This window comes from Pseudomonas sp. G2-4, assembly GCF_030064125.1.
Classification (GTDB): Bacteria; Pseudomonadota; Gammaproteobacteria; order Pseudomonadales; family Pseudomonadaceae; genus Aquipseudomonas.
In genome coordinates, this window is record NZ_CP125957.1 from 5,855,001 (window position 1) to 5,970,343 (window position 115,343).

The 115,343-nt window shown below is 57.5% G+C and carries 98 protein-coding genes and 5 pseudogenes (2 of these 103 cut by a window edge); 49 read left to right on the plus strand and 54 right to left on the minus strand.

Translation table 11 applies throughout. From position 1 onward, the window contains the following. Positions 1-1,051 carry the 5' portion of a CoA-acylating methylmalonate-semialdehyde dehydrogenase gene (locus QNH97_RS25720; RefSeq protein ID WP_283554446.1) on the minus strand. The gene continues 443 nt to the left of window position 1, outside the view, so the window shows 1,051 of its 1,494 coding nt (coding positions 1-1,051); it begins with the start codon at positions 1,049-1,051; its stop codon lies off the left edge, out of view. A gap of 72 nt (positions 1,052-1,123) precedes the next feature. Further along, positions 1,124-2,473, minus strand: coding sequence for an omega-aminotransferase AptA (gene aptA, locus QNH97_RS25725; protein ID WP_283554447.1), 1,350 nt, complete (start codon positions 2,471-2,473; stop codon positions 1,124-1,126). Positions 2,474-2,595: 122 nt separating this feature from the next. On the opposite strand from aptA, the gene QNH97_RS25730 reads away from it, so the two are divergent. The 6 genes from QNH97_RS25730 (at position 2,596) to QNH97_RS25755 (ending at position 9,000) form a co-directional block, all read left to right on the plus strand. Next, positions 2,596-3,516, plus strand: a complete 921-nt coding sequence (locus tag QNH97_RS25730) for a LysR family transcriptional regulator (RefSeq protein WP_283554448.1) — start codon at positions 2,596-2,598, stop codon at positions 3,514-3,516. A 113-nt stretch (positions 3,517-3,629) separates the two neighbouring features. Then, the gene (locus tag QNH97_RS25735) at positions 3,630-4,280 is read left to right on the plus strand and encodes a TetR/AcrR family transcriptional regulator (RefSeq protein ID WP_283554449.1); all 651 of its coding nucleotides are present in this window, start codon (positions 3,630-3,632) and stop codon (positions 4,278-4,280) included. Positions 4,281-4,287: 7 nt separating this feature from the next. Then, entirely contained in the window at positions 4,288-4,869 is a 582-nt protein-coding gene (locus QNH97_RS25740; RefSeq protein WP_283554450.1) for an IMPACT family protein, read from the plus strand. 532 nt (positions 4,870-5,401) lie between these two features. Further along, positions 5,402-6,955 (plus strand): ABC transporter ATP-binding protein, encoded by a 1,554-nt coding sequence (locus QNH97_RS25745; RefSeq protein ID WP_283554451.1) that lies wholly within the window; start codon positions 5,402-5,404, stop codon positions 6,953-6,955. 12 nt (positions 6,956-6,967) lie between these two features. Next, positions 6,968-8,074 carry an ABC transporter permease gene (locus tag QNH97_RS25750; RefSeq protein ID WP_283554452.1) on the plus strand — a complete coding sequence of 369 codons (1,107 nt, stop codon included), beginning with the start codon at positions 6,968-6,970 and terminating at the stop codon, positions 8,072-8,074. After that, complete coding sequence (locus QNH97_RS25755; RefSeq protein ID WP_283554453.1) at positions 8,074-9,000, plus strand: ABC transporter permease; 927 nt, start codon at positions 8,074-8,076, stop codon at positions 8,998-9,000. The genes QNH97_RS25750 and QNH97_RS25755 overlap by 1 nt, the downstream gene beginning before the upstream one ends. Positions 9,001-9,065: 65 nt before the next feature. Here the strand turns inward: QNH97_RS25755 and QNH97_RS25760 are convergent, their stop codons facing one another. Continuing rightward, positions 9,066-9,506, minus strand: coding sequence for a hypothetical protein (locus QNH97_RS25760; RefSeq protein WP_283554454.1), 441 nt, complete (start codon positions 9,504-9,506; stop codon positions 9,066-9,068). Positions 9,507-9,586: 80 nt separating this feature from the next. Between QNH97_RS25760 and QNH97_RS25765 the strand changes: the two genes are divergently transcribed. From QNH97_RS25765 to QNH97_RS25775, 3 genes are all read left to right on the plus strand, one after another. After that, the gene (locus QNH97_RS25765; RefSeq protein ID WP_283554455.1) at positions 9,587-9,937 is read left to right on the plus strand and encodes a MerR family transcriptional regulator; all 351 of its coding nucleotides are present in this window, start codon (positions 9,587-9,589) and stop codon (positions 9,935-9,937) included. Between the two features lie 24 nt (positions 9,938-9,961). Continuing rightward, complete coding sequence (locus tag QNH97_RS25770; RefSeq protein WP_283554456.1) at positions 9,962-10,648, plus strand: SDR family oxidoreductase; 687 nt, start codon at positions 9,962-9,964, stop codon at positions 10,646-10,648. A 244-nt stretch (positions 10,649-10,892) separates the two neighbouring features. Then, positions 10,893-12,251, plus strand: coding sequence for an 8-oxoguanine deaminase (locus QNH97_RS25775; RefSeq protein WP_283554457.1), 1,359 nt, complete (start codon positions 10,893-10,895; stop codon positions 12,249-12,251). A 113-nt stretch (positions 12,252-12,364) separates the two neighbouring features. Here QNH97_RS25775 and QNH97_RS25780 read toward each other — a convergent pair. Further along, positions 12,365-13,138: pseudogene (locus QNH97_RS25780) on the minus strand (calcium:cation antiporter); the annotation flags it as partial. A 149-nt stretch (positions 13,139-13,287) separates the two neighbouring features. Between QNH97_RS25780 and QNH97_RS25785 the strand changes: the two are divergent. Genes QNH97_RS25785 through QNH97_RS25800 form a run of 4 tightly spaced genes read left to right on the plus strand, consistent with a single transcriptional unit; the run spans position 13,288 to position 19,570 of the window. After that, positions 13,288-15,375, plus strand: a complete 2,088-nt coding sequence (locus tag QNH97_RS25785; protein ID WP_283554458.1) for a hypothetical protein — start codon at positions 13,288-13,290, stop codon at positions 15,373-15,375. Between the two features lie 4 nt (positions 15,376-15,379). Further along, complete coding sequence (locus QNH97_RS25790) at positions 15,380-17,560, plus strand: hypothetical protein (protein ID WP_283554459.1); 2,181 nt, start codon at positions 15,380-15,382, stop codon at positions 17,558-17,560. Then, on the plus strand, positions 17,544-18,089 hold the full coding sequence (locus QNH97_RS25795) for a hypothetical protein (RefSeq protein ID WP_283554460.1): 546 nt from the start codon (positions 17,544-17,546) through the stop codon (positions 18,087-18,089). Before QNH97_RS25790 ends, QNH97_RS25795 begins: the two co-directional genes overlap by 17 nt. Then, positions 18,089-19,570, plus strand: a complete 1,482-nt coding sequence (locus QNH97_RS25800; protein WP_283554461.1) for a site-specific integrase — start codon at positions 18,089-18,091, stop codon at positions 19,568-19,570. Before QNH97_RS25795 ends, QNH97_RS25800 begins: the two co-directional genes overlap by 1 nt. On the opposite strand, the gene QNH97_RS25805 is transcribed toward QNH97_RS25800, so the two are convergent. Further along, positions 19,567-20,466 carry a DUF808 domain-containing protein gene (locus QNH97_RS25805; RefSeq protein ID WP_283554462.1) on the minus strand — a complete coding sequence of 300 codons (900 nt, stop codon included), beginning with the start codon at positions 20,464-20,466 and terminating at the stop codon, positions 19,567-19,569. The genes QNH97_RS25800 and QNH97_RS25805 overlap by 4 nt on opposite strands. Before the next feature lie 367 nt (positions 20,467-20,833). On the opposite strand from QNH97_RS25805, the gene QNH97_RS25810 reads away from it, so the two are divergent. The 3 genes from QNH97_RS25810 (at position 20,834) to QNH97_RS25820 (ending at position 23,050) form a co-directional block, all read left to right on the plus strand. Continuing rightward, positions 20,834-21,415 (plus strand): hypothetical protein, encoded by a 582-nt coding sequence (locus tag QNH97_RS25810; protein WP_283554463.1) that lies wholly within the window; start codon positions 20,834-20,836, stop codon positions 21,413-21,415. Between the two features lie 17 nt (positions 21,416-21,432). Continuing rightward, a complete protein-coding gene (locus QNH97_RS25815) occupies positions 21,433-22,311 on the plus strand; it encodes a hypothetical protein (protein ID WP_283554464.1) in 879 nt (292 codons plus the stop codon). 133 nt (positions 22,312-22,444) lie between these two features. Next, entirely contained in the window at positions 22,445-23,050 is a 606-nt protein-coding gene (locus tag QNH97_RS25820; protein WP_283554465.1) for a hypothetical protein, read from the plus strand. Positions 23,051-23,111: 61 nt separating this feature from the next. Here QNH97_RS25820 and QNH97_RS25825 read toward each other — a convergent pair whose 3' ends face one another. The 4 genes from QNH97_RS25825 to QNH97_RS25840 form a co-directional block, all read right to left on the minus strand. Next, the gene (locus QNH97_RS25825; RefSeq protein WP_283554466.1) at positions 23,112-23,366 is read right to left on the minus strand and encodes a DUF1652 domain-containing protein; all 255 of its coding nucleotides are present in this window, start codon (positions 23,364-23,366) and stop codon (positions 23,112-23,114) included. Positions 23,367-23,925: 559 nt separating this feature from the next. Then, positions 23,926-24,429, minus strand: coding sequence for a hypothetical protein (locus QNH97_RS25830; RefSeq protein ID WP_283554467.1), 504 nt, complete (start codon positions 24,427-24,429; stop codon positions 23,926-23,928). Beyond that, a complete protein-coding gene (locus tag QNH97_RS25835; protein WP_283554468.1) occupies positions 24,426-25,022 on the minus strand; it encodes an MbcA/ParS/Xre antitoxin family protein in 597 nt (198 codons plus the stop codon). Before QNH97_RS25835 ends, QNH97_RS25830 begins: the two co-directional genes overlap by 4 nt. Beyond that, positions 25,015-25,428 (minus strand): hypothetical protein, encoded by a 414-nt coding sequence (locus QNH97_RS25840; protein WP_283554469.1) that lies wholly within the window; start codon positions 25,426-25,428, stop codon positions 25,015-25,017. Before QNH97_RS25840 ends, QNH97_RS25835 begins: the two co-directional genes overlap by 8 nt. Positions 25,429-25,693: 265 nt before the next feature. Here QNH97_RS25840 and QNH97_RS25845 point away from each other — a divergent pair. Continuing rightward, positions 25,694-26,062 (plus strand): annotated as a pseudogene (locus tag QNH97_RS25845) (IS66 family transposase); the annotation flags it as partial. A gap of 46 nt (positions 26,063-26,108) precedes the next feature. Then, positions 26,109-26,591 carry an OsmC family protein gene (locus QNH97_RS25850; protein ID WP_283554470.1) on the plus strand — a complete coding sequence of 161 codons (483 nt, stop codon included), beginning with the start codon at positions 26,109-26,111 and terminating at the stop codon, positions 26,589-26,591. Positions 26,592-27,063: 472 nt separating this feature from the next. Here the strand turns inward: QNH97_RS25850 and QNH97_RS25855 are convergent, their stop codons facing one another. From QNH97_RS25855 to QNH97_RS25900, 10 genes and pseudogenes are all read right to left on the minus strand, one after another. Beyond that, on the minus strand, positions 27,064-27,507 hold the full coding sequence (locus tag QNH97_RS25855) for a PaaI family thioesterase (RefSeq protein ID WP_283554471.1): 444 nt from the start codon (positions 27,505-27,507) through the stop codon (positions 27,064-27,066). A 36-nt stretch (positions 27,508-27,543) separates the two neighbouring features. After that, the gene (locus QNH97_RS25860; RefSeq protein ID WP_283554472.1) at positions 27,544-29,241 is read right to left on the minus strand and encodes a fatty acyl-AMP ligase; all 1,698 of its coding nucleotides are present in this window, start codon (positions 29,239-29,241) and stop codon (positions 27,544-27,546) included. Then, positions 29,223-29,954 (minus strand): thioesterase II family protein, encoded by a 732-nt coding sequence (locus QNH97_RS25865; RefSeq protein WP_283554473.1) that lies wholly within the window; start codon positions 29,952-29,954, stop codon positions 29,223-29,225. The genes QNH97_RS25860 and QNH97_RS25865 overlap by 19 nt, the downstream gene beginning before the upstream one ends. A 20-nt stretch (positions 29,955-29,974) precedes the next feature. After that, a complete protein-coding gene (locus QNH97_RS25870) occupies positions 29,975-31,225 on the minus strand; it encodes a cytochrome P450 (protein ID WP_283554474.1) in 1,251 nt (416 codons plus the stop codon). A 25-nt stretch (positions 31,226-31,250) separates the two neighbouring features. Then, entirely contained in the window at positions 31,251-32,114 is an 864-nt protein-coding gene (locus QNH97_RS25875) for an SAM-dependent methyltransferase (RefSeq protein WP_283554475.1), read from the minus strand. After that, entirely contained in the window at positions 32,111-32,386 is a 276-nt protein-coding gene (locus QNH97_RS25880) for an acyl carrier protein (protein WP_283554476.1), read from the minus strand. Before QNH97_RS25880 ends, QNH97_RS25875 begins: the two co-directional genes overlap by 4 nt. A 16-nt stretch (positions 32,387-32,402) precedes the next feature. Continuing rightward, the gene (locus QNH97_RS25885; protein WP_283554477.1) at positions 32,403-33,392 is read right to left on the minus strand and encodes an acyl-CoA desaturase; all 990 of its coding nucleotides are present in this window, start codon (positions 33,390-33,392) and stop codon (positions 32,403-32,405) included. A gap of 82 nt (positions 33,393-33,474) precedes the next feature. Beyond that, positions 33,475-33,876 carry a PaaI family thioesterase gene (locus QNH97_RS25890; RefSeq protein WP_283554478.1) on the minus strand — a complete coding sequence of 134 codons (402 nt, stop codon included), beginning with the start codon at positions 33,874-33,876 and terminating at the stop codon, positions 33,475-33,477. A gap of 62 nt (positions 33,877-33,938) precedes the next feature. Continuing rightward, positions 33,939-34,727 (minus strand): alpha/beta fold hydrolase, encoded by a 789-nt coding sequence (locus QNH97_RS25895; RefSeq protein ID WP_283554479.1) that lies wholly within the window; start codon positions 34,725-34,727, stop codon positions 33,939-33,941. A 370-nt stretch (positions 34,728-35,097) separates the two neighbouring features. Further along, positions 35,098-35,346, minus strand: a pseudogene (locus QNH97_RS25900) (transposase); the annotation flags it as partial. 109 nt (positions 35,347-35,455) lie between these two features. Between QNH97_RS25900 and QNH97_RS25905 the strand changes: the two are divergent. Beyond that, positions 35,456-35,761: a helix-turn-helix domain-containing protein gene (locus tag QNH97_RS25905; protein ID WP_283554480.1), complete on the plus strand. Its 306-nt coding sequence runs from the start codon at positions 35,456-35,458 to the stop codon at positions 35,759-35,761. 1,200 nt (positions 35,762-36,961) lie between these two features. Here QNH97_RS25905 and QNH97_RS25910 read toward each other — a convergent pair. From QNH97_RS25910 to QNH97_RS25930, 5 genes and pseudogenes are all read right to left on the minus strand, one after another. Continuing rightward, positions 36,962-37,272: pseudogene (locus QNH97_RS25910) on the minus strand (histone-like nucleoid-structuring protein, MvaT/MvaU family); the annotation flags it as partial. A 292-nt stretch (positions 37,273-37,564) separates the two neighbouring features. Then, the gene (locus tag QNH97_RS25915) at positions 37,565-37,882 is read right to left on the minus strand and encodes a hypothetical protein (RefSeq protein ID WP_283554481.1); all 318 of its coding nucleotides are present in this window, start codon (positions 37,880-37,882) and stop codon (positions 37,565-37,567) included. A gap of 198 nt (positions 37,883-38,080) precedes the next feature. Further along, on the minus strand, positions 38,081-38,884 hold the full coding sequence (locus QNH97_RS25920) for a hypothetical protein (RefSeq protein ID WP_283554482.1): 804 nt from the start codon (positions 38,882-38,884) through the stop codon (positions 38,081-38,083). Positions 38,885-39,118: 234 nt separating this feature from the next. Then, positions 39,119-39,337, minus strand: coding sequence for a hypothetical protein (locus QNH97_RS25925; protein WP_283554483.1), 219 nt, complete (start codon positions 39,335-39,337; stop codon positions 39,119-39,121). Between the two features lie 155 nt (positions 39,338-39,492). Continuing rightward, positions 39,493-40,236 carry an abortive infection family protein gene (locus tag QNH97_RS25930; RefSeq protein WP_283554484.1) on the minus strand — a complete coding sequence of 248 codons (744 nt, stop codon included), beginning with the start codon at positions 40,234-40,236 and terminating at the stop codon, positions 39,493-39,495. A gap of 520 nt (positions 40,237-40,756) precedes the next feature. On the opposite strand from QNH97_RS25930, the gene QNH97_RS25935 reads away from it, so the two are divergent. Further along, on the plus strand, positions 40,757-40,981 hold the full coding sequence (locus QNH97_RS25935) for a hypothetical protein (RefSeq protein ID WP_283554485.1): 225 nt from the start codon (positions 40,757-40,759) through the stop codon (positions 40,979-40,981). Next, positions 40,978-42,204 carry a hypothetical protein gene (locus tag QNH97_RS25940; protein WP_283554486.1) on the plus strand — a complete coding sequence of 409 codons (1,227 nt, stop codon included), beginning with the start codon at positions 40,978-40,980 and terminating at the stop codon, positions 42,202-42,204. Before QNH97_RS25935 ends, QNH97_RS25940 begins: the two co-directional genes overlap by 4 nt. A gap of 78 nt (positions 42,205-42,282) precedes the next feature. On the opposite strand, the gene QNH97_RS25945 is transcribed toward QNH97_RS25940, so the two are convergent. The 5 genes and pseudogenes from QNH97_RS25945 to QNH97_RS25965 all read right to left on the minus strand — a co-directional run. Continuing rightward, a complete protein-coding gene (locus QNH97_RS25945; protein ID WP_283554487.1) occupies positions 42,283-43,950 on the minus strand; it encodes a non-canonical purine NTP pyrophosphatase in 1,668 nt (555 codons plus the stop codon). Then, entirely contained in the window at positions 43,943-44,926 is a 984-nt protein-coding gene (locus QNH97_RS25950) for a beta-ribofuranosylaminobenzene 5'-phosphate synthase family protein (RefSeq protein ID WP_350356193.1), read from the minus strand. The genes QNH97_RS25945 and QNH97_RS25950 overlap by 8 nt, the downstream gene beginning before the upstream one ends. Beyond that, positions 44,919-45,644 (minus strand): hypothetical protein, encoded by a 726-nt coding sequence (locus QNH97_RS25955; RefSeq protein WP_283554488.1) that lies wholly within the window; start codon positions 45,642-45,644, stop codon positions 44,919-44,921. Before QNH97_RS25955 ends, QNH97_RS25950 begins: the two co-directional genes overlap by 8 nt. Then, on the minus strand, positions 45,641-46,849 hold the full coding sequence (locus QNH97_RS25960; protein WP_283554489.1) for a DNA adenine methylase: 1,209 nt from the start codon (positions 46,847-46,849) through the stop codon (positions 45,641-45,643). The genes QNH97_RS25955 and QNH97_RS25960 overlap by 4 nt, the downstream gene beginning before the upstream one ends. Positions 46,850-47,937: 1,088 nt before the next feature. Further along, positions 47,938-48,261: pseudogene (locus QNH97_RS25965) on the minus strand (calcium:proton antiporter); the annotation flags it as partial. A gap of 291 nt (positions 48,262-48,552) precedes the next feature. On the opposite strand from QNH97_RS25965, the gene QNH97_RS25970 reads away from it, so the two are divergent. The 3 genes from QNH97_RS25970 to QNH97_RS25980 all read left to right on the plus strand — a co-directional run bounded on the left by QNH97_RS25970 (position 48,553) and on the right by QNH97_RS25980 (position 51,783). Continuing rightward, positions 48,553-49,635, plus strand: coding sequence for a BMP family ABC transporter substrate-binding protein (locus QNH97_RS25970; RefSeq protein WP_283554490.1), 1,083 nt, complete (start codon positions 48,553-48,555; stop codon positions 49,633-49,635). A 146-nt stretch (positions 49,636-49,781) separates the two neighbouring features. After that, positions 49,782-50,747, plus strand: coding sequence for a 2-oxoglutarate and iron-dependent oxygenase domain-containing protein (locus tag QNH97_RS25975; RefSeq protein WP_283554491.1), 966 nt, complete (start codon positions 49,782-49,784; stop codon positions 50,745-50,747). An 82-nt stretch (positions 50,748-50,829) separates the two neighbouring features. Next, positions 50,830-51,783 (plus strand): adenosine deaminase, encoded by a 954-nt coding sequence (locus QNH97_RS25980; RefSeq protein ID WP_283554492.1) that lies wholly within the window; start codon positions 50,830-50,832, stop codon positions 51,781-51,783. A 117-nt stretch (positions 51,784-51,900) separates the two neighbouring features. On the opposite strand, the gene QNH97_RS25985 is transcribed toward QNH97_RS25980, so the two are convergent. The 3 genes from QNH97_RS25985 to vimR form a co-directional block, all read right to left on the minus strand. Continuing rightward, on the minus strand, positions 51,901-53,283 hold the full coding sequence (locus tag QNH97_RS25985; protein WP_283554493.1) for an MFS transporter: 1,383 nt from the start codon (positions 53,281-53,283) through the stop codon (positions 51,901-51,903). A 94-nt stretch (positions 53,284-53,377) separates the two neighbouring features. Then, the gene (locus QNH97_RS25990) at positions 53,378-54,109 is read right to left on the minus strand and encodes an ArsR/SmtB family transcription factor (RefSeq protein WP_283554494.1); all 732 of its coding nucleotides are present in this window, start codon (positions 54,107-54,109) and stop codon (positions 53,378-53,380) included. A gap of 222 nt (positions 54,110-54,331) precedes the next feature. Continuing rightward, positions 54,332-55,261 (minus strand): transcription regulator VimR, encoded by a 930-nt coding sequence (vimR, locus tag QNH97_RS25995; protein WP_283554495.1) that lies wholly within the window; start codon positions 55,259-55,261, stop codon positions 54,332-54,334. Between the two features lie 114 nt (positions 55,262-55,375). On the opposite strand from vimR, the gene QNH97_RS26000 reads away from it, so the two are divergent. Further along, complete coding sequence (locus tag QNH97_RS26000) at positions 55,376-56,389, plus strand: zinc-binding alcohol dehydrogenase family protein (protein WP_283554496.1); 1,014 nt, start codon at positions 55,376-55,378, stop codon at positions 56,387-56,389. Between the two features lie 256 nt (positions 56,390-56,645). After that, positions 56,646-56,816 (plus strand): hypothetical protein, encoded by a 171-nt coding sequence (locus QNH97_RS26005; protein WP_283554497.1) that lies wholly within the window; start codon positions 56,646-56,648, stop codon positions 56,814-56,816. A gap of 1 nt (position 56,817) precedes the next feature. On the opposite strand, the gene QNH97_RS26010 is transcribed toward QNH97_RS26005, so the two are convergent. Together QNH97_RS26010 and QNH97_RS26015 are read right to left on the minus strand one after the other, a co-directional pair. Next, a complete protein-coding gene (locus QNH97_RS26010) occupies positions 56,818-58,020 on the minus strand; it encodes a multidrug effflux MFS transporter (protein ID WP_283554498.1) in 1,203 nt (400 codons plus the stop codon). A 95-nt stretch (positions 58,021-58,115) separates the two neighbouring features. Further along, on the minus strand, positions 58,116-58,313 hold the full coding sequence (locus tag QNH97_RS26015; RefSeq protein ID WP_283554499.1) for a heavy-metal-associated domain-containing protein: 198 nt from the start codon (positions 58,311-58,313) through the stop codon (positions 58,116-58,118). Positions 58,314-58,460: 147 nt separating this feature from the next. On the opposite strand from QNH97_RS26015, the gene QNH97_RS26020 reads away from it, so the two are divergent. From QNH97_RS26020 to cueR, 3 genes are all read left to right on the plus strand, one after another. After that, a complete protein-coding gene (locus QNH97_RS26020; RefSeq protein ID WP_283554500.1) occupies positions 58,461-58,844 on the plus strand; it encodes a hypothetical protein in 384 nt (127 codons plus the stop codon). Positions 58,845-58,951: 107 nt separating this feature from the next. Then, positions 58,952-61,345 carry a heavy metal translocating P-type ATPase gene (locus tag QNH97_RS26025; protein ID WP_283554501.1) on the plus strand — a complete coding sequence of 798 codons (2,394 nt, stop codon included), beginning with the start codon at positions 58,952-58,954 and terminating at the stop codon, positions 61,343-61,345. Continuing rightward, a complete protein-coding gene (gene cueR / locus QNH97_RS26030; RefSeq protein ID WP_283554502.1) occupies positions 61,342-61,755 on the plus strand; it encodes a Cu(I)-responsive transcriptional regulator in 414 nt (137 codons plus the stop codon). Before QNH97_RS26025 ends, cueR begins: the two co-directional genes overlap by 4 nt. Before the next feature lie 221 nt (positions 61,756-61,976). On the opposite strand, the gene QNH97_RS26035 is transcribed toward cueR, so the two are convergent. Together QNH97_RS26035 and QNH97_RS26040 are read right to left on the minus strand one after the other, a co-directional pair. After that, positions 61,977-62,870 carry a PA4780 family RIO1-like protein kinase gene (locus QNH97_RS26035; RefSeq protein ID WP_283554503.1) on the minus strand — a complete coding sequence of 298 codons (894 nt, stop codon included), beginning with the start codon at positions 62,868-62,870 and terminating at the stop codon, positions 61,977-61,979. 225 nt (positions 62,871-63,095) lie between these two features. Beyond that, entirely contained in the window at positions 63,096-63,887 is a 792-nt protein-coding gene (locus QNH97_RS26040) for an AraC family transcriptional regulator (protein ID WP_283554504.1), read from the minus strand. Positions 63,888-63,966: 79 nt separating this feature from the next. Here QNH97_RS26040 and QNH97_RS26045 point away from each other — a divergent pair, with 79 nt between their 5' ends. Then, positions 63,967-64,995 (plus strand): bile acid:sodium symporter family protein, encoded by a 1,029-nt coding sequence (locus tag QNH97_RS26045; protein WP_283554505.1) that lies wholly within the window; start codon positions 63,967-63,969, stop codon positions 64,993-64,995. Here the strand turns inward: QNH97_RS26045 and QNH97_RS26050 are convergent. Then, positions 64,982-66,259: an acetyl-CoA C-acetyltransferase gene (locus QNH97_RS26050; protein WP_283554506.1), complete on the minus strand. Its 1,278-nt coding sequence runs from the start codon at positions 66,257-66,259 to the stop codon at positions 64,982-64,984. The two genes, QNH97_RS26045 and QNH97_RS26050, sit on opposite strands and share 14 nt — an antisense overlap. A 143-nt stretch (positions 66,260-66,402) precedes the next feature. On the opposite strand from QNH97_RS26050, the gene QNH97_RS26055 reads away from it, so the two are divergent. Further along, positions 66,403-67,755 carry a 3-oxoacyl-ACP reductase gene (locus QNH97_RS26055; RefSeq protein ID WP_283554507.1) on the plus strand — a complete coding sequence of 451 codons (1,353 nt, stop codon included), beginning with the start codon at positions 66,403-66,405 and terminating at the stop codon, positions 67,753-67,755. Positions 67,756-67,757: 2 nt separating this feature from the next. Beyond that, positions 67,758-68,612 carry a MaoC family dehydratase gene (locus tag QNH97_RS26060; protein WP_283554508.1) on the plus strand — a complete coding sequence of 285 codons (855 nt, stop codon included), beginning with the start codon at positions 67,758-67,760 and terminating at the stop codon, positions 68,610-68,612. Between the two features lie 1,110 nt (positions 68,613-69,722). Here the strand turns inward: QNH97_RS26060 and QNH97_RS26065 are convergent. From QNH97_RS26065 to QNH97_RS26080, 4 genes are read right to left on the minus strand one after another with little or no spacing between them, the layout of a single operon-like run. Next, complete coding sequence (locus tag QNH97_RS26065; protein ID WP_283554509.1) at positions 69,723-70,280, minus strand: DUF4136 domain-containing protein; 558 nt, start codon at positions 70,278-70,280, stop codon at positions 69,723-69,725. A 20-nt stretch (positions 70,281-70,300) separates the two neighbouring features. Continuing rightward, positions 70,301-70,918, minus strand: a complete 618-nt coding sequence (locus QNH97_RS26070) for a DUF4136 domain-containing protein (RefSeq protein ID WP_283554510.1) — start codon at positions 70,916-70,918, stop codon at positions 70,301-70,303. Between the two features lie 12 nt (positions 70,919-70,930). Further along, positions 70,931-71,680 (minus strand): methyltransferase, encoded by a 750-nt coding sequence (locus tag QNH97_RS26075; protein WP_283554511.1) that lies wholly within the window; start codon positions 71,678-71,680, stop codon positions 70,931-70,933. Next, positions 71,677-71,982: a nucleotide pyrophosphohydrolase gene (locus QNH97_RS26080; protein ID WP_283554512.1), complete on the minus strand. Its 306-nt coding sequence runs from the start codon at positions 71,980-71,982 to the stop codon at positions 71,677-71,679. The genes QNH97_RS26075 and QNH97_RS26080 overlap by 4 nt, the downstream gene beginning before the upstream one ends. 164 nt (positions 71,983-72,146) lie before the next feature. Between QNH97_RS26080 and QNH97_RS26085 the strand changes: the two genes are divergently transcribed. The 3 genes from QNH97_RS26085 to QNH97_RS26095 all read left to right on the plus strand — a co-directional run bounded on the left by QNH97_RS26085 (position 72,147) and on the right by QNH97_RS26095 (position 74,914). Continuing rightward, the gene (locus QNH97_RS26085) at positions 72,147-72,440 is read left to right on the plus strand and encodes a hypothetical protein (RefSeq protein WP_123345032.1); all 294 of its coding nucleotides are present in this window, start codon (positions 72,147-72,149) and stop codon (positions 72,438-72,440) included. A gap of 520 nt (positions 72,441-72,960) precedes the next feature. Next, the gene (locus QNH97_RS26090) at positions 72,961-73,314 is read left to right on the plus strand and encodes a DUF6124 family protein (protein WP_283554513.1); all 354 of its coding nucleotides are present in this window, start codon (positions 72,961-72,963) and stop codon (positions 73,312-73,314) included. Between the two features lie 250 nt (positions 73,315-73,564). Next, positions 73,565-74,914, plus strand: a complete 1,350-nt coding sequence (locus QNH97_RS26095; protein ID WP_283554514.1) for an MATE family efflux transporter — start codon at positions 73,565-73,567, stop codon at positions 74,912-74,914. 4 nt (positions 74,915-74,918) lie between these two features. Here QNH97_RS26095 and QNH97_RS26100 read toward each other — a convergent pair whose 3' ends face one another. The 6 genes from QNH97_RS26100 to QNH97_RS26125 form a co-directional block, all read right to left on the minus strand. Further along, complete coding sequence (locus QNH97_RS26100; protein ID WP_283554515.1) at positions 74,919-75,716, minus strand: DUF4123 domain-containing protein; 798 nt, start codon at positions 75,714-75,716, stop codon at positions 74,919-74,921. Continuing rightward, positions 75,713-77,032: a type VI secretion system Vgr family protein gene (locus QNH97_RS26105; protein WP_283554516.1), complete on the minus strand. Its 1,320-nt coding sequence runs from the start codon at positions 77,030-77,032 to the stop codon at positions 75,713-75,715. Before QNH97_RS26105 ends, QNH97_RS26100 begins: the two co-directional genes overlap by 4 nt. Before the next feature lie 385 nt (positions 77,033-77,417). Further along, a complete protein-coding gene (gene speA, locus QNH97_RS26110) occupies positions 77,418-79,331 on the minus strand; it encodes an arginine decarboxylase (RefSeq protein WP_283554517.1) in 1,914 nt (637 codons plus the stop codon). 211 nt (positions 79,332-79,542) lie between these two features. Next, positions 79,543-79,914, minus strand: coding sequence for a translation initiation factor Sui1 (locus QNH97_RS26115; protein ID WP_025211628.1), 372 nt, complete (start codon positions 79,912-79,914; stop codon positions 79,543-79,545). Between the two features lie 170 nt (positions 79,915-80,084). Continuing rightward, on the minus strand, positions 80,085-80,642 hold the full coding sequence (locus QNH97_RS26120) for an NUDIX hydrolase (protein WP_283554518.1): 558 nt from the start codon (positions 80,640-80,642) through the stop codon (positions 80,085-80,087). Positions 80,643-80,645: 3 nt separating this feature from the next. Further along, on the minus strand, positions 80,646-81,713 hold the full coding sequence (locus QNH97_RS26125) for a DUF2333 family protein (RefSeq protein WP_283554519.1): 1,068 nt from the start codon (positions 81,711-81,713) through the stop codon (positions 80,646-80,648). A gap of 286 nt (positions 81,714-81,999) precedes the next feature. Between QNH97_RS26125 and QNH97_RS26130 the strand changes: the two genes are divergently transcribed. The 5 genes from QNH97_RS26130 (at position 82,000) to accC (ending at position 88,402) form a co-directional block, all read left to right on the plus strand. Further along, complete coding sequence (locus QNH97_RS26130) at positions 82,000-83,670, plus strand: diguanylate cyclase (RefSeq protein ID WP_283554520.1); 1,671 nt, start codon at positions 82,000-82,002, stop codon at positions 83,668-83,670. Positions 83,671-83,722: 52 nt separating this feature from the next. After that, positions 83,723-85,669: a methyl-accepting chemotaxis protein gene (locus QNH97_RS26135; RefSeq protein WP_283554521.1), complete on the plus strand. Its 1,947-nt coding sequence runs from the start codon at positions 83,723-83,725 to the stop codon at positions 85,667-85,669. Between the two features lie 409 nt (positions 85,670-86,078). Further along, complete coding sequence (gene aroQ, locus QNH97_RS26140; RefSeq protein WP_123345040.1) at positions 86,079-86,534, plus strand: type II 3-dehydroquinate dehydratase; 456 nt, start codon at positions 86,079-86,081, stop codon at positions 86,532-86,534. 24 nt (positions 86,535-86,558) lie between these two features. Next, positions 86,559-87,023 carry an acetyl-CoA carboxylase biotin carboxyl carrier protein gene (gene accB / locus QNH97_RS26145; RefSeq protein WP_025211623.1) on the plus strand — a complete coding sequence of 155 codons (465 nt, stop codon included), beginning with the start codon at positions 86,559-86,561 and terminating at the stop codon, positions 87,021-87,023. A 17-nt stretch (positions 87,024-87,040) separates the two neighbouring features. Beyond that, positions 87,041-88,402, plus strand: coding sequence for an acetyl-CoA carboxylase biotin carboxylase subunit (gene accC / locus QNH97_RS26150; protein ID WP_283554522.1), 1,362 nt, complete (start codon positions 87,041-87,043; stop codon positions 88,400-88,402). Positions 88,403-88,483: 81 nt separating this feature from the next. Here the strand turns inward: accC and QNH97_RS26155 are convergent, their stop codons facing one another. Continuing rightward, positions 88,484-92,452, minus strand: coding sequence for a dermonecrotic toxin domain-containing protein (locus QNH97_RS26155; protein WP_283554523.1), 3,969 nt, complete (start codon positions 92,450-92,452; stop codon positions 88,484-88,486). A gap of 191 nt (positions 92,453-92,643) precedes the next feature. Here QNH97_RS26155 and prmA point away from each other — a divergent pair, with 191 nt between their 5' ends. The 8 genes from prmA to tspR all read left to right on the plus strand — a co-directional run bounded on the left by prmA (position 92,644) and on the right by tspR (position 102,958). Continuing rightward, on the plus strand, positions 92,644-93,522 hold the full coding sequence (prmA, locus tag QNH97_RS26160) for a 50S ribosomal protein L11 methyltransferase (protein WP_283554524.1): 879 nt from the start codon (positions 92,644-92,646) through the stop codon (positions 93,520-93,522). A 30-nt stretch (positions 93,523-93,552) separates the two neighbouring features. Then, positions 93,553-94,782: a DUF3426 domain-containing protein gene (locus QNH97_RS26165; RefSeq protein WP_283554525.1), complete on the plus strand. Its 1,230-nt coding sequence runs from the start codon at positions 93,553-93,555 to the stop codon at positions 94,780-94,782. Positions 94,783-94,967: 185 nt separating this feature from the next. Next, positions 94,968-95,975 carry a tRNA dihydrouridine synthase DusB gene (dusB, locus tag QNH97_RS26170; RefSeq protein ID WP_283554526.1) on the plus strand — a complete coding sequence of 336 codons (1,008 nt, stop codon included), beginning with the start codon at positions 94,968-94,970 and terminating at the stop codon, positions 95,973-95,975. Next, on the plus strand, positions 95,972-96,292 hold the full coding sequence (gene fis, locus QNH97_RS26175; RefSeq protein WP_025211617.1) for a DNA-binding transcriptional regulator Fis: 321 nt from the start codon (positions 95,972-95,974) through the stop codon (positions 96,290-96,292). Before dusB ends, fis begins: the two co-directional genes overlap by 4 nt. Positions 96,293-96,375: 83 nt before the next feature. Beyond that, positions 96,376-97,983, plus strand: a complete 1,608-nt coding sequence (gene purH / locus QNH97_RS26180) for a bifunctional phosphoribosylaminoimidazolecarboxamide formyltransferase/IMP cyclohydrolase (protein ID WP_283554527.1) — start codon at positions 96,376-96,378, stop codon at positions 97,981-97,983. Positions 97,984-98,131: 148 nt separating this feature from the next. Further along, positions 98,132-99,427: a phosphoribosylamine--glycine ligase gene (gene purD / locus QNH97_RS26185; RefSeq protein ID WP_283554528.1), complete on the plus strand. Its 1,296-nt coding sequence runs from the start codon at positions 98,132-98,134 to the stop codon at positions 99,425-99,427. Between the two features lie 99 nt (positions 99,428-99,526). Next, a complete protein-coding gene (locus QNH97_RS26190) occupies positions 99,527-102,301 on the plus strand; it encodes a hybrid sensor histidine kinase/response regulator (protein WP_283554529.1) in 2,775 nt (924 codons plus the stop codon). Positions 102,302-102,361: 60 nt separating this feature from the next. Continuing rightward, on the plus strand, positions 102,362-102,958 hold the full coding sequence (gene tspR / locus QNH97_RS26195; RefSeq protein WP_283554530.1) for a type III secretion system genes modulator TspR: 597 nt from the start codon (positions 102,362-102,364) through the stop codon (positions 102,956-102,958). Between the two features lie 20 nt (positions 102,959-102,978). Here the strand turns inward: tspR and QNH97_RS26200 are convergent, their stop codons facing one another. Next, a complete protein-coding gene (locus QNH97_RS26200; RefSeq protein ID WP_283554531.1) occupies positions 102,979-103,800 on the minus strand; it encodes a hypothetical protein in 822 nt (273 codons plus the stop codon). 217 nt (positions 103,801-104,017) lie between these two features. Here QNH97_RS26200 and QNH97_RS26205 point away from each other — a divergent pair, with 217 nt between their 5' ends. Continuing rightward, entirely contained in the window at positions 104,018-104,677 is a 660-nt protein-coding gene (locus QNH97_RS26205; RefSeq protein WP_283554532.1) for a hypothetical protein, read from the plus strand. Positions 104,678-104,791: 114 nt separating this feature from the next. On the opposite strand, the gene QNH97_RS26210 is transcribed toward QNH97_RS26205, so the two are convergent. The 5 genes from QNH97_RS26210 to cobG form a co-directional block, all read right to left on the minus strand. Beyond that, positions 104,792-111,862 (minus strand): TcdA/TcdB pore-forming domain-containing protein, encoded by a 7,071-nt coding sequence (locus QNH97_RS26210; protein ID WP_283554533.1) that lies wholly within the window; start codon positions 111,860-111,862, stop codon positions 104,792-104,794. 422 nt (positions 111,863-112,284) lie between these two features. After that, positions 112,285-113,976 (minus strand): precorrin-3B C(17)-methyltransferase, encoded by a 1,692-nt coding sequence (gene cobJ, locus QNH97_RS26215; protein ID WP_283554534.1) that lies wholly within the window; start codon positions 113,974-113,976, stop codon positions 112,285-112,287. Beyond that, a complete protein-coding gene (locus QNH97_RS26220) occupies positions 113,973-114,704 on the minus strand; it encodes a precorrin-2 C(20)-methyltransferase (protein ID WP_283557556.1) in 732 nt (243 codons plus the stop codon). Before QNH97_RS26220 ends, cobJ begins: the two co-directional genes overlap by 4 nt. Further along, positions 114,704-115,330: a precorrin-8X methylmutase gene (locus QNH97_RS26225; protein ID WP_003197389.1), complete on the minus strand. Its 627-nt coding sequence runs from the start codon at positions 115,328-115,330 to the stop codon at positions 114,704-114,706. Before QNH97_RS26225 ends, QNH97_RS26220 begins: the two co-directional genes overlap by 1 nt. Beyond that, positions 115,323-115,343, minus strand: the 3' portion of a protein-coding gene (gene cobG, locus QNH97_RS26230; protein WP_283554535.1) for a precorrin-3B synthase. 1,299 nt of this gene lie beyond the right edge of the window; the window shows 21 of its 1,320 coding nt (coding positions 1,300-1,320); the start codon falls outside the window, past its right edge; the stop codon is at positions 115,323-115,325. Before cobG ends, QNH97_RS26225 begins: the two co-directional genes overlap by 8 nt.

A 115,343-nucleotide genomic window follows, 5' to 3' on the forward strand; every position in this document is an offset into this window, starting at 1 on the left:
GACCATCGACCACCAGCGAAGCACCCGCGGCCACGCCGTCTTCTATATAACCACTGACCTTGTCCCGATGCTGCCCCGTCACGAGCGGCCCCATGTCCAACCCGCAAGACGTACCGGCGCCGATCTTCAGCGCCTTGATCTGCGGCACCAACTTCGACACCAACGCGTCCGCTACTTGATCGCCGACACACACCGCCACGGAAATCGCCATGCAACGCTCACCGCACGAACCGTACGCCGCGCCCATCAGCGCGCTGACAGCATTGTCCAAGTCCGCATCGGGCATCAGTACCGCATGGTTCTTCGCACCACCGAGTGCCTGGACGCGCTTGCCGCGCCGGGTGCCCTCGGCATAGATGTATTCTGCAATCGGCGTCGAGCCGACAAAACTCAGCGCCTTGACTTCCGGCGCTTCGATCAGCGCATCGACGGCCGCCTTGTCACCATGCACCACGCTCAACACGCCCTTGGGCAAGCCGGCTTCCAACAACAGTTGGGCGATCAGCAGTGTCGAACTCGGATCGCGCTCGGACGGCTTGAGGATGAAGCAGTTACCGCAAACGATCGCCAGCGGATACATCCACAACGGCACCATCGCCGGGAAGTTGAACGGCGTGATACCCGCCACCACACCCAGAGGTTGAAAGTCTGACCACGCATCGATGTTTGGTCCGACGTTGCGACTGTATTCGCCCTTCAGAATCTCCGGCGCCGCGCAGGCGAACTCGACGTTCTCAATGCCGCGCTTGAGTTCACCCGCTGCGTCTTCCAGCGTCTTGCCGTGTTCTTCGCTGATCAACTGCGCGATACGCGACTCGTTCTGTTCCAACAATTGCTTGAACCGAAACATCACCTGCGCACGCTTGGCCGCCGGTGTGTTACGCCAGGCCGGGAAAGCCGCCTTCGCCGCGTCGATGGCCTGCTGGATGGTCGCCCGATCAGCCAATGGCACCTTATGAATGGCTTGGCCAGTGGACGGGTTGAACACGTCAGCCGTGCGCGCGCTGTCGCTCAGCAGTTCGCCGTTGATCAAATGCGGAATGAGGCTCATGGGGACTCCAGAATTTATCCACAGGCGCCCGTGACCGGACGCCCGTTATTGAAAGCTATATAAAGGAACGCGTCAGTCGAGCTTGTTCAGCACTTCACCGACGGCGTCGAACAGACGATCCAGATCCTGCGGCTTACTGTTGAACGTCGGCCCGAACTGCAGGGTGTCGCCACCGAATCGCACATAGAACCCGGCTTTCCACAACGCCATGCCGGCCTCAAACGGGCGCACGATGGCGTCACCATCACGCCCAGCGATCTGGATCGCCCCGGCCAGGCCATAGTTGCGAATGTCGATGACGTTCTTCGAGCCCTTCAAACCGTGCAATGCATTCTCAAAATGTGGCGCGACCTCAGCCACGCTCTGCACCAGGTTTTCCTTTTGCAGCAAGTCCAGCGCCGCCAGGCCAGCCGCGCACGCCACGGGGTGCGCCGAGTAGGTGTAGCCGTGGGGAAACTCGACCGCGTACTCGGGTGTCGGCTGATTCATGAAGGTCTGGTAGATCTCGGAGCTGGCAATCACCGCGCCCATGGGGATCGCGCCATTGGTAACTTGCTTGGCAATGCACATCAGGTCCGGGGTCACGCCAAAGCTATCGGCACCGAACATCGAACCGGTGCGGCCGAAACCGGTGATCACCTCATCGAACACCAGCAGGATGTTGTGCTGGTCGCAGATTTCCCGCAGGCGCTTGAGGTAACCCTCAGGCGGCACCAGCACACCAGCCGAGCCGGCCATCGGTTCGACGAATACGGCGGCGATGTTGGAGGCATCGTGCAACTCGATCAGCTTCAGCAGCTCATCGGCCAAGGCGATGCCGCCCTCCTTCGGCATGCCACGGGAATAGGCATTGCTGGCCAGCAAGGTGTGAGGCAGGTGATCGACGTCCATCATGGCCTGGCCGAACAGCTTGCGGTTGCCGTTGACGCCGCCGAGGCTGGTTCCGGCGATGTTCACCCCGTGATAACCACGGGCACGGCCGATCATCTTGGTCTTGGTCGCCTGGCCCTTGAGGCGCCAGTAGGCACGGACCATTTTCACTGCGGTATCGGCGCACTCGGACCCGGAGTCGGTAAAGAACACATGGTTGAGATTACCCGGGGTCAGGCTGGTGATTTTTTCCGCCAGTTGGAACGACAGCGGATGGCCGTACTGGAAACCCGGTGAGTAATCGAGAGTGCCCAGCTGCTTGGCGACCGCTTCCTGGATTTCCTTGCGGGTGTGCCCGGCGCCGCATGTCCACAGCCCCGAGAGCGAGTCGTACACCTTGCGCCCCTTGTCATCCACCAGCCAACTGCCTTCGGCGGCGACGATCAGGCGCGGGTCGCGCTGGAAATTGCGGTTGGCGGTGTAAGGCATCCAGTGGGCATCCAGCTTGAGCTGGCTGGCCAGGGAACCGGCGGCGTGTTCGGGCATGTTCATCGACAAAACCTCGCAGGACATAAGCGACAGGGATCGAAAGGCGTTCTTGCAGCTAAGTTGCCACGGCGATAAAGTCGGTGAAATCCAACTTTTCTAACCTTCAGTCAGCAGATCACTAAACTATGAGCGTTCGCCGTCCCGATCCGCTGGCTCAAGTCAGCGACTTTGATATCCGCTTGCTGCGCATTTTCCGCAGCGTGGTGGAGTGCGGTGGGTTCTCCGCCGCCGAAACAGTGCTCGGCATCGGTCGCTCGGCCATCAGCCAGCAGATGAGCGATCTCGAACAGCGCCTCGGCCTGCGTCTGTGCCAGCGCGGACGGGCGGGATTTTCCCTGACCGAGGAGGGGCGTGAGGTTTATCAGTCGGCATTGCAGTTATTGAGTGCACTGGAAAGCTTTCGTACCGAGGTCAATGGCCTGCACCAGCATCTGCGAGGAGAACTGACCATCGGCCTGACCGACAATCTGGTCACCCTGCCCCACATGCGCATTACCCACGCACTGGCTCAATTGAAGGAGCGCGGGCCCGACGTGCAGATTCAGATTCGCATGATAGCCCCCAACGAAGTCGAGCAAGGCGTGCTCGACGGCCGTCTGCATGTCGGCGTGGTCCCTCAGGCCAGTGCCCTGTCCGGGCTGGAATATCAGCCGCTCTACAGCGAACGTTCGCTGCTCTATTGCGCGGTCGGGCATCCGTTGTTTTATGTGGATGACCAGCAACTCGACGACGCGCGCCTCAACAGCCAGGACGCTATCGCGCCAACCTTCCGCCTGCCGGCCGAGATCCAGGCCCATTACCAGGCACTCAATTGCACCGCCAGCGCCTCGGACCGCGAAGGCATGGCATTCCTGATTCTCACCGGGCGCTACATTGGTTATCTGCCGGATCACTACGCCAGCCTCTGGGTCCAGCAAGGCCGGTTAAGGGCCCTGAAACCCACGGTACGTTTCTATGACCTGAGCCTGGCCTCGGTCACCCGCAAGGGCCGCCGGCCTCACCTGGTGCTGGAAAGTTTTCTCGAGAGCCTCGCAGCAACCCGCTAACGTCTTCGCCCGTTGTCCACCGAAAGGCTTTTATAGCCGTGGCACTTGTCGGATTGATGCCGGTGCGCTATCAACGCAGTTGCTTGCCCACAGACCCAGCCCCGGAAACGTCCATGACCTTTGAAGTCCCAGCCCACGGTGGCAAGCCCACCAGTCGCATTCGGCAAAAGAACGAAGAGACCATCCTCAAGGCCGCCGAAGATGAATTCGCCCGTCACGGGTTCAAAGGCACCAGCATGAATGCCATCGCCCTGAAGGCCGGGCTGCCCAAGGCGAACCTGCACTATTACTTCACCAACAAGCTCGGGTTGTATGTGGCTGTACTGAGCAACATCATCGAATTGTGGGACAGCACCTTCAATACCCTCACCGCCGAAGATGATCCGGCTGAAGCCCTGACCCGCTATATCCGCGCCAAGATGGAGTTTTCCCGTCGCCAGCCCCAGGCATCGCGGCTGTTTGCCATGGAGGTCATCAGCGGTGGCGAATGCCTGACCGAGTACTTCAACCAGGACTATCGCACCTGGTTCAATGGCCGTGCCGCCGTGTTCCAGGCCTGGATCAATGCGGGCAAGATGGACCCGGTCGACCCCGTGCATCTCATCTTTCTGTTATGGGGCAGTACCCAGCATTACGCCGACTTCGCCACCCAGATCTGTCGCGTGACCGGTCGCAGCAAGTTGACCAAGCAGGACATGATCGAGGCGGGTGATAATCTGGTCCGCATCATCCTCAAGGGCTGCGGCCTGACTCCAGCCCTCTAAGATTCCCATGTCCTTTACCCTTGCCGGCTTTTTCGAATACCGCGAAGAAATTCGCAAAAGCCGCTTCATCACCTTCGCGGCGCCCATCACCAGCCCTGCCGATGCCCAGGCCTTTATCGAACAGCACAGTGACCTCAATGCGTCGCACAACTGCTGGGCCTGGAAGCTCGGAGATCAATATCGCAGCAACGACGATGGCGAGCCGGGTGGCACCGCCGGGCGCCCAATCCTGGCCGCCATCGAAGCACAAGCTTGCGACCAGGTCGCGGTGCTGGTGATCCGTTGGTACGGCGGCATTCAACTGGGCACCGGCGGGCTGGCCCGGGCCTATGGCGGCGGCGCAAACAAGTGTCTGCAAAACGCCGAAAAAATCGAACTGATCAGCCGCGTCGCACTGCGCTGTACTTGTGGGTTCGCGGAACTGGCCCTAGTGAAATTGCGGGTTGCCGAAGGGGGCGGGCTGGTAAACAACGAAAGCTTTACGGCCAATGGCGTGGACTTGCAGATCGCCGTGGGTGAAGGGCAAATCGAGACCCTGCAAAAGCAACTGGCCGACCTGAGCCGAGGCCGGATTTTGCTCGCGCGCTGAACCAGGCTGCGACCTTTCAGGGCGGTCGCACAATCGTTCAGCTTACCCACATCCACTGTGCACCCGCCTGTGGATAACCTGAGCACATCCGCCTGTAACCCTTCTGTCATGCGGGTCTGCGTGGGTTGTTCATTTTTCAACCTAAACCCGATCCAACCCGCTAATCCATCACTAAAACAACCGCTTGCAGCGGTTTATCACCTTTAGAAGAAAGCCCCTCTGTGCTTATGCCCGAGTGTTCGGCTTGCGCACAATAACTGTGGAGCAACCTGTGGATAACCCGTTCATGGCTCTCGCGGCTCCAAGAAGGGCATGGCTCGCAGCCGCTTGTTCAATTTTTAACCACCTATTTCGGAGCAAGCCTGGGCCTCGCTGACCGTGTATGCCCCGATCCGGTGCAGGAATACGCCTGAGTGAAAGCGTCGAGGCTACACGCCGAGGGCCTGACACCCGAGGTTTACGCAATTTCCTGACCTGATGGCCAGGAAATTGCTTTATCACCGGCATTCCCGTTCATCGAACCGAGCCTGTCATGTCCGACCCCGACTCCATCCCGCGCCTGCAGTTGCGTAAGATCAGCAAACGCTACCCCGGCTGCCAGGCCAACGACGCCATCGACCTGAGCATCCAGCCCGGTGAGATCCACGCCTTGCTCGGGGAAAACGGTGCGGGCAAAAGCACCCTGATGAAGATTATCTACGGCGTCACCCCGGCCGATTCGGGCGAAGTGATCTGGCAGGGCCAGCGGATCAACCTGCGCAATCCAGCCCAGGCCCGTAGCCTGGGGATCGGCATGGTGTTCCAGCATTTCTCGCTGTTCGAAACCCTCACCGTCGCGCAGAACATTGCCCTGGCGATGGGCGCGGCGGCCGGTACGCCGGCTCACCTGGAACCCAGGATCCGTGAAGTTTCCCGCCGCTACGGCATGGCGCTGGAGCCCCAGCGGTTGGTCCACAGCCTATCGATTGGCGAGCGGCAGCGGGTCGAGATCATTCGCTGCCTGATGCAGGACATTCGACTGCTGATTCTGGATGAACCCACCTCGGTGCTCACCCCCCGGGAAGCCGAAGACCTGTTCGTAACCCTGCGCCGCCTGGCGAGCGAGGGCTGCAGTATTTTGTTTATCAGCCACAAGTTGGCCGAGGTGCGGGCGTTGTGTCACAGCGCCACGGTATTGCGTGGCGGGCGGGTGTCGGGGCACTGCACACCGGCACAATGCTCGGACCGTGAGTTGGCGCAGTTGATGGTCGGCGAAGCCGCCGGACTGGGCGTCGACTATCCCAAGGTCAGTGCCGACAAAGCTTTCCTTCAAATCGACAAACTGTCATGGCACAACCCGGACCCGTTCGGCTGTTCGCTGCGGGATATCGACCTGGAAGTGCGCAGCGGCGAGATCGTCGGCATCGCCGGAGTGGCGGGTAACGGTCAGGATGAGTGGCTGGCGTTGCTCAGCGGAGAAACGCAACTTCCCCGCCCGCAAGGCGAAACGATTCGGTTCGACGGTCAACCCGTGGCGCATCTGCGCCCCGACGCCCGTCGTCGGCTAGGGCTGGCCTTCGTGCCCGCCGAACGCCTGGGCCACGGTGCCGTCCCGCAATTGAGCCTGGCGGACAACGCCTTGCTCAGTGCTTTCCAACAGGGGCTGGTCAGCCATGGGCTGATTCGACGCCGCAAGGTCGAGCGCTTGGCCGAAGAGATCATCCGCCGCTTTGGCGTGAAGACACCCGATACCCAAACCCCGGCGCGCAGCCTTTCGGGGGGCAACCTGCAAAAATTCATTCTCGGCCGGGAGATCCTTCAGCAACCGAAGCTACTGGTAGCTGCCCACCCGACCTGGGGGGTGGATGTCGGCGCGGCGGCAACCATCCATCGCGCCCTGATTGCGCTGCGCGACGCGGGCGCGGCGATCCTGGTGATTTCCGAAGACCTCGACGAACTGTTCCAGATCAGCGACCGCCTGGGTGCGTTGTGCGCAGGGCGCCTATCAGCCTTGCGTCCCACGGTCGAGACGCGCCTCAGTGACGTCGGCGGCTGGATGGCCGGCCAGTTCGACACGTGCCAATCCCCCGCCCCCGTGACGGTTTAACGGAGTTCTTTCATGCTGCTTTCTCTCGAACCTCGCGGCCAGCAATCGCGCCTGATGCTCTGGTGCTCGCCGCTGCTGGCCGCCGTATTGACCTTGGGCAGTGGCTCGCTGCTGTTCATCGCCCTGGGACATGAGCCGTTGCAAACCTTGTACACCTTGTTGATCGCACCGATCAGCGACCTGTATGGGGTGTCCGAGTGGCTGGTCAAGACCTTGCCGATCCTGCTCTGCGCCCTCGGCCTGGCCGTGGCCTACCAGGCGCGAATCTGGAACATCGGTGCCGAAGGCCAACTGCTGCTGGGAGCACTGGCTGGCAGTGCCTTGGCGGTGAATATCATTGGCATGCAAAGCCGCTGGGCGCTGGTGTTGATCCTTTTGACCGGCACGCTGGCCGGGGCAGCCTGGGCTGGACTCACGGCGTGGCTGCGTACGCGCTTCAATGCCAATGAAATCCTCACCAGCATCATGCTCAATTACATCGCCCTGAACTTGTTGCTGTTTTGCGTTCACGGGCCGTTGAAAGACCCGGCGGGTTTCAACTTTCCGGAATCGGCGATGTTCGGCGAAGCCAGTCGCCTGCCGTTGTTGCTGGAGGATGGGCGGGTTCATGCCGGGTTGTATTTCGCCTTGCTGGCGCTGGTAGCGGTGTGGGTCTTGCTGCAGAAAAGTTTTGTCGGCTTTCAAATCAAAGTGCTGGGCCTGGACGCACGCGCCGCCGGTTTCGCCGGGTTTCGCCAAAAACCGCTGGTGTGGCTGGCACTGTTGATCAGCGGGGCGCTGGCCGGGTTGGCCGGTGTCTGCGAAGTGACCGGGCCAATCGGCCAACTGGTGCCGCAGGTGTCGCCGGGCTATGGCTATGCGGCGATAACCGTGGCGTTCCTGGGCCGCCTCAATCCCATCGGCATTCTGTTTTCCAGCCTGTTGATGGCGTTGCTGTACATCGGCGGCGAGAGCGCGCAGATGTCACTCAACCTGCCCCAGGCGATCACCCAACTGTTCCAGGGGATGATGCTGTTTTTCCTGTTGGCCTGTGACGTACTGATCCTGTACCGGCCACGCCTGAACCTGCGCTGGACCCGGCGCACCCGGACCACCGCCGTACAGGCAGGAGCGCTGTAATGGATATCGACCTGTTGAGCAACATTTTCTACGCCATGGTCCGCTGCGGCACACCCTTGCTGCTGGTGGCCCTGGGTGAACTGGTCTGCGAGAAAAGCGGCGTCCTGAACCTGGGCCAGGAAGGCATGATGCTGTTCGGCGCGGTGATCGGTTTTATCGTCGCGTTCAACAGCGGCAACCTGTGGCTGGGGGTGCTGCTGGCGATGGCCGCCGGGATGCTGTTGTCGGCGCTGTTCGCGTTGGTGGCGCTGGTGTTCAACGCCAATCAGGTGGCCACCGGATTGGCATTGACAATTTTTGGCGTGGGCCTGTCGAGCTTTGTCGGAGCGGCCTGGGTCGGCAAACCGCTGGCGGGATTCGAGCCACTGGCGATCCCCTATTTGAGTGACATCCCGCTGATCGGGCGGATGCTGTTTGCCCAGGACCTGTTGGTTTACCTGTCCTTCGCGCTGTTTGCCCTGGTGGCGTGGGTGATCGTGAAAAGTCGTGCCGGATTGATCATCCAGGCCGTCGGCGAGAACCCCGACGCCGCCAGTGCCATGGGCCTGCCGGTGCTACGGGTGCGAACCCTGGCGGTACTCTTCGGTGGTGCCATGGCCGGCTTGGCCGGCGCCTATCTGTCGTTGGCCTACACGCCGATGTGGGCCGAGAACATGAGCGCCGGGCGCGGCTGGATCGCCCTGGCGCTGGTGGTGTTCGCCAGTTGGCGGGTCTGGCGCCTGCTGTTGGGCGCCTACCTGTTTGGCCTCGCCAGCATCCTGCATCTGGTGGCCCAGGGGTTGGGGCTGGCGATTCCATCGAGTTTGCTGGCGATGCTGCCGTATGCCGCAACCATCTTGGTGCTGGTGCTCTTGTCCCGGGATGCGGCGCGCACGCGGCTCTATGCGCCAGTGTCACTGGGGCAGCCTTGGCAGGCGGGGCATTGAGATAGACCGCGGTGCACCTATCGCGAGCAAGCTCGCTCCCACACTAGACCAGGTGACCACTGAGTTCAGGTTTGACTCAGGCCCCCCTGTGGGAGCGAGCTTGCTCGCGATGAGGCCCGAACAGGCAACACCTGAACCAAACCCCACACCACCTCCAAAAACAGAAAAACCCACAACACCGCACTGGCCCCATGAAGCAGCGCATAAAGCTGCCAAGCCGCAAACAAAAACCGCCCCGCCGCGTCATAACGTCCGTACACCGGCTGCGGATCACGAATCCGCAGCACCGCCCACACGCAAACAATCGAGCCCAGCAGATTCACCATCAGCAGATGTGCCGGCGCAAACGGTGGCAGTTCTCCAGGCAGGTCAAATAGCTGAGTCATACTCATCAACACACCATGCAACGCCGCAAAGCTCCAGGGCGTGGCCAGCACGGCCGAGACGATAAGGTCGTACCAGGCGCTGCCGCGCACCACCCGGCGATATTGCATCGATGTCCACATACACGTTGCTCCAGATAATTGGGGAGCGAAAAGGCTAAAGCCTGGGGTATGCTCCAAGGTCAAGCCCTCCGGAGTCGTCCATGCGTATCGGTGAATTAGCCCAAGCCTGCGCCGTCAGTCGAGACACCCTGCGCTTCTACGAGCAGCGGGGCCTGATCGCGGCAGCGCGCAGTGCCAATGGCTATCGCGACTACCCCGCCGACGTGGTCCAACTGGTGCTCTATATCAAGACCGCCCAGCGCCTGGGCTTTACCCTGGGCGAGATCGGCGCCAGCGTCGCCGCCCTGTGGAACGCCCCCGACCCCGACTGCGCGGTGACGCAATTGCTGCAAGACAAGTTGAACCTGATCGAAACCCGCATGACCGAACTCGACGCGTTGCGCCATGAGCTGAAACAACGGCTCGGGCAACGTTGTCCATTAAATCCGTGACCTTTCTCACTCAAGGATGCCTTCATGAATTCGGCAAAAAACGCATTGATCATCGGCGCCTCCCGGGGCTTGGGCCTCGGTCTGGTAAAGACGCTGCTCAGCGACGGCTGGAACGTGATCGCCACCGTGCGCAACCCGCAGAACGCCGAGGCGTTGAAAGCGCTGGGCCCGGTGCGGATCGAAAAGCTCGACATGGACGACCAGCAAGCCGTTATCGCCCTGAGCCAACAGCTCAAGGGTGAAACCTTCGACCTGCTGTTCGTCAATGCCGGCGTCAAAGGCCCGGACAACCAGAGCCCAGGGGGCGCGACCCTGGCTGAAGTCGGCCAGTTGTTCTTCACCAACGCCGTGGCACCGATCAACCTGGCCCAGCGCTTCGTTGGCCAGATCCGTGACGGCAACGGTGTATTGGCGTTCATGAGTTCGGTGCTCGGCAGCGTGACCATGCCCGACGCCCCGGAACTGGCGCTGTACAAGGCGAGCAAGGCTGCGCTCAACTCCATGACCAACAGTTTCGTCAGCCAACTGGACGAGCAGACATTGACCGTGCTGTCGCTGCACCCGGGTTGGGTCAAGACGGACATGGGCGGTGAAGGCGCGGACATTGATGTCGAAACCAGTACCCGTGGGTTGATTGACCAGGTCAACACCTTCGCCGGCAAGGGCGGCCATCACTTCGTCAACTACAAGGGCGAAACGATTCCCTGGTAACCACCTCTCCTCTGTGGGAGCGAGCTTGCTCGCGATGGTGGCCTTACATCCACATTGATGTCGACTGATCTACCGCTATCGCGAGCAAGCTCGCTCCCACAGAGTTCCCGGCCTGACACTGGATCTACGCCCGGTAACCTGAGTAAACTCTGCCCTCGCCCTATCCAACGGGCGACCCTGGATCAGCAGACAGGGCATCACTGAGCTGGCTAACCTGAACCCACTTTCAGAGGAGCCGGCCACCATGCCTGCGACCCGTACCTGGTTAAAAAATCCCCTCGCCATTTTCACCGCCAACGACCTCGATGCCCCTGGCGGCCTCGTCCTGCAGGACGGCGTCATCGTCGAACTGCTGAGCGCCGGCCAACAACCCGCCCAGCCCTGCGACCACATCTTCGACGCGCGCGAGCATGTGATCCTGCCGGGGTTGATCAACACCCATCATCACTTCTACCAGACCCTGACCCGCGCCTGGGCGCCGGTGGTGAACCAGCCGTTGTTCCCATGGCTGAAAACCCTCTATCCGGTATGGGCGCGGCTGACCCCGGAAAAACTTGCCCTGGCGAGCAAAGTGGCGCTGGCCGAGCTGCTGCTATCGGGCTGCACCACGGCGGCGGACCATCATTACCTGTTTCCAGAAGGCCTGGAAAATGCCATCGACGTGCAGGTGCAAAGTGTCCGTGAGCTGGGCATGCGCGCGATGCTGACCCGCGGATCCATGAGCCTGGGCGAAGCCGACGGTGGCTTGCCGCCACAGCAGACCGTGCAGCAGGGCCAGGTCATTCTCGACGACAGCCAGCGGTTGATCGGCCGATACCATGAGCGCGGTGACGGCGCCCGGATCCAGATTGCGCTGGCGCCCTGCTCGCCGTTTTCGGTCACCCCCGAAATCATGCGCGCCAGCGCCGACCTGGCGGAACAACTCGACGTGCGCCTGCACACGCACCTGGCCGAAACCCTCGATGAAGAAGATTTTTGCCTGCAACGCTTCGGCCTGCGCACCGTGGATTACCTGGACAGCGTCGGCTGGCTCGGCCCGCGTACCTGGCTGGCCCACGGCATTCATTTCAACCCGGATGAAATCACCCGCCTCGGCGCCGCCGGCACTGGCATCTGCCATTGTCCGAGCTCCAACATGCGCCTGGCTTCGGGCATTTGCCCGACCCTGGAACTGATCGCCGCCGGGGCGCCCCTGGGCCTGGGCGTGGACGGCTCGGCCTCCAATGACGCCTCGAACATGATCCTCGAAACCCGCCAGGCGTTGTACCTCCAGCGCCTGCGCTATGGCGCGCAAGCGATCACGCCGGAGCGCGTACTGGGCTGGGCGACCCGAGGTTCGGCGCAGTTGCTGGGGCGCAGTGACATCGGCGAGCTGGCGGTGGGCAAGCAGGCTGACCTGGCACTGTTCAAGCTCGATGAGTTGCGCTTCTCCGGCAGCCACGACCCGATCTCGGCCCTGCTGTTGTGCGGCGCGGACCGGGCGGATCGGGTGATGATAGGCGGGCAATGGCGAGTGATCGACGGGCAAGTCGAGGGGTTGGACTTGAAGGGGTTGATTGCCGATCACAGCCAGGCGGCGCGGGAATTGATCGCCGGCATTTAATCCACACCTGAATCCCCTGTGGGAGCGAGCTTGCTCGCGATAACGCCAGATCAGCCAACACTGATGCTGAATGGCTTGCCGCCATCGCGAGCAAGCTCGCTCCCACAATGGGCCTAGAGTCCCAGCAGGGACAACATGATGAAAGTCGCAAACAACACAAAGTGGGTCATGCCTTCGATGGCATTGGTTTCGCCATCGTTGAGGTTGATGGCGCTGACAATCAGGGTGATGAAGATCATCACCGTCTGCACCGGCGTCATTGCCATCTGGAAGGGCTGGCCGGTGTAGAGGGCCATGGCTTCCATCACCGGCACGGTCAGGATCACGGTCGATAAGGAAGCCCCCAGCGCGATGTTCACCACCGACTGCATGCGATTGGCCAGCGCGGCGCGCAGCGCGGTGAGGATTTCCGGTGCTGCGGAGATCGCCGCCACCAGGATCGCCGTGACCACAGGCGGCGCGCCCGAGCCTTCCAGGCCGAGGTCGATGGCCTTGGACATGACCTCGGCCAGCGCACCAATCACCACCACGCCAAACACCAACGCGCCGATGGAAAACGCCAGGCTGATGGGTTTGGGCTCGTTTTCCACGGGCTCTTTCTTGCGGCGTTTTTCCGGGTAGCTGTAGCTGAAGAAGTAGCTGTGCGGCCCGACCTGCATGCGCAGGAACAGGGTGTACAACACGATCATCGCGCCGATGGTAAATGCCGAATACATTTTCCAGCTCTCGCGAGGAATGAACTCTGGCACCACCATCGATACCCCCATGGCGGTGAGGATCATCACGCTGTAGGTGCGGGCTGAATCATCGTTGTAGGCCTGCTCGCCATGCTTGATGCCGCCCATCAACGCCGCAAGCCCGAGAATGCCATTGATGTCGAGCATCACCGTTTTCTAGACATGTCAAAATCAGGTCTACATTTTTATTCATATTTTTCAGATATATAGATGGTCTCAAGATATTTTCTTGATACCTAGATTTGACACCGCACCACCTGGAGCTAGGCTCAACGTTACCAAGTGGGAGGACGCTGTCGATGCAATACCGTCTAGCCGAAGAAGGCCAAATCCAATTCCGAATGCCCGACCTTTTGAAGGGATCAGGGTGGCGGATTGCTAGGGCCACCTTCCCACCGACCGTTCATATCGAAGACGTTTTGGTTCTATGCAATAGCACCGTGCAGTTGAGCGAAGGCGCTGCCCTTGAATCCCAGTTGGGGTATATCGAGGGATTGAAGCGCAAGTTCAATTTCATGGCGAGCTGGGGAGGCAGGCTTCCAAAATCAGAAGAGGAGTGGAGGCCTTTCTGCCTCGCCCATTTAACGTTCCACCTAACTGATACCAACCACTCCACCGCCTCATTTATGAGTCGCAAATCATCTTGGCCAGCAGCGCGAGCTTTGTACCAGCAGTTGAAGGTTGACGGGCATATGCCTTGGAGGGTGCCGATCCTCACTCTGTCGATGAAAGGATCGACAATCGGATTTGAGGATAGTGAGACGCGAACTGTGCTTGGCGAGAGCCGGCAGAGAGTTGAATTCAAGAACAAATCGCTCCCCCAGATATATTTAGTTGATCAAACTTTTGCATTATCAGACGAGGAATACGTCGACGTAATTGAGTCAAAGCTAAAACTCGCGTCATCGGCAGTTCGCGATGGCTGTTATGAGTATTGGACTAAAATGAAAATAGCCCACGCAAACGGGCAAGCGATCATTAACTCCATTAGTAAAGAAGAAATAGAAAAAGTACTTGCGTCTGGAAAATTCGGGCCCGGCAATAGGCCGTGTATCTGCGATCCAAGATCACCGAACGGAATCAATTGGTTCTTAGCCGTCGCCAATTACTATCTGCACAATGATCCTAGCTTAACTCACATTTCGCTCACATACTTGGCGAAAAAATACCCATTTTTTAGAAGACTGAAGTCAACAAACGAGTTCGAACACCTGATCGGCCCAGCGTTACGCGAAGTTGCAGGAGTGGGAAACGATGACAGAATGCAGCCCACCGAAATACTTAATAGATTGCTGGGACTATTATCCATAAGGGATTGCTCTGCGGCCGCCGTATTGCTCACTACTGAGAACCCTGTTTTCAATTCAATGCCGCTTCAACAAGCCAAATTGATAGACGACGACGGTAACAGCTTCTATAGCATTACCATCAACGGAAACGTAGTTTTCAGCGTCGAAAAAGCCCGGGCTCGGTGCAGGAAGGCATCTTCGCTCCCCTCCATGTCAGAGATGATCATGGACGACGTGATACAAGCAACAAAAATTATTAGAACAAAGTTATTTAACTCTAATGACGCACGGTATCGCTACTTGTTTTTGGTATCTCATAGGTTAAATATGGGCACTACCTTGGATATTGATACAAAGCTAAATGGAGGTTTTGGATTAAATCTTTATGACGCAATACATCTTGGAGAAAAGGCTCCAGATGTAAAACCAAATACATTCACGCTTTCAAGCATACGCAACACTGAAGGTATTGTTGAGTTCCTGGCCAGAGGCAGCCTTGAGGCAATGGCAAAAAAACTTGGCAACACCATACAGAGCATACTCAGTTCCTACATACCCCCGTGGCTGATCGAGCGCTGGTGCGAACGTCTTATTCGGAGGTTTCACCAGAAACTGGTGATTGTCGCAAACGCCAATACACCGTGGCTCCTACCAGCATCAGACTTTACCTCTCTCGACCAAATTACCGCGTTCGTCAAAAGTATGTTGACTGAAGGACGAGAGGGTGACGCCTTCACTCAAGCGATTGAGGAACGGTTCGGAAGCAAGGAGAAGCGTATACCTGCTGAAGTCTTGTTCATTAACCTGAAACCCGACTCATTAGCGGCGTTGTACGCGTATGAAAGCTTAGTAGACAATCAGCAGGGTCATGCAGCCCTGGACGATTTTGAAGATGAGGAAGCCAAGCTCATTGCATTGGCTCGGCTAATGAGATGCGTAGCTGAAAACCCTTCCGATTCGGCTTCGGACTTCTCGGCAAATATAGAGCTACAAGGTGAGTCTAGTGCCGAATTTAAAATCATTCACCAACGCGCCTGTAAAATAGCTGGTGAATTCTTGCAGCGTTACCGCACAGCCACGGTTTTCTACAAGGACTGAATCTATGGGCAGATATACGGCAAAACCTGTAGACGAGGCAGCTGAAATACAACGGTTACTCACTAACGCTAACAGCATAATGTATCCCGCTACTGACCTTGAAGCCAAGCCCTGGTTGCTCCAAGGCGCTATGGGTGACAGCTTTTGGGTCGTTAAGGATAATGGTCGAAATAAGAAACTGACTGTTTACTTTACCCACGCTCTTCCCGATGGAACAGACCTTTGCGACCCATGCAATCGACAGATGCTTTACACCGTGCAGCAAACGGCCGCAATGATGCGCAACAATCCGATGGGCTACGGTGTAAAAGCCCAACGCTGGGGTGAATATGTAGCTACCTCATTACAAGTTTGTTCTTGGCTAGTTCTTTACGAAGGCAAATATGAACCTAGAAAGTACGGATTCATGCGCCTCGACGATAACGCCTTGACTAACCTTATGAGCGATCTATCGCTCGGCAGCTGGACTGAAGCGCTACAATATATCCCACGGATAATTCAAGGAATTCATACTCTAACGCACTCGCAAACGGACTTAACTTTACTACTGAATACCCCACTTGATCTTCCACTAGATTTTGTGAAAGACGCAGTCCAATATTTTTCAGACAAAAAATGGTATACAACAGCTCGCCAGCGAAGTGACACGAAAGTAAATGGCGCGCTTTCTCGAAATAAGCTTGGCGAGTTAATTGGATGTGAATCCCACCAGTTACACCACGACCCTAAAATACGTGTATTTCTTCGGCAGTTTGAACCGGCGTTGTCACATCCGAAATTACTGATCAACGCCAGCCCTCAAGCAAACTATCACAACCAAAATACCACAACTTTAGCCGAAGCTAAAAATCACCGCCCTACTAAAAAATCTTTGAAGGATCAAATTAATCAGCTTTCAGCAATCTTCACATCTCACAATTTTCTGCCGCAACTTATTCCACCAATAAAAATTAATGCCCAAGAAGCCATCTTAACACTCAAGGCCAATACCAACCCATCAAAGCATCATAACACCTTAGGATTGGGTATCGGACTACACCTACTGCAACAAGCATGCAAATGGGTTGTGCTATATGGGGATAGTATAGTCAACGCGTGCATTTTTTATGCAAAGGAAATAAAGCAATATGACAGCCTAGACCGCAGCTCACGCTCTAGGGCACTAGACAAACTCTACAAATCGACATGCGACACGTGGTTTTCAACTGAAATCGAAGGCATGGAGCCAAGACCTTTAACAACAGAGCTGAATATTAAATATCGGCAACTTAGAGCCACCAGAAGTATAGCCCCTGACGCAATGTCATTCCACCAAGTGGTCGAAGGCTATATAGGCGCATGTGCCACGCTAATCGGAATGCTGAAACCCATACGCGAAAGTGAACTGGCCCACCTAGCAAGGGATTCGCTGCTCTTATCAACTTTCGTTGATGGGCTATGGCTTGAGCATTTAGCGGGCAAAAAAGGAACACACGGCATCAACCCGCTGATCCAGAGGCCTATCCCATCTATAGTCGGACAGGCAATTGGTCAATTGCAGCATCTTGGTGAAAACTTAAAGGTTATAAATCAGGATTCCAGCGCTCATGCCGATGAACTATTCTACTTTCCTTCTACGAAATATTTCCCGTTTTCGGAGGGTAAATATCTCAAGCAACGTGTGGCACGCGCCATGGATACATTCTGCGATATTGTCGAGACCCCGGTGGATGACGTAGGTCGCAGGTGGTACGTAAGAGTTCACGAATTACGGCGTTTTTTCATTCACACGATCTACCGTCACGAGACTAGCCATGTACTGGATGCTATCGGCTGGTATGTGGGTCACGGGGATGCAGAGCATACAAAGGCCTACTACGAAGACACTATTCGCGGAGAAGAGTTACAGGGTTATGAGGCGGAATCTGTTGCGTCCCGCTTGATAGAATTTGGAGCTAACCGTCTGGATGAAGGAATAAATCCAGGCACAGCGACTCTATATAAAAAGGTCTGTGAAATCCATAACGTCAAGAGCCTTTCCGGCGTCTCGGCGGATGACTATCACGATACGGTCAAGAGAATGTTAGCAGCAGGAGAATTCAGTATTCAGCACTACATGGTTGGCTTACAAGCCAAGGACGTTCAGGACATGGACATCGAAATTGCAATTATAGTTGGAAACAAAGCTGATGAAAAAGCTAACTAGCTCTCAGGTTGTTGAGCGCTTTGAATGGTTATATCAGGTAAAAAACAGAGAAATTACTGCGACCCAAGAGCAAATAAAACTGCTGGAGAACACGAAAGCATTCTGTACTTTAGAAATTCCAGGAAAATTCAAACCAATTTCCTACAACAGCTTAAAAAAATATTGCTCGACGATTAGTCTTCCAATCCACTTACTTGGACAAGGCGCTGCCTGGGATCATATATTACGGCTTCGGGAAGATGCTTATAGATCAACTGTAGACTATCAAACAGATTGTGAGACAGTCAACACAGATCAACTCTTGGAGGAAATGTCGAGACATATGCATCGCTATGAAACGGCCTACTTCTCCTTGTTTCGTGAAATCAGAGCCATCGCAGAGTCGGATCCGAACTTACCAGATCTGTCTAGAAAAAGACTAGTACAAGCGCTTAGTCAATCAAAGGCGCTACAGATGACGACATTTGCCAACCCTGTTCGATATGAGGAATCTACGAGTCTCAAGATAATCGACGGAGGTAAATCCTAATGCAACTTTTTCGTGAAACCGAAGGCGTGAAAATTCCATCAACAGTTGGTTATCGCGATCCCGCCTTCGTGAACTACCGTACGCATAGTCGTCTCTACCATCTCACGTGGCCAAATGGTGCTCCATGCGCATTGGCAAATGAGTGGCTGCGACAACAAAGCAGGAAGAAAGGAAACCACGACAGAACTAAAACCTGTCGTACTTACGCCTCACACTTATCATTCCTACTAAGGCACTGTTACAAATATCGCATAGAGCTTTTAAATTTGCACGATGAGGACATCAGCAAGCTGGTTACTTATCTCGAAAAAGAGACATCTTTTAAGAACGGGATAAGTGGCAACCGCAGAAACAACAATCAGACTATTGCTATACTACAAACCATATTTCGTTTTTTACGCTGGATTCAAGCAAATGTCATACTAAATGTCGATCCAACGTTTATTGGGGACGAGTCATCCGGTGCACAGATACACGTCACCATAGGTCGAAACCCCAAGACTGGGCGCACTACGTATACGCACGCCAGCATGCCATCAGCGGTCGCGCCAAAAGGGGACAAGATTCCAATTCCAGATGAGTATATTAGCCAACTCAGAGATACAATCTTTGTGAAGTGCTATGGATCTTTGCCAGAGCCTCCTCCCGACAAGCAAATCGACACAGCGAGTCCAAAGCAGTTAAAAAAGGTATATATGTATGAACGTCGAATGTTTTCTATCCACATGTTTAAAATTAGCGGACTTCGACCAATAGAGCTTTGCAATATCCCAATAGATAAGAACACCAACCCTATTAACGAACTTGCCATATACCTTCCAACTGGTAAAACTAGAGACAATGAACTCCCACTAAGAAAATTCCCGATCTCAATCGCTGAAGCTAATAGATTCGAAAAGTATCTGAAAGCACGAAATGATTTTTTAGCCATTTTTGGTGAGAAACAGTTACACCCTAGTGCAACTCAGTCAATACTACTCACCGAAGATGGAGACCCGCTTGATGAGGATTCACTCACACGGGATTTTTCCCGGCTAGTTGTTGCAACCGGATTAGGCAATGTCAAATTATGCCTATCGATGTTCAGGCATAGATTTATCACCATTGAAATTCTTCTAGAGATGCAACACACGACAAAAAACCCCAACGTCGCTGCTATCTGGAACGAAGGTATTCGCCATAGTATCTGTGCCATTGTTGCAGCAAAAACCGGGCATGGAAGCCCAGAATCACTTTATACATATTTTAAAAATGCATACAAATTCAGCACAAAATTCGACACCTATGGGGAGGCGATACAACATCTCAAACAATTGGATGAGAAGCTGGAAGATCTCACCTCTATGCGTTATGAAGTTCGCAAAGCTATGTTGTCGAACCAAGTGGACCATGAGTTCGCAGATCATATGTTGAAACGGTTTGAGGAGATGCAAGCAGATGTTGAAGCACTCAAGACAATCGCGCTTCAACATAAATCTTAGGCTCGCGACTCCTTTCGTAGACTTTGTGCCAAGCGCACAAGTGTTACAACAATGACGCCGGCAATCACTCCAATGCCCGCTTCGGGGAGATATCCTTGCAGGTGAGGTTTCAGGGTTGCAGGAATCAACCAGCTTGGTACCTCTGACATGGCTTGTGCGATGAACGATCCGCCTACGAAGAACATCGCTATTGTTCCTATCCATGACAGCAATTTCATCAGCTTGGGCGCGACAGCAATAAGCCCTCCCCCTACGCTCCGTACCGCTTGCGCGAAGGCGCCATGGGTGGTGACTTTCTTCATGCGCAACCCCAGGTCATCGATCCGCACAATGCCGGCGACCAGGCCGTAAACGCCAAACGTGACCAACAGGGCGATCAGGCTCAGCGTAGCGACTTGCTGAAGGAAAGGCGCTTCAGATACAACATTCAGCGTGATGACTACGATTTCAGCGCTCAATACAAAATCCGTAGTGATAGCGCCTTTGATCTTCTTGGCTTCATACCTCTTCGCCTCTTCATCGCTGAGCACCTTCACCTTGCGCGCACCATCCCCTTTGCCTTTGGGAGTGAGCTTCTCAATCAAAGATTCGATGCCCTCATAGCAGAGGTATATGCCGCCGATGACCAGAAGCCCGTGCACGATCACTGGAGAGATGTAGTTCAGTCCAAGCGCCAGGGGAACCAGGATAGCCTTGTTAACAAGCGAACCCTTGAGAACGGCCCACACGACCGGCAGTTCGCGATCAGCCTTGAGTTCAACCACCTTCTCCGCATTCACCGCCAGGTCATCGGTAAGGACGCTCGCCGTCTTCTTTGCCGCCACCTTGCTCATCACGGAGATGTCGTCCAGCAGCGTTGCTATGTCGTCAAATAATGCAAAAAAACTGCTCGCCATCAGTCAACTCCTTGGGCACCACTCCCTAGACATCGGTGGCGGCCGGACGTTCTGATCGGCAGGTTGATAGACGATTTGCTAGCGAATGCAGGGGGCTAGTCAATTCGCCCAGACGCATACCATCGCAGCAAGTCCGATCACGCGATTATTCACTGCACCGTGGGGATATCGCCACTGACTGCAAAAAACTCCGCTTCAATTTTCATCAGGCTTCGATCTACCAACATCTGAAAATGACTAGAAACTAGTCGCTCACATCTTCAAAAAAATTCTAGCCACAGATTGAAATAAATTAAAAACTAATAAATTATGCACTCCTTAAATATTTTTTGAGCAAGATGACATGGGAAAAATGGAAATTTACAGCATGGCCGATAGCGGCGCATGGAATAGCGCGTACATGTCACACCATCAGAATGCATGGCACTACTATAGCGACTACGCCACCCTGACCAAGAGACTTACCAAAGCCGAAAAACGGTACCAAAAAAAGGGGGACACCTGTGAGAGCCTCGTCTTTCACCTAACCTCTGATTTGCACCAAGCTTCATATCGTGCAGCTACGTCGACTCACCTCTACGCATGTCTAGCAATAGAAGGCTTTCTCAATTTTTATGGCGTGAGGAGGTTGGGTGAACCATATTACAAAGCAGAAATTGAAAGATTACCTATTGCTAAGAAACTTGAAAAAATATTCCTCACAGTGTTCGGAGAACTTCCAAGCGACCTATTGGCGAAAGGCGTACTTGAAACATTCCAGCTAAGGAATGATTTAGTACATCCAAAAACTCAAGAAATCACATCTTCTAACATCGAAACCTTCATAGACCCTCACCCCCGCGATCATTACGTGAAAAAATCCATGAAAACTCTTAAAGACTTTGCTTTAGAGGTATGCGCAAATGATCCGGATCTTAGCTTGGACTTCTATTTCCCAAGGCAAGATTAATCCAGAGATCAATGGTAATGAATATCAAGCAGCTTGAGATGGATATTGATGAACACTTTCAGCTATTTGAGCGTGTTCCGCTCAGAGCTGCTTGGCAGAGGCGAGATGCAAAGGTTTGTTTGATTTGGACGGGAACGGTCTTGATAGCTCTTCTATGGGCCTTGGTAACTGTTCCTAATGTAATGCTTACTGATTTCATCCCTGCTCTACTCCCGATATTGATAATCACGATGATATGCGCGATTCACATGGGGGAAGTATCATCACAGGTGCGCGCAACGCGCCTCGGAGCAGGCCCTACCACCTCGCTTACCGAACGCTTGCACTTAAAGCAACAGTGGCTGTGCGCTCGCTATGAATGCACGCCAGAAAAGCTCTTAGACAAAGCACGGGAGATTAGGCTCCTGTGGGAGGAGCGCGAGGAAATCCGGAACTTGGCTAGCGACGACACGATGGGGCCGCGCTTCGCTGCATTCCTAAGACTTCCCGACCCCGCGAGATTCATAGGGTTGTTGACTGCTATTGCCGCAATTTTTGCCACGGTAGTGACACTCGGAAGCAATATCGACTCATTTTTCGAAGCGCTGCAAGACTGGAAAACGATTGTGGCCAACATTCTAATTTCGACCGTCTTGCTCGCCGAACTCATACTTCTATGGATTATGGTTACTGGTATGGTAGGTCAAATTGGACCTTCTATTTTGGAGCAAGCTGGACTATTACCTCTGAGTAGACGTCGAGTGTATCGCTATCTATTCACGATGCACATTGCGAGCGAGCCGATCACTCCGTTCGGGAAGAAGTTGCCACTATTTTTGAAAGCAGTATCATTATTATTCGTTCCTATTCCCACCCTATGGACGAAAGCCCGAGCCCGTGTGCTGAGTCAGATCTGATTTAAACCAGTGGGTAATGAGATGCTAAGCCCCGTGTCGACACGACTCAGGCCTTCAAAACATCGCCCTGTAAGTCTTCAGCTTCAGGGCTCCTGGCCCACGCTAAAGCCACAAACTCTCCTCGGATCTATTCATGATGGATAAGCGCGCCCCCCAAGATGTTTCGCTTTCAAGCAAAGTCACCGTCGCCGATTACCGAGCTTTCAAACGGGCAAAGGACAAGGAAAGCATTGCTGATTTTGTGTACCAACGATTTCAGGAGCGCTATCTCAAGCCCTTCGAGTCTAAGGAGCATAAGCACGGCTTCGCGATGATGGCATGTGCGTGCCTGATGATCGAAACGCTAGAGGCCTTCTGGACTGGCTCCGCAAAGTCGGGTCTCAGCGGAGTTGCTTTCAGCCGCTTCTTCGACCGTGTTGATCATTTTTCATCCCTGCGAGAACACGGCAGACTTTTCTACAAGCATGTTCGTTGCGGAGTCATTCACCAAGGCGAAACAACCGGTGGGTGGAGAATTCGAAGAGATACTTCTCAACTGTTTGATGCCGAAAACCTGGTTGTTGATGCCACACGATTCCTCGCTGCGCTCGAAATATCACTCCGCGAGTATTGTGATTTGCTCAAGGAGTCGCCTTGGGAAAGCGAGGTTTGGAGCCGTCTCCAGATGAAAATGAGGTTTATCTGTGCGGGCGCTTTGGTACCGCCTGAATTTCTAGACATGCCAGTGTTGGCACCGTGAGGTCACCAATTATGTCGCCGGAAAACGCTGCTCCGACCGTACAGGGTGACTAGTATGACGGCTATTTCGCGCACACCGCTGCGCTCGCTGCGTTGCGTGCCTCCATTTCAGAACGAAGTTCAGCAATCAAATTTGCAATGGCTCGGCTGGGGGTCAATTGACTGGTCACCACCCCTGTGACTAACAGATCAACGCGGCCCGATGTCGGATCAAATACCTTGATCATCAATGAGCCATCCGGATTGACCGAGCAGGTGCAGGAGAGCGGTTGGAAGCCACATTCAATAATGTGGCGAAGCTCAAGTGTGGAAATCATGACTTGCGTCCCCAGGGTCAGCTGAATGGAAATCTCACCTATGGACTTTAGCAGGTGATCTCAATGGGTTGCTTGGAACCACATCACATTGGACTGCTTTCGATGGCCGCTAAGCGTGAAGCAGATTTAGGAAGGCTGCATCCGAAGCTCTAATGGAGGAATCGAGAATCGGGGCCACTCAAACCCTGCCATCCATCTCCCTGATGCCCTTCCCAACCAGCGGAGACTAAACTCGTACGAGCAAAGCCTGGAGGCTCAGATGACACGAAAAAAACCAGCGAGCAACCCAGAAGAGCCGAGAGTAGAACAAGCTATGGAATCACCGTCAGGGGTTCGTTCTTGCTCTCCAGGGAAGCGTAAGAAGCTTTCCCTTGAGATCCTGATATCGGAGACACCCGAGTGCAGCCGAGACGAAGCCTGGGAAAAAATGGCACCGGTTGGAAAAGAATTTTAGTTCAGTAGGAATGCAAGGCCAGTGTAGCGCTCGGCATACGATTCGCCCGATCCGTCGGACTCGCGAGCTGCTCTGTGGCCAGACGATATCCTTCAATCGATCGGCTCAGAACTCATCGGTAAAGAATCCCCATTTACCGACCAATTCATTTATTGCGAGTGAAATCCTCGACTCGGCCAACAGCTCCGCAGGCGTGTAACTCAACGCCACCGCCACCGCTATAGCAAACTCATTCAGATCTCTTGGCTCGAATGGCCAGACTTGAAGCTTCATTACCGAGCGATCATTCGGATCGTATTCATCGACAATCTCTAGCGCGCTCACTAGGAGTAAATAGTTGGTGAGGGATATGGCCATGGTCTTTTGAGGGTAATCCGCTAACCGCGTGCGCGAATCCAAAAACGTGTCCCCAGCTTCGGCTAGTGCGGGATGGCTGAAAGCACGGACGCTTAACGATATCAATCGAGGCGACGATACGAGGCTCCTAACGTGGCGTAAATCCACCAGCCCTTGACTGAATTCCCATTTCAATTCACCGCGCAAATGATTCTCTAGGTTCGGGTGGCTAGCCATCACCACACAAGTCGCGCGAACCAGTTGTGAAGTCAAACGCCAACCCCATATTCAAGCCGTTTGAGCATCAGGTAAATCGCCTGGCACCCCTCCTCCGTCGCCAGCAACTCGCACGGTCGCCGGCCAGCAAAAGCGGCGCGTTCTTGCTGTACCCAAAGCACTGCACCTTCTCCGAAAAACGACAAAATCGCGTCTACGGCTTCTACATAGCTTGCGATGTAATTGTCGTTATTCTTAACGTTTTTAGCCCTAGCTATTTTTCCCGCCGCTGAATGTTGGCTACAGCGAGCCTGAAGCCAACCATCAACACTTATAACCCCACCTGGCATCCCGCACATCTCACAAACACTACCTGATACCACCTCCGCGATCTCGAAAGCGGCACCGATGCTCTCGTCACCTCCGCGATGGTAGATCCTGAGCTGACCGAACTTTTCTTTCACCTGCGTGACCTCCACGTCGAGCGCGCTCAACGGGGCACGTCGCTGAACAAGCCACAAAGTTGCTTGGATCAGATCACCCCAACCGTCATTGCATTCAAAACCGAAGATTGCATCTCCGCAGATGCCTTTCGGAAAAAGCAGAGAGCGGTACTGAGCTGCAAGAATGCTTTCGATTAAATTATTCATTGCCCATTGCCCGCTTTGACCACAACGGGACGCGGGTCCGACCTAGCAATTTTGATGGATAAACCTGTCCGTCCATCAGCTCGTAGCAGACCCTCTCGTCCACTTCCTGAATCTCCCGAATTGGCTCCATCAGCCATTTGCCCTGTTGGTTCAGCCAAGGCGGGGATACGAGCTGAACCTCACGAATGAACTGTCCAGACGTGTCCCTTGAGGCCAAATCCAAGAGGAATTGTACTTTCGAAATCATGAACTGCTGCTGCGAAGACCCCTCCTCGCCCGCTGTTTCATATGTGACAAAAAACCACTCGTCATTGGACGTTTGCGATATGTACTTCCATCGGCGTGCGCCTTCCTCAAGCACGAAGAAAGGATTTTGCGCACGTGCTTGCTCGTGAGTTTCGAACATACTGATCTCCAGATAACCCATTGCTTTAGGCGACTCACTTTCACGGCCACACCCTGCTATCACTGCACATCGGCAGGTATGGGGACGGCGAGCAACCGGCGCAATAGCAAATTTTGGCCCAAGACTTGAACCGTCTCCCTATCGGGTTTTCAGAAAGACGCCTACGTGAGCGCTGGTGAGTCGCTGGTTTGAAATACCCGGCAAAGCTACCAAATTGGTAGCTTTTAGAAAAGCAGCAATCGCCCCAAGGCGCTACTGAGCTACGCTGCATGCCTGGATGATCGCCCAGCGTGATCTAGTGCACGATGGTTCGGCGATCAGCAGAGCACTGGATTACAGCCTAAAACGCTGGAAGGCGCTGTCGCGCTACCTTGATGACAGAGCCGTACCCATTGACAATAACTGGGCCGAGAACCAGATCCGGCCGTGGGCACTCGGGCGCAAAAACTGGCTCTTTGCAGGGTCACTACGCAGCGGCAAACGGGCGGCGGCGATCATGAGCCTGATCCAGTCGGCGCGACTCAACGGGCATGATCCGTATGCTTATTTAAAGGACGTCCTCAATCGCCTGCCGACGCAGCGGGCCAGTGAGATTATGGAGCTGCTACCTCATCGATGGGTGCCTGCTCAATAAGTCCGCTTTTTAACGGACTTTTCGAAAACTTTCCTAGGAGGGATCAATGGTAGATAAAACGCACGAGTACGAAGTCCAGGTAACTTGGGCCGGCCACAACGGAACAGGAACGTCATCTTATCGGGGTTACAGCCGGGCGCACGTAATCGCAGCTAAAGGCAAAATACCAATTGAGGGGTCGTCCGATCCCAGTTTTCGAGGAGACCCAACACGCTGGAACCCCGAGGAATTGCTCTTGGCATCCTTATCTGCGTGCCACAAGCTTTGGTACCTTGGCCTTTGTGCTGAGGCCGGGATCGTTGTGGTGGCCTACGAGGACAATGCTCAAGGAACAATGGTCGAGGAGAGCGACGGCGCTGGTCAGTTCACCTCAGTTGTTTTGAGGCCGAAAGTGATTCTGGCATCGGGGTCTGAGATCGCAAAAGCTCAGACGCTGCACAAAATGGCTCATGAGAAATGCTTCATTGCCCGTTCGGTAAACTTTCCAGTCAGCCACGCACCCGAAATATCGATAAGCTCAGACACCTAGTTAGCTAGAGATGGTGTCCGCATAGTCGGACACCCTCTCAAAGTCTAAGTAGCTGACTAGATGACATTGCCGAACGCTTACCGAAATCTGAAAATTATCGGCTGCTCAGCCGATCTAGATTTTGCGTAGAAACTTGATTTCAGTCCAACACTGGGCTCCAATCGCGCTGAAAAAATTTTTTACACAGCCTCGGCGAGAAGCAGACATTCGGTCGTATCTACAGATTCAGGGTCGACTCACTATCAAGGAGTGCAAAAAGAAGGCTGGGTACTAGCTTTAAATAGATCGACAGAAATCTGATTTGATGGTCAGGCTTCAAAATGAAAACGGTGTTTGGAATGAGATTTACTGGTTCTCGAAGGTGCTGCCAGCGCTTTACGGAAGATCACCGACAATGCCCATGGGAGCACCGTCGGCATCAGAATTTTCAGGTGTGTCCGCCGCTATCTAATTAGCGGTCAGATCATTACCTTCATGCTTTGAGAGGAATATTTCGCATAGTCACCAGAGCGGTGGCGCAAAGGGTTTCCTTGCCTTGTTTCACGGCAAACAAATCGGCAGCGGCAACCGTAGTGTTTTTCGATGCATTGATGACACGTCCCCTGGCTAGTAGCATTTCACCATCCGCCGGGGAAATTAGTTTGACAGTGAAATCTGTAGTCATATTTATCCAGCCAGGTGGCAGCAAGGTTCCGGCGGCGGAACCTCCGGCAAAGTCAGCCAACGCTCCGATGATACCACCTTGAAAGTAGCCGTTATGCTGGGTGAGTTCTTTGCGCGCTGGTTGTTCAATTTCACAATGACCTGGCTTCAGGTAGTTATAATGAAATCCCAGTAATTTTGCCGCTGGCATACTGAGTACCGCTCCTTGAACGTGCTTGTCAAAGTCGGGATTGCTTGCAGTGAAATCTTCCATGGTATTTATCCTTATAGTCTGCATTTGTGAACGAAACTAACCAAGCCATCGCTCAAGTTTTTTATCAATGTATTGAGTGCGTATTGCATTGCGCATGATTTTTCCACTACTGGTTTTCAGTAGTTTTCCAGGCATTAATAAAACAATGTCGTGGGGAGTAATCTCGTTGTTTAAAACCACTGCCTGTCGAATGATCGAGATAATTTCGTCCCGCTCGATTTTCTTTCTCCATTCTCTTCGCACTTCTTGAACGATAATCAGTTTGTCTTCCGCGTCTAAGAGTGAAAACACCGCGCACGCCGAATTCTCTAGGCTATGGTGAGCTTTCGAAACATTGTGCTCAATATCATGCGGGTAATAATTCTTACCGCGAATAATGACCATATCCTTTATTCTGCCCGTTACATATAACTCTCCTTGGTGAACAAATCCAAGGTCTCCGGTACGTAAATAAGGCGGTTGAATGTCCCCTGATAAATGATTTGCGAAGGTTCCTGCGGTGAGTAGCTCCTGGTTCCAGTAACCCCGTGCAATGTGAGGACCCGCTATCCAGATCTCTCCAATTTCGAACGGTGCGCGGACTTTTCGGGTTAGCGGATCAACAATTTCTATACGTGTTCCCCGCAACGCTTTACCCGAACCCACTAATGTTTGGCAGGATGCCGTATCCGTCGGCAGAATTCTTCCATCACGTAGCGCCTGCCTGTCAACGTTCAGTGTACTCGGGCCTGTTCCCTTGACTCCTCCTGACGCTTGTAACGTGCATTCGGCCAAGCCATAACAGGGATAAACAGCCTCTCTGCTGAAACCGAATCGCTGGAAAGCAGCCTGGAACTCACGCATTGTATCGTTACGAATTGGCTCGGCCCCATTGAATGCGACTTGCCAAGTGCCAAGATCCAGTTCGATATCCGGGTCTCGCTCAAGGGCTTTCACACAGGCACCAAAAGCAAAATTTGGTCCACCGCTGGTATGTGCTTGATAAATAGATATTGCTTGAAGCCAGCGCAATGGCCAGCGCATGAATGTTACTGGCGACATCAGAACGCTGGTTGCGCCGACAAACATCGGTTGAAAAATGTTACCGATGAGACCCTGGTCGTGATAATGCGGAACCCACCCTACGACTGTAGACGATTCGTCATGACTGAACGCATCGCGAATCATTGCCTGATTTGCAACAATATTTGCATGCGTCACCATGACGCCTTTAGGGGTGGATGTGGAACCCGACGTATACTGAATAAACGCCAAGTCCTCAGCATCGACTGCCAAGGAGTCGGGGAAAAACCTAGACTGTTGACGCGTCCCCAAGTCGTCCATCTCAAGCCATGACAACGACTCTCGATGATCTTGATCCTGAAGAGAACTGCTTAGTGCCTTGAGTGTAATAATCAGACGTGGGGAGCAGTCGTCGATTATGCCTTGTAGCGTGCGTTGTGAGCGTTTTTTATTGGGTGGGCAGAGGGGTACAGCGACCACTCCTGCGTACAGGCAGCCAAAAAAAGCGATGATGAAATCTAATCCCGCAGGGAATATTAATAACGCTCTATCACCACGCTGAGTTGTCTCTAATAGACGGCCGGCAAACTGCCTCGCCTCAATTCTCAACTGTGCAAAGGTCAGCTCTTTTTCCGTCAACAATTTTTCACTAAGAAAAATATAGGCAGGTTTTTCCGGGTAAAGCTCGCTATGGCTGTCTAGGCAGTCGGTCATCAAACGAAATTTTTGCATTCAACCCTCCTGTTGCTTTTTGCGCTCAGGGAATGATGAATTATGTCGATCAGCCCTTGCGGCCGTGAAGTGTGGAAAAAGTGGTTGCCGCTCAACTCATGGAAACTGAAGGCCCCGGTCGTTCTCTCCTGCCACGCCATTAGTTCGTCAGTTTCAACCACAGGATCATGGGTGGCATAGATGGCGCTGATAGGACATTTCAACGTGTGCATGGGATGGCATTGATAAGTTTCTACCAGAGCCAAATCACTCCGGATGATCGGTATAAGTGTATTGAACAGTCGGCTGTTGGTACCGATTGCGTCCGGAACACCGCCATAAGCCATCAATTCATTCAGAAACGCTTGGTCCGATAGGTCATGGATCGGCGCCAGACGTGCTGCCAACTGTGGTGCGCGTCTACCCGAGACAAATAAATGCATCACTTGAACAGTATTGCGAATTGAAAGCTTGCGGGCGACTTCATAAGCCAATACTGCACCCATGCTATGACCGTACAACGCGAGTGGCTGGCTCTCATGACTGAGCTGTTCAGCGACATGAGCAGATAAGCTGTCGACATCGGTAAACGTGTCTCGTTTGGCAGGCCCGTCGAAACATTCTAGTTTGATTCTTCGAATGGTTTCCGAGAGACGGGATCCCCACCCGTTATAAGTCGCGTTACTGCCACCTGCGTGAGGAAAACAGATCAGGGAGATGTTTTGTGTGTGCATTTCACCTTATCCCGGTAGAGTCAGACAAACTGAACATCGAGAGACGATAAGCTTCGAACGATGAAACTGCCTGCCTGCCAAGTCGGTTTGCTGTGACGGCGTACCAAGCGAGGCCCTTCCAACAATCTGGAAAGTACCGCCTGCATCTGGCGCTCGGCTAACAATGCACCTAAGCAACCGTGCATACCGTAGCCGAATGCTAAATGCCCCTTCGTCTTACGCTCAATATCAAAGCGATCAGCAGCAGGAAAAACGCGCTCATCCCTATTGGCCGAACCCAAACACAGTAGAATCTGATCCCCTGCTTTAATAACGTGCCCATCCAGGATCAACTCTTTTGTCGCGAAGCGTTTGGTATGTTGAAGAGGAGTCTCGAAACGCAAAACTTCTTGTACACAACAGGGGATTAGCTGCGGTCGCTGCTGGAGTAAGCGGTATTGCTCTGGATGCTCCAGCAACGCATTTATGCCGTTGCCAATCAGGCTTTTGGTGGTTTCGTTTCCGGCAACAAAGCACATGATGCAGACGAAGATCAGCTCCTCATGAGTCAAGCGATCACCATCGATTTGCAGATCAAGTAGTTGACTGATCAAGTCTTGCCTTGGATTATTCTTACGCTCGGCAATGACACTGGAGAGATACTCCATATATTCATCAAGAACATTACTGACTTTTTCAAAATCGTCCTTGACCATCAATCCAGGCTCTAATAGAAAGCGGATGGCATGGGTCCAAGCATCGATAGTCGAGTGCATTTCGGCAGGTAGCCCGATCCATTCGCACATGACTCGCAGCGGCGTGGGTTGGGCTAGGCCGGATATGATGTCCATACCTCCTTGCTGATAGGCGTCCCGCAGCAAGTCTTGGATAGTGTCTTCTATAGAGCTTTGCAACTGATCTATCGCCGACTGCGAAAACGCGATGTTCATCAATTTTCTCAAACGATGATGGTCGGGATTCTCGGTGAATACGATTGATTTGTAGGCCAGCCGCTGAAACGGTGCGTTATCGCGACCAAACTTAGCGGCCTGATTATCAACCAGTTTCGGAATAATGCTTGCATTGCAGCTACGATCACGCAGAACACTCATGACATCAGCATGTCGGGTGACGACCCACATACCCAACACTTTGTGCAGAGGGTTCAGCTCACGTAACTGGCGGTAAACACCGTACGGTGTCTCACGAAATTCAGCGGAAAAAGGGTTGAAGCGGGGTAAATTCATTAATTTACCGGGTATCAACGTGTGATCCTGAGCACCATCAGACATCGTGAGGTTCCTTCCATCAGATTGATTATCGGATAGCTTGAAGTTGGAGTCTCAACAACTGAATTTTTCCGAACTGAAAACCGTAAGCCGACATCTTCAAGTAGCGTAGATAACGGGTAACGACTGCATCGCCGACACGTTCCGCAGCAACTGCCTTATTGGCTGACAACCGGCGATACCACTCTTCACACGTTCTCGCATAATCCAGCCGGCCATTGTCGACACGTTGAATTTCGAAGATTCCCTCCGCCGCTTGAGCTAATTCTGCCAACGTGGGCAGGTCGGCATTGGGAAATATTTCCTCATTGAAAAAAGTGCTTGCTTGTTCTCTGGACATGGAACCATAAGCAATTGTTTGTAACGAAAGCCGCCCCTCGGGTTTCAACCAGTCTCGGCAGGAAGTGAAGAACCTCCGGTAGATTGCTATTTTCTCTTCAATACTATCTGAAGGAGAAGCGAAGTGCTCAAAGGCTCCAATGGAAATAATTCCATCAAATGGTGTTGCAGGGACGAACTCCTGCCAGTTTTTTACCTCTATAGCCACCTTCGAATATAACTGCCTTTGTATATAAACCGCTTGCTGATCACTCAGCGTCAGTCCGACGGCGCGCTTGATATTTGGCATATTCTCCAGCGCATCAAGCACGCCCCCCCACCCGCAGCCAATATCAAGCACCGATTGTAAATTGCCCGCATCAATGGCCTCAAGGTGATACGCTATTTTGTTTAATTGTGCACTCTCCAAGGTTTCACTACCGGCCCATACAGCGCAAGAGTAGGAAAGTGTTGGATCCAGCCACAACTCATAAAAGTCGTTACCCACATCATAATGATGGCGTATCGCTTTCGACTCTTCTTCCAGTCGATGCTCGGTTGTTAAAGCGTTCATTTTTCCGACTTCCTGTCCCCACCCATGATCAAACCAGTCACGGCCTTGATACTGGGATTATCGAACAACTCTTCTGCTGAGATTTCCACGCCATATTTTTGTTCGATTTCGATCAACAAAGATACTGCCAAGGAAGAGTCCAGCCCCAACTCACCGAAATCTTTATTTTCATCGATGCTGATTCCGGGAGCATTGAGAAGCTCGCCTATCTGGTCCTTACACCATTGGACTACGGTGTCTTTTTCTATCGAGACAGATTCATATGCAGTCATGATTGAATTTTCCTTATTAGAGAGGTTGTACGTTTCTTTTTTTACGGCTGGTTCTTCGTTGCAATGTGGGGACTCGTAAATCCCACGCCACCCCCATCAAGCACAAGCCACGGATAAACCAGTAACCAGGATCGAATACTGACCATTGCAACCCAAATGAAGGAGACTCGGGGAATGCATGGTGATTGTTGTGCCATGACTCCCCGAAGGTGACTAAGCCAAATAAACCACCATTGCGGCTGAAATCTTTGGATTGATAAGGTCGAGTACCGAACCGATGAAGTAAGGAGTTGATGGACCAAATGATGTGACCCACGACGAACATGCGGATAGCCCCTCCCCAAAGGAAGCCGCTCAACGCGCCCCATAAAGATTGGCTAAGGAGTCCGCCCAGTAACGCCGGCGCTAGCAGGCCAAGAAAGACCCACGTGTAGTAATGACGCGCCGTTTTGGCGATGAGTGGATCTCGAATCAAATCTGGCGAGTAATAGGCAACGTTGGGGTAATCGTGCTCCTTCATCCACATGAAGTGTGAGTGCGCCAGCCCCTTGATGAGGCCTGCTAATCCGGAGCCATGCAGATTGGGTGAGTGCGGGTCGCCTGGTTGATCACTCAACTCGTGGTGACGCCTATGCATGGCCACCCATGACAGTAGGGCCCCCTGCCCGGCCATGGAACCCAGTATCGTTAAGACAACACCAACTGTTGGCTTGGCCTTAAACGAGCGGTGAGTAAAGTATCGATGATAGCCCACGCTGACGCCGATCCCAGTCAGTGCCCAAAAGGCAATGAACAAACCAATATCTAAAGCGCTCACAGGGATGTAAAATGCCAACAAGCCCGCAAGAACAACGCCAAACATAGGAAGAATATCAAACAGCAGGAAATGTTTACGCTGAAGTCGATGAAAGTACGGACTACTTATCGCTTTGCGTTTCAGATCTTTACGTCCGGCTTTATCTTGGGAAAATTGATCTACTTCGGGTGAGCGCGCAGCACTGTCCATCGTCAATCACTCCGTGACATATCGTTAAGTTCGCTAAACTTGGCGCTTATTATTGTGTTGGATAATAATCGCAGTCCTCGCGTCAGCTAACTACAAGAAAAGAAGCGCTGGCTCGGACCACTCGCTCATCTCCAGCGCTAATATAACTGTTAGCAAAAACCAATCGGCTTCCGGTTTTTTGAATATCCACCACGGCTTCCAACCAATCGCCTATCTTGGCGGAACCGGCAAAATCAGTTGTGAGTGTAGTCGTCACGAGTTTGAGAGGTGGGTCTTTCGAGAAAGCTGCGCTGTAACCTAGGGCGACATCGGCCAGCGCCATGAATAGGCCTCCGTGGGCGAGTCCACGCGCATTGGCGTGTTTCTCCTGTACTCGAATGCCAATCGTAAAACCTTCAGTATTTTCCCGATAATAGAAGGGACCTAGAAGATCCAGAAAAGGGCTGCTTCTAAATAACGGCTTGAAATCCTGCGGAACTTCCATTTTGCGCTCCTTTTTTATTTTAATAAAAACATAGAACTCCGTAGTTTAATGAAATCATTAACTCACGAAAGCGCTTCAGCTAAAAACTTCTTAATTTTTGTATTGACTATTTCGGCGTGGGTCATATTGACCGAATGCGCGGCACCATCAATCTCCATAAATTGGCAATAAGTAATTCCTGCCTCTAGCTGCCTGACCTGCTCAATACTGATCGCACCGTCTTCATTGCCCCATATGACGAGTGCCGGCATCTGCAACTTGCTCAACGCAGGAGCAAGATCATCGCGATCTGCCAATGCGTTAAAATTTAAACATAACGTGCTGTTATCAATCGTTTGCCATTTTTTGATCCAAGGTTCAGCCAGTTTTTTATCCGTACCCAAGATAAGTACCGACACACTTTGTGCAATTTCATCAGTCAAGGAGTTTTCAAGCCATGCACTAAGAAGCTGTGAATATACAACTTTCTGGTTTTCTTCTTCCACGCCCGCGTGTGTAGCGATCAAAACCAATGCTTGAACCTTTTCGGGGTAACGCAGTGCGGCCCGCAGACTAACGTAGCCACCTTGCGAAATACCCAATAAAACGGCCTTATCTATATTGAGGTGGACCAGCAGAGCAGAGAGGTCGTCTGCACTATCCCAGAGGCTGAAAGGCTCAGTGACGGAGGCATCCTGTCCATGCCCTCGTTGGTCCCACGTGATGATTCGATAGTGCTTACGTAATACGCAAACCTGAGCATCGAACATGCTTTGGTCCATGAATAGACCATGGGAAAGTACTATCGCTACATCGCCATCAAGAGTGTCTGTAAAGCTAATCGGCCTTCCGTTAATCAGTGCAACGGTCATTTTATCTTCCTTGATATTAGGCAATGGCAATGAAAGTAGCTTAGGAATCGTCATTGTCAAATTTGTTGGCTATCCTCAATCGTCACGAGTCGAGGAGCCCGAATTTCAGGCAAAATCGCCCCGAGTTCCGTAGGCATGCACTTCGTCTGATTCTGGCCAATTCAATTCTTGCCTGCGGCCACCGGCAGCTATGGGTCCAGGCTGTGTGAAAACGCACTAAATACGTCGCAAACTGAAAGTCGCGATGGTGCCAGTGGAATCAGCGGACGGAAGCGCGAATTTCCTTGATCAGTTGCATAGGCGTTCGTATTGCCGTTTGGGCCGCGTCAGCGACCCAAACAGTCGCTCACGAACGGCCAAGCGGCTTGGTTTACGCCCTGATCGCCTCAAGCAGTCCTGCGATGCCGAAGATGCTCATCATTCGTTTGAGGTTGTAGGCGAGCACATGAAGGCTCATCTCAGTGCTCACCCTCGGCAGGGATTTGGTCAGGAAGTGGGTACTTCCCATCCAGTACTTGAGCGTTCCGAAAGGATGTTCAACAGTCTGGCGGCGAACCTTCATCTTCCCCGGGTCATGTTCTAGCCGAACCCTATGAGTTTCCATGGATGACGGCCATCGAGTGCACCTGAGCCACTGATTTGCCATCGCCGGCCAAAGCTACCAAATCGGTAGTATTTCGACCAGCAGCAAATTGCACCATGAGGTCACTGATTTACTAGATGACCTCATGACCACCAGTACGCTATGCATACGGCTCAAACACGCACGACTAAGTGCTGGGCTATCTCAAGAAGAGTTGGGGATACGAATCGGCCTTGAGCCTGCTTCGGCGAGCGCGCGTATGAATCGCTATGAGCTTGGCAAACGCGTTCCTGCCCCTGAGTTGATAGAACGAGTCGCAGTCGAGCTGGACCTCCCCGCCGCGTACTTCTACGCCTACCATCATGATGAAGCGGAACTGCTTGAGCGCTACTTTCGGCTTAGCGAGTCTGGAAAGGAGCGGTTGATGGCTTATCTCAATAAACTTGAATAATCCCTACCTCAATCACTTTCCGAAAAAATCCAGCAGGGGGCGCTCAAGACTGCATACCTACGTGCTAGTTGAGAGGTCCATCGAGGGATGGCTGCGGACAGCTGTAACGTCTTCGATGCAGTATCACTGCCCCCAATGCGGCTAAAGCCGAGACAGTAATTGCGGAGAAACCAACGTTAAGCGGGCTGAATGGACAATACGTAAGTGAAATACATTCGCCACACCGCCAACGATCCCCAAACGCTCCATAGCAAAATCAGCTCGCCCATCTGTAAGGCAGCTTGAAATGACTTTCCTTCAGCCCTATGTTGCTTCCAGTCACTCGACAGCTAGGGCACACCATGACAACAACTTTTCTCGTTCGCACTCAGTATGACGGAAGGGAATACAGGTCTGTAGAGGAGATTTCCTACTACGACGAAAATGGAGATGAGCAAATAGATCTGAGGGTTACGGCTCTTTGTATTGATATCACCACATGCGCCGACCAAGGCGATGACACATGGACATTCATCAGACGGCAAGTCGAAGATCGGCTAGATAAAGAAGGTATACCTTACAAGGATATAGAGTTCGAGGATCAACCTTGATTGGTGCTGATGATCGCACCTTCTCGTTAGCTAGTTGCAGCTCCCACAGTAGGCCAATCGTCCATTTCCGCCGGTGGTATCGCGGGGCGATGATGAACTGGCTAGTAACGCTGCCCTCTTTTTCGAAGCAGACCGGCTGGAGACGTATGCCTACAGCCTACTTGAGGGCGATTCGACGAGAGCCGCTTCCTAGGAGTGTTTTCTGAAGCTAAAGCTCTGGCCGAAGCTAAACGTACGGAAGCGCAGCAGGATCTGCTGCGCTTCCACGGACAGCTTATTAACTCTTCTTTATCCTGAACAGTCGCATGATGCGGTGGTAGAGCTAACCGGCCAGTATCGTGAAAATTCCGTCGCCAAGACCTCTATATAATCGCTCTATAATTCCCTATAAATCCCGCTCGCGGTAATAACCCGTTGCTTGCCTAACCACCTAATCGTCCTGAACGTTCGAACATAGAATCGAGGATCAGGCAGCCACCGCATCTATTTAGGTCGATTTCGGACAAGCAAAAAGGCCCCTCAGGGCCTTCGATTGCTCTCACGTTCTTTACTTCTTGAGCCACGACTCGACGGTCGCAGATCCATGCTCAGATTTCCACTGCTTCAAAATTTTGTGGTTGCCACCTTTTGTTTCAACGCGCTCACCCGTTTTAGGATGTTCATAAATTTTCACCTCTCGCGCTCGTCGAGACCCAGCTTTCGGCGCGTCAGTAGCGGGCCCAGAACCGCGACGTCCGCTTTTTGGGTCCAAAGGTTAACGACGTCTTTGAGACTGAAGCCATACTTCGCAAGCAAGTCACGAAGCTTGGTCTCGAATTCAATCTCCTTTTTCAACCCTGCATCACCCTTCAGTGCTTCAAGCGCTTGAAGTTGTTCCGCCAGGTGTTTTTCTAATTGACGATATTCTGCAAGCTTGGACATTTATCGCTCCTAACGCCGAATTGTAATGATAGGTCACGTTTCTTTCGCACAACGATTTACGGTGTTTCAGGCAGATGATCTGTAATCCTCAGATCCCTCTAAGCCATTCATCATCGCCACTACTTAAATGACTGTAACTCGACGGGAAAATTCCAATTCGTATTCTTGCGCGATCAGACAGTTTTCGGGTTTCTGCCAAAGCCTTTTTAATCTAGCACCCGGCCCTAACCAGGTACAGGGTAGCAGCATTGAAGCTCTTTCATGGGTGATTACAGAGGACGCGAAAAAACTCTCATACCGATTCAATTTTTATCAGTTCGAAGTACTTGAATTTGCGTTTCTTCGCTTCTGCCTTCGCTTCTTGCTCAGCAACGATGCGGCTCAGAGTGCTTGCCTCATAGACGAGCATCTCAGCTTTGCCCTCAAATTCCGACGTGACGCGCAACGTAACTTTTAACTTTGGCGAGCGGGAATTCGAAGCACGTCGTGCTTTCGAAACGTGCTGCTGATCTGACGTAATACGTGGTTTGTCTTCTACTGAGGCTAAATCTTTGGCCTCCGTGCCGAAAAGCGCCTGGCGCATTTCTTGTTCGGTCAGATTGTCTTTCATATAGAGGTCTCGTGTGACTTTGCAGGTAGACCAGTACTAATTGGTGGAATATCGTCGCTGCCAGTCGGGCTGCAAGAGGAGCGCCCGCCAACGGACTTCGCTCGTCGCATTCTATACGAATCGCCTAGTTGATTGAGTGATACCTCGGGGGGCGAAGCGTCGAAGCGTCAAGAGGCTAAGCATGACGGGTAGACAAAGCTAAGCGGGTGCTTTCTGTTCCGGGTGCGGAATGGCGAGACACACTGCCGAACCAACTCGAAAGCTTTCCTGTTTTAGCGCTACTGCTATTCCATGCCTTCTGAACTGCTCCAGAATTTGCCGAGCAATGTTGTCGCAATAATGGATCATGAGATTCCCAATCGTATCTCTCTTATCTGCCGAGGCGTAGATGAGGGCAGCATGGCTGGGTAGTAGATGGTCGCGATAGTAGGGAAGCTCGCGAGCATTGATCGCAGGATGCGCCCTCAAATCATGATCTACGACGACACCTAGGCGGCTTGAACGTAGGTGGGGGGTGTCCATGTGCCGAGTCAAAGCCAAGTGCCAGCCCAATGGTTCGTGCGAAGCAACAAAGTCCGGGTCTAGGATCAGATAAGTAACCAGCGGTTGGAAGATCGATTTCTCGTGTAGGGATTGCAACGGCTCAGCGATAACACTGACAGTAGCTGCGCTCACTACGTACCCATCGAATCGCGTCGGTCCTTGATCATTCGCGATTGTGTTCGTGTCCACCGCTGCGAGGTAGTCGAAGCGAGTCTGCAATTCTTGCGTATACGTTCCGTGCAAGCTGAAGTCATTAGTAGGAGTTGAGAGAATAATCTTGTCACCCTTGGTCTTAGGGTGCGACAGCTTGCGGTGAATGGAGTCGGGGTCAATCTCGGCTATGGTCACGCCGCCTTTTGGATCAAACTTCACTGTGAGCTGCGACACAATGTCGGTTGTGTGTCCATACACATAGTCGTCACGGGGTATCTCGGGGACACCTTTTCGTTTCTTCGACATGTGCTCGCTTCCTTTATGATTGTGTTGTGTCATTGCGCGGCTGCGACGATGGGAACCCCCGAACATTTATGACATACATGCAACCGTTCTTAAGAACAGCTGAAAATAAAGAGATGGGATTAGGCCGCCGCTGCCCTTATTCGGTCTAGCCCCGTTTTTACCCTTTTCCCAACTACCTCCGGGACGCGCTTCACGTTGGACGTTGGACGTTGGACGTTGGACGTTGGACGAAGACTACGACCGCCGTAGCCGCATTATGGCGTCCGTAATGCCTTTGGCATTCGTATCCAATGTGTTCAGGGCAGCAATCGCGTTAACGGCGACATCCCCCACCCCATTCTTGGCAAGCCACCCAGTCACTTCTTCAATGGCCGCAGCAAGAGCATGCTGGTTGTGCAGTAGCAGGGTGAGAGCGTCAGCTATGTGTATGTTGGCTTCAAAATTATCTGGCATAAATTTCCTCCTTGGATGTGCTGTGCGAGAAAGGCTAGTTGAATTCCCCCTTAGTTCAAGACACTGCCCGGCCCCGTTGATATGTCGCTGCTGCGTTGGCTTGAGCACCCATTTGCACAGAACTTGATCCGTTTCCTTATTGCGCGATGCCACACTCAATCCCCTTTTTTCGCCTCCCATGTGGCAAGCAGGAAAAGCGCAGTCGAACCCGCCAGATTCACTGCCAGCTCTGCATGACGGGGGGCGGCCTTCACCCCGCCCTTTCCTTTGCCATGGGCATCGCTCAAACGATTCCGAAGCGCCCCTAAGCCCTCGATAACGGCTGTGCACCCTCCAAGGATTTGCTTGAACACAACCTCTTCATGTTGAGCCTTCGTCAGGTTTAGAAGAGTAGCTGTTTGCTTGTAGAGCTTGTTCAAGTCAGGAGTCGTCTCATGGCCGCTCGTTCCGGCTTCGTCAAGAATGTGTTTGCATACCGATTCCAGGAGACTACGAGCCATGGTGATAGCTCCCTCGGGATCAGTTGAGCGCCTTTCAAGCGCTTTTGTCCAAGCGATCCGAACGTGCTCAGCGTCAATGCGGTCCAGCGCCTCTGAGACTGCGATATCAGAGGGGTGGCCCTCATTTGATTCAGCGAAGTCAACGAGTGCCCTGAACTCATCCCAAATGAATTTTCTACGCTCGGCATACTTTTCAAATTTCGGCTGGATGAACCCCCAAAATTGGTCCAAGTTCCTGTGACGACGCACCCACGCCGGGACCAGTGAGGCCACACGAGGGTCATCAAGAACGCTCTGCCGGTAAAGAGGATAATCCCGCTCATCGTCGTCGTTCCCGTTTCCAGTGGCACGATTGATGTAGATCGATTGCAAGCCGTCAACGTCATCAATGAGAGCCATATCTTCTGCACCTTCACCGTTTGTAGTCCATACCCTTATAGCAGCCCATCATCGAATGTGACCGAGCGCGTATGAACCCTGAACCCTGCCTGGCCCACTGCGATGCGCCGCTCGTGTTAATCCTACCGGCGAGATACTCCAGACCAAACTGTTGTAACTCCTGGGCGCCGTTTGTGTAGGAATAAGTCGTCGCCCCCGAAAGACTATAGAAGTTCTATACGCCAAGCATTATTCCGCTTATCGGAAAATCGGGATTTAATATCATAAAAACAAAACGCCACTCCGCCTATTGTTTACTACACAAACATATATATTTTTATAAAAATTGACAAATCAGACGCACCATTACTTAACATTCAACAAGTTAACGATTGAGACGATCCACACAATGACAAAAATCGCCAACCAAACCCGATAACAGTAACAATTACAGCCTACGAATGAAGCCAACGCCTTCTTGACGCCATCCACTCTTTGGACTTTCCTGAGACTTACATTTCAAAGACAGCGAGCTTTCAAAATGAACCCTCATGATCGACACAACGCGGCGCAACTCAACAAAAACAATGCCGATAGCGATTCGGCGTCTAAGACCCCCATCGAATTCTCCAATCAGGCCGAAAAAATCATAGCGACAATAATGAAACACAAAAGGCTCAAAGACTTGATGGAACGATTTTCGGGGCATCACTCCGTTTCGAGCCTAGATATCTATTTCGATGCTGCTATTCGAGATGAGAAATGAGTGCCTCCAAATGGATGTTGCACCACTTCCACCCTCTGATCGTCCATTCAGACTGTGAGTCCGCTCCTGAATGGTACTATCAACTGGCAGAGGAAAGGCTGCATTTGGACTTCGAAGGTGACTCTCTTTTAGCCTTACATTCAATCATAAAATTCGGCGGACTATCTCCACTTTACCCTCTCATACATGGAGATTTCATAGGCTCCGACCATAACGCTGCTTTGCACTTTTCCACGGGGGGTATCTACCCCACGATCCAGGGCGACTGGCGAGAGGAGTCGATTCACCAGCGTTGTGCAATTGCGATAATGAAGTCCGAACTAATAACCGCCGGAGCGCGAGAGAGCCTTCACACAGTTACCAGCAATGACGAAACTAGGCTAGTACCCGATAACCTCTTCGACTTTGATACAGATTCGGTTACTGAATTTATCGAATCTGAGGTCTGCTCATTTGCCGCCCGTCGAACTCGACCAGCCCCATCGGAAAATACTTATCGAAGCCAGACACTTTACTGGCAACCAACCTCTACTGAAATAGACTACCCAATCAAACTCTACAACCGAATTTGGATGCCGTTTTATCAGCTACGACTACCAGCCATTCGATTGCTCGGGCCTACGGAAGAAAACTGCCACATATCAAAGATGTATATCATCGTCGACAATCGTGACAGCGCGCTAGCCATTCAACAACTGATGACGGGGCTTTATCACTCCGGCATGAATAGCTTCTCGACATTATTCGATGAGCAAAAGCTTTTGGAGACGAATATCATCATAACTGATGAGCTGCGTGCTACGGCAACTCGCTCACTTAGTATTGAAGTTATAGAGCAACTTTATCCCACTGCAATAGTGAAAGCAGTAAACGCCTTAAATGTATTTGATCGCAAAATTGACGTAGCAATTTCCAAGGCCATTGCTGAGGCAACCATCCAAGGTACAGCAGCATCGCTTGATTTTTCTTTGATCCACGGTGCCCCTGTAAGGATGCCATGTGGCGACGCATGGGCCGAGACCTCTGAGACAACGCATCCAGTTGTGCAGCATATGATCCGAAGCGGGATTGCAGACACACTAGATAGTCATGCACATCTTAACATTCCTGGACTGCCACGCTCACAAAGTCGATATCAGAACGAGGCCGCCTATAGAGCTGCGTGCCAAATATTAAGCAAGCGCCTAGGTGTTCGTTTCAAGATGTACAGCTATGATGATTGAAGTAATGTTCGGAGCTGAGGGATGCTCATAACTCACACCCTCCGTCGATAATTACTGGCTTGAACATCTAACTCTAGCTCAAGAGTTATCGCTTATAATTTTCCTAATTAGCGAAATCGCGGCGCTAATACCTGTGTGTGACAGGCTAAATTTTATTTTTTCATTTTTTACATGAGCTTCAAAATGCGGACTAAAACGCTGATTAAAAAATCTACTCACGTTATTTTTATCAACAGGTAAACTCTTGTCACCTTTTTGCCTTAGCTTCGGTATGTTGACCTGTATGTTTTTAGCGATCTGTGTTGTTGTCAGAGGCAGCACTCCTTTCTTATGATCTATAAGCATTGAAACGAGAATCGCTTGTTCGAGCGGCAGAAAGCCAGTAATCTCCGACACATCACAATTAAAAGATATAAGCTGGGCTTCGTTCGTTAGAGAGCTAACAGTAGACCTTATAAAGCTAATCAAAGAGTTTTCATTCGAAATAGTTTTAGCTGTAATTAATATTTCGGACAAGCCCATGGAGTTTTGAATTTCATTTTTACTTTCAAACTCTGTAAAAGTCATTGGCGCATCAGACCTTTTTCTTTTTATATTTCTCTGATATCTTGTCTCAAGACTGCTTTCAATGAATAACGTTTCCAAATCTATTCCAGAAAGTTCTTCCTGTAGTATTTTTATTTCTTTAGGCGAGCGAAAGCCCGTTATAATAATGCCAGTTTTTGGCGTGCTTTTAACATATTCAGAAATCTGTCGAGCTACTATTCCAGGATCTTTGTTTAGCGCACTCTTAGCAAAATCTTGTGTTTTCATATCACTTGCGTAACCGTGCCTTGTGTACAAGGCACATCTCATGAAATCGCTGGCCTCAATATGCCTATATGCGTGAAGCCTCGTCAGTGCAGATGCAAGGATTGTCTTACCCGCACAGGTCGCACCGCAAATAATATAATTTCTTCTGGGAAACAATTCTCCCTGTAGTGGCTTTTCTTGAAGTTTTTTATTATCAATAAGGTCTTTTGACTTTAAAAAACCTATGAGTTCTTGCAGCGCTAGATTTCTAAAGTCGTGTTTAATTGCAGAATTTATGGGCAATAAGCTTATGGGCTTTCTTGCCCCTTTTGGAACAAACCATTTATTAAAGGTTTTATTATCTAACCATGGATATAATGAGTTTGTTTCGAATTCTATTTCTTTCTCTACGACACGGCCTTCAGTTTTACCTACGAATATTTTGTAGGTCTCCGCCGGGGTAGTGCGCAAATTTGGAGGTAAATATAGAACAATGTCTGAGCGAACGGTTACTTTTCTATTATTACCAAGCTCCTTTAACAGCCCATCTAGCTGTGCGAAGGATGTTTCTCTCATCCAGTACTTAACGTTTACTCCCGGAAACTCCCCATCAGTGCTTAATGCCTCAATAGCGATGGACGTATCTTCAATAAAAAAAAGCCTATGCTGATGCATAGAGGCGTATCGTGCTAAAAGGGCCGTATCTTCAGCCTCATCGTTACCAAAAATTCCATCCTGAAGTTCTTGCTCACTACCACCTGAACCTTTAGCTAACTTTAAATTCGCACTTTGTATGCTTTCTTCAAGTAGCCTTGCCCTATCTTCGATGCGGGGTTCATAATATGGCTTACCATAATTTGGTGGTGGGAGTAGCATAATTGGCTGCTCACGCAACAAATACTCGAAGTGCGCAATTTTTGTAAGATTGGATGATAGAAATACCAACTTAATCAATTTCTATTTCCCTTCCAAAATTATTCGGCGAACACTCTGCCAAGATATGATCTTGCGAAAGTTTAAGCTTATTTCTTAATTCTTCAAAATTGGTTGTGCCAAAGTATATCGCCGGTCCAAGACTAGACAAGCCAACACATTTTGCTCCGACACCTTGCAAGTAACCTTTGATCGTTTCTAGCGTATTTGCTTGTGCTGCCCACTCTGCTTTTTTCCATTGCGTTTTTTGGATTGCATTGATGGACGCGCAAAAGGTCAGATAATCGGCTTCTAATGCCGCACAGGCCATTCCCGAAACGGCATGATAGATTGACTCATGAACTGAGGACAATGGAATAGGACATGTTTTATTGAAAAACTCGATTTCGTCTTTCGCAGATATTTTATTTGCGTTAGGAGGGATAATTACGCCAAAGCGCCAGTCGTCAGGCAACTTGATATTCAACAACTGAACTGGCTGGGTTGGAGGGTTTCTTCTAGCGGAAGATGGAGCGAGTCGAACACCTGTTGCTTTCACCCCAAAGTCGACGCTTAGCCCTCCGTGAAAATAGGTGTTTATCCCTACCCCTGAAGTGCCGCCTCGCCCAGAAGCAGAAATTAACTGTGCCTGGCTACTTTTATTTTCGTTGAAAATGCTTGCAGCCTCGGCGCACGCCAACTTTGACGCAGTTCCTGTACCAAACCCACTATGAGGCGGAGGGCCAGACAAAAACTTGATAGTTATTTTATGTGAGTAATTATTGACTGTATAGAGTTCCTGCAAAAACCCTATCAAGGACTCTGCTTCAAATTTCGTCAACCCATCAGATCGCCTATCAATCACCCCAAACTCGGGGCTAATCGCGAACTCCATGATAGTATCGAAATCAGTTATACAAAACCCAACTCCTCCATTTTGCCTATAGCCCTGATCACTCATATCAAATAAGTTAACATGAAGCCGCGCCGGAGCAGATATCCTGATTGATCTAATCATATTTTTCTGACGCGTTTTTCAATGTTTCATTGATATAATTTAAGTATGGCTTGATAAATAAACCATCCTTATCAAAGGCAATTGTTGGCGTCTCTTTGCTGCTAATATTCTTAAAAATTGGCCCTACCAAACAGCGAGAACCCGCGAGAAAAATGCTATGCGACGGCTCGAAGTCGTAGTAGTAAATCTTAAACTTCTCTGGATAGCCCTTCGTTATTCTTTCTGCTTTTTGTAATGTCTTGTTTTTAAAGTCAGATAAATTTGGCTCTTCCAAATATGATATCTTCGGAAGCAAAAGCTTTACTTCAACGCCTCGCGCCAGTGCCTCTAAAAGATCTTGGGACTTTTCCACATCGGAGTTCGCAAAATCATCTAACAGCCGATTACAAGTAACTCCAACTACTATAATTTGATCACCAACACTGGTGCCTTTTATTAGCTCTCGATAATACTCAGCATCTTTTCTGTTAGCTAAGAACTCGATTAGACCGTGTCTTTTGTATTCAGATAGGGTTCTTTGCTCTAAATACTGGGTGAGAAATTGAAGTGAAGCTATCACCAAACCTGAGATTAAACCGCTTAACACCCCAATAAATCGCCCATCTGCTTTTTCATTGGTGTTATACAACACTACACCCGAAATTATAGTGGCAAGTATGAGCAATGCAAAGTAAGCACGCGGCGCACGAACGACAAAGTTGAGATTTAGCATTTTCATCTCGGAATCCCTATGATGATGACTTCCTTTTTAGGTTTCTTACTTAACGCATGCGGCATGTCGTGCTCAAGCAAAGTTGTCTTCTTGAACTGTGACGAGAAGAAATCACTTATCTCCTGAATGCTCGGAAATGCATCATGCACATAGGACAGACAAACAATAGACTTATTGTGCTTCTCTACTAACTCAAAGAGACTATCTTTAAAACAACTCTTAGTATTCCACTTCAACATAACTTCCGGGCTAGGGATGGGGAAATTCTTTTTTGATCGGTCAATCCGCTCATCCCAATGCTTCGGCTGGCAAATACCTTCAAGAAAATGGTATCTATCCATATAAGAAATATCTTGTTTTTTCTGTGGCACATAAGGCGGATCTAAATAAACAAAGTCGTAAATATTCGGAATTTCAATTGCGTCTGTGCAGGGCAAAATTACGGGGGAAAACTCAGACACCCATCGTGTTTTTTGAATCTCACCGAGCGCTCGACTCATCAAAACGGGGAAAGGCTTCTCCCAAGTAGCCCAATTTCCGAATTTTGTGTCTTTATTGTTATTCTCTCTTATATATAAATTTTTCCGATGAAACAGATTGAACGGTCTCTTTTGCAAACAAGCTTGCATTAAGCAATATAATATCTCGGACTTCTTGATGGGGTCCTCAATTCCTGACAAGCCTCTTATTGCGCCATCAAGCCACTGATTTTCGCTATCAGTATAATAAATACCTTCATAATTTTTCGATATAAAACCGCGCTCTGGCACTACACTGCCAATGAACCTGTCAAATTCTTTATTTGTTATCGAACAAGGCTTATTAGAAAGAAGAGCCAAGGCTATAGTGCGGTTCGACTCCAATATGTCGTTGTATGTTACTTTCTTATTAAGATGCTTTAAGACGAGAGACACCGTAGACGTTCCACCAAACACGTCTATCGCCGTCTTAAAATCATATTTCTTAAATTCATCCAGCAGCCACTCAGTCAACCTACGCTTACTACCGTAGTACCTTGTCTGTGGAAGGTAAACTTTATCTCTCACCGGCGTCAGCACCGCATCAAGAGCTTCTGCCATTACAACTTGTGAGGTGTTGATTTTTTGTTCGGCAGGGGAATCAATTTTAAGAGATCGACTTTCTTGGGAGCACCAATCTTCTTGAGCGGTAGAACTTGGTTGATTTGTGTCCAATTGACGGGGATCTAACATTTGGCGCTCCGGACTTGGATCTTTTTTTAGTTTGCGAGTGCCAAGATGTTTTGGTCTTTCACAACAATTGAAAATTCGCAGATGAAATAATAGGCTTTCAAATCGCTCGATGCGGGAGGACAACCGCTGGGCGTTTTCTGGTCGATTTTTCTACGATTATTCGACCGGGAAACGCCAGCGCGCCATCCTACCACTCCCCCTTTTTCTCGCTAAGACTATCATTGCCCCTCGTCGCCAGCAGATCCCGATGCCCTGCAATAATGTATGTATTCCTTCGAGAACGACCACATCTATCTGAGGAGGCAAGCGCGCCCTCATTTCCCCGGCATCTAGACGTCAGCGCACGGCGTCTGCCTCACCCGAGGCTCAATGGTACGCTTCCTGTCATGAGCGTATTTCACCAGATTAGGTCACCTTTTTCAGCGATTCACCTCGATTTCTTTGCAAAAAAATCAAACCATAATCTCCCGTCTAATAGGAGTTTCCTGGCTGACTGACGGCTTCAACATCGCCCGCTCAGGATATCCAGTCCAGATCAATCTGGATCGAAAGATGATCCATTGCTTACTCTGCCGACACTATTATCGTCACCCAAACGCACGCCCCCTACCGCTCACGTTCTGTCCAAGCATCGCTCCATTGGGTTTGAGCGCAAGTTGCACATGCGCAGGGTCTCACTCATTACGTGGCCGTCCTCCATGCCACCCATAAGGCTCAGGAGCTGTTTTTGGGTCATGCCGGATTCTAGCTCAACTTCAACGTCCGGAAACGTCCCATCGGGGATTATGGTGACTCGTACCAATGCTCCCATCCTGCTGGAACCGAGCAGGTCCAGTACGTCTGCCAAGCAATCTGCACGGAAAGAAAATGTGTTCATGGTAATCACCCCTAAAATTGACAGACCTGTTCACTTGGCTAAGCTATAAACAGGTTCATTATCCGATCCTCTCCGCCCCACATAAGATCTCGTTGCTAGATCCACCATGCCTCTCGCAAGCACGCACCTAGTCAAAGACCTCAGATTGAATCCTCTTAGAAACAGCAGATATAGATCAGTGAATTTGATACTGAATCAGGCTTGTCTGGAAAATCACCGCCGAGTAGATCGTGTCCCGCACCAGGGTCGGCGACGCTTCGTTGCTCATCATGATCGCCAGGATCACCACTTCTACCAGCACCGCCGACAAGGTCAGGATCATGGTGCCGTAAGGATCACCGACTTTTTCCGCGAGCAGTTCAGCGTGATGGGCCACGCGCATGGAGGCCGCGACAATAAAACCGATCAGCACCAAGCCGCTGATTAATGCCACCAGTTGCCCATTGCCTAATAGCCAGTGTTCCAACGGGTAGGCAACGAGCGCGGCGATCAGCGCCAGCAACAGCAGTTTTTCTTGCTTGATCAAAGTGAGCATCGCGGGCCTGTCAGCGAGGATAGGGTCATGAGCTACAGACTGTAGGAGGTGGCGAACGTTTCGTTCGGTGTGATGCACCAGACAGCGGCGAGTGGGTGGCAGGCGCACCTTAATCGATCTCAGGGGCCTCATCGCGAGCAAGCTCGCTCCCACAGTTGTGCATGGCCTTTGTGGGAGCGAGCTTGCTCGCGATGGCTGCCCCGAAAAGATCGCAGATTTTGTTGTCCTGTTGGTCAGCATTTTGCATTGGTGCTGCACAGCCAACCTCACAACAAAATGGAGTTCGAGTTCATGCACAAACGCCCCTTGAAGAAGTTGCTTTGCGCCGTCGCCACCGTCGTCGGCCTGGGCGCCGGCTTGAATGCCAGCGCCGCTGATCCGCTGAAGGTCGGCTTCGTCTATATCGGCCCGATCGGCGACCACGGCTGGACCTATCAGCACGAACAAGGGCGCAAGGAATTGGCGGCGAAATTCGGCGACCGGATCACCACCAACTACGTGGAAAACGTTCCTGAAGGAGCGGACGCCGAGCGGGTGATCCGCAACATGGCCAAGGACAACTACGACCTGATCTTCACCACCTCCTTTGGCTACATGAACCCGACACTAAAAGTCGCCAAGCAATTTCCCAAGGTGATCTTCGAGCACGCTACCGGTTACAAACAGGACAAGAACCTGGGCACCTACCTGGCTCGCACTTACGAGGGTCGCTACGTAGGCGGTTTCCTCGCGGCCAAGATGACCAAGACCAAGAAGGTCGGCTACGTCGCGTCCTTTCCGATCCCGGAAGTCATCCGCGATATCAACGCCATCCAACTGGCCCTGAACAAATACAATCCGGGCACCGAGATCAAGGTGGTGTGGGTCAACTCCTGGTTCGACCCGGGCAAGGAAGCCGACGCCGCCAACGCACTGATCGACCAGGGCGTGGATGTGGTGTTCCAGCACACCGACAGCCCCGCGCCGATCCAGACCGCCGAGCGACGCGGCGTCTATGCGGTCGGCTACGCTTCGGACATGGCCCACTTCGGCCCCAAGGCCGTGCTGACCTCCATCGTCAATGACTGGGGCCCGCATTACATCCAGGCCACCCAAAGCGTGCTCGACCACAACTGGAAATCCCAGGATTACTGGGGCGGCCTGAAGGAAGGCACGGTGAAACTGCCGATCAGCGACCTGGTGCCAGCAGCGGTCAAGGGCGAAGCCGAGCAGATCATTGCCGACATCGAGAGCGGCGCGTTTCATCCGTTCACCGGGCCGATCAAGGACCAGGCCGGCGTCGAGAAAATCCCGGCAGGCGCGAGCGCCACCAACGCGGAACTGGCGTCGATGAATTATTACGTCGAAGGCATGAAGGCTGAGATTCCCAAATAGTCCCCATACCCAACCCAAAACCTATTGTGGGAGCGAGCTTGCTCGCGATTGCGGATTGACATTCAATATCTGTATTGGCTGACCCACCGCGATCGCGAGCAAGCTCGCTCCCACATGGGGCTCCTATTTCAAGCCAGGAAAGCCGCATGAACAGCCTTCCCATCATCGACATCAGCCCGCTCTACACAGACGACTCCAACGCCTGGCAATCCGTCGCCGGGCAGATCGACCAGGCCTGCCGCCAGTGGGGCTTTTTCTATATCAAAGGTCATCCCATCAGCGCCGCGCGTATCGCCGAAGTCCTGGACCACGCCCAACGCTTCTTCGCCCTGCCCGTCGAAGAGAAACTCAAGATCGACATCACCCAGACCCGCCACCACCGCGGCTACGGCGCCGTCGCCACCGAACAACTGGACCCGACCAAGCCCAGCGACCTGAAGGAAACCTTCGACATGGGCCTGCACTTGCCGGCCGATCACCCTGAAGTACTCGCGGAAAAACCGCTGCGCGGCCCCAACCGGCACCCGAACCTGCCAGGCTGGCAAAGCTTGATGGAGCAGCATTACCGCGACATGCAGGCCCTTGCCCAAACACTGCTACGGGCCATGACGTTGGCCCTTGGCATCGAGCGAGACTTCTTCGACACGCGCTTCAATGACCCGGTCAGCGTGCTGCGTTTGATCCACTACCCGCCACGCCAGACCGCCAGTAGCGCCGAGCAACAAGGTGCCGGCGCCCATACCGACTACGGTTGCATCACCCTGCTCTACCAGGACGCCGCCGGCGGCCTGCAAGTGCGTAACGTCAATGGGCAATGGATCGACGCGCCGCCCATGGAAGGCACGTTCGTGGTCAACCTCGGCGACATGATGGCGCGCTGGAGCAACGACCGTTACCTTTCCACGCCGCACCGGGTGATCAGTCCGCTGGGGGTGGACCGTTATTCGATGCCGTTCTTTGCCGAGCCGCACCCCGACACGCTGATCCAGTGCCTGCCCGGTTGCCAGGATGACCTGCACCCGCCGAAGTACCCGACCACCACCTGCGCCGAATTCCTGCTGTCGCGCTTCGCCGACACCTATGCTTACCGGCGGGAACCGCAAGCGCTGTAGTCGATCAGCCGGTCAGGTTTTACCAGACATTGCGGCCGGCCCCTGTAGAATGCCGCCATTGATTCGCTGATGAGAAAAGACCATGTACGACTGGCTGAACGCCCTGCCCAAGGCTGAACTGCACCTGCACCTGGAGGGCTCGCTGGAGCCGGAGCTGCTGTTCGCCCTGGCCGAACGCAACAAGATCGCCCTGCCATGGAGCGACGTGGACACCCTGCGCAAGGCTTACGCCTTCAACAATCTGCAGGAGTTCCTCGATCTGTATTACCAAGGCGCCGATGTACTGCGCACCTCCCAGGATTTCTACGACCTGACCTGGGCCTACCTGTTGCGTTGCAAGGCGCAGAACGTGATCCATACCGAGCCGTTCTTCGATCCGCAGACCCACACCGACCGTGGCGTCCCGTTCGAAGTGGTGCTCAACGGCATCGCCGCCGCCCTCAAGGACGGTGAGCAGCAACTGGGTATCACCAGTGGTCTGATCCTGAGTTTCCTGCGCCACCTGAGTGAAGAACAGGCCGAGAAAACCCTCGACCAGGCGCTGCCGTTCCGCGATGCCTTCGTGGCCGTGGGCCTGGACAGTTCGGAGATGGGTCATCCGCCGAGCAAGTTCCAGCGGGTATTCGACCGTGCGCGCAACGAAGGCTTCCTGACCGTCGCCCACGCCGGCGAAGAAGGTCCACCCGAGTACATCTGGGAAGCCCTGGACCTGCTGAAGATCCAGCGCATCGACCATGGCGTGCGGGCCATCGAAGATGAGCGACTGATGCAGCGGATCATCGACGAGCAGATTCCGTTGACGGTGTGTCCGCTGTCCAACACCAAGCTGTGCGTGTTCGACGACATGTCGCAGCACAACATCCTCGACATGCTCGAGCGCGGTGTGAAGGTGACGGTGAACTCCGACGACCCGGCGTACTTCGGCGGCTATGTCACCGAAAACTTCCACGCGCTGTACACGCACCTGGGCATGACCCAGGATCAGGCCCAGCGTCTGGCGCAAAACAGTTTGGATGCGCGGTTGGTAAAACCTTAGGCCTCACAACCAACCCTGTGGGAGCGAGCTTGCTCGCGATGACGGAATGACATTCAACATTGATGTCGACAGATACACCGCTATCGCGAGCAAGCTCGCTCCCACAGGAAACCGTGTTTAATCGGCCACCGTCCCCTCGCTCAACTCCTCCAGCGTCTTGCCCCGGGTTTCCATCCCGAACAACCACACCACGCCCGCCGCTACGGCGAAGCACAGCGCGCCCAGGGCAAATACACCGCCTTGCCCGGTAATGGGGAATACCAGCCCAGTCACCAGGGGCCCGAGCAGCGAACCGACGCGCCCGACCGCCGAGGCAAAGCCCGAGCCGGTGGCCCGGGCCGAGGTGGGGTACAGCTCCGGCGTGTAGGTGTAGAGCACCGCCCACATGCCGAACAGGAAGAACTGCATCAGCAACCCGCTGCCGACCAGCAGGCTGACGTTGCCGCCAAACACCGCGCTCTGACCATAAAGGAACGCCATCACTCCGCCGCCCAGCAGCGTGACGATGCACACCGGCTTGCGCCCCCAACGCTCCACCAGCCAAGCCGCCATCAGGAACCCGGGAATTCCACCCAAGGAAATCAGCACGGTGTAATACACCGACTGAGTCACGGCGAACCCCGACTGTTGCAACAAGGCGCTGAGCCAGGACGTCAGGCCATAGAACCCGAGCAAGGCAAAGAACCAGACGCTCCAGATCATCATCGTGCGCTGGCGATAAAGCGGCGACCAGATCTGCGCCAAGGCCGAAAAGAAACTCCCCGGCGTACTCGCCACCCTCGGCAGGCGGATCGGCTCCGGCAGGTCCCGACGCCCCAGCGAGGCACGGACCTTGTCTTCGATTCGCGTGAGCACGGCATCCGCTTCGTCACCTCGCCCAGCCTGTTCCAGCCAGCGCGGCGACTCAGGGATAAAGAAGCGAATCACCAGGACAAACACCGCCGGCACCGCCAACACCAAAAAGATGTCGCGCCAGCCAATCACCGGCAGCAGGAAATACGAGAGTACGCCCGCCGCCACGAACCCCAGCGGCCAGAAGCCGTCCATCAGCGCAATGTATCGCCCCCGACGCTTGGCCGGGATCATCTCCGAGAGCATCGACTGGGCTATTGGAAACTCCATGCCCATGCCAATACCCAACAGGATACGAAACAGCGTCAACGTCTCGACGTCCTGGGCGGTGGAGCACAAGTAACTGGCGATGCCCCACAACACGATGCTCCACTGGAACACTGGTTTTCGCCCGAAGCGATCAGCCAGCATGCCCGACAACGACGCGCCCACCACCATGCCGAAGAAGCTGGAGCTGGCGAGCAAACCGGCTTGTGCCGTGCTCAGGCCGAACTCGGTTTTGATCGATCCCAGCAGGAACGTCATCATCGCCAGGTCCATGGAGTCGAAGAAAAACGCCAAGGCAATGATGATGAAAATGACCCGGTGATAGCCGCTGATGGGCAGCCGCTCCAGGCGTTCCGCCGCACTGTAACCCTGAGTGTCCATGCCGCATCCCCCAATCCGATAGTTTCCGGGTCGAGTGTGCGCGAACCTTGCAGGTGGCTATTGCTGAATACGACCTACCGAAAACCCTGAGCGACTAGGCCATCTCCAAAGACTCCTGCCTGGCGAACCGATGGATTTCCTGCTGGCCGAGCACCGTCACTTGCAAGGCCCGCGAGTCGTTGGGCAGGCTCAGCCAGCCGGATTGCATGAACAGCTGCAACAACGCCGCCCCCAATGCCCCGCCCATGTGTGGACGGCGCTCGCTCCAGTCCGGACAGGCGCAGGCAATGCGCGCGTTGCGATGGGCCAGTGCCTGGATGAACAAACCGTGCTCGGCCAACTGGTTAGCGCCTTTATGGGTAACGATCACCCGCTGGTCGCACTGTTCGATCCACCCGTCATCCAACATTCGTTGATACAGATCAGCGGCCACCGTGCCGCCCAGGTGGTCATCACAGAGCCTGGCGCGCATCAATGAGGCGGGTGCTGTCGGCGCCTTGGTTGGCAGGACGCCACGTTTGAAGACGTCCGGAATCTGTCGTGGCGTGCTGACCAGGGTCGCGCTGGCCAACGCCTCGACGGCGGCACCGATCTCGGGCGCCGCCAGGCGGAAAAACCGCTTGCGGCCCCGGGCTTCGACTTTCAACAGGCCTCCGGCGGACAGGCGTCCCAGATGAGCACTGGCCGAGGACGGCGACAGCCCGGCCAGTAACGCCAACTCTTCAGCCTGCCGGGCCGTGCCGTCCATCAAGGCCCACATCATTGCGCTGCGCTTGGGGTCGGCCAGCAGCGTCGCGATCTGGCTGATGCAAGGTGCATGTTCCATGTATTCACTCCCTGTTGAATCATTCGTCTACTGCTCTGGCGCATATTGACCAGCTATGGGGCCACCCAAAGCGGCCCGACCGCTGTAAATCGCGCAGCACCTCGTTCGATGCGGCGCCGATTCAGGCGGCCGCTAGTATAAGCGCGGTGATCAAGGTTTCCTGTCCTCCGGAAACCTTTGGAGGCGATTGTTCGTGAGGGAAAAGTCTCTATTTGCGCGCGACTAATGTCCGCCCCCTGTCGAGAGCGGGAATTGAGCCGTCAACTGACCGCAACGGGCCTGGAGCATCTCCCGCAAAAGGTTGATGGGTTTGCTCAATTGCGCCCGGTGAGCACACAGCAGATTGAGCGGTGCGCGTTCACATTGCAGGTGCGGCAAAAGAATTTTCAGACGCCCGGCCAGCACATCGGTGGAGACATCCAGCCATGATTTATAAGCGACGCCGGCGCCTGCCACCGCCCAGCGTCGAACCACATCGGCGTCGTCACTGAAGCGGTCACCACTGACGGTGAGGCTCACTTCCCGTTTACCGTCATGAAAACACCAACGGTCATGAACCCGGGTGCCGAGCATGTACAGCAGGCAGTTGTGCTGGGCCAGTTGCTCCAATTGATGGGGCTCACCATGACGCGCCAGGTATTCCGGCGACGCGCACAGCACCCGGTAGTTATCCGGCGCGACAGGCAAGGCCACCAGGCTCGAATCTTCCGGTTCGCCATAACGCAGCGCGATGTCCACCGGCTGCTTGAACAAGTCGGCAATGCGATCGCCCAGCAGCAGCCGCACAGTGAGCCCGGGATGCTCGCGCTGGAAGGCATCCAGCCAGGGCAGCAGCAGGTTGCGCCCCAGGTCCGAGGGGGCGGACAACTGCAACACCCCGCTGACCTGATCCTGGCCGCTGGTCAACAACCGTCGCCCTTCCTCGAGACTGCCCAGCGCAGCGCGGGCATATTCGAGGAACCCTTCGCCCTCTGCCGTCAGGCGCAAACTGCGCGTGGAGCGAGCCAACAGGCGCGCGCCCAGCTGATGTTCGATCCGCTTCAACGCGGCACTGGCCACCGCCGCCGACAGATCCATCACCCTGGCCGCGGCAGAAAGACTGCCCAGATCCGCCGCCCGGACAAACAACTGCAAGTCATCGAATCGAAGCATGACGGCCCCATTATCAAAAAATTATTGAAAGACCCTGTTGTTTTAGCCGCTTTTATCTCGCCGATAAATACCTAAACATTGGCTCCATCGAAACTCACCTCACGGAGCCGCTTCATGAAAGCCATCGCCTACTACCATTCGCTGCCCATCACCGACCCGCAATCGCTGCAAGACATCGAGCTGCCAGAGCCCGTCGCCGGCCCACGGGACTTGCTGGTGCAGGTCAGGGCCATCTCGGTCAACCCGGTGGACACCAAGGTCCGCCAGAACGTACAGCCCGAAGACGGCGCCGCCAAAGTGCTGGGCTGGGACGTGGCTGGCGTGGTCAAAGCAGTGGGCCCTGAAGTCACGCTGTTCAAGGCCGGGGACAAGGTGTTCTACGCCGGCTCCATCGCTCGTGCCGGCGGAAACAGCGAGTTGCATGTGGTGGACGAGCGCATCGTCGGCCACATGCCCAAGACCCTCGGTTTTGCCGAAGCGGCGGCACTGCCGTTGACGGCCATTACCGCGTGGGAGCTGCTGTTCGAGCGGTTGCACATCCAGGAAGACCAAAGCGACCAAGGCCAGAGCTTGTTGATCGTCGGTGCCGCGGGCGGCGTGGGGTCGATCCTGACGCAACTGGCCAGCCAGCTCACCGGGCTAAAAGTCATTGGCACCGCTTCCCGTGCGCAGACACAGGATTGGGTGCGCGGGCTGGGCGCCGACTTGGTGATCGACCACAGCCGCCCATTGAGCGAAGTATTGAAAGAAGCAGGCCAGCCTCAGGTGACCCACGTCGCCAGCCTGACCCAGACCGACCAGCACCTGGATCAGTTGGTCGAAGCCCTGGCGCCCCAGGGCAAACTGGCGCTGATCGACGATCCCAAGGCGTTGGACGTGACCACGCTCAAGCGCAAGAGCCTGTCGCTGCATTGGGAATTCATGTACACCCGCTCGCTGTTCGAAACGGCCGACATGATTGAACAGCACAAACTGCTCAACCGCGTGGCCGCGCTGGTCGACGCCGGCACGCTGAAGACGACGGTTGGCGAGCACTTCGGCACCATCAATGCCGAGAACTTGCGTCGGGCTCATGGTTTGCTGGAAAGCGGCAAGTCCAAGGGCAAGATTGTGCTTGAAGGCTTCTGACTATTTTGTGGCAGCCAAAACCCTTGGTTTGTTAACCCACTGTGGCGAGGGAGCTTGCTCTCGCTGGGGCGCGCAGCGGCCCTGTTTTGGGGCTGCTGCGCAGCCCAGCGGGAGCAAGCTCCCTCGCCACAACAAGTGTTGTATCAACCAGGGATTGCACCGTCAGTCCGAGAGTTGACCGTTGTCACAATTGCGATCGCAATCCGGTCTACACTCGAGGCCTTTGCAACGTAATCTTTTCGTAAGGAGGTCAGCAATGAAGATCCTGATAAAAGAAGTGGCAAAATCCCAATGGCAGGTGCGCCTCGACCAGCACGTCGTGACTTTCCGCACCGAGGCCGAAGCCCAGGCCTTTACCGCCACCCTGCAAGCGCGACTTCACGCGCCCCATCATTTCCCCGAACAGCAGCAGCGCGCGGCCGGCTGACTCAGCCCTGGCGACTGGCCTCGGCCAGCGCCCGGGCATTTTGCAGGCGGCGGGTCAGCATCGCTGCCCCCACCACCAAGAGTCCACAAAGGCTGATGACCAGCGCCATCGGTACGGCGGTGCCGTCATGCAGCGCCGCCACCAACGAGGCGGCCCCGGCGGCCACGGAAAACTGCAAGCATCCCAGCATCGCCGAAGCACTGCCGGCCCGGGCGCCCTGCCCGTTCATCGCGCAGGCCGATGCGTTGGGCAGGATGCAACCCAGGCTGGCAATGCAGATAAACAGCGGAATCAGCAGCGGCCACAAATGCTCCGGCCGCAAGGCGCTGATGGCCAGCAGACTCAAACCGGCAGCCAGGTAGATCCACACCGCGCGGCTCAGCAGAAAGGCCGGGCCACGTTTGGCTAACAACCGGGCATTGACCTGCGCCACCAGAATGAAGCCTGCGGCGTTGGTACCGAACAGCCAGCCGAAGTGCTCGGCCGGCACACCGTAGAGTTTGATGAATACGAAAGGTGAACCGGCGATGTAGGCAAACATCCCGGCGATAGCGATGCCCCCCGTCAGCGCATGACCGAGGTAGACCGAGTCGGTCAATAGACGACCGTATTGGCGCAGCGCACCTGACAACGGTTGCCGAGGCACATGATCCGGCAAGCTTTCCGGCAGCCACAAGGCCACGGCCGTGGACGCCAATGCGCTGAACAGGGTCAGCGCAATGAAGATCGATTGCCAGCCGTACACGTTCACCAACAATCCGCCGAGCATCGGCGCGAGAATCGGCGCCAACCCCATCACCAGCATCAACTGCGAGAACACCTTGGCCGAGCCCACCGCGTCGCATTTATCGCTGACCACCGCCCGGGAAATCACCATCCCGGCGCATCCACCCAGGGCCTGGACGAAGCGTGCGCCAATCAGCCATTCGAGGTTCGGCGCGTAGGCACAGGCCAGGGACGCCAAGGTGAACAAGCCGACGCCGACCAGCAACGGAATGCGTCGCCCGAAGCGATCCGCCACCGGCCCATAGGCCAGTTGCCCAATGGACAACCCGAGAAAATACGCCGCCAGGGTCAACTGGATGTGGTTCTCGTCGGTACCGAAGGCGGTTGCCATCGCCGGAAAGGCTGGCAAGTAAAAGTCGATCGCCAAGGGACCGAAAGCGCTCAAGGCGCCAAGAATCAGAATGGTACGAAGGTTCATCGGGCGTCCATCTCAGGCGTCAGTCGGCAGCCCGACAGTTTAACCTTGCCGGGCGCCCTTGAACATTCCGATAGGTCGCTAACGATTAAAAACCTTCACCTCGGACTGACTTCATACCCCTCTTCCTTGATGGCCTCCAGCACGGCATCAACCGGCAACGCGCTCTGGACCTGAACGGTCTTGGCGCCCAGGTCGACTTGCACTTCGGCCGCTGGATCCTTGGCCTGGACAGCCTGGGTAATCGCCTTGACGCAGTGACCGCAGGACATTCCCTGGACATTGAAAGTTTGCATGAGCTGACTCCTTTGGATGAGGTTGCCGATAGCTTCAAGCTTGCCATCATGGCAAGGTCAAGTTCTGGCGCAAACTGCCGGGCTGGCAATCGGCACCGCGCTCAGCCAAGCTGCACACATCAAGGATTTCACACCGGAGGTTCAGCCATGCGCTGGTCAGCGTTCAGCCTGTTTTGCATGCTCGGTTTTTCAGCGATGAGTCCCCAGGCATCGGCCGCCGGCGAAGATTACGGCGTGCTGATCATTTCCCGCGAGCGCCTGGAAGTGGCGACTTCCTGCGAAATCGGCATTTACATCCAGGATCAGCTCTCGGCTCGGTTGTTCCAGGAGCAGAGCACCTCTTTCAACTTGCCGGCGGGCACGGTCTCCCTGCGCTTGAAGCTGCTGCCGGGCCAAGCGCCGGGGTGCAACCCGGGCATGCTCGCGCCGGGCTCACAGGAAATTACCCTCGGCGCCGGAGATATCCTGAAGTTCCGCATTGCCATGAATCAACAAGGCATGTACCTCAAGCAAGCTGCGCTCGGTTACTGACCTCACCCCATTAAAGGTGAGCCCGTGCAAGCCTTTTGGATTGGCGCTTGACCTTGCCAGCATGGCAAGGTTGATCCTGTGGTCATTCACTACAGGGAGCTTGAGCGATGTCCGAACCCACCACTTTCGATCTGCCGATTGCCGGCATGACCTGCGCCAGCTGCGCCGGGCGGGTCGAGCGGGCTTTGAACAAAGTTGCCGGCGCTAGCGCCGTCAGCGTCAACCTGGCGACCGAACAGGCGCGGGTCCAGGCGCCCGAGGGCAGCCTGCCCGCCTTGATGCAGGCCGTCGAACAGGCCGGCTACAGCGTTCCCGCTCAAACCCTGGAGTTGAGCATCGAAGGCATGACCTGCGCATCCTGCGTCGGCCGGGTCGAACGCGCCCTGAGCAAAGTCGCCGGTGTGAACAGCGTCAGCGTCAACCTCGCCAACGAGCGAGCCCACCTCGAATTGCTCGGCCAGGTCGATCCGCAGATTTTGATCGATGCGGTCAAGCGTGCCGGCTATGACGCCAATGTCTGGCGAGCCGAGCAGCCCCATGACGGACAAACCAGCCGTCTGAACCGTGAACGCCTGGCACTGGTGCTGGCAATTTTGCTGGCCACGCCCTTGGTGTTGCCGATGCTGTTGCAGCCATTCGGCGTGTACTGGATGTTGCCGGCCTGGGTGCAGTTCGCCCTGGCGACACCGGTGCAATTCATCTTCGGCGCGCGCTTTTATGTCGCCGCCTTCAAGGCCGTGCGTGCCGGCGCCGGGAATATGGACCTGCTGGTGGCCCTGGGCACCAGCGCCGGCTACGGCTTGAGCGTGTATCAGTGGGCCAGCGCCCATCACGGCAGCATGCCGCACCTGTATTTCGAAGCTTCAGCCGTGGTGATTGCCCTGGTCCTGCTGGGCAAGTACCTGGAAAGCCGCGCCAAACGGCAGACAGCCAGCTCCATCCGTGCCCTCGAAGCCTTGCGGCCGGAGCGGGCGATCCAGGTGGTCGAAGGCCAGGAACGGGACGTCGCCATCAGCGCCCTGCGTTTGAATGACCTGGTGCTGGTCAAGCCCGGCGAACGCTTCCCGGTGGACGGTGAGGTGCTTGAGGGCCAGAGCCACGCCGACGAGGCGCTGATCAGCGGCGAAAGCCTGCCGGTGCCCAAACAACCCGGCGACAAGGTCACCGGCGGCGCCATCAATGGCGAGGGCCGACTGCTGGTGCGCACGCAAGCCTTGGGCACCGAAACCGTCCTGGCGCGCATCATCCGCCTGGTGGAAGACGCCCAGGCAGCCAAGGCACCGATTCAGAAACTGGTGGATAAAGTCAGCCAGGTCTTCGTGCCGGTGGTACTGGTGCTGGCCCTCGCAACGCTGGTCGGCTGGTGGCTGTACGGTGCGCCACTGGAAACCGCACTGATCAACGCCGTCGCCGTGCTGGTGATTGCCTGCCCATGCGCCCTGGGCCTGGCGACACCCACGGCGATCATGGCCGGCACCGGCGTGGCCGCGCGCCACGGGATTTTGATCAAGGACGCCGAGGCCCTGGAGCGCGCCCATGAAGTCGATACGGTAGTGTTCGACAAAACCGGCACCCTGACCTCCGGCACACCGCGCATCGCCCACATGACCGCCCTCACGGGTGACGAAGACACGCTGCTGAAAATGGCCGGCGCGCTGCAACGTGGCAGCGAACATCCCCTCGCCAAAGCGGTGCTGGACGCCTGCGCCGAGCGCGGCCTGGACGTTCCGGATGTCAGCGACAGCCAATCCCTGGCCGGACGCGGCATTGCCGGCAGCCTCGACGGTCGCCGCCTGGCCCTGGGTAATCGGCGTCTGTTGGACGAACTCGGCCTGAGCCCCGGCTCGCTGGCCGAGTCGGCACAGGCGTGGGAAATCGAAGGCCGGACCCTGTCCTGGCTGATCGATCAAGACGCGACGCCTCGGGTGTTGGGCCTGTTCGCCTTCGGTGACACCCTCAAGCCCGGCGCCCTCGCTGCCGTACAGGCTTTGAATGAGCGCCACATCGCCAGTCACTTGCTCACGGGCGACAACCGGGGCAGCGCCCGGGTGGTGGCCGAGGCGCTGGGAATCACCCAGGTCCATGCCGAAGTGCTGCCCGCGGATAAGTCCGCCATCGTCCAGCAGTTGAAAACGCATTCGGTGGTGGCGATGGTCGGCGACGGCATCAACGACGCCCCGGCCCTGGCCGCCGCCGACATCGGCATCGCCATGGGCGGCGGCACCGACGTGGCGATGCACGCCGCCGGGATCACCCTCATGCGTGGCGATCCACGGTTGGTGCCGGCGGCCCTCGACATCAGCCGCAAGACCTACGCCAAGATCCGCCAGAATCTGTTTTGGGCATTCGTCTATAACCTGATTGGCATTCCGCTGGCGGCGTTCGGCTTCCTCAACCCGGTGCTGGCCGGCGCGGCCATGGCGCTGTCGAGCGTCAGCGTGGTGAGTAATGCGTTACTGTTGAAATTCTGGACACCCAAGCGGTTGGAGGACAAGCGATGAACATCGGCCAAGCGGCCCACCAGAGCGGCCTGAGCGCGAAGATGATTCGCTATTACGAGTCCATCGGCCTGCTCAAGGCAGCCCACCGCACCGACAGCGGCTACCGGATCTATGGCGCCGAGGACCTGCATACGCTGGCCTTTATCAAGCGCTCCCGGGACCTTGGGTTTTCACTGGAAGAGGTCGGCAAACTGCTGACCCTCTGGCAGGATCGCCAACGGGCTAGCGCTGACGTCAAGGCTCTGGCTCGGCAACACATCGATGAGCTGAACCAGAAAATCCGCGAATTGGCCGAACTGCGTGACACCCTTCAGGATCTGGTGGAGCACTGTCATGGTGATCATCGTCCGGATTGTCCGATTCTCAAGGAATTGGCTTCGGGGTGTTGCCAGGAGGCAGCGCCCCCCTGACAGTCCCAAGAACACCTCCCTCTGTGTGGACACCAATGCCATGAAGCACCCAACCCCTGTGGGAGCGAGCCTGCTCGCGATGGCGTCGGCATGTTCAATAGTGATGCAAGCTGACCCACCGCTATCGCGAGCAGGCTCGCTCCCACAAGGGATTTGCGCAGGGGCTGAGTTTCTTGGCAGCCACAAAAAACCCGGCCTTGGCCGGGTTTCTGATCAACCAATCATTGCATCCAAGGCGGAGGCGGCTCCTCAGCTTTACCAGGAGGAGCATCGTCAGCAGCCCGTACAGCCTGACGACGCTCCTCATCCAAGCGAGCAGCCTCGATCTCACGCATGATCCCCCCGACATCCGCCGCTTCTTCCGGCTCGTCGAACTCACCCGTCAGCACGCTGGCCGGATGCAAGGTGCCCGCTTCATACAGCGCCCACATCTCCTTCGCGTACTTGGTACGCCTGAGCTCCGGCGCAAACCGGCCGAAGTAGGAGGCCATGTTGCCCACATCCCGCTCCAGCATGCTGAAGGCATGGTTGTTACCCGCCGCATCCACCGCTTGCGGCAGATCGATGATCACCGGCCCTGTCGGCGTAAGCAGTACGTTGAACTCCGACAGGTCACCGTGCACCAGACCAGTACACAGCATCAGCACGATCTGGGAAATAAGGAACGCGTGATACTCACGGGCCTGATCCGGCTCCAGCGTCACGTCGTTCAGGCGCGGCGCGGCATCGCCGTACTCGTCGGCCACCAACTCCATCAGCAGCACACCTTCAAGGAAGTCGTACGGTTTGGGCACACGCACACCCGCGCTTGCCAGCCGGAACAGCGCCGCCACTTCGGCGTTCTGCCAGGCGTCTTCGGTTTCCTTGCGCCCGAACTTCGAGCCCTTGGCCATGGCCCGGGCCTGGCGGCTGTTACGGACCTTGCGGCCTTCCTGGTATTCGGCCGCCTGACGAAAACTTCGCTTATTCGCCTCCTTGTAGACCTTGGCGCAACGTAGCTCGTTGCCGCAGCGCACCACATAAACAGCTGCTTCTTTACCACTCATAAGTGGGCGCAGCACCTCGTCGACCAGACCGTCCTCGATCAGGGGTTCAATGCGTTTTGGAGTCTTCATCAGCTTTTATTGTGGGTCCTTTATTACCGAACACGCGAATGACAGTCGTTATACGGCAATCTTTCCTCCACGGGGAGGGGGTGCCGACCTATGAACCTTACGATGCACACAATGTGCCGGATTAAATCGACCGCGCCGAATCATAGCCGAGAGCGGGTATGGCGTTGGCAACTGAATGCGAAGGTATTTGCGACAAGAGCTGACAGCACTGTCCACAGACCAGGCTCAGGATTTAAACAGCTCCCCTGGCGTATGCCCAAACAGCCCCTTGAACGCCGCGATGAAAGCAGACGTTGAATCATACCCACAGGACAGCGCCGCGCTGGTCACACTGTCGCCCTTCTCCAGCGACCCCAGGGACGACAGCAAGCGCACGCGCTGGCGCCAGGCGCGAAAACTCAGGCCGGTCTCGCGCTGGAACAGGCGCATCAGAGTTTTTTCCGAGGTGCCCAGGCGTTCAGCCCAAACTTGCAGGCTGACGTTCTGATCGGGCTGTACGATCAGTTCGTTGCACAGCGTCAGCAGACGCGCGTGTCGCGGCAGCGGCAGGGAGAAGCCCACTTCCGGCAGGGTCGCCAACTGGTCCAGCAGCACCCGCACCAAACGCTCCTCCCAGGTCTCGTCCTGCGGGTATTCGGCCGGCAGCTGACAGAACACCTTGATCAACTCCCGCGCCAGCGGCGTGACTTCCAACACCCGGCAGCGCTCATCCGCCCAGGGGCAAGCCTGGCGATGGACATAAAGGCTGCGCATTTCCGCCCGAGTGGAGGTCACCACCTGGTGCTCCAGGTCGGCCGGGATCCAGATGCCCCGTTGGGGCGGGGCGAAGAAGCTGCCCTCGGCGGTGTGCACGCCGAGAACGCCGCTGATGGCGTAGGAAAATTGCACCCAGTCATGGCGATGGGCTTGCGTCCAGGATCCGGCGCTCAGGCTTTCGACACGGGCATACAACGGCCTGGGCAATTGCGTGAGGTCGGGAATGCGTCTTTCCAGCTGCTGATGTCCGTTAGTCGGCATTGATTGGCCTTATGTCGCAAGACGGTTGTATGGACCGACGTTAGGCTAAGTCGACTTTTCTTACAACTTGCGGTGCCCTATGCACATCTTCCGCCACCTCAAACGCATAGTGACCGACTGGTTCCTCTGCGGCATGTTGCTCGCCACATTGCTGGCGTATTTCTTTCCGACCTTTGGCGCCAGCGGCGGCGCCATGCACGCCGAGTGGGTCGTCAATATCGGCATCTTCGTGGTGTTCTTCCTGCACGGGGTCAACCTGTCCGGTGAGCAGATTCGCCACGGTCTGAAAAACACTCGGCTGCACATAATGGTGCAGGGCTTCACCTTCGGCGTGTTTCCGTTGCTCTGGTTGCTCAGCAACTGGCTACTGGGCAGCCATGTACCGTCGTTGCTGATGCTGGGGTTCTTTTACCTGTGCGCCCTGCCCTCGACTATTTCCTCCTCGGTGGCCCTCACCGGCAGCGCCGGCGGCAACGTGCCGGCGGCGATTCTGAACGCGAGCCTGTCCAGTGTGCTGGGGGTTGTCCTGACCCCCTTGCTGGTCAGTTTCGTAGTCGGCAGCGGCGCCGGGGGCATCGACCTGGGGTCAACCTTGCTCGACCTGTGCCTGATGTTGCTGCTGCCGCTGGTATTGGGGCAGTTTCTGCGGCGCTGGCTGGCGGGCTTTTTCGGCCGGTACAAGCGCTACACCAGCATCATCGACAAACTGGTGATCCTGCTGCTGGTCTACGCGGCGTTCTGCAACTCGATGGTGTCCGGGATCTGGCAGCAGCAAGGCCACGGCGTGCTGCTCAGCGCGGCGATTGGCAGTGCCGTGCTGCTGGCGGTCATCCTGTGGGCAACCACCCGCACGGCTCGGGCCCTGCAATTCAGCAGCGCCGACGAGGTCGCTGCGGTGTTCTGCGCCAGCAAGAAATCCCTCGCCGCCGGGGTGCCGATGGCCGCGTTGATTTTTGGCAATCACCCCGGCCTGGGCCTGATTCTGCTACCCATCATGATTTATCACCCTCTGCAGTTGATCGTCTGCTCGATCCTGGCCGAGCGTTACTCCAGCCACCATCGAGCGCTGGCCACTCAACAGAAAGAGGCGGTCCTCAACGCTCGATAATCACCGTCACGCCTTGGCCGGCGGCCGCACAGATCGAGATCAGCCCCCGGCCTCGTCCCGCAGCATCCAGCAACTTGGCCAGGTTGGCGACAATGCGCCCGCCCGTGGCCGCAAACGGGTGGCCGGCGGCCAGGGAACTGCCCTTCACGTTCAACCGGCTGCGGTCGATGGTGCCCAGCGGCGCGTCCAGCCCCAGGCGGGTCCTGCAGTAGTCAGGGTCTTCCCAGGCTTTCAGCGTGCACAGCACCTGGGCGGCGAACGCTTCATGGATCTCGTAGTAATCGAAGTCCTGCAAGGTCAGGCCGTTGCGCGCCAGCAGTCGCGGCACGGCGTAGACCGGCGCCATCAGCAACCCCTCGGCGCCATTGACGAAGTCCACCGCCGCCGTTTCACCGTCGCGCAGGTACGCCAGGATCGGCAGGCCACGGGCCTTGGCCCACTCTTCGCTGCCCAGCAACACCAACGAAGCGCCATCGGTCAGTGGTGTGGAGTTGCCGGCCGTCATGGTGCCCTTGGCGCTTTTTTCGAAGGCCGGTTTGAGGGACGCGAGTTTTTCCAGGGTCAGGTCCGGGCGCAGGTTGTTGTCCCGGGTCAGGCCGAGAAACGGCGTCATCAAATCGTTCTGCCAACCTTCGGCGTAGGACGCCGCCATTTTCTGATGACTTTCCAGGGCCAACTGATCCTGCTCTTCCCGGGGGATCTGCCAGGTCTGCGCCATCAACTCACAATGCTGGCCCATGTTCAGGCCGGTGCGCGGCTCATTGATGCGTGGCAGCTCGGGCATCAAGTGCTGGGGACGCAGTTGCAGGAACGTCTTGATCTTATCGGCGGTGGTCTTGGCGCGGTTGGCTTGCAGCAGAATCCTGCGCAGCCCTTCATTGACCGCAATCGGCGCGTCCGAGGTGGTATCAACTCCGCCGGCAATGCCGCTGTCGATCTGGCCCAGGGCGATCTTGTTGGCGACCAGCAACACGGTCTCCAGCCCCGTGCCGCAGGCCTGTTGCACGTCGTAGGCCGGCGTGGTTGGCGACAGCCGCGAGCCAAGCACGCATTCGCGTGTCAGGTTCATCTCCCGGGAGTGCTTGAGCACCGCACCGGCAGCCATCTCGCCGATGTGCAGGCCATGCAGGTTGTAGCGCTCGATCAGCCCTTCAAGGGCAGCCGTCAGCATCGCCTGGTTGCTGGCGGTGGCATAGGGCCCGTTGGAACGGGCGAAGGGGATGCGGTTACCGCCGATAATCGCGACGCGGCGTAGCTGTGTCATGAAGAACTCCCTGTGTATCCGGATGCGCCAAAGGTCCTGCGGGAACTCCGCTCCCGCTCAAGCTTAGGCTTTATCTCGCCGATCGAACGACTGATTGCCAATCATGGTCCACACTTGGAACCCCATCAGCCGGAGTGTGTTCCATGTCTGACCGTTATATCGACTTCGCCAATTCGGCCATTGGCCTGCGTCTGGTCGGGGCCCTGGGCCTTCCATCGCCGGTACGCCTGGAACGCTGGCAGGCCGGGCGGCTGCGGCCAATCGAGGGGGCGTTGCTGCTGGGCGGTGGGCCGCTGACCGAACAGATTGGCACGTTCGCCAAGCGTCTGACCGACGCCATTTTCGTCTACGGCGGCGAACCGACCCTGGCCACTGAGTGGATTCCCGGCCACGGTCCGAAAATCAAAGCCGTGGTGTACGACGCCAGCCATTTGGTGCAGGCCGATCTGCTCAAGCAGTTGCGGGAATTTTTCCAGCCACTGATGAAGAACCTCGACCACAACGCCCATGTCGTCATCCTTGGCCGCGCGCCGGAAAGCCTCGACGAGCCTTTTGCCGCCAGTGCCCAGCGGGCGCTGGAGGGTTTCAGCCGTTCCCTGGCCAAAGAGTTGCGCCATGGCGGGACGCTGCAACTGCTGTATGTCGGCGACGGCGCCGAAACGCAGCTGGAAGGCGCATTACGGTTTTTCCTCTCGCCCAAGAGCGCCTTCGTTTCCGGGCAGGTGATTCGCCTCAATACCTGCGACACCCAGGTTCAGGATTGGACCCGCCCGCTTACGGGGCTCAAGGCGCTGGTCACCGGCGCCGCCCGCGGCATCGGCGCCTCCATCGCCGAAACCCTGGCCCGTGACGGTGCCGACGTGATCCTGCTGGACGTCCCCCAGGCCAAGGCCGATCTCGACGCCTTGGCGGCACGCTTGAGTGGACGCAGCGTCACCCTGGACATCTGCGCCGAAGACGCCGCCGCACAGTTGATCGAGCACCTGCCCGATGGCATCGACATCGTGGTGCACAACGCCGGCATCACCCGGGACAAGACCCTTGCCAACATGACCCCGGAATTCTGGGACGCCGTGCTGGCGGTCAACCTCAACGCGCCACAAGTGCTGACCAAAGCCCTGCTGGACAGCGGCACCCTGCGGGACAATGGCCGGGTGATTCTGCTGGCGTCCATCAGTGGCATTGCCGGCAACCGCGGGCAGACCAACTACGCCGCGAGCAAGGCCGGGTTGATCGGCCTGGCCCAGGCCTGGGCGCCGACGCTGCAGCCACGGGGTATCAGCATTAACGCGGTGGCGCCGGGTTTCATTGAGACTCGCATGACAGCCGACATCCCCTTCGCCCTGCGCGAAGCCGGGCGGCGCATGAGTTCCCTGGGCCAGGGCGGCCTGCCCCAGGACGTCGCCGAAGCCGTGGCATGGCTTGCGCAGCCGGGCACCGGTGCGGTGACCGGACAGGCGCTGCGGGTGTGTGGGCAAAGCCTTTTGGGAGCATGACCATGACGATCCAATGGCACGAGGTAAGCGCCGCGCCGAGTATGTCCGGGCTCTACGCGAAAGCGGCGACACGCCGCAAGGTCACCGGCAAGACCTTGCCAGAGGACGGGTTGCGCCAGGTGATACAGGTCGATCAGCAACGCCTGGCGGCCTATCGCAAGGTTTGCGGTTTCGCTGAAAACGGGCTGCTGCCGCCGACCTACCCCCACGTACTGGCGTTCGCCCTGCAAATGCAATTGCTCACCGCCCGGGATTTTCCGTTCCCGCTGCTGGGGCTGATCCACTTGAGCAACCGTATCCGCGTGCTGCGGCCCATGGGCGGGGTCAGCCAGGTGCGGGCCAGCGTCAATGTCGAGAACCTGCAAGCCCACCCCAAGGGTGCGGTGTTCAATCTCGTGACCCGCCTCGATGATCAGTTGGGGCCATTGTGGGAGGCCGAGAGCCAGATGCTGTGCAGAGGCGTCCAGATTGATGGCGCGCTGGTGGAAGACCGGCCGGAAACCAGTCCGCCATTGATGGAGGTGGCGCACTGGCCGGCACCCGCCGACATTGGCCGGCAGTACGCCAAGGTGTCCGGCGACTACAACCCGATTCACCTGAGCGGCATCAGCGCCCGTTTGTTCGGCTTCCCCACCGCCATCGCCCACGGCCTGTGGAACAAGGCCAGAACCCTGGCGGCATTGGACGAGCACCTGCCCGATGCCAACCTCGAGATCGAGGTGACCTTCAAGAAGCCAGTGCGCTTGCCCAGTGAGGTGACCCTGCTGGCCAGCGCGGCGGGGTCCAGTGGGGATTTGCGATTGATGGGGGCTGGGGAACTGGAGCATATGGTGGGGAGCTGGGGGCCGGTGGCCTGAGCGATGACAGGGTTTATCCCAGAGGGAGCGAGCCTGCTCGCGAAAGCGGTGGGTCAGCTTGCATTGATGTCGGATGTATTGCCGTCATCGCGAGCAGGCTCGCTCCCACATTTGTTCTCGGGCGTTCACAGATTCTGTGTCCACCGCCAATCCTCTGTGGGAGCGAGCTTGCTCGCGAAAGCGGTGGGTCAGCTTGCATTGATGTCGGATGTACCGCCGTCATCGCGAGCAGGCTCGCTCCCACATTTTGTTCTCGGGTGTTCACAGATTCAGTGTCCACCGCCAATCCCCTGTGGGAGCGAGCTTGCTCGCGAAAGCGGTGGGTCAGCTTGCATTGATGTCGGATGTATTGCCGTCATCGCGAGCAAGCTCGCTCCCACATTTGTTCTCGGGTGTTCACAGATTCAGTGTCCACCGCCAATCCCCCTGTGGGAGCGAGCCTGCTCGCGAAAGCGGTGGGTCAGCTTGCATTGATGTCGGATGTATTGCCGTCATCGCGAGCAAGCTCGCTCCCACATTGGTTCTCGGGTGTTCACAGATTCAGTGTCCACCGCCAATCCCCCTGTGGGAGCGAGCCTGCTCGCGAAAGCGGTGGGTCAGCTTGCATTGATGTCGGATGTACCGCCGTCATCGCGGGCAAGCTCGCTCCCACATTGGTTCTCGGGCGTTCACAGATTCTGTGTCCACCGCCAATCCCCTGTGGGAGCGAGCCTGCTCGCGAAAGCAGTGGGTCAGCTTGCATTGATGTCGGATGTACCGCCGTCATCGCGAGCAAGCTCCCACATTGGTTCTCGGGCGTTCACAGATTCTGTGTCCACCGCCAATCCTCTGTGGGAGCGAGCTTGCTCGCGAAAGCGGTGGGTCAGCTTGCATTGATGTCGGATGTATTGCCGTCATCGCGAGCAGGCTCGCTCCCACATTTGTTCTCGGGCGTTCACAGATTCAGTGTCCACCGCCAATCCCCTGTGGGAGCGAGCCTGCTCGCGAAAGCGGTGGGTCAGCTTGCATTGATGTCGGATGTATTGCCGTCATCGCGAGCAGGCTCGCTCCCACATTGGTTCTCGGGTGTTCACAGATTCTGTGTCCACCGTCAATCCGCCGCGGGCTTGGCTAGCGCGGCGGGTAGTTGGACAAGATCCGCCCCACCGTCTCACGCAGCGCAAGGCTGCGGTCAGTTGGATTCGGCGAATTGCTGAGCATTCGCTCATCACTGCCACGCCACACCAGCTTCCCGTCCTTGCCATCGAGCAGGTCGATCTGCACCGTGGCGACTTTGTAGCTGATGTTACGGGTTTCGTTGTACATCGGACCGCCCCAATAACCGTTCCAAGGGCCGCCCCAACCGCCACCGTAATTAGTCGTGACCTGTTGTTGACGATCCTCGACGATCAAATAGGCCTGGACCTGCACGTCGCCGCGCCCGCCAGCCGACGCCTGGCGCAAGCCGCGTTGGTCGAGTTGATCGGCAACGGCCTGGCGAATCCGCTGTTCCGTCAGGTCGCTCTTGATTCGGGGGTCATCGGGGCGATATTGCAGCGCAGGTTCTTTCCAGCTCCAGCTGCGATACGCCGCGAAATCACGGTTGGGGTCGAAGTCGTGGTTGACCTGATTGGAGGCGCAGGCGCTGAGCAGCAGGGCAAAGGCCAGTAGAGCAAGACGGCGAAACATGGTTTTTCTCCGTTGCGTAATCAACTTGGCGGATAAGCCGACATGGCTTTTTCCACCGCTTCGCGAATGGCGTCGGTGCGCTCGCTCTGGCTGCCACGCTGGCCGGTCTCGGCACTGGCGCTCCACACCGGCTGACCATTGCGCGCATCGAATAGATTTACCCGCACCACCACGACCTGCTCCTGATACGTGCGCACCATCGGCACCGTGTGATACGCCCCATAGCCAGGCCCGTAACGGTCATAACGGTTATAACCGCCGTAGTAACCCGTATCGTAGTCATCGCGAACCTGACGCACGCGGGTCTCCAGGCGTAAATCGGCGCTGACGAACAGGTCGGCCGGCCGGTTGTCATGCAGCGGGCGCAGGCCTCGCTGGTCCAGGGCATTGCTCACCGCCTCGGCCACCTGGGCCGAGTCCGCCCAGGCAGTGCCCGGTGGCAGTTGCCCATTGAGCCAGGCCCAACTGCGATAGCGCCCGTAGTCACGGGACGGTGCGGGGTAAGCGCTGCGATCGAACACCGTGGCAGCTTCGGGCGGTGCCGGCGGCAGCGGATTGGAAGTGGCGACATACGGGTTGCTGCCCTGGCAAGCCGCCAGTCCCAGGCACAGCATCAACACCCCTGAACGACCTTTCATTTCGCTCTCCGCTCACACTGGACGGCAGATCCAGTGCAGATAACGTCCCAACCCGGCAAACGCCGGATGACGACGGTGGGCCAGTTCCATTTCCAGCAACTGTGCAAGCTCCACGCGAGCCTGGAACTCCACCGGCATGTAGTCATGGAAAACCCGCACGCCACTCTGGCTTTCGACCTGCCACAAGCCGTCAAGTTGCGCCGCCAATTCCCGCGGATCAAGGGGCTGTTGCGGCGTCAGGCTCTGTTTTTCACCGGCCATGTCATTTTTGCGCAACTTACGGAAATGCCCCTTGAGCAGGTTGCGGTAAACCAGCGCGTCGCGGTTGTAGAACGCCAGGGACAACCAGCCACCGGGGACCGTGAGTTGATGCAGCACCGGCAGGATCGCGTGGGGCTCGGCCAGCCACTCCAGCACCGCATGACACAGCACCAGGTCGTAAGGCTCCGTGAGCTGGCCGAGCAGGTCCTGCCACGGCGCCTGGATGAACGTGGCGCGCTGGCCCGCATCGGCAAAACGTTGGCGTGCGCCTTCGAGCATGGGCTCGGCTGGCTCGGCCAAGGTCACCTGGTGACCGCGTTCGGCCAGCCACAACGACATGTGACCCAGGCCGGCGCCGATGTCCAGCACCCGTAATGGCCGCTGCGGCAAGGTTTCCAGCAGATCGGCCTGAAGCACCGCCAGGCGGATCGCGCCCTTGGCCCCACCGTAGATTTTCTCGGCAAACCGGGTGGCGAGCTGATCGAAATGACGGTCACTCATTGGCCGAACCGCCGCTCGCTGTCCGCCAGTTTGCTGCGCACCACGGCGTCCATGTCCAGCCCCAGCTCGCTGCACATCAGCAGCAGGTACAACACGATGTCACCGACCTCCTGCCCGGCGTGAGCGAGTTTGTCCGCTGGCAGCTGGCGCGACTGGTCCTCGGTCAGCCACTGGAAAATCTCCACCAGTTCAGCCATCTCCACGCTGGCGGCCATGGCGAGGTTTTTTGGGCTGTGAAATTGCCGCCAGTCGTTACGGTCACGAATGGCATGCAGGCGTTCGGTCAGTTCAACAAGGTTCATCGGGCTCTCCTGAATGCCCATAGCTTCCGGGGGATGACGGGGGAAGGCAAGAGTCTCGGTACGAAGCGGCGGTTTGCTCCATAATCGAACGATCTCAGTCGCCACAGCTCCTACAATCAGGAGCCACCGGCTCAACGTAGATTCCCTCCCATCAGGATGCACATATGCAGGTAGAAAGCTTTTTCGAATGGCTCGGCCAGGCGCTTGGTTCGGTAATCCGTTTCATCGTCGACCTGCTCAGCGGCCTGTTCAACACCCTGGCCAATGCCGGCGGCAACTTCGTCGATGGCCTGTCGCGCACCCTGGGCATGGACGCCTCGATCATCAGCATTCTCGCGCTGATCCTCGGGCTGATGTTGCTGTACTCGGCAATCCGCGCCTTCATGCGGGCGTCGATCGTCATGGGCATTATCTGGTTGGTGCTGGGGTTGTGGGTGTTGAGTTGGATTATTCACTAGCCCCGAAGAAACCGCGCCGAACACACACCCGTGGCGAGGGAGCTTGCTCCCGCTGGGTGGCGAAGCCGCCCCAAATGAGCTGACGCGGTCTTTCAGGCACACCGCGCCAGCCGGTTTTACGACTGCTTCGCAGCCGAGCGGGAGCAAGCTCCCTCGCCACAACAGCACCGCGTTTATCCCATTCGCTTCGGCGTAGGACCAAGCTACGTCGCCTTGCGCCGTTGCCTACAACTACGCCAGAATCCGCCGGCTTGTGCGCCTTGGGGTCGGGCTTTATCGTTTCTCGGTCGCTGACAAATCAGCGATCGGGTTTAGCGATCCGACTCAACACAGACGCAACAATCCCCAGTCTCGATTGCCGATCTTATACGTCTGCAATTTGCGTAATGGTGGCTGTGCGCGGGAGACCTTCTGGTCTACCCGGGGTTTCTGTGACCCGGATCGCTAACCCGCGTACAGCCGCCACCTTTACTTGTTTAGCGATAGGTCGTGGTGGCTCAACCAATCACGGAGATTCACCATGTTCAAAGTAACCCCCAACCCACCGTCCAACGATCAGCCATCCCCCGGCAAACCCCTCGATTCAAAAGCCTTCGACAAAGCCACCGAACGCGCTCTCGATTACTACCTCAAGCCCAAACCGTCCAAATCCGAGGCGGATCCCAGCCAGATCTTCGCCGTCGTCAACGGTGTCGACACCGAATGCCTACTCGCCAACCTCAGCGAAACCCTGGCTTCGGCCAATGCCATGGTCAGCGACCTGGCGTTCGAGCTGGACGGTGCCAGGCGGCACGTGGCCCTGGGTATCCAGCAATTGATCGAACTGAGCGGCCTACTGGCGAACCGAGCGCTGGATAACGTCGACCCGCGCTAGCCGCCACAACACAAAACCCTGTGGCGAGGGAGCTTGCTCCCGCTGGGTGGCGAAGCCGCCCCAAATGAGCTGACGCGGTCTTTCAGGCACACCGCGCCAGCCGGCTTTACGACTGCTTCGCAGCCGAGCGGGAGCAAGCTCCCTCGCCACAATGACTCCGAAGTCACTTTGGAGAATTGTGTGTTCCCTTCCGCGCCGGGCACGATCAATTCAGGAACCCGCTACAATCGCGCTCCATCAAGGAGCCCGCATGTCCCACCTGATCACCGACTGGCGCGACCGTCTCACCCATCGCAGGGTCTGGGCGTTGGCTGCGCCGATGATTCTGTCGAACATTTCCGTGCCGCTGGTGGCGTTGGTGGACAGCACCGTCATCGGCCATTTGCCCCATGCCCATCAGTTGGGCGCGGTGGCGGTCGGGGCGAGTTTGTATACGGTGTTGGCGTGGGCCATGGGTTTTTTGCGCATGGGCTCCACCGGGTTCGCTGCCCAGGCCGCAGGGCGTGGGGATGGAGCGGCGCTGCGGCAGGTGTTGGTGCAAGGCCTGCTGCTGGCGATGGGCTTGGCGGTGGTGCTGGGTGCCGTCGGTGTGCCGTTGAGTGGCGTGGCTTTGCACTTCATGCAGCCGTCCGCCGAGCTCAACCAGTTGACCCAGGATTTCTTTCACACCCGGCTCTTCGGCCTGCCGGCGGCACTGGCCAGTTACGCGCTGGTGGGCTGGTTCCTCGGTGCCCAGAATGCCCGGGCGCCGTTGGCGATCCTGCTGGTGACCAACCTGGTCAACATCGCCCTCAACCTGTGGTTCGTGATCGGCCTGGATTGGGGCGTGACCGGTTCGGCCCGGGCGTCGGTGATCGCCGAGTGGACGGGTGCGCTGGTCGGTCTGGCCTTGGCTCGCCACACGCTGCGCGCCTGGCCGGGGCAGATTGCCTGGGCCGCCCTGGGCGTGTGGCAGAGTTGGCGTCCGCTGCTGGCGGTGAACCGCGACATCTTCATCCGCAGCCTGGTGCTGCAAGCAGTGTTTTTCCTGATCACGGTGCAAGGCGCGCGTCTGGGGGATGCGACCGTGGCCGCCAATGCCCTGCTGCTCAATGGCCTGCTGCTGACCGCCCACGCCCTGGATGGCTTGGCCCATGCCGTCGAAGCGCTGTGTGGTCACGCCATCGGCGCCCGCAACCGCCTGGCCCTGCGTCGCTCGCTGGTGGTGGCCGGTGGTTGGTCACTGATCGCAAGCGTCGGCTTTGCCCTGCTGTTTCTGCTCGCCGGGCACCTGTTCATCGCGATGCAAACCAACATTCCCGAGGTGCGCGACACCGCTGATCGCTACCTGCCTTACCTGGCGACCCTGCCGCTGATTGCGGTCTGGAGCTATCTGCTCGATGGCCTGTTCATCGGCGCCACCCGCGCCCGAGAAATGCGCAACGGCATGCTGCTGACCCTGTTGTTGACGTTGCCGATCGCCTGGGCGCTCCAAGGGTTGGGTAACCACGGGTTGTGGATCACTTTCCTGCTGTTCATGGCCTTGCGCAGCCTGACCCTGGGCGCTATCGCCTGGCATTTGCAGCGGCGCGACGGCTGGCTCGCCGCCCGCGTCCAATAGCCTTTCAATCCGGGTTTTCTTGCCACAGCTTGCGCAGATGATCGAGCCGCTCACGCTGCGAACCGCCCATCAGCCTCGGCACTGGCTGGGCGTTGGGGTGCTGCAGGCGTAACCACAACCAGTCGTCGAGCACCGCTCGCTCGGTAAACCCCAGCGCCAGCCCCTGCTGCAAATCTCCCCAGAGCAAGCGGTAATCCCGCCCGGTGGAACGAGACCATTGCCAGGCATGCTGCTCAAGCAAACAGCGCTGCAACTGGCGCTGTTGCCGGTCGCTGAGACTGTGCTCTTTCTCCAGCGCCGCCACCGACAGTCCCGGGTTGGACAGTTGTTGCCAACCCTGGCTGCCGATCGCCCGGTCGGCCCAAGTGCCACCGAACCAGCGCAACAGGCTGATTGGGCCCAGCCAGCAACTGAGTTCCTGAGGGTCGCAGCCGTCGAAGAAATAGCTGGCGGTGTGCGGGTTGTAGTAGCTCAACAAGGCTTTGTGATGCAGGCCCAGCGTCACCGTGAGCATGCGACGCAGATGCTCCAGCAGTTGCGCGGCTGGCGCCGGGCTTACCACTAGCAACCCCGGCCAGGAACGCGCATCCAGGTGACAGAGGCTGGCCAGCGCTGGCGATTGCCGCAGGTCCATCAGCAGCGGACTGTGCTCCCGAAGCCCGTGCAACTCGGTACCCTCGAACAAGACAAAACGCCGGACCTCGGTGAATTGCTCTTGCACAAGCCGCGTCGCCTCGGGTGCGCCCGGTACGTCGAGCAGCAGCCAATGCGACGATGGCCCAGACCGGGCGGCAGCGCTCATGGAGCAACGTCCGAGCCGAGCCGCGTGAGCAGGCGGCAGGTGCACACCGGCTGAGCACAGGGACTGAAGCTCCCACCGCCGGGTAGCAGGCACAACAACACCAGCGGCTCGGCATTCAGGATCGCAGACACTAGGACCGGGTCGGGTGCGGATGGACAGCGTTCGTCCTGGGCGGTCACGCTTGCGCAGGACTCATCCAGCAAATCCGAGGATGCAGGCCCGTCGAGGAACGCGCTGATCAACGGCCGATCCGGGTCACCCTCGATAAAACTCACCAACACCTCGGTACCGTCACGCAAGCCACCCGCCCCAACAACGGCCAGCTCCGGCGCCAATGGCAACCAACAATGACTGGGGCTGGCCCCTTCCCCCTGATAAACCCAGTCGAACTGCACCGCCACGCGCCCCGCTCTCTGCACCGCCGGTTCATCCACCGCCACCACCCAACCGCGCTGCCGGCTCACCATGCGCGGCTTGGCGGGAACCCGGGACGCCATGAACGGAACGCCCCAGGGGATGGCCTTGAAATGATTGTCATACCCGCCCGCTTGTCCGCGATGTTCGACCTTCGTCAACAACCAGCGCTGATTCCAGCCTTCAAAAGGATGGGCCGTCAGTGATAACACCCGACCAGAATGCAAGTGCATCAGATGGCTGCGGCCCTGGGCAATCTGCTCCCCCAACACATCGGTCTGCACGCTGAAGGTCCGCACCGCAGTGGCCTGCCTGTCGCCCTCATAAATTGCCTCGCCAGCAGGGGGGAAACTGCCCGCATTGTCCGCGAACACCAGGCAATGCCCGTCCCGGGCGTGTTCGAAATGGAAATGAATGCCCGCCTCGGCGCACACGCGCTGAAGAAACTGCAGGTCCGACTCCCGGTACTGGGTACAGAAATCCCGTAGCGGATAATCACCGTTCAAGTCCAGGCAAAGGCTGCGCCCGCTGATGCCATGGGCCTTGAGCACCTGGCGAATAATCTGTGGCACCGAGCGGGCACTGAACACCCGTTGACTGAAGCGCTGCGCCAGGCAAGCCAGCCTCGGCCCGATGCGCACGCGACAGCCGACACCATGACGGTGCTGGACCAGCTCATGAAGCTGCCCATGAACACCCCGGCCCGAGGCCCCGAAACTCAACCAGACGCTGCGGTACAGCAGGCCCGCCAAGTCCAGTGTCGCGTCGCTGTTCAACAGTTCCACCTCATAGATGAAGGGCTCGCTGATGGCTTCGCTACCCGTGAAGGCCACGACGACAAAGGGTTCGGGCAGACCGGCTATCTCCAGACGAAAGGCTTGCTCGCTGGCTGGATCGGACATCGGCGTTTCTCTACAGGAGGGGCGGCCGGGGATTCTCGCTGAGAGCCATGGCCGAGTAGAGAGCCCAAGTACAAGTTAGGAAAGGGACTACACGAAATAAGGACGTCGCCGGTTAAATGCACCAAGGTACGGAAATAACGGAGGCATAAACAAAAACACCCTCCAGGACTGTCCGAAAAAACCCACGGCATGCGGTGTAGTTTCTGACAGCCCTGAAGGGCGGTGTTAATCAGCCGAAGGGGTGAAGCAGACGCGGTCCCGTGGCGAGGGAGCTTGCTCCCGCTTGAGTGCGAAGCGCTCACAAAGAGGGGCTGCTACGCAGCCCAGCGGGAGCAAGCTCCCTCGCCACAGGGTATGTGCCCGACTCTGAGCGGGCATTACCTCATCAAGAAGACAGATAGGACGAACGGGTCAACCCCAGGCGCAACGCATCCAGGAACTGGGTACGCTCGGCGGCGCTGATGCGGGCGCTGGCGCACTTGTCGCGGTAGTGAGTCATCAACTCCTCCGGCGACAGGTGCACGTAGCGCAGCATGTCTTCGATGGTGTCGTGGGTCTCGATACCGGCGTGGTACACGCTGCCGTCGGCGTTCTGGTAGATGTTCACCGAATCGGTGTCACCGAACAGGTTGTGCATGTCGCCGAGGATTTCCTGGTAGGCCCCCACCAGGAAGATGCCCAACAGATAGTCTTCACCGGGATTGAGGGAATGGACCGGCAGGCTGGTCTCGATGCTCTGCTCGTCGACGTACTGCTTGATCTTGCCGTCGGAGTCACAGGTCAGGTCTTGCAGCACGGCACGGCGCAGCGGCTCTTCGTCCAGGCGATGCAACGGCAGGATCGGCAGCACCTGGCCGATGGCCCAGGTATCCGGCAGGCTCTGGAACACCGAGAAGTTGCAGATGTACTTGTCGGCGAGCTTGTCGTTGAGTTCATCGAGCACCTGGCGATGGGAACGCTGGCGGGCCTTCAACGAATTGTGCAGGCGCCGGCACACGGCGAAGTAGCACTGCTCGGCCAGGGCTTTTTCCGCCAGGGTCAGCTTGCCATCGGCGTACTGGGTGGCCACGTCGCTCATGTAGTGAGTGGCGCGCCAGTAGGTCTCGGTGACCATTTCGATATCGGTCGGGCCCAGCAGGTCAACCAGCCATTGCACGGTTTCCGGCAGTTCCTGCTTGTTGTCGATCACCGGCACGTCGTCGTGGTGTTTCTCGACGTCGGTCACCTGCACGACCAACATGGCGTGGTGGGCGGTCAGCGAGCGGCCGCTTTCAGAGAAGATGTGCGGATGCGGTAGGCTCTGGGCATCGCAGAACTCCTTGAGCATACCGACCACGACACCGGCGTAATCGTCCATGTCGTAGTTGATCGAGCTGGCATTGCGCGAATGCGTGCCGTCGTAGTCCACGCCCAGGCCACCGCCGACGTCAATGTGATCCACCGGCAGACCGAGGTTACGCAGTTCGCCGTAGTAACGGATCGCTTCCTTGAAGCCGTGCTGGTAGTCCGCCAGGTTGGCGATCTGCGAGCCCATGTGGAAGTGCAGCAGGCGGATGCCTTGGTCCAGGCCGGCGGCGCGGAAGCGCTCGACCACCGACAGCAGCTGCGCGGCAGACAAACCGAACTTGGACTTCTCGCCACCGGTGTCGGCCCACTTGCTCGACGCCAGGGACGACAGGCGCACCCGCAGGCCGACCTGTGGCTTGACCTTCAGAGCGGCGGCTTCTTCGATCACCAGGCCCACTTCGGACTCTTTCTCGATCACGATGAACACGTTGTGACCCAGCTTCTGGCCCATCAGCGCCAGGCGGATGAACTCGCGGTCCTTGTAGCCGTTGCAGACGATGGTGCCGCCCTTCGGCGCCAGGGCCAGCACGGCCAACAGCTCGGGCTTGGAACCGGCTTCCAGGCCGATGGAGACGTTCTGGGTGGCGATAATGTTTTCGATCACCGCTTCCTGCTGGTTAACCTTGATCGGATAGAGCGCGGTGTACTGGCTCTGGTATTCCAGACGCGCGATGTTGCTGTCGAACGCACCGGTGAGCTGGCGCACACGGTCTTGCAGGATGTCGGGAAAGCGCACCAGCAAGGGCAACGACAGGCCACTCTGACGCAACTGGTCGACTTGTTCGAACAGGTCGATGGGCGAACTGTCGGGTCCGTTCGGACGAACTTCGACGCGACCGGCGTCATTGATCGCGAAATACCCGGCCCCCCAATGGCGAATCCCGTAAACACTGCGGCTGTCCGCAACTGTCCATTGGCTGCCATCGTCTTTGCGTGTGCGTCGTACGGACATCGAAGTCCCCTATAAAGAAGTCAAAAAGCGCCATCCGGTCGGAGGCTGGCGCAGTCTAAAGAGTGAAAATGACGAATTGTCTGTCAGCAGGGTAGACCCTGCTCGCAGCGCTGAGTTTAGAAACCCGTTCAGAACAGGCTCTGTGAAAACCATGTGGGCGACCTCGAACGCGGGGTTCGGATCAAGCCGAGGGTGGTTTTCACAGAGGCTGCTAGCCGCCGGATTTTTTGGCCTTGAAGCCGTGTTTGGTCAGTTCCGCCAGCAACAGCTCGACGTGATCGCCCTGGATCTCGATGATGCCGTCTTTCAACGCACCACCGGTGCCACAGCGTTTTTTCAACGTGGTAGCCAGTTCCTTGAGCGCATCTTCGGCCAACGGCACGCCGGTGATCGTGGTCACCGTCTTGCCGCCGCGGCCTTTGCTTTCACGGCGCACACGAGCGATTCCGTCCCCTTCGGGGATGGCAGTCTGTTTGCAGATGCAGGCATCCACCGGTTGACGGCAATCAGGGCAATGACGACCGGCGTCGGTAGAAAATACCAGGCCGCCCAGGGCGGCGAAGGATGCGGCTTTTTTGGCCACCGGCAATCCTCTTGGGAGGACAAAGACTGATCGAGGGGAGAAAGTACCTCGACCGCGAAGCCCCACTCAGGCAGGGGCAGCGCTACTGGACCGCAGACGCCGGTTCAGCTTGAAAAGTCGCGCAGTGTAACGGCAAAAAGCCGACTTGCTAAGGGCCTATCGGCGCCAATTTATAGCTTCTTTGCGACGCCATCGCCATGGCTGCGCAAATAGCGCTCAAGCGCCGCCAGAGAGTCCGGGCAGTAAGGCTTGCGCTGGATTTCATCGAGCACCTGTTCGATGGGCAAAAAGCGCGCCTCGAGGACCTCCTCGGGTTGCAGGACCAGCGGCCCGTCCCACACCGCCGAGAAGGCCGAGCACCACAGGCGACTGCCGGGGTCTTCGAAATAAAAATGGTCGTGGGCCGTCAGTTCGACACCGCTCACACCCAACTCTTCGGCCAACTCACGGGCGGCGGATTCGGCGTAGGTCTCATCCGCCTGCACCATGCCGCCCGCCGCCACGTCCCAGAACCCCGGGTAGATCGCCTTGCTCAGGGTACGCCGATGCACACACAGTTCACCGGCCGAGTTGAACAGCATGATGTAGGTGCCGCGTCCGATCAGGCCACGCTCACGCAGATCGGAACGTACCAGGCTGCCGAGCAGATTGTCGTGCTCATCGACCCAAGCGATCAGCTCGGCATCCGAGGCCACTCGGTGAGCGACCTCCCGGGGACTTTCGCTCATGAATCAACCTTGGTTCAGCAATTGCCGCAAATCGATCACCGCCGCGTTAGCGCGGGAGATGTAGTTGGCCATTACCAGCGAGTGGTTAGCCAATACACCGAAGCCGCTGCCATTGAGAATCATCGGGCTCCAGACGGGCTCCTGGGAGGCCTCCAGCTCACGAATGATCTGACGCACGCTGACCGTGGCGTTCTTTTTCGCCAGCACATCGGCGAAGTCCACTTCGATGGCGCGCAGCAGGTGCGACAAAGCCCAGGCTTGGCCCCGTGCCTCATAGAAGACGTTATCGATTTGCATCCATGGTGTCTCGACCACCTCTTCATCCACCTGTGGCACCTGGCCTGGCGCCGGGACTTCGGTTTTCAGCGAGGTGTTGAGCTTGACCCGGCCGACACTGGCCGACAGGCGCTGGGACAGCGAACCCAGGCGAGTGCCGACATCGCCCAGCCAGTTGTTCAGGTTATCGGCGCGGGCGTAGAACAGCGCGCTTTTCTGGGCCGGGTCGGACAGGCGCGCCTGATAGCGGCTCAGGGAATTGATGCCTTCCTGGTATTCCGACTCACTGGAAGGCAATACCCAGCTGCGGTTGTCGAAGTTGAAGCGCGGCTCGGCCTTGGCCAGGTCGGCATCTTCGGCGGACTGGGACTGGGAGCGGGCGAAGTCCTTGCGCAAGGCGCGGCTCAGGTCGCGGACCTGCACCAGCACGCCATATTCCCAGCTTGGCATGTTGTCCATCCACAGGCCTGGCGGGAAGCGATCATTGGAAATGTAACCGCCGGGCTTGGTCAACAATGTCCCGGCCACAGTCTTGAGGGTCTCGACGGTGGTATAGCCCACCACCATTTGCCGGCCGTCCTTCTCGGCTGCCGCCTGGGCATTCTGCTGCACGGGGAACAGCGCGGGTTCCTGGCTCCAGTACCAGCCGACGGCAATGGTCACCAGCAGGTACAGGCCGACCAGCGTGGCCAGTGCCCGGCTGAAAAACAGCCCACCCAGGTAGCTGCGGGAGGCCGATTTCGGTTCGGCGGCACGTTCAGGCGCGCTGCCCGCGCGGTTTTTCCAGTCCAGCATGGCGATGTCCCTTCAATCACTTGAGTTCACGGTTCGACCACAACCCTACGCCATCGTGCCTGATTTGAAACGCGATAATGCGGCGCAAATCATGCCGGCCACGACAGGGCAATCGATCCGCCACTATAAAGGAAGCGTGGCCATCGGCCTACGGAACTGACCGGTCACAAACTGAATCTCGCGCCCAGACATAATATTGACGTATGACATATATGGCTTAGGGAAAGAGGTGCTAGCATAGAGCCACCAGTCGACCTCAGCATGCACCCTAACTAGTAGTCAGGATATGACCGAGCCAGAAGACCCCAGCCGTGAGCGCCTCAAGCACCACTTTGCCCAGCGGGTAATTCATCAGGCTCGTCAGATCCTGGAGATTTGGCAGCGCCTGCAACGCACGGAATGGTCAAGCACCGATCTGTCCGAGCTTAGCGAAGCCAATCTGCGCCTGCTGCGCTTTGCCGAACGCTTCGAACAGCCGGAGCACTCCCAGCTTGCCGAGGGCATCAGCCAGTCGCTGCAAGCGGTGGACGCCAATCGCGGGCGCCTGAGCAGTCACCTGATCACCGAAATCAATCGCCTGATGCAGCGTCTGTCCCGCACCGGCCTGCGCCATGGCGACCAACTCGAACAGACCTTCCTGCCACCGCTGCGCAAGCCCATCTACGTGATGCTGCAGGACCATGACCGCGCCGAGCGGCTGGCCAAACAGTTGGAGTTCTTCGGCCTCAGCGCCCTGGCCCTGGACAGTGTCGCAGCGTTTCGCGCCTCGATGGTCGAGCGCCTGCCCGCGGCGATTGTCATGGACGTGGACTTCAGCGGCCCCGGCGTCGGTTTGAAGCTGGCAGCCGAAGCCCAGGAAGGCCTGGAGCAGCCGTTGCCGCTGCTGTTCTTCAGCCTGCTGGAAACCGACACCCCGACACGCCTGGCGGCCGTGCGCGCTGGCGGCCAGGAGTTCCTCACCGGCACCCTCGAAGCCTCGAGCCTGCTGGAAAAGATCGAAGTGCTGACCTGCGTCGCCCAGTACGAACCCTACAAAGTGCTGATCATCGATGACTCCCGTGCCCAGGCCTTGCACACCGAGCGCCTGCTCAACAGCGCTGGCATCATCACCCGCACGCTGATCGAGCCGATCCAGGCCATGGCCGAGCTGGCGGACTTCCAGCCCGATCTGATCATCCTCGACATGTACATGCCGGCCTGCACCGGCACGGAACTGGCGAAGGTCATCCGCCACAATGACCGTTATGTCAGTGTGCCGATCATTTACCTGTCCGCCGAGGATGACCTGGACAAACAGCTCGACGCCATGAGCGAAGGCGGCGATGACTTCCTGACCAAACCGATCAAGCCCCGGCACCTGATCACCACGGTGCGCAACCGCGCTGCCCGGGCCCGCAACCTCAAGGCGCGGATGGTGCGCGACAGCCTCACCGGGCTCTACAACCACACCCATATCCTGCAGCTGCTCGAAGATTGCAGCTTCCGCGCCCGCCGCGAAGGCAAGCCCCTGAGCTTCGCCATGCTCGACATCGACCATTTCAAGCGGGTCAATGACAGCCATGGTCACCCCATGGGCGACCGGGTGATCAAAAGCCTCGCGCTGTTTCTCAAGCAGCGCCTGCGCAAGACCGACTTCATCGGCCGCTACGGCGGCGAAGAGTTCGCCATTGTCATGCCCGACACCGACATCGACGCGGCCTACAAGGTGCTGGATGAAATCCGTCAACGCTTTGCCGAGATTCACTACCCGGCGCAGCCTCATGATCTGTGGTGCACCTTCAGCGCCGGCGTGGTGGAGATGAGCGATGACTGCGACAGCCTGATGATGGCCAGCCAGGCGGACGAAGCGCTGTACCGGGCCAAACACGCCGGACGCAATCGTGTGCAGAGCGCCCGGCAATCAAAGCAAAGTGCCACCTTTTCATCGGAATCCACCGACTCGGTCATAAACCTGTAACCCAAACGCAATAACTTCAGGCACTTACGATTCTGCCCCCGGTAGACACTTGATGCGCCTGAAGCTGCTGACCAATCTCAATACCCTTCTTTTAGTTGCCGTTTGCCTTGGCCTCGGCGCCACGCTGTGGTGGTCGCAGATCGCCCTGGAGCGTCCCTATCTGCTGATGGAGCGCTACTTGGGCCTGTCGCGACAGTTCCAGGGCGAAGTGGCGCGCAACATTGAAGACTATCTGGCCAGCGGCGACGCCCTGCGCCTGAGCGCCGCCACCCAGGCTTTGGAAACCCTGCAAAAAGAGCTGGATCGATTCCCGCCGGAACTGGCCAAGACCCTGCGCCCGAGCCTGTCGAACCTCGACGGCTTCAGCAAGACTGATCTGCTGGCTGCCGGCAAACTGGCTGGCGATCCGCAGGCCTTGCTGTTGCAGGCCGAACGTGAACTGAGTGCCAGCCTCGACCAACTCGCCCAATACGCCAATGGCGCCCCTGCCTATCTGCCACCGTTGTTCGCCGCTTCGCAGCACCTGGGTCGGTTGTCCCTCACCCGGGACAAACTGGTCAGCAGTGGCCGCAGCGAATTGGCCGCCGATGTCGAGCGAGAACTGGCCAGTATCCGCGGGGAAGCCCAGCGCCTGGACAGCCTGCCGCTGCTCGGCGTAACGACCAGCAGCGAGTCCGGCAGTGATGACTTCGCCGCGCTGATGGGTTTGCAAACCGAGGAAAAAACCGCCGCCGAAGACGCGGGCATCGCCCTCAAGCGCGAACTCAACAGCCTGCTCGGGCGCTACCCTGCGGAGCTGGGACGGACCCGCGAACTGATCCAGAAACGCACTGAGCTGAGCAACGCTACGCACCTGAAAACCGCTGACGTGCAACAGGCGATCGATGCGATGGAACCCGCCGTTCGCGCCCAACATGGACAGATCCAGGGCGAGGTCCGCTTGATCCAGGGCGTGATGATTGGCTTGATCCTGCTGATCGCCCTGCTCATCGACACCTTGCAGCGACGCCTGGCCCGGACCTTGACGCACTTGGCGCCAGCCCTGTCGACCTGGGCCGAAGGGGACTTCAGCCGTGACATCCGAGTGGGCGCCAGCAACCGCGAACTGCAAGACATCGAAGCGTCGCTCAATCGCCTGCGGGCTTATCTGGTGGATCTGGTAGGCACCATTCGCCTGAACGCCGAACAGGTCGCCGGCAGCAGCCGAGCCCTGGCGGAGCTGAGTGGTGAGCTGCACAGCGGCGCCGAGGATCAGGCCGGTGATACGGCGCTGATCCGTGACTCCCTCAGTGAGCTGGAAGCGACGATCCAGCAGGTGGCCGGCGATGCCAGCCAGGCCGCCGACGCCAGCCGCAGCGCCGGGCAAGCGGTGGGACAAGGCCAGAAAGTCATCGGCCTGAGCCTCACCGGCCTGCATGCGCTGGTGGGCGAGGTGCAGGGCAACGCACAAATGATCGAACAACTGGCCGAGGAATCGGCCACCATCGGCGGTGTGCTGACGGTGATTCGCTCGATTGCCGACCAGACCAACTTGCTCGCCCTCAACGCAGCCATCGAAGCCGCCCGCGCCGGAGAGATGGGCCGGGGTTTTGCGGTAGTGGCCGAGGAGGTCCGCTCCCTGGCCCAACGCACCGCAGGGGCCACCGCCGAAATCCAGACGCTGATCGCCCGCCTGCAACTGGCCGCACGCCAGTCGGTGGACGGCATGCGCGCCCAGGTCGAACACGCCGAAGCCACCGCCAGCCAGGCCCAGGCCGCCGACGGCGCGCTGGATAAAATCGTCGAAGCCATCCAGACCATCGCCGACACCGCTGTGCGCATCGCCGATGTCACCGCCCAACAAAGCGGCGCCGTCAGCGAAATCCGCGATCACAGTGAGCGGATTCACCAATTGGGTGGGGATAACCTGCTACGCATCGGACAGGGACGGGAACAGGGCGACAACCTGTTGGTGCTTGGCGGACGGCTGCACACGGCGGTGCAAGCGTTCAGGGTTTAAGCACCACAGATCCATTGTGGGAGCGAGCCTGCTCGCGATAGCGGTGGGTCAGCTTGCGGCTATGTTGAATGTGCCGCCTTCATCGCGAGCAGGCTCGCTCCCACACTGGATCTCGTCTGCCCACAATCCGGCGGTCACCACACCTTCCCTGTGGGAGCGAGCTTGCTCGCGATTGCGGCGGATCTGCTTGCGATGATGTTGAATGTGTCACCGTCATCGCGAGCAAGCTCGCACACAGGGCACAGTGCAGGCTCGCAGCCATGGGTGACCGAATCCAAGAGCACGGTCACAAATTTCGCGTAAACATCGGTCATCGTGCTGGCTATTGCAGAGAACTGGACAGTCATAAAGGCTTTGCGGCATAGTCGCCGGGTTCTGACACCTGCTCACAGATAACAAGGAACAGCAGATGGCGACCCTATTGGTCCTGCACGGACCCAACCTGAACCTGCTGGGCACCCGCGAACCGGGCGTCTACGGGGCCGTGACCCTGGCCCAGATCAACCAGGACCTGGAACAGCGGGCCCGCACCGCCGGCCATCATTTGCTCTACCTGCAAAGCAACGCCGAATATGAATTGATCGACCGCATCCATGCCGCGCGTGGCGAAGGCGTGGACTTCATTTTGATCAATCCCGCAGCTTTTACGCACACAAGTGTCGCATTACGTGACGCGCTGCTGGCGGTGAGCATCCCATTCATCGAAGTGCATTTGTCTAACGTGCACAAACGCGAACCTTTCCGCCATCACTCTTACTTCTCCGATGTAGCGGTGGGAGTGATCTGCGGCCTTGGCGCCAGCGGCTACCGCCTGGCCTTGGAGGCTGCCCTGGAACAGCTTGAACAACAAGCTATACGCCCCTGACCGACCCTTGGGAGTTGATGATTCATGGATATCCGTAAAGTTAAGAAACTGATCGAATTGCTGGAAGAGTCCGGCATCGACGAGCTCGAGATCAAGGAAGGCGAAGAGTCCGTACGCATCAGCCGTCACAGCAAGACCCCAGCCCAGCAGTTCTACGCACCGGCGCCGATGCACGCTCCGGCCGCTGCACCTGCTCCTGCAGCAGCGCCAGTTGCCGCCGCTGCTCCAGCAGCACCTGCCGCACCAACGCTCAACGGCACCGTCGCCCGCTCGCCAATGGTGGGCACGTTCTATCGCAAGTCCTCGCCGTCCTCGCCGTCCTTCGTTGAAGTCGGCCAGACCGTGAAGAAAGGCGACACCCTGTGCATCGTCGAAGCCATGAAGATGATGAACCACATCGAAGCTGAAACCAGCGGTGTGATCGAGTCCATCCTCGTCGAAGACGGCCAGCCGGTTGAGTACGACCAACCGCTGTTCACCATCGTTTGAACCGCGGAGAGCCTTCGATGTTGAAACCTGCGAAGTTGGAAAAAGTCCTGATCGCCAACCGCGGTGAAATTGCCCTGCGGATTCTGCGCGCCTGCAAAGAGATGGGCATCAAGACCGTCGCCGTTTACTCCAAGGCCGACAAAGAACTGATGCACCTGGGCCTGGCAGACGAATCCGTCTGCATCGGTCCGGCGTCGGCTGCGCACTCTTACCTGCACATCCCGGCGATCATCGCCGCTGCTGAAGTGACCGGCGCCACCGCCATTCACCCGGGCTACGGTTTCCTGGCGGAAAACGCCGACTTCGCCGAACAGGTCGAAAACTCCGGTTTTGCCTTCATTGGCCCGAAAGCCGACACCATCCGCCTGATGGGCGACAAGGTTTCGGCCAAGCACGCCATGATTGCCGCCGGTGTACCTACCGTTCCGGGTTCTGACGGCCCGCTGCCTGAAGACGAAGAAACCGCTTTGCGCATCGGTCGTGAAGTCGGTTATCCGGTGATCATCAAGGCCGCTGGCGGCGGCGGTGGTCGCGGCATGCGCGTGGTACACAAGGAAGAAGACCTGATTTCCTCGGCGAAACTGACCCGCTCCGAAGCGGGCGCGGCGTTCGGCAACCCGATGGTCTACCTGGAAAAGTTCCTGACCAACCCGCGTCACGTCGAAGTCCAGGTGCTGTCCGACGGCCAGGGCCAGGCCATCCATCTGGGCGACCGCGATTGCTCGCTGCAACGTCGTCACCAGAAGGTTCTCGAAGAAGCGCCGGCACCGGGCATCGACGAGAAGGCTCGCCAGGAAGTCCTGGCACGCTGCGTCAAGGCCTGCATCGACATCGGCTACCGTGGCGCCGGTACCTTTGAGTTCCTGTACGAGAACGGTAGCTTCTACTTCATCGAAATGAACACCCGTGTTCAGGTGGAGCACCCGGTTTCGGAAATGGTCACCGGTATCGACATCGTCAAGGAGATGCTCAGCATCGCCGCTGGCAACAAGCTGTCGTTCACCCAGGAAGACGTGGTCATCCGCGGCCATTCGCTGGAATGCCGGATCAACGCCGAAGACCCGAAAACCTTCATGCCAAGCCCAGGCACGGTCAAGCATTTCCATGCCCCGGGCGGCAATGGCGTTCGCGTCGATTCGCACCTGTACAGCGGTTACGCGGTTCCGCCGAACTACGATTCGTTGATCGGCAAGCTGATCACCTACGGGGCGACCCGTGACGAAGCCCTGGCGCGCATGCGCAATGCACTGGACGAAATCGTTGTTGACGGGATCAAGACCAACATCCCGTTGCACCGCGATCTGGTCCGTGACGAAGGCTTCTGCAAAGGCGGCGTCAACATCCATTACCTGGAACACAAGCTGGGCAACCAGCACTGATGTTTCAAGTGATGTAAAAAGACCCCGGTCCATTGGCCGGGGTCTTTTTTTGCCTGCTCTTCAAGATGACGGCCAAATGGATCAGCTCAGCGCCACCGTAGGGAACGCGTGGGCTTCGATCTGCGCCGCAGTCGCTGGCCGCCCCTGCGGGGTGAGAACGGCACCACTGGCATTGGCTACCAGCGGTTCGCTGCGCACGCGCGCCATGAACCCACGAGCCCGCACCGACACCGGATCAGAACCCTGCTTCGCCCGCGCCAGCACTGGTATGTAGTAGCGTTCGACCTGACTGGCTGATGTCTTGAATACCGTCGTGACACCACTGCGCAGATCCAGTGAAACACCATAGGTATTGCCGAAGCAGGACGAGTACGACCAATGATCCCAGGTGGGTCGCAGCCCCTGGCGCCGCATCGCCGACCTGACCCGCCCGCCAATGTCAGCCCCCGTCAGCCAGTCGCCACCCACCAGGGTCGTACGAATATCCTTTGCGTTTGCGCCCAGGTGCCGCGTCACGTCCCGCAGGCTGCGCTCGATCAGTGTGCGGATATTGTGATCGAAATGGATAACGGCCCCGGCCTTGGTGGTCGGGTTATACAACGACGCGATCACGCAGGTCTGCGCGTTCAGGGAGAACAGATAGTTATCCGCCGCTGCCTCGCTGAACCTCGCCACCACGGCCTCGCCCTGCAACGCGCCCCTTGATACGTCCGGGAAGACATGACCGGGAAACGCCTGCCGCAGATCATTCACCCGTCCGAGGACAAGCATCTGATCATTGCCCCCTTTCAAGCCGACCTCGTTGTGTACCCACTTGCCCGTTCCCGCCCTGCGGATGGGCAGGTTGTACAAGGCACCGGGGCGACTGGCATCCACCAGGCACAAACCGCCGAAGTAAGGGTCCTCCTTCACTTGGTAGTACTTGCCTTTACTGCGGATGTAATAAGCAGTGTGGGGCTGCGATGCGCTGGACGGGCTGCGATAGGTGCCCCGGAAGATGCTCTCCCCGGTGACCTGCTCCAGATTCTCAGGCGCTTTGCCGACCGCCTGTTTCGGCTTGAAACGTATGGGCTGGATCACCGGCCCGGTCTCTTTGGCAACCAGCGGGGTCACGCTCCTCAAGCGCTGCTCGGACAGTGACATAGGCTTCACGACAAGCTTCAGGCTTCTGGCCGCCCGCCCCAGTAGCGGAGCAAGGGTCCCGCCCCCCAAGGCAGCGAACAATAGGCCCCAGGAGACCATCAGCCAGTGGCCCAGCGCACGATCCGTGTCGCCCTGCCCATGCGCCTCGGTGGCCTGTTTGACGCTGACGACAATAAAGGCGACATCCAGCAGCAAGGCAAAGGGCGGATAAACCAGGCACACGGGAGCCGACGCAAACAGCAGCCCCTTGATGACCTGGTGCCTGATCACCTCGGCGCGACTTTTGGTGACGTCTTCCACATCGCTGAGCGCGCGCTCGATGTAGGCATCGAACTCCGCCTGGATATCGTTCACTCGATTGAACTCGCGCAATGTGTCGACGCCAATGCTCGTCGCCGCCAGCGCCGCCAACGAACGCCTGACCGCCGCGCGGGCGCCGAGCGCGACCCGCTGCAGCACGTAGTCATGCAGGCGCGTGGCGACCGCCCCGGGAAAGTCCTGGTATCGGCGAAACGTGACACCGTCCGGAGCGTCCGGCGTGTACAGCCAATAGGCGCCCTTCGGATCGAAGTAGGCGAAGACGTAGACGCCCATCACAATATGGCCGCCGACGGAAAACCTGATCACCCCTTCGTGCTGCACGACGGTCCCCGAATACACCGGACCGGACACTGGCACCGACTCACCCAGAAGGGTGACTTGGCGGGTAAGCCACCAGAACTCATTCGCGCTCAACTGGGATTTGCCCGTTGCGACACGCAGGTCACGGTCCATCCGGGTCAGCAACAGGCTGCGGTAGGCATTGCGCCGTGCGGTGTATTCAGGAGCACTGGCATCGAGGAACCTGGCACGGACCTCCCGTACATATTGCTCGCCCACGTACGCCCGCCGTATATAAGACGCAAGCTCCGCACTGCGGACCTGCCCCAGGTCCTGCCCCACCGATGAGCGCACACCTTTTCTGGGATTGTCGATACCCGAGTTGTCGTCATACCCATGGATGACGAGCTCCAGCAGGCTGGCGACCTTCGTCTTGCCGTCCGCCAACCCCGGGTTGTAGTCGATGAGCACCGTTGCAGGATCGACCGGCGCCTGCACACCCTTGCTGCGCATGTAAGGGCCAATCGCTTGCGTGACGATACGCTTGGCGAAATCCACGAAGACTTCGTAGCCCTCCAGCTGTTTATTGAACACCTGCTGATGGACCAGAAGTTCCTGGCTCAAACTGCTGATGGTTGGCCGCGCCTCTATCGGCAGGGCGGAGTACCAGCGAGGCGATTCGTCCAGCTCCACCTGTGCCAGGTTGTTGTCCAGGCCCATTGCAACGATGTCTTCAAGGCAAGCCTTGAAACCGCCCACCGCGCCTCTGGGATCCCGGCTTGTATCCCATGTCATCGGCTTGTCTGCCACGCGGGCAAAGTATTCCCGGGCCACGCCTCGCTGCCCTGGAGAGATCCGCTGCAGCAGGTACTCGCGACCGGCTTCGCTGCGGGTCCAGGCGCCTATTTCCACACTCACGGCCCACAGCGAGGGCAATTCGATCCACTCCTGGCCATCCGGTTTGTCGGGGGCGTACAGCAACAAGTCGCTCTGCAGGTCCTCGCGATAGAACAAGAGCAAATCGGCACACTTCAACGTGTTTGGCAGCACCAGGCAGCTGACCCGCAGAACGCTGGCGGACCGTGCCGAAGCTTCGCCCTCCCACAGCGCTTTGACGGCCTCATGGTTGCTCACCTTCAAATGACCCGCACAGCGGGCAATGAACGCACTTTGCTGCAATCGTGCCGTGAACCAATCGAGCATGGCGTCTTTCAGATCCCCTCGGCCATACAGGCCGACCAGCGCCTGCAAGTACCCGGCCGGGGCATCAACGTCCGCCAGCAATTGACTGATGAACGCTGGCGAAAGGGGCTGGCTCCGCAGCATGGCGCCGTTTTCCACCAGGAACACCGCCACGGTGTCCGGCCTTATGGGGCCGGCCGCCAGCAACTCGCTCAGGCTGCGGGTCTGCACCGGCTGCCCCATCACACTTCGCCACTGCAGCTGCACTCGAATGCGGTCCGGCTCGACGTCCATGTCCCGCTCACGCCTGACATAATCCTTGACCAGATGCCGGGCAAAGGCCTGCCGCGAACCCAGGCCATCGAGCAGTCCATCCAGCAGCGCCTGGGCCTGGGCGGTCTGGTCCTGAAAAACCTTGAGCTTTTTACGATCAACTTCGCTTAGCCCTCGCAACCAATCAGGCAGTTGCCAACGCGCGATGGCTTCAAGGCTTTGACGCTCCTGCGTCGTCGCCAATGCGGTCAATTGACTCATCCGACGCCAGGTGTCCTGGAGCGCTTCGACTTTCTCCCTTAGCTCATCGCCCTCCAGGCTCGCCAACGGGTCAGGCTGGAAGAGCATGTCGACTGCAGCCATGTGCTCATCGAGCTTCTGCTTGAGCAGCGCCTCAAGCGAAACGTCGCGCCCAGTCATTCGCCAATGACGTCGCAGATAGTCTTTGTAGTGATGGATAAAACCCGTGGCTACGCCCTCTACCGCCTGGGCGATGACCTGCTGGCGCTCGGCCGGAAACCCAAGGTCTGCCCCGCCCGGCCAGCGATAGGGCGCCTGCTGTTCTTCGTCAGCGACCACCGATTTGTGATCGATCATGCGTTGCAGCACCGTGTCGAGCAGGGTGTCCATGAAATGCGGGGCGATGTTGCCGTGGTAATAGTGGTTGCGCAGCTCGACCAACACATACTCCTCCAGCACCTCCAGCAAGGTCATCTGGGTGTGCAGTCGTGCGTCGATAGCCGCCTGCCACCGAGACAATTTCTCCAAGATGGCTTGCGCGGTTGCTACCTGCGGGGAAGATACCGGCCCCGTGCCGTTGACGTTTCTTTGCCGCTCGGCAGTGTTGTCCATCACATTCCTCCCTGTTGTGTGGACCCGCACCTTATCCGCCCGCCAGCACCGGCATGTCATACATATATATATCGAAACACCCGCCTGGACGGCGCAAGACTCGCTTATCCACTTTGACGGCGACCTGGCGTACACTGCGCGCCTTTGCAGCCCTGCGCTGCCCCCTGTAGATTTTTCCAAAGGTGCCCGCCATGCCTTGGCTGCAAGTACATCTGGCCATCAGCCCGGAACAAGCCGAAACCTACGAAGATGCGTTTCTTGAAGTCGGCGCTGTATCGGTCACCTTCATGGACGCCGAAGACCAGCCGATCTTCGAGCCGGAACTCAATACCACGCCGCTGTGGTCCCACACCCACCTGCTGGCCCTGTTCGAAGGCGGCACCGAGGCGGCCAGTGTGCTGGCCCATCTCGAGCTGCTGACCGGCGGTCCGCTGCCTGAGCATCACAGCGAAGTGATCGAAGACCAGGACTGGGAACGCAGCTGGATGGACAACTTCCAGCCGATGCGCTTCGGCCAGCGCCTATGGATCGTACCGAGCTGGCACGCCGCACCCGAACCTGAGGCTGTGAACCTGCTGCTGGACCCAGGCCTGGCGTTCGGCACCGGCACCCACCCGACCACCGCGTTGTGCCTGGAATGGCTCGACGGCCAGGACCTCAAGGGCTGCGATGTACTCGATTTCGGCTGCGGCTCGGGGATCCTGGCCATCGCCGCGCTCCTGCTGGGCGCCAGGGAAGCAGTCGGCACCGACATTGACGTCCAGGCCCTGGAGGCCTCTCGCGATAACGCCGGGCGCAACAACATTGCCGAAGCCCTGTTCCCGCTGTACCTGCCGCAGGACTTGCCACAGGTCCAGGCCGACGTGCTGGTGGCCAATATCCTCGCCGGCCCGCTGGTGTCACTGGCACCGCAACTGTCGAGCCTGGTCAAGCCGGGCGGGCGCCTGGCGCTGTCGGGCATCCTCGCCGAGCAAGGCGAAGAAGTCGCCGCCGCCTATGCCGCGGACTTTGACCTCGATCCGATCGCCAATCGCGATGGCTGGGTGCGCATCACCGGACGTCGGCGCTAGAATGGCCGCCTGTATCAACCGGATTGCCGCATGACTGACAGCTTCGTCACCCAGTGCCCGCATTGCCACACCAGCTTTCGCGTCAGCCATACTCAATTGAGCGTGGCCCGCGGGGTGGTTCGTTGCGGCTCGTGCCTGCAAGTGTTCAATGCCGCGCGGCAATTGCTGGAGCAACGTGCCGGCAAGGAAACCGTCACGCCCCTGGCGCCGCCGATCAAGAGCCCTGCCGCAGAAGCGCCGCCACGGGCAATCAGCCAGAAACAATGGACCGCCGCCGAGCTGGACCTCGATGATCTGGACAAGGAACTGGCGCGCCTGGAACGGCGCGACAAGCGGGCACCGGATACCTTCGGCCGACGCCATGAAGACAATCTGAGTGCGCAACGAGATCACCTCTCGAACGAGCAGGAGCCCTGGTCCGATAGCCTGTACAGCCAATCCCCGGCGGAGCGTGCCGAAGCGGTCATCCAGGCGCCAGTGGAGCCATTCGAGCCCCATGAGCCCGCCCGGCCACCGCGCACCGAGCCATCCTTGTCCCTGGCCCTAGAGCCGCTGGAGCCGGAGGACGAGCCTGTCACCCTGCTACGCCTGGAACCGGACGACGAGCCCCACGAACACCTTGAGCGCCTGTCGGCCACCGACGACCACGACGACGAACCCGTGCAGCCGGCACCGCTGCGCCAGTCGCGCGAACGCCATGAGCCCGGCCTGCGCGCCGAGGCCCTCCATGACCTGGATGACGATCCTCTGCAGCTGGACTGGCGCAAACGCCGTTCGCCGTGGGGCCGCCGCTTGCTGTGGGGCCTGTTGATCCTGCTCGCCGCCGCAGCCCTGGGCGGCCAGTACATTGCGTACCATTTCGAGGAATTGGCCCGCCAGGACCAGTACCGTCCCTGGTTCCTGCAAATCTGCCCGACCATCGGTTGCGACGTACCCTCCAAGGTCGACATCGCCAAGATCAAAAGCAGCAACCTGGTGGTGCGCAGCCATCCGGAGTTCAGCGGCGCCCTGGTGGTGGACGCGATCATCTACAACCGAGCACCCTTCTCCCAGCCTTTTCCGCTGCTGGAGCTGCGTTTCGCCGACCTCAACGGGCACTTGCTCGCCAGTCGCCGCTTCAAGCCCGGGGAGTACCTGGGGGGCGATCTCGAAGGCCGCGGCGAAATGCCGCCGCAGACCCCGATCCACATCGCGCTGGACATCCTGGACCCAGGACCTAAAGCGGTGAACTACAGCCTGAGCTTCCATTCGCCCGAGTGAAGCCGCCAGGGGTCGGTCGATTGACGACAGCTTTCTGACTCAGCCCACCCAGACCAAACCGCTGGCGATAACAAAATAGCTGTTCAGATTTTATCCAATTCGACCTTTATCCAGTCATCGAGAGCGGGTATCATGCCAACCCTTTTTCGAAGTCTCATGATCCGGCCCCACTTCAGGGAAGTCCTATGTCGGCGGTACGCATCGGCCCATATACATTGCAGAACGGCCTGGTTCTCGCCCCTATGGCGGGCGTCACCGATCAGCCCTTTCGTCAGCTGTGCAAGCGACTGGGCGCAGGTCTGGTGGTTTCGGAAATGGTCACCAGCGACATGAGTTTGTGGAACACCCGCAAATCGCGTCTGCGCATGATCCACGAAGGTGATCCCGAGCCCCGCTCGGTACAGATTGCCGGTGGCGACGCACAGATGCTGGCGGAGGCGGCCCGGGCCAATGTGGCGATGGGCGCGCAGATCATCGACATCAACATGGGTTGCCCGGCAAAGAAGGTCTGCAACAAGGCCGCAGGCTCGGCACTGTTGAAAGATGAAGCCCTGGTCACCGAGATCCTGCAGGCGGTCGTCGCCGCAGTGGATGTGCCGGTGACCCTGAAGATCCGCACCGGGTGGGACCGGGAGAACAAGAACGGCCTGACAGTGGCGAAGATCGCCGAACAGGCAGGTATCACGGCGCTGGCGGTCCACGGCCGCACCCGTGCCGACCTGTATACCGGTGAAGCGGAGTACGACACCATTGCCGCGATCAAGCAGGCAGTGTCGATTCCGGTCTTTGCCAACGGCGACGTCGATTCGCCCGAGAAGGCCCGGTACGTGCTGGACGCGACTGGTGCCGACGGACTGTTGATCGGCCGGGCCGCCCAGGGGCGGCCATGGATTTTTCGTGAGATCGAACACTTCCTGCGCACGGGCGAAAAACTCGCTGCGCCGCAGTTGTCCGAGGTGGAACGTATTCTGCTAGAGCATCTGGCCGCGCTGCATGCCTTCTACGGAGAAGTCATGGGTGTACGCATCGCTCGCAAGCATGTGGGCTGGTATCTCGCAACCCTGCCGGGCGCCAGGGAGTTTCGCGCCCGTTTCAATCGTTTGGATGGTACGCAAGCACAATGCGCCGACGTTCAGGCGTTCTTCGCTGAGCGTTACAAGAGCCTGACAGGGGACGAAGGGGTGGCCGCATGACGATGATGACCGAGACTTTAGTGAGTGGAATAACACCCGTGAGCGACAATGTGAATTTGAAACAGCACCTCAACACGCCCAGCGAAGAAGGTCAGACCCTTCGCGGGAGTGTCGAGAAGGCGCTGCACAATTATTTCGCCCACCTTGAGGGCGCTGCCGTCACGGATGTGTACAACCTGGTGCTTTCCGAAGTCGAGGCACCGCTGCTCGAAAGCGTGATGAACTACGTCAAGGGCAACCAGACCAAGGCCAGTGAGCTGTTGGGCCTGAACCGCGGCACCCTGCGCAAGAAACTCAAGCAGTACGATCTGCTGTAAGCATTCAATCAAACCAGAAAGGCGCCCGCATAAAAAACGGTCGCCTTTTTTGCTGACTTCCCTTGCTTTTGATGGAAATTGAAATGACCGACCAGACCACCCGCCTGCCGATCCGCCGCGCCTTGATCAGCGTCTCCGACAAGACCGGGATCCTCGAATTCGCCCGCGAGCTGCAACAGCTGGGCGTCGAGATTCTCTCCACCGGCGGGACCTTCAAGTTGCTGCAGGACAACGGCGTCGCCGCAGTGGAAGTCGCGGACTACACCGGTTTTGCGGAAATGATGGACGGTCGGGTCAAGACCCTGCACCCGAAGATCCACGGCGGGATCCTGGGCCGTCGCGGCATCGACGACGCCATCATGAACGAACACGGCATCAAGCCGATTGACCTGGTCGCGGTCAACCTCTACCCGTTCGAAGCCACCATCAACAAGCCAGGCTGCGACCTGCCGACCGCCATCGAGAACATCGACATCGGTGGCCCAACCATGGTCCGCTCGGCAGCCAAGAACCACAAAGACGTGGCCATCGTGGTCAACGCCAGCGACTACGCCAGCGTGCTGGACAACCTCAAGGCCGGCGGCCTGACCTACGCCCAGCGTTTCGACCTGATGCTCAAGGCCTTCGAACACACCGCCGCCTACGACGGCATGATCGCCAACTACATGGGCACCGTGAACCAGGCTGCTGAAACCCTCTCGACCTCCGGCCGCAGCGAATTCCCGCGCACCTTCAACAGCCAGTTCGTCAAGGCCCAGGAAATGCGCTACGGCGAGAACCCGCACCAGAGCGCGGCGTTCTACGTGGAAGCCAAGCCTGCCGAAGTCGGCATTGCCACCGCTACCCAGCTGCAAGGCAAGGAATTGTCGTTCAACAACGTGGCCGACACCGACGCCGCGCTGGAATGCGTGAAGAGCTTCGTCAAGCCAGCCTGCGTGATCGTCAAGCACGCCAACCCGTGCGGCGTGGCCGTGAGCCCCGACGCCGAAGGCGGCATTCGCCAGGCCTACGAACTGGCCTACGCCACCGACACCGAGTCGGCCTTCGGCGGCATCATCGCCTTCAACCGTGAACTGGACGCCGAGACCGCCAAGGCCATCGTCGAGCGTCAGTTCGTCGAAGTGATCATCGCCCCTTCGGTCAGTGAGGAAGCCCGCGCCATCGTTGCCGCCAAGGCCAACGTGCGCTTGCTGGCCTGCGGCCAATGGTCGGCCGACCGTGCACCGGCCTGGGACTACAAGCGTGTCAATGGCGGCCTGCTGGTCCAGAGCCGTGACATCGGCATGATTGGCAGCGAAGACCTCAAGGTGGTGACTAAGCGCGCTCCGAGCGAGCAGGAAATCCACGACCTGATCTTCGCCTGGAAAGTCGCCAAGTACGTCAAGTCCAACGCCATCGTGTACGCCAAGAACCGTCAGACCATCGGCGTCGGCGCCGGCCAGATGAGCCGCGTGAACTCGGCCCGTATCGCCGCGATCAAGGCTGAACACGCCGGCTTGCAGGTACAAGGCGCGGTCATGGCCTCCGATGCGTTCTTCCCGTTCCGCGACGGCATCGACAATGCGGCCAAGGTCGGTATCACCGCGGTGATCCAGCCGGGGGGCTCGATGCGTGACAACGAAGTAATCGCCGCCGCCGACGAAGCCGGCATCGCCATGGTATTCACCGGCATGCGCCACTTCCGTCACTGATACACCCTGATCGAAATGTGGGAGCGAGCCTGCTCGCGAATGCAATCTGCCAGCGACGTTGATGGTGGCTGATACACCGCTTTCGCGAGCAGGCTCGCTCCCACATAAAGCGCCCCAGCAGCGCCTTACAGAATTTGAGGTTTTTGAAATGAATGTTTTGATCATTGGCAGCGGTGGCCGTGAACACGCCCTGGCCTGGAAAGTGGCTCAGGATCCCCGCGTGCAGAAGGTCTTCGTGGCGCCGGGCAATGCCGGTACCGCTATCGAAGCCAAGTGTGAAAACGTCGCCATCGACGTGCTGGCCCTGGAACAACTGGCTGATTTCGCCGAGAAGAACGTCGCGCTGACCATTGTCGGTCCGGAAGTGCCGCTGGTCGCCGGTGTGGTCGACCTGTTCCGCTCCCGCGGCCTGGACTGCTTCGGCCCGACCGCCGGCGCCGCGCAGCTGGAAGGCTCGAAAGCGTTCACCAAGGATTTCCTGGCACGTCACAAGATCCCGACCGCCGATTACCAGAACTTCACCGAAATCGAACCCGCCCTGGCTTATCTGCGGGAGAAAGGCGCGCCGATCGTGATCAAGGCCGACGGCCTGGCCGCCGGTAAAGGCGTGATCGTCGCCATGACCCTGGCCGAGGCCGAAGAGGCCGTGCGCGACATGCTGGCCGGCAACGCATTCGGTGATGCCGGTTCCCGGGTGGTGATCGAAGAGTTTCTCGACGGCGAGGAAGCCAGCTTCATCGTCATGGTCGATGGCAAGAACGTCTTGCCGATGGCCACCAGCCAGGACCACAAACGCGTCGGCGACGGCGACAGCGGCCCGAACACCGGTGGCATGGGTGCCTACTCCCCGGCCCCGGTGGTCACGGCCCAAGTGCATCAGCGGGTCATGGACCTGGTGATCTGGCCGACCGTGCGCGGCATGGCCGAAGAAGGCAACGTCTACACTGGCTTCCTGTACGCTGGCCTGATGATCGACAAGGCTGGTAACCCAAAAGTCATCGAATTCAACTGCCGTTTCGGCGATCCTGAGACCCAGCCGGTGATGCTGCGCCTGCAATCGAGCCTGGTGCTGCTGGTCGAAGCCGCCCTGGCCCAGGCGCTGGACAAAGTCGAAGCCCAATGGGATCCGCGTCCAAGCGTCGGCGTGGTATTGGCGGCGGGCGGTTATCCGGGCGACTACACCAAAGGTAGCGTTATCCAGGGCCTGGACGCCGCGGCCCAGCTGGAAGGCAAGGTGTTCCACGCAGGTACCGCCTTGAAGGATGGCCAAGTAGTCACCGCTGGCGGTCGCGTGCTTTGCGCCACCGCCATGGGCACCAGTGTCGACGCCGCCCAGCAGCAAGCCTACAAGCTTGCTGCCGAGCTTGATTGGGAAGGCTGTTTCTACCGCAAGGACATTGGCTACCGTGCCATTGCCCGCGAGCGCGGCGAAAATCTGGAATAACCCGTTCATTCCGCCAGGCAAGGGTCGGTGGCCCTTGCCTGTCTACTCGGGCGCCGCGCATAGTTATAATCTGGCATCAACCTACGAAGGGATTTCGCCGTGCGCTGGCTCAGGATTGCCATAGGCTTTACCGTCACCCTGCTGACGCTGCTCTGCATGCTCCCGGCCCAGGCCGCGCCAGGCAGTGGCTGGGCGATATTGCTCGATGAACAGGGCGACCTGAAGCTGAGCGACATCCGTTCTGCCCGCTACACCAATCAATTCAGCCCCATCGACCTGGACCGCCTCAAGGCGGCTGAACCTGGCGGCGCACTGTGGCTACGTTTCCGACTGGCCCCCGACAAACATGAACAAATACTGCGCATCTTCGCGCCCGACCTGTCACGCCTGAATCTCTATGTGCTGGACGGCGATGCCCTGGTTGATCAACAAGTCAGCGGCGATACCCTGCCGCGTACCGAACTCCCCGTGCCCACCAGCGATTTCATGCTGGCGCTGCCCCGCAGCGATAAACCACTGGACGTCTACCTGCGACTGGCATCCCGCCACGAACTACGCCCCTACGTCACCCTGCAACCGGCGGTGCTGGCGGCGGCCAATCAGAACCAGACGCTGATCTATGGGCTGCTGTTCGGCTGCATCGCCATGCTGATCCTGCACAACCTCACCCGCTACGCCTATACCCGCTCGCGCAGTTGCCTGTGGCTGGCCGCCTGCGAAATGCTGTTGATGCTGAGCCTGGTGCTGCTGCTGAATCTGGCGGGCCCCTGGTTGCCCAACTGGCCCACGATCCAGACGCCCGGGGCCTACCTGGCCCTGTTGTTGACCGCGCCCTGTGGCTTGATGTTCGCCTATCGCTTTTTCGCGCCCCTGGGGCCGCATCCGCTGAATCGGCTGCTGCTGGGGGACATTGTGGTCGTCATGCTGTGCAGCCTGTTGCTGTTGTTCGTCAACACACTGCCGCTCAATATCATGACCTATGCCCTCGTGGCCCTGGCCGGCCTGAGCATGCTGTTCGTCAGCGCCTGGCACTGGCAAAAGGGCTACCGCCCGGCACGGCTGTTTGTCGCGGCCATGGTGGTCTTCAACCTGGGCACGCTGATCATCCTTCCGGCGCTGCAAGGGCTCACGGAAGTCCCTCCGCAAGGTTTGATCGTCACGCTGCTGGTCTTCATCTGCATCAGCGGCCTGTTGATGAGTGTCGCCCTGGGCGAGCGCCAGCGCTCGATCAATGAAAGTCGTTTCAGCATCAGCCGCGACCTGGCGGCGAGCAATGCCGAGATCAATGCCAAGGCCGAGTTCCTGGCCAAGATCAGCCACGAGATCCGTACTCCGATGAACGGTGTACTGGGCATGACCGAACTGCTATTGGGCACCCCCCTGTCGGTCAAGCAGAGGGACTACGTGCAGACGATCCACAGCGCCGGCAATGAATTACTGACCCTCATCAACGAGATACTCGACATTTCCCGGCTCGAATCCGGACAGATCGAACTCGACGATGTGCAGTTCGACCTCAACGCCCTGATCGAGGATTGCCTGAGCATCTTCCGCGCCAAGGCAGAGCAGCAAAATGTCGAGCTGATCAGCTTCATCCAACCCCAGGTGCCGCGAGTGATCAGCGGCGATCCGACGCGGCTGCGCCAGGCGCTGTTGAGCCTGCTGGAAAACGCCCTGAAAAAAACCGACGAAGGCGAGGTCTTGATCGTCGTGGCCCTCGACGAGCGCAGCAATCAACCACGCCTGCGCATTGCGGTGCAGGACAGTGGCTCGCCGATGGACGCCGAAGAGCGCGACTCGCTGATGCATGCCGAATTGCACAGCAAGAATTTCCTCTCGGCCACGCGCCTGGGCGGTAACCTGGGCTTGGTCATCGCCCGCCAGCTGATCATCCTGATGCACGGGGAGTTCGGCATCAAAAGCGGCAGCAGCCAAGGCAGCACCTTATGGCTGACCTTGCCGCTGGACCCGGATCGCCTCGAACATCCGACTTCCGACCTCGATGCCCCGTTGCAAGGGGCGCGGGTGTTGATCGTCGACGACAACGACACCTGTCGCAAGGTGTTGGTACAACAGTGCAGCGCCTGGGGCTTGAATGTCAGCGCGGTGCCGTCGGGCAAGGAAGCCTTGGCACTGCTGCGCACCAAGGCGCACCTGCGGGACTATTTCGACGTGGTATTGCTGGACCAGAACATGCCCGGCATGACCGGCATGCAACTGGCGGCCAAGATCAAGGAGGACCCGAGCCTGAACCACGACATCCTGTTGATCATGCTCACCGGCATCAGCAACGCGCCGAGCAAGATCGTGGCGCGCAACAGCGGGGTCAAGCGCATCCTCGCCAAACCGGTGGCCGGCTATACCCTCAAGACCACCCTGGCGGACGAACTGAACCAACGCAACAAAGGTCAGGCGCCGGACGTGCCGGTGAACGCGGGCCCGATCACGCCGGTGAAAGTGCCCAGCGATTTCCGCATCCTGGTGGCCGAGGACAACAGCATTTCCACCAAGGTCATCCGTGGCATGCTCGGCAAGCTCAACTTGCAACCCGACACCGCCAGCAATGGCGAAGAAGCCCTCAAGGCCATGAAGGAGCAGCGCTACGACCTGGTCTTGATGGACTGCGAAATGCCGATCCTCGACGGCTTTTCCGCCACCCAGCAACTGCGCGCCTGGGAAGTCGGTAACCAGCGGACCCGCACCCCGGTGGTCGCGCTCACGGCGCACATCCTGGCCGAACACAAGGAGCGCGCCCGCCAGGCCGGAATGGACGGACACATGGCCAAGCCGGTTGAGCTGTCCCAACTGCGCGAGCTGATCGAGCATTGGGTGGCCCAACGCGATCAGCAGAACCGTACCGCGCAGACGTCCTGAGCCGACAGACGGCAAAACGCCTGATAGACTCCCGTCGTCTCCTTCGCCTGAGCCTCGACCATGCTCCATGTGCTGTTCAGTGTTTACCTGAAGATGCTGGTGCTCTACAGCCCCTTCTTCGTGTTGTCGTGTTTTATCAGCCTGACTCGCGGCTACTCGCGCAAGGAGCAACGGCGCCTGGCCTGGAAAGTCGCGACCGCGACGCTGGTCTCCAGCGTATTGCTGTACTTGTTCGGGCGGGTGATTTTCAGTGTGTTCGGCATCACCGTGGATGCCTTCCGCATCGGTGCCGGCAGCGTGCTGTTCATTTCGGCGCTGGGCATGGCCCAAGGCAAGTCAGCCGTACAGACTGACAATGTTCAGCAGGACGTGACCATCGTCCCGCTGACCATTCCGTTGACCGTCGGCCCCGGCACCATCGGCGCCCTGCTGGTGATGGGTGTGAGCCAGCCACACTGGGACGACAAACTCATGGCCATCATCAGCATCGCCCTGGCCAGCCTCACCGTCGGTGTCGTGCTTTACCTGTCCAGCCGCATCGAACGGATTCTGGGTGACCAGGGTTTGCAGATCGTCAGCCGGCTGATGGGCTTGTTCGTCTGTGCGCTGGCGGCGCAGATCATCTTTACCGGCGTGAGAGGGTACCTGGTGCCGTAGCCCTCACGGTGTCTGGAAACTCAGGCACGCTTGCGACGGCTGAACCTTTTACTCAGTACCTCTCTGCGGTGTTCGCCCAGATACTCTTCAATGTCCTGCCTGAACGCCTCATAGCGGGCAGGGTTGAAGGTCACGAACGATTTACCGCGATAGATTTCTCGCGCTGAAGATTGCCAGTTCACGAAAAGTACCCCACCGTTACTTGAAGTACCGGACTGTCTTATCGAAGCGGACGATGCGATCAGGGTACCGTCAGACAACTGTTCGCATGGAATGACGGATAAACGCGCGCCTTCGGCCACCTTGACCTGGCTGTTGAACAGACGCATGGTTTCCTCATCCCGCTTCAAACCATCAATCGTGGTGTTCACCACGGCGCCGAGCACCGCCGCTCCCGGAACGCCGGCCTTAACACCATCGATGATTCCCTTGACGATATCGCTGATCACCAAATCCATGTCTACACGTCGGGCGCTCTCGGAGTAACGGGTATAGCCGTCCTCGGCGATGAAGCACCCAAGGTCCCCCAGGCATTGGATAAAGGCGTCGTACCACGCCCGGGTATTTTTGCCGCCGGGCACCTCATAGTTGGCTTCCATGATCGCCATGGTCATCAGGTTTTCCATGATCGCCATGTTGTTGAGCGACATGTTGTTGCCATAGCCCACGAGCGCATCCCCCAACATGAGCGCATCCAGATCCTTGTTTGGGTTGTCATGCATCTGCACGACAGACCTGCGTACACGTCGGCCCGCAGTGGCCAACGCCTTGCGCCTGTTGATACGTGCACTGAGCAACTCAACACTTTGCGCCACACTGATTACACTTTCGAACTGTTCCATAAAAACCTCCTTGGTTATAAATAAGTCCGCTCCTGCGAACCTGCTTCAATCTAGTTTATTCTCGTCTAAAACAACAACACCGACTGATTGCAGCATATGTAACCCCATCACACTTTCAAATATTCAGATTTAAATTAACCAGCCACTCACTTAAAAACAACGTTCATCATTGCTGCTCCAAAACCAAATATCACTCTTACTCTAACGGAGAGCACTCGTGAACAATGAACGATTAACCGGACTGGTCACCGGCCCCAATCTGTTTTCCTATATCGGGACACCGTCCCTGCAAGACCACAATGACATCGCCGACTGCAACAACATCGCCACCCGATCGGCCGATCTCGGCCATCACCGCTATGCCAATCCCAAGGGCTGGTTCGAAGAATATGCCCGCACCTTGAATTTCCTCGGCTGGTCGCTGTATGAAGACTCCATCCATACGCGCACACAGCATCTGCTCACGGGCTCCGTGGCGGATTTCCTGGTGGAGAGCGCTCACGCCATGAAGGATGCGCGACAGGCCAACGCGATGATCGATACCCTCGACACGCTAAAAAACGATCGCCCGGCCCTCCTCTCCTTTGACAGCGAAACCCAGGAGGGCGAAACCTTTCAAATTGTCCCAGCCCGCCACGATGCACAAGGCAATCTTCATATTGCCCTGTTTAAATTCGAACTGAGTGTCGACATAAAGCGACGCAGTTTTCTGTTTTGGAACTGGGAAAGACGTTCAGCCAGGATTATCCAACGCAGAGCGTTCCTGAAACTGGACAGACGCGAACTCGACAGCAGAAGAACCCTGATCAACACGTTATTGAATGAGCATTTGATGAGACGCTTTGCTTTAAGCAAGGAACGTCTCGTGAATTATTAACTTCCAAAGTGCAACGTCCTTTGCGCGATGATGGTTCAATTGAAAAAGGGTTGCCGAGGACAACACCGACAACCCTTCTTTATTTAAGACCTGGCCATGGACGATAGCCTTGGCTCAACCCACCGTATTGGTCTCCTCCGCAGCGGACTCATTCGACAATGCTTCCAGAGTGACGCCGTTCTGGGCGTCCTGCAAAGCATCCAAGCGCTGCACCAGTGTCGAAACGGCATAGTGTCGATGCCCACCGAAACTGAGCAACACGTCACCTCGCAAGGTGACGTCGGCGGCATACACCTCCCGAAAAATAACACTGTGGCCGCTGTTTGGATCAATGATCACCAGGTGCTCCTGAACCTTGCTCAGCAGCAACTGGTCCGGCTCATCCAGCTCCCAGATCAACTTGCCGGGGACAGTCTCCGCGCTGCCCAGCGGATGCCGACAGTCGAGGACCACCGACTTGATCCTCAACCAGGCCGCTTTCGACAGCCGGTAACTCACTGCACCTTGCCCCATGCGCAGGACCAGTATCTTGACGTCATCGGGCATCAGCGGCAGGAGATCATCAATCTTGGCTTCGTGACCCTCGACGACCAGCACCTCGCCTTCACGCCGGACATAACTGAGCGGACCGCCATGGCCCATGCCGGGCAAGGTCAGCAGTTTTCCATTCTCACGTTCATGCAGCAGCACGCTGGTCTGCCGCTGGGTGCCCAAGACTTCGAAAGTCTCTGGAATGGCGGCCTTGGGCACCCGGATCACACGCGCGCTCTCGGCCACGAACCACGTCAGGCTACCGGGTTCCTCCACCGACAAGAGCGGGCTGTGAAACGGCTGGCTCGCCAATTGCCTGAGCCCCTCGATCTCCCGGCCACCTTGCATGACGACCCATCCCTGAGTGACACCGGTAATCAACGCCGGCTCCTGATCCCGCAGCGCAACCACCACACCTTCGTATGTCACGCCACGCAGCCCCACCCCATCGGCCGTCAGTTCGCCAAACTGCCAGGGTGTCCATTCACGCCGCGGGCGGGGCAGCACATCAGCCTCCAACAATTGCGAACCCTGGCCAAAGGCAGCGTCCAGTTTCTGCGGATCGATAAAGGCCTGGCGATAGACCTCGCCACGCGCCACATCGAGCAACCAGGCGGCCTCGCCATCCGGGGTCGCGCCCAGCAGCCGCAACTCCGTTGCGCTGCCCATGTCAGCCAGTAACAGCCGGTTGCCGACGTACCAGGCGCACAACCGCTCGTCACCGCGGAAGTTGGTCAAACCGATAAGGGCGAGACTTTTGCTCCCGTGTCGCTGGGCCAGTGCGTCCAGTGCCGACCACCACTGCCCCCGGTCCTTGAACCACTGTTCCCTCACGCCGCCCAGCGCCAGCTCGCCTTGGCCACTCAGGTTGTAGAACGCGCCTCCCGTGGTCAGCGCCACGTAGCCACCGTCAACGGCAATGACATTCTCCAGGCCGGGGGCACGCGCCCACCGGCTGGACCAATGCCCCCGGCCCTCCACCAGTGTACGCCGCCTGCCGCACAGCTCCTGTTTGAGCCTGTCATAGATGACAAATGCATCACTGTCGTCCGGTGGTGCAAGCAGCGTCAGATCCGTCATGTTCTTGATCGAGTCGGGCCATCCACGCGGCTGGTTGCGTCTCGGCGCGGGGCGAATGATCAAGCGGTCGCTGCGGCGCACCCAGGCCATGTCCCGCCACTGTGCGTCGAACTTCCAACAGATCGAAACAAAGGGCGCCGGCTGCCAATTGACCGTGACAAAAGTGTCCTCGGGGTTGGTATTCGGCGCCAGGGGCGGACTGTCGCCCAGTACCTGCGACCAGTCGGCCAGCGTCTCGCTGGCACTCAAGACCGACTCCATCGCCTGGTCCAGCTCTCGCGTGATCGAACCGAGCAGCAGTTGCCCGTCGTGGATCACATACACCAGCACATCGACGGTCTGATCCTCGCGGGTGATTTGCTGGACGACATGAATCACCCCCTGCGCGTCTGCCTCGACGCTCTTGATGGTGGTTGCCAGGTTGCTGGTGCTGCGCAACCAGTAACGATGGCTCAACAACCCGGTGACCGCATCGGTTTGCCAGATAATCAGGTTCTGCGGGTCGTAGAAATAGCAGGCATTGCCCACTACCGCCGCCAGCATCGTTTCATCGGCACCCGGCAGATCATCGCGGATATAAAGGAAACGGTCCTCCTTCGCGTCGTACCAGGCGGTGATCCGGCGAGGCTCGTCCGGGTCCTCAAATGGAATGAGGTGGTGGCTAATCGGTGTGTACGCCATCGCTAGACGGTGGTCTCGAGCCAGGGCCTTGAAATGATCCTGCAACGTTTGCTGATCCATGTCGGGCGGTGCGTCCAGTTCCAAAAGCACGAGCGTGCGTTTGACCAAATCAACCTTGAATACTTGATCGTCGGCGAGCCGGAGTGAAATTTCGTGGCGCCACCCTCCAACGATCGTCACCTGAACGTCGTCGATGAAGAACTTATCGTAACTCTCAATCCTTATCTCTTTCTCCGAGGCCCAAGAGGCGTCCACAAACCAAGTGGACACCTGCAGGCTCGTCGACTCCAGGCTCAGTTTCACGCCGGGATGAACGACCAACGCGCATCGTTTGCCGGCCCCCTGGATTTTATAAGCGATCATGTTGTGCCAAATCGGGGGAATAAGAGGCACCACCAGTGAACGGTCAGCACCATCGAGCAACACGTCGATCACCGTTTGCCGATAATCGGGAGCCATTCGACGGACGATGTACTCACTGGGAAACGAATAAAAGGAAAACTGAAATTGCCAGCTGCCGTCCGCTTTCCTTTTCTCCAGGCGCCGTGCCGTGTCGAACCCGGTGTCATGACGCGATGTCGCGAATGGCAGGGCGATGTACTCATAGCGGTAACAGGTTTGCGGTGTGCAGGGCAGTACGATGACTTGGCCGGCGGGTGGCTTGAATGCAACTTGACCCGGCAGGCCTAGATCTCGACGAATGTTAATGGCCCGATCGTAATCGAGCTCTATCGTCGGCACCCCAAAATGATCGCGTTGCGGATAGAGCTTGGGGCTGTCCAGCATCAAGGCGCCCCGAGTCAGATCCAGCGCCTGGACGATCAACGAGGAGCGCGGTAGCCATGCACCCTGCCTGGGGTCAAAGCGGTATGCCTGCAGATGAGCCTTGGCGATTTCATCGAATAACAACCCGACCTCTTTGGCTTCTTCGGCAATGGTGGCGAAGCCCTGGGCCAGGGCCGCCACCCCCACCGCCAACCCACCCAGGATCACAGCGGCGCCGCCAAGCATCGCACCAGCGGTCGTGGCGCCAACCGCGTAGGCGCTCACCGACAACACCAGGCTGGCGGAGTCGAAAGCCAGTTGGGTGCCGAACTGAGCGCGTTCGATATCGTTGTGGGCCGTCGACAATTGGTAGATGTCGAATCCGACATTGGCCAACTGCAACAACCCCCCGGTCGCTTCGCTCACGCTGGAGCCCACTGCCGCCTTGACCACTGGCGCGACGGTACGGGCAATCAATTTCTCTTCCGCCAGTGCCTGCCGAACCAGGCCGACCAGGCCCGCGATATCCACCACGTTGCCATGCACCAACTGCGCGTAATTGACATAGGCGTGCAAACGGACCGCCAGGGTCAGGGGCCGACCCGATCCTTCCTGTCCGCGCAACGCGTTCATCAGCGCTTGTATGGCGAAGCCGGCGTTCAGCGTGTGGACACTCCCTACCTCGGTGGGGTCGCTCGGCACGAAGGGTTTGTTGGCCAATGCCGAAAACTGTTCCGAGAGGTAGCTTTTTATCCGTAGGAGCCGATGGTCATCCGTGACGACCCGCACCAGTTGCTCAGGATTGACCGGATCGATCAGGCTCACCCGGTACGATCCGTCCGGCGTGACCTCCAACGTGTCGAACAGCGGCACAAGATGGGCCGCCAGTTGGTTTTCCTGCTGGAGGCGGCTCGTCGCCTGTTCGATTTGCTGACTCCACCAATGGCCATCCAAGGCCAGCAAACAGCTGCCCAGTCGAGGATTGTTTTGCAGCGACTGTCCACGGGCGCTGGCTAATCGCTGTCTCATAGGGCGTTGCGACTGCCCAGGCAAGGCGCCGGGTTGCAGCAGTTTGGAAACCTCAATGGCGCCTGGCAATGTCAGCCTCGACACCCGTGCGCCTTCCAGTTCGATCAGGTTGAAAGTCGGTCGCGCCGCATCGCCATACGCCGCGTAGTGGCTGGCCATGTCCTGTTGGAGAAAGAACCGCTCCAGCGCCTGCCTGAACAGGGTCGGATGTTCGAATTCAAACACACCAAAATTCGGATCGTAGAAGTGGTAGGTGCTGCGCTCACCCTCCAAGGTCTTGGCCACCAGCATGGCGTGGTTATCGGAGTTGAGCATCAGCGTGCTGGTGGTGGTCCTGGCTTGCAGGAGGTCCACGACCTCATTCAGGTCCGAGCGCGCCAGCGCACTGCCAACATCGCCGAGCTGCACATCGCGCAACGACTCCAGGCTGTTGAGGAAGGTCACCGAATCGCTGGCCCCGGGCTCGAGCACCGCGAGGTAGAAACGCTCGCGCAGGGTGTTGACCGCGGCCTTGCCTTGCGACAAGGCCGCCGCCATGGCGAGGGCCAGGGGATAGCAACGTCCGCCCACCCTGTCACCCTCGCCCTGGAGCAGCAGGTCCTGCGGCACAAGCTTGTTCGTGGCGGCCTCGAAGCCGTTCAGGACAGTACCGAGGCGCTCGACAATCCGGACGCGGTACTCAAGCTTCGCTACCTGACGGATCCGGGCCACGTGCTGGCCCCATTGGCGCAACGTCAACGGCTGCTCCAACGCGGTTTTCTTCAGTTCCAAGGCGGTTTCGCCATGCCTCGGTTGAGCCTCGGTGGTGCTGGCGAGCCCGGCCAGGAATGCCGGTGCCTGACGCTGGAACAACGCTTGTTCGATCGCCGCATAACGGCCAGCGGTTCCGCGCGTGGCGAGGTTGTTGGCCAGGTTATCCAACGACGGGCGAGCCGCATCGAAGCTGCGGTTATCCAACGCCTTCGCACCACTCAGGCCTCCCAGAAGCAGGCGCTGCAAGGGACTCAGTCGAGCGACTTCGAAACGGTCGCTGGCGAGGCGGTCGAGGAGCTCAGCGATAGACAGTTGTCGCGTCTGCGGATCGCTCACCGATGCGGGCGGCAACACATAGGCGCTTTGATCGCGGATCGACTGACGTTCATCAAAACTCAGGGGGACGGGTTTAACGAAGGTCACCTCACCGTTATGGCGTTGGCTCATCGCCTGCATGAACGGCTCGCCCAGTTCATCAGCCAGATGCTGCAACAACTCGGTGGACAACACATGTCGTCCCTCGATCACTGGCCAGCCTTCATCGAACGGGAGGGTGCGGTATTTGAGCAGCTCTGCCATATCACCCGCATAACGGACCTTGAACTGGCCCTCTTGCCAGCGTTTTTTCTCGCCATCCAGCCATTGCGCGGTGTCTCGCTCGTTCTCTTTCCAGGAGTGATCCAGCTCCTCCTCCGTGGCCCGGTTGACGGTGGCGATGGCCGTAATGGCCGCCTCCGCCTGCCACTGTTCGGCGATTTGAGGGGTGAAATGTGTTCGTTGATAGTCCGCCATTCCCTGGCGCATGGCGCTGGGACCGGTGAGATAGATCGTGCCTTCGCTCTGGGGGCGGATGCCATCGCTGTAGTAGGCGGCGGCCGCCTCCACCAGAAAAGCCGCAGCCAGTTCGATGTCCGGGGGCAGCTCATGCAACGCACCGAACACCTGCGTCGCGGCCTCACGCGCCAGACCGCTCATGGCCTCGACATCGATCAGGCTGACGTTTTGCTCATCGGCCAGGCGCGCGGTGGCGTCAACGATTTCATAGTTGAGCCGCAAACGCTCGGTCACGCTCTTGAGCATCGCCGCCCCGGGGTGGGCCATCAGGAATGCGTTGCCCACCAAGTGCTGTTCGACGACAGCACGCAATTCGTCCGGTCGGGCCAGGCGCTCCACCGGGGGGCGAAAGACGCGGTTCAACGCCGGTCCGCTTTTAGCGAAACGCTCGAGCGCTTCGCGATGCTCGGCTGGAATCTCGTTGAAGTAGTCCGTGTACTTATTGCGCTGGGCGTGGCGGCCGGGCATCCAATCGGGGTTTCGATCCAGCAGCAGCTGCAGCACGCCCAGCCGCGCATCCGTCTGGAACGCCCGGATGTCCACCTCGCCCAGCTTTTCCGCCAAGGGCGGCAGGCCATCGACATCGGCGTAGCTGCCGCCCTCGGCGAACAAGGCTTCGACACGCACGATATCGGAGCCCCCGGCAAACATGCCACGCAGATTGATCTCGCGTTCGTAGACATCCTGCAGATGCAGTGGCAATTCACCGCTGGCAAGATCGCGCAGTGCCAGGCTCCCCTCGGCCAACGCCTCGAGGCTGAGCCGGTTATTGCTCTTTAGGGCCGACAACCGCGCCTTATCCTGGCCATAGGCCCGAACCAGCAGATCGACTCTCGCGTCATCGGCGCTGCCGCCACTTTTCACCGCCTCGGTGATATGGGCGTGCATCTGCTGTTTCAGGACAATGGCGCGTTCTTCATAACGGTCGCCCAACTCCAGCGCATCGACACTGGCTTGCGCGCCATTGAGCATGGCGTCGGCCTTGGCCGCTTCGACAATGATCCGGTTGGTTTCATAGGCCAGTAGCGCATCGCTGTCGTACCAGAGACTGAGGCGATAACCCTCCGGGCCCAGCACCTGTTTCCAGACGTTGATGTAATCACGCTGAATCGGCCCGATACCGCCTCCCAGCCAGACAAAGTGCAGGTTTTTCGGCACCTCGATGGCGGGCACTTTCAATTGATCGACGCTATTGCGCAGACGCGTTTCGAAACCCTCTATCGTGTTGTAGGTGTGCGCCAGATCCGCAGCCTCGGCGCCCTCCGGCAACTCAGGCGTACGACGACGCCTGCTGTTTCCCCGCAAAGCGCCCACGGCTTGTTTGAGAAGCCCCAAGGGCTCCAACATGCGGGGAGAATCGAGCAAGGCGATACAACCGAAGTAATACCGGAGCACCGCCTCATATTCATCGGAACCCTTGTGCGATATTAAGGCCTGTTCAAGATCCTTGAGTTTCAACAAACCCACAAAATCGACGAAACTGTCCGTCGATGAAACTTCAGATTCACTCATAAACAATACTTCCATTTATTGTATGTAAATAGCCAGGGCAGCCCTCAGCCGCCCAGGCATCGACAAGTTGAACGACACGCATCCATGCGCGGATAACCCGTGGAATCGAGTGCCCGGCCAACCAACCATCACTCAAGTGGCGGTTATGCTCCACGAAGTAAAAGCCAACATAACCCTCAGCAAGACACCGCTCAACCCACAACGAATTCAATAAATGTCCAACAACGCAGTTCCATCTTATTTCCTCACAACTTGGTAATCAGAACATAAGAACTTTCGGCCAACTGCCTATAAAGCAGTTAACTAACGTCAGGGCTTATTACATTCTCAGAAAATGGGATGCAGGGGAGCAGCCTGATCCCCTGGCGCAAGGGCGGGACAGGATTCAGGTGGCGGTGGCCCGACTGGGCCACCGAATTTCATCAGAGCGGCTTGCTGCCGTACCAGCGCGGCGTGTACACCCAGTCGCCGCCTTCGGCGCGAGGGAAGACACACGTCGTGGAGGAACCAATCAGCACCATGGTGCGCATGTCCACCTGATCCGGGGTCAACTGCCCCAGCGTCGTGACACGCAGGGTCTGGCCCGGGCGACCGATATCACGTCCCAGCACCACCGGCGTCTGCGCCGTACGGTGGTGCGCAACGATTTCCAGCGCCCGCCCCAGTTGCCAGGGTCGGGAACGGGAAATCGGGTTGTAGAACGCCAGGGCCAGATCCGCCTCGGCGGCCAGGGCCAGGCGTTTTTCGATGATCGACCACGGCTTGAGGTTGTCCGACAGCGACATCACGCAAAAGTCATGGCCCAGTGGCGCCCCAGCCTGGGCGGCCGTGGCCAGCGAGGCCGAGACGCCTGGAAGGATCTGCAGATCGACGGTGTGCCAATGGGCATTCGTCGACTCGTGCAGCGCTTCGAGCACCGCGGCGGCCATGGCGAACACGCCGGGGTCACCGGATGACACCACCACCACGGAGCGGCCCTGGGCCGCCAGTTCGAAGGCGTGGCGGGCGCGCTGCATTTCTTCACGGTTGTCGGTGCAGTGCTGCACCTGATCGGCCCGGAACGGCCCGGCCATGCGCACGTAGGTTTCGTAGCCCAGCACATCGGTGGCGCGGTCGAGTTCGGCGCGCACGGCCGGCACCATCAGCTCGGCAGCGCCGGGGCCAAGACCGATCACCGCCAGACGCCCGCGCGGGCGACCGATTTGTTGCGGATCGAGGGGCTGCTCAGACACGGCAACGGCATGATCGCCCACTGTGCGAATTGACGCGGGTTGGTCGAGGGTTTCGTCCAGCCATTGGGTGACGTCACCATCGGCCGGCGCGAAGCGCAGCGGCACGTTCAAGGCCGACGCGGCCTCATGCAATTCTGGCCGGGCCATGTCGCTGTCCGCGGCCACCAAACACGCCAGCGATTGCACGGCGAGGCCGGCCTCACGCAAGGTTTCATCAATAGCCGGCGACGCACCCGCACTGATCGCCACGACTACATTGCGCGGATAAATACGCAGCTCATCCACCGCAGGCGTGCCTGCGGCGCTGTCGATGCGGATCGCCAGCCGTGCTTGTCCATCCTCGGGCAACTGCGCTTGGTCCAGCCACGGCGCGGCACCTTCAATGCGCACTGTTTCACCAGCCAGCAGGTCGGACACGAAACGCTTGCCCTGCTCCAGGTCGCCGAGGCGGTAGCCGCTCGGCGGATTGAGCAGGCAAGTGCCAAAACGCAATTCACCGCTGGTGGTGATGGCCGGCGCGACTTGCAGTGTTTGCGCGATGTCGCGGGCCATGACATTGACCCCGCCCAAGCCGCCCAACAGCGGCACCACCGCGCTGCCATCTTCGGCCACTGCCAGCACGGGCGGCTCGAGGCCTTTTTCCAGCAGCAGCGGCGCCAGGGTGCGAATGACGATGCCGGCCGCACACAGGGCGATGATCGGCGTGTCGTGTTGATAGAGCTCACGCAAGGTGGTGCCGAACTCCGAGTATTGACGATCCGCGCCTTCGACCCGACCGGCCAGGCCGTGAATCAAGGCATCGGGGTAGCGCTGCTGGATCCGTCGGGCTGTCGCCAGGCTGCCCGGACCTAGGATGACGATTGCCGGAGCGTTGGACGTCATCCCTGCCACCGTTCGCCCGGCACAATGATCAACGAGAAGTACGGCGAAGACATCGGCTCGACTTCATCCAACGGCACGATTTTCTGGTTGGCCATGGTCGCCCGCTCGACGTACAGCGCCCGCCCGTCCAGGCCCAGTTCCTGGAGTACCTGGCGAACCTTGGGAAAGTTGCGCCCCAGCTTCATGATCACCGCTGCATCGGCATCGGCCAGGCGGCGCTTGAGGTCTTCGTGAGAGAGCACGCCGGAGAGCACCGACAGGCTCTGGTTGCGATAGACCAACGGCGCACCGAGCACCGAGGCGCCACCGAGCATCGAGCACACGCCGGGGATAACCTCGGCGTCATAACGCTCGGCCAGGCGATCATGCAGGTACATGTAGGAGCCGTAGAAGAACGGATCGCCCTCACAGATCACCGCCACGTCGCGCCCGGCATCCAGGTGTACGGCCAGTTGTTCGGCGGCCGTGTCGTAGAAATCGGCGATCACTTGCTCATAGGACAGTGGCGCCGGCAGCGCTTCGGTGGTGACCGGGTAGACCAGCGGCAGCAAGGTCTGTGCGTTCTGCAGATGGGCTTCGATGATACCGAAGGCGTTGCCCTTCTTGCCCTTGGCGACGAAGTACGCCACCACCGGCGATTCGCGCAGCAGGCGCAGGGCTTTGACGGTAATCAGTTCCGGGTCACCGGGGCCCACGCCCAGGCCGATCAGACGTCCAGGCTGCTGCATCATTCAATCTCCGTAGCGAGGGCATTGACGGCCGCGGCGGCCATGGCGCTGCCGCCGAGACGGCCTTGCATGATCACGAACGGCACGCCACGGCTGTTGGCCGCCAGCATGGCCTTGGACTCGGCGGCCCCGACAAAGCCCACCGGGAAGCCGAGGATCAGGGCCGGTTTCGGCGCGCCGGCATCGAGCATTTCCAGCAAGTAAAACAGGGCGGTCGGCGCGTTGCCGATCACCACGACACTGCCCTCCAGGTGCGGGCGCCACAGCTCCAGGGCGGCGGCCGAACGGGTGTTGCCCAGCTCAAGGGCCAACGCCGGCACGCTTTCGTCGCGCAAGGTGCAGATCACCGGATTGTTGGCCGGCAGGCGAGCCCGGGTCACCCCCTCGGAAACCATCCGCGCATCGCAGAGGATCGGCGCACCAGCGGCCAGCGCCTGGCGTCCGGCCGTGCCCGCGCCTTCGGAAAACTGCAGACCGTCGATGGCCTCGACCATGCCGCAGGCGTGGATCACGCGTACCGCGAGTTTTTCCAGGTCGGCCGGGATGCGCGCCAGGTTGGCTTCGGCGCGGATGATCGCGAAGGAATTGCGATAGATCTCCTGACCGTCGCGGATGTAATCAAGCATCAAGGGGGCTCCG

Coding starts and splice junctions, on each gene's coding strand:
- QNH97_RS25810 (WP_283554463.1), top strand. CDS start 20,834: ATGGCCGATAGCGGCGCATGGAATAGCGCGTACATGTCACACCATCAG.
- purD (WP_283554528.1), top strand. CDS start 98,132: ATGAATGTTTTGATCATTGGCAGCGGTGGCCGTGAACACGCCCTGGCC.
- QNH97_RS25920 (WP_283554482.1), bottom strand. CDS start 38,884: ATGTCGAAGAAACGAAAAGGTGTCCCCGAGATACCCCGTGACGACTAT.
- QNH97_RS25915 (WP_283554481.1), bottom strand. CDS start 37,882: ATGAAAGACAATCTGACCGAACAAGAAATGCGCCAGGCGCTTTTCGGC.
- QNH97_RS26085 (WP_123345032.1), top strand. CDS start 72,147: ATGCAGGTAGAAAGCTTTTTCGAATGGCTCGGCCAGGCGCTTGGTTCG.
- prmA (WP_283554524.1), top strand. CDS start 92,644: ATGCCTTGGCTGCAAGTACATCTGGCCATCAGCCCGGAACAAGCCGAA.
- QNH97_RS26225 (WP_003197389.1), bottom strand. CDS start 115,330: ATGCTTGATTACATCCGCGACGGTCAGGAGATCTATCGCAATTCCTTC.
- QNH97_RS26070 (WP_283554510.1), bottom strand. CDS start 70,918: ATGAAAGGTCGTTCAGGGGTGTTGATGCTGTGCCTGGGACTGGCGGCT.
- speA (WP_283554517.1), bottom strand. CDS start 79,331: ATGTCCGTACGACGCACACGCAAAGACGATGGCAGCCAATGGACAGTT.
- QNH97_RS25980 (WP_283554492.1), top strand. CDS start 50,830: ATGTACGACTGGCTGAACGCCCTGCCCAAGGCTGAACTGCACCTGCAC.
- QNH97_RS26060 (WP_283554508.1), top strand. CDS start 67,758: ATGACGATCCAATGGCACGAGGTAAGCGCCGCGCCGAGTATGTCCGGG.
- QNH97_RS25895 (WP_283554479.1), bottom strand. CDS start 34,727: ATGACCGTTGCACTGATTAACGGAAGGCCGATTAGCTTTACAGACACT.
- QNH97_RS25840 (WP_283554469.1), bottom strand. CDS start 25,428: ATGTTCGAAACTCACGAGCAAGCACGTGCGCAAAATCCTTTCTTCGTG.
- QNH97_RS26045 (WP_283554505.1), top strand. CDS start 63,967: ATGCACATCTTCCGCCACCTCAAACGCATAGTGACCGACTGGTTCCTC.
- QNH97_RS25825 (WP_283554466.1), bottom strand. CDS start 23,366: ATGATTTCCACACTTGAGCTTCGCCACATTATTGAATGTGGCTTCCAA.
- QNH97_RS26120 (WP_283554518.1), bottom strand. CDS start 80,642: ATGAGCGAAAGTCCCCGGGAGGTCGCTCACCGAGTGGCCTCGGATGCC.
- QNH97_RS25985 (WP_283554493.1), bottom strand. CDS start 53,283: ATGGACACTCAGGGTTACAGTGCGGCGGAACGCCTGGAGCGGCTGCCC.
- dusB (WP_283554526.1), top strand. CDS start 94,968: ATGTCGGCGGTACGCATCGGCCCATATACATTGCAGAACGGCCTGGTT.
- cobJ (WP_283554534.1), bottom strand. CDS start 113,976: ATGACGTCCAACGCTCCGGCAATCGTCATCCTAGGTCCGGGCAGCCTG.
- QNH97_RS25880 (WP_283554476.1), bottom strand. CDS start 32,386: ATGACTGCATATGAATCTGTCTCGATAGAAAAAGACACCGTAGTCCAA.
- QNH97_RS25735 (WP_283554449.1), top strand. CDS start 3,630: ATGACCTTTGAAGTCCCAGCCCACGGTGGCAAGCCCACCAGTCGCATT.
- QNH97_RS26095 (WP_283554514.1), top strand. CDS start 73,565: ATGTCCCACCTGATCACCGACTGGCGCGACCGTCTCACCCATCGCAGG.
- QNH97_RS25775 (WP_283554457.1), top strand. CDS start 10,893: ATGCCTGCGACCCGTACCTGGTTAAAAAATCCCCTCGCCATTTTCACC.
- QNH97_RS25770 (WP_283554456.1), top strand. CDS start 9,962: ATGAATTCGGCAAAAAACGCATTGATCATCGGCGCCTCCCGGGGCTTG.
- QNH97_RS25815 (WP_283554464.1), top strand. CDS start 21,433: ATGAATATCAAGCAGCTTGAGATGGATATTGATGAACACTTTCAGCTA.
- QNH97_RS25970 (WP_283554490.1), top strand. CDS start 48,553: ATGCACAAACGCCCCTTGAAGAAGTTGCTTTGCGCCGTCGCCACCGTC.
- QNH97_RS26165 (WP_283554525.1), top strand. CDS start 93,553: ATGACTGACAGCTTCGTCACCCAGTGCCCGCATTGCCACACCAGCTTT.
- QNH97_RS25960 (WP_283554489.1), bottom strand. CDS start 46,849: ATGTTAGATCCCCGTCAATTGGACACAAATCAACCAAGTTCTACCGCT.
- QNH97_RS25955 (WP_283554488.1), bottom strand. CDS start 45,644: ATGAAAATGCTAAATCTCAACTTTGTCGTTCGTGCGCCGCGTGCTTAC.
- QNH97_RS25870 (WP_283554474.1), bottom strand. CDS start 31,225: ATGTCTGATGGTGCTCAGGATCACACGTTGATACCCGGTAAATTAATG.
- QNH97_RS25800 (WP_283554461.1), top strand. CDS start 18,089: ATGCAACTTTTTCGTGAAACCGAAGGCGTGAAAATTCCATCAACAGTT.
- QNH97_RS26050 (WP_283554506.1), bottom strand. CDS start 66,259: ATGACACAGCTACGCCGCGTCGCGATTATCGGCGGTAACCGCATCCCC.
- QNH97_RS25890 (WP_283554478.1), bottom strand. CDS start 33,876: ATGGAAGTTCCGCAGGATTTCAAGCCGTTATTTAGAAGCAGCCCTTTT.
- QNH97_RS26200 (WP_283554531.1), bottom strand. CDS start 103,800: ATGGAACAGTTCGAAAGTGTAATCAGTGTGGCGCAAAGTGTTGAGTTG.
- QNH97_RS25860 (WP_283554472.1), bottom strand. CDS start 29,241: ATGCAAAAATTTCGTTTGATGACCGACTGCCTAGACAGCCATAGCGAG.
- QNH97_RS26100 (WP_283554515.1), bottom strand. CDS start 75,716: ATGAGCGCTGCCGCCCGGTCTGGGCCATCGTCGCATTGGCTGCTGCTC.
- QNH97_RS25740 (WP_283554450.1), top strand. CDS start 4,288: ATGTCCTTTACCCTTGCCGGCTTTTTCGAATACCGCGAAGAAATTCGC.
- QNH97_RS26135 (WP_283554521.1), top strand. CDS start 83,723: ATGCGCCTGAAGCTGCTGACCAATCTCAATACCCTTCTTTTAGTTGCC.
- QNH97_RS26210 (WP_283554533.1), bottom strand. CDS start 111,862: ATGAGTGAATCTGAAGTTTCATCGACGGACAGTTTCGTCGATTTTGTG.
- QNH97_RS26130 (WP_283554520.1), top strand. CDS start 82,000: ATGACCGAGCCAGAAGACCCCAGCCGTGAGCGCCTCAAGCACCACTTT.
- QNH97_RS25730 (WP_283554448.1), top strand. CDS start 2,596: ATGAGCGTTCGCCGTCCCGATCCGCTGGCTCAAGTCAGCGACTTTGAT.
- QNH97_RS25790 (WP_283554459.1), top strand. CDS start 15,380: ATGGGCAGATATACGGCAAAACCTGTAGACGAGGCAGCTGAAATACAA.
- QNH97_RS25930 (WP_283554484.1), bottom strand. CDS start 40,236: ATGGCTCTCATTGATGACGTTGACGGCTTGCAATCGATCTACATCAAT.
- QNH97_RS26025 (WP_283554501.1), top strand. CDS start 58,952: ATGTCCGAACCCACCACTTTCGATCTGCCGATTGCCGGCATGACCTGC.
- QNH97_RS26075 (WP_283554511.1), bottom strand. CDS start 71,680: ATGAGTGACCGTCATTTCGATCAGCTCGCCACCCGGTTTGCCGAGAAA.
- QNH97_RS26040 (WP_283554504.1), bottom strand. CDS start 63,887: ATGCCGACTAACGGACATCAGCAGCTGGAAAGACGCATTCCCGACCTC.
- QNH97_RS26125 (WP_283554519.1), bottom strand. CDS start 81,713: ATGCTGGACTGGAAAAACCGCGCGGGCAGCGCGCCTGAACGTGCCGCC.
- QNH97_RS25750 (WP_283554452.1), top strand. CDS start 6,968: ATGCTGCTTTCTCTCGAACCTCGCGGCCAGCAATCGCGCCTGATGCTC.
- QNH97_RS25990 (WP_283554494.1), bottom strand. CDS start 54,109: ATGGAACATGCACCTTGCATCAGCCAGATCGCGACGCTGCTGGCCGAC.
- QNH97_RS26220 (WP_283557556.1), bottom strand. CDS start 114,704: ATGCAGCAGCCTGGACGTCTGATCGGCCTGGGCGTGGGCCCCGGTGAC.
- QNH97_RS25855 (WP_283554471.1), bottom strand. CDS start 27,507: ATGGAAGATTTCACTGCAAGCAATCCCGACTTTGACAAGCACGTTCAA.
- QNH97_RS26020 (WP_283554500.1), top strand. CDS start 58,461: ATGCGCTGGTCAGCGTTCAGCCTGTTTTGCATGCTCGGTTTTTCAGCG.
- aroQ (WP_123345040.1), top strand. CDS start 86,079: ATGGCGACCCTATTGGTCCTGCACGGACCCAACCTGAACCTGCTGGGC.
- cueR (WP_283554502.1), top strand. CDS start 61,342: ATGAACATCGGCCAAGCGGCCCACCAGAGCGGCCTGAGCGCGAAGATG.
- QNH97_RS25820 (WP_283554465.1), top strand. CDS start 22,445: ATGATGGATAAGCGCGCCCCCCAAGATGTTTCGCTTTCAAGCAAAGTC.
- accB (WP_025211623.1), top strand. CDS start 86,559: ATGGATATCCGTAAAGTTAAGAAACTGATCGAATTGCTGGAAGAGTCC.
- QNH97_RS26010 (WP_283554498.1), bottom strand. CDS start 58,020: ATGAACCTTCGTACCATTCTGATTCTTGGCGCCTTGAGCGCTTTCGGT.
- QNH97_RS25795 (WP_283554460.1), top strand. CDS start 17,544: ATGAAAAAGCTAACTAGCTCTCAGGTTGTTGAGCGCTTTGAATGGTTA.
- QNH97_RS26065 (WP_283554509.1), bottom strand. CDS start 70,280: ATGTTTCGCCGTCTTGCTCTACTGGCCTTTGCCCTGCTGCTCAGCGCC.
- tspR (WP_283554530.1), top strand. CDS start 102,362: ATGCTCCATGTGCTGTTCAGTGTTTACCTGAAGATGCTGGTGCTCTAC.
- fis (WP_025211617.1), top strand. CDS start 95,972: ATGACGATGATGACCGAGACTTTAGTGAGTGGAATAACACCCGTGAGC.
- QNH97_RS25940 (WP_283554486.1), top strand. CDS start 40,978: ATGAGTGCCTCCAAATGGATGTTGCACCACTTCCACCCTCTGATCGTC.
- QNH97_RS25805 (WP_283554462.1), bottom strand. CDS start 20,466: ATGGCGAGCAGTTTTTTTGCATTATTTGACGACATAGCAACGCTGCTG.
- accC (WP_283554522.1), top strand. CDS start 87,041: ATGTTGAAACCTGCGAAGTTGGAAAAAGTCCTGATCGCCAACCGCGGT.
- QNH97_RS25865 (WP_283554473.1), bottom strand. CDS start 29,954: ATGCACACACAAAACATCTCCCTGATCTGTTTTCCTCACGCAGGTGGC.
- QNH97_RS25755 (WP_283554453.1), top strand. CDS start 8,074: ATGGATATCGACCTGTTGAGCAACATTTTCTACGCCATGGTCCGCTGC.
- QNH97_RS25835 (WP_283554468.1), bottom strand. CDS start 25,022: ATGAATAATTTAATCGAAAGCATTCTTGCAGCTCAGTACCGCTCTCTG.
- QNH97_RS26080 (WP_283554512.1), bottom strand. CDS start 71,982: ATGAACCTTGTTGAACTGACCGAACGCCTGCATGCCATTCGTGACCGT.
- QNH97_RS25885 (WP_283554477.1), bottom strand. CDS start 33,392: ATGGACAGTGCTGCGCGCTCACCCGAAGTAGATCAATTTTCCCAAGAT.
- QNH97_RS26090 (WP_283554513.1), top strand. CDS start 72,961: ATGTTCAAAGTAACCCCCAACCCACCGTCCAACGATCAGCCATCCCCC.
- QNH97_RS25975 (WP_283554491.1), top strand. CDS start 49,782: ATGAACAGCCTTCCCATCATCGACATCAGCCCGCTCTACACAGACGAC.
- QNH97_RS26015 (WP_283554499.1), bottom strand. CDS start 58,313: ATGCAAACTTTCAATGTCCAGGGAATGTCCTGCGGTCACTGCGTCAAG.
- QNH97_RS25760 (WP_283554454.1), bottom strand. CDS start 9,506: ATGTGGACATCGATGCAATATCGCCGGGTGGTGCGCGGCAGCGCCTGG.
- QNH97_RS25850 (WP_283554470.1), top strand. CDS start 26,109: ATGGTAGATAAAACGCACGAGTACGAAGTCCAGGTAACTTGGGCCGGC.
- QNH97_RS26055 (WP_283554507.1), top strand. CDS start 66,403: ATGTCTGACCGTTATATCGACTTCGCCAATTCGGCCATTGGCCTGCGT.
- QNH97_RS26000 (WP_283554496.1), top strand. CDS start 55,376: ATGAAAGCCATCGCCTACTACCATTCGCTGCCCATCACCGACCCGCAA.
- vimR (WP_283554495.1), bottom strand. CDS start 55,261: ATGCTTCGATTCGATGACTTGCAGTTGTTTGTCCGGGCGGCGGATCTG.
- QNH97_RS25925 (WP_283554483.1), bottom strand. CDS start 39,337: ATGCCAGATAATTTTGAAGCCAACATACACATAGCTGACGCTCTCACC.
- QNH97_RS25875 (WP_283554475.1), bottom strand. CDS start 32,114: ATGAACGCTTTAACAACCGAGCATCGACTGGAAGAAGAGTCGAAAGCG.
- QNH97_RS26105 (WP_283554516.1), bottom strand. CDS start 77,032: ATGTCCGATCCAGCCAGCGAGCAAGCCTTTCGTCTGGAGATAGCCGGT.
- QNH97_RS26035 (WP_283554503.1), bottom strand. CDS start 62,870: ATGAAGACTCCAAAACGCATTGAACCCCTGATCGAGGACGGTCTGGTC.
- QNH97_RS26005 (WP_283554497.1), top strand. CDS start 56,646: ATGAAGATCCTGATAAAAGAAGTGGCAAAATCCCAATGGCAGGTGCGC.
- purH (WP_283554527.1), top strand. CDS start 96,376: ATGACCGACCAGACCACCCGCCTGCCGATCCGCCGCGCCTTGATCAGC.
- QNH97_RS25950 (WP_350356193.1), bottom strand. CDS start 44,926: ATGATTAGATCAATCAGGATATCTGCTCCGGCGCGGCTTCATGTTAAC.
- QNH97_RS25935 (WP_283554485.1), top strand. CDS start 40,757: ATGAACCCTCATGATCGACACAACGCGGCGCAACTCAACAAAAACAAT.
- QNH97_RS25905 (WP_283554480.1), top strand. CDS start 35,456: ATGACCACCAGTACGCTATGCATACGGCTCAAACACGCACGACTAAGT.
- QNH97_RS25745 (WP_283554451.1), top strand. CDS start 5,402: ATGTCCGACCCCGACTCCATCCCGCGCCTGCAGTTGCGTAAGATCAGC.
- QNH97_RS25785 (WP_283554458.1), top strand. CDS start 13,288: ATGCAATACCGTCTAGCCGAAGAAGGCCAAATCCAATTCCGAATGCCC.
- QNH97_RS25765 (WP_283554455.1), top strand. CDS start 9,587: ATGCGTATCGGTGAATTAGCCCAAGCCTGCGCCGTCAGTCGAGACACC.
- QNH97_RS26155 (WP_283554523.1), bottom strand. CDS start 92,452: ATGGACAACACTGCCGAGCGGCAAAGAAACGTCAACGGCACGGGGCCG.
- aptA (WP_283554447.1), bottom strand. CDS start 2,473: ATGAACATGCCCGAACACGCCGCCGGTTCCCTGGCCAGCCAGCTCAAG.